We start from the raw sequence: 115,343 nt of genomic DNA, 5'->3' as shown, positions 1-115,343 counted from the left end.
ACCTCTTCCCGAACCTCGCCGGCGCCGAGCTGAACGCAGTCCGCCAGGCCATTCGCGACCGGCTCGGCCCGGAGCAGCCGGAGTCGTCGATCGGGCTCGTGCCGAACCTGGCGGCGTCGCGCATCGCCAACCGGTTCGACCTCAAGGGCACCGCCTACACCGTGGACGCGGCCTGCGCGTCCGGGCTGGTCGCCGTCGAGCACGCCGTCCGCGAACTCCAGGAGGGTCGCGCGGACGCCATGCTCGCCGGCGCCGTCCACGTCTGCCACCACCCAACGTTGTGGAGCGTGTTCACGCAGCTCAGGGCGCTGAGCCCGACCGAGCGGATCCGGCCGTTCGACGCGAACGCGGACGGCACGCTGCTGTCCGAGGGCGTCGGCATGGTCGTGCTGAAGCGGCTGGAGGACGTCGGCGACGAACGCGTCTACGCGGTGATCCGCGGCATCGGCACCGCGAGCGACGGCCGCGCGACCAGCATGATGACGCCGAACCCGGACGGTCAGCTCCTCGCCGTGCACCGGGCCTGGGCCAACGCCGGTCTCGATCCCCGCGAGAAGTCACCGGGTCTGATCGAGGCGCACGGCACCGCCACGCCCGCCGGTGACGCCGCCGAGCTGCAGACGATGATCAACGCGTTCGGCGGGCAGGGCGACGAGATCGGCATCGGCACGGTCAAGTCGATGATCGGCCACGCGATGCCCGCCGCCGGCATGGCCGGGCTGATCAAGGCCGCACTCGCGCTGCACCACAACACGCTTCCGCCGACCCTGCACGTCGACACCCCGCACAGCAGCTTGGCCGGTACGAGGTTCACACCCGTGACGACTGCTCGCGAGTGGACCGGACGGCATCGCGCGGTCGTGAACGCGTTCGGGTTCGGCGGGATCAACGCACATGCCGTCCTCGACGGCCACACGATCGCCAAGCCGCGCAAGCCGGTCATGACCTTCGCCGCGGACACCGCCGACGAACTCGCCGGCGCGCTGAAGGAACGCCGCACCTCCAGCGCCGACAGGGCGTTCCGGCTCGCCATCGGCAACCCGGACGAGCGCAAGCTCAAGCTCGCCGAACGGGTGCTGGCCCAGGGCAAGGCCTGGCCCGGCCGCCACGACATCTGGTTCTCCCCGCAACCGCTGCTGACCGGCACCGACCAGGTCGTGTTCCTGTTCCCCGGCTTCGAACGCGAGTTCAGCGGCGAGGTCGTCGACCACGCCGTCGGGCTGCTGCAGGACGGCCGCCGCGAAGCCCGCGAACTCATGGCGCTCGGCATCACGCCGGGAGCGCTCGCCGGGCACAGCATGGGCGAGTGGACCGCGATGGTCGTCGGCGGCATCTACCCGACGATCGACGAGTTCGTCTCGGCGCTCGGGCCGGGTGCGGTCGCGGTCGTCGACATCGCTTACGCCGCACTGGGTTGTTCCGCGGACACCGCCGAGCAGTACCTGGTCGACGGTGTGACGATCAGCCACGACAACTGCCCGCACCAGTCGGTGATCTGCGGCCCGGTCGACCGCCTCGAGCAGGTCCTCGGCACGCTGAAGGCGAACGGCGTGATGGCGCAGCTGATGCCGTTCCGCACCGGCTTCCACACCCCGGCGCTCGCCCCGTACCTGGGCCGGGCCAAGGAGATGCTCGACCAGCTGCCGGTGCGCGCGTCGGACGTCCCGGTGTGGTCGGCGAACTCACTCGAACCGATGAGTGCGGACGACGTCCGCGAACTGGTGCTGCGGCACCTGGTGGAGCCCGTCCGGTTCCGGCCGCTGCTGGAACGCCTGCACGGCGCGGGTTTCCGCGCGTTCGTCCAGATCGGGCAGGGCAGCCTGACCGGCTTCGCCGGCGACACGCTGCACGACAGGCCGCACATCGCCGTGAACGCCGACATCGCGCCGGAGGCGTTGTGGGCGTTCGGCCTCAAGCGCGGTACCGCCCACAAGGTCAAGCTCCGGCTCGGCACACCGAAGATCACGCTCGACGCGCTCAGCACCCAACCCGTGCTGGTGGCCGATGACAGCCCGATGTCCGCCGCCGTCAACAAGCTCCTCGCCCACACCAACGCGGTCGCCCGCGAGGTCGTCGGCGCGCTCAGGCCGAACGAGGCGGGCTTCACCCGCGAGTTCTCGCTGCGGACCATGCCGGAGCTGGTCGACCACTCGGTGTTCCCGCAGGCACCGGGCTGGCCGGACCTCGCGGACGGGTTCCCGATCGTGCCCGCGACCGGCCTGCTGGAGGTGTTCGCGGACGCCGCGCGCCGGCTCACCGGAGGCACGGTCCACGGGTTCGCTCAGGTCAAGGCCAAGCGCTGGCTCACCGCGCTGCCCGCGACGACCGTCAAGATCTCCGCCCGCGCGGAGAGCCGGGACCGCGTCTTCGTCAAGGTCGGCGACTACGCCGAGGGCGTCGTGCTGATGTCCCCGCAGACCCCGGAGCCGGTCGGCAAGGAGCTCGAAGGCGTCCGCGAGGCGCCGGTCACCGCCGCCGAGCTGTACGCGGACAACTGGATGTTCCACGGACCGGCGTTCGCGGGCGTCACGAAGATCGACTGCCTGGCGGACAACGGGATCGTGGGCGTGCTGACGCCGTTGCCCGCGCCGGGAGCGTTGCTGGACAGCGCCGGGCAGCTGATCGGCCACTGGATGCAGGTCTGCCGCACCGAGGACCAGACCGTGCTGCCGACCGGCATCGAGGGGGTGACGTTCCACGGACCCGCGCCGACAGGTGACGTCCGCTGCACCGCGTGGATCCGCGAGGTCACCGCGCAGGTGATGGTCGCCGACGCCGAGCTGACCGTGAACGGCGCGCTGTGGTGCCGGATCACCGGCTGGACCACCCGCCGGTTCACCACGGACGACCGGATCTGGCAGGTCAAGCTCAAGCCGGGCACCGAGATGCTGTCCACTCAGGACGGTGACCGGGTGCTGGTGGTGGAGAACTGGGCCGACAGCGCGACCCGTGACCTGATCATGCGCCGCTACCTGAACTCCGCCGAACGGCACCACTACGGCGACCTGGACGTGCCCGCCCAGCGGGACTGGCTGCTGCGCGTGATCGCGGTGAAGGACGCCGTGCGCTCGTGGCTGTGGGATCGCGGAGCGGGGCCGATCTACCCGGCCGAACTGAGTGTGACCGCCGACGGGCGTGTGCGCGGGGCCTTCGCCGTGCCGCGAGTCGAAGTGACATCCGAACCGGGGCGAGCCGCGGCCCGCGTGCGAACGGAGATCTGATGGACGAGGTGCTGCAGCAGGTCGCGAAGCTGATCACCGAGGTGGTCGGGCCCGACTTCCTGCTGGGCGTGGAGATCACCCGCGACACCACGTTCAGCGACGACCTGGGCCTGGAGTCGATCGAGTTCGTCGCCCTGGCGGACAAGCTCAACGCCCACTACGGCGTCGACCTCGTGGCCTTCCTGGCGGACATGGACATCGACGAGATCATGGCGATGTCCGTCGGCCGGCTCGTCGACCACATCACGGCCCGTGTCTGAGGTTCACGCCCGAGGGTTGCGCTTCCACGTGCAGCGGCTCGGGCCGGAAACGGGACCGACCGTGGTGTTCGTGCACGGCCTGGTGATGGACAACCTGTCCAGCTTCTACTACACGCTCGCCGCGCCGCTGGCCCAGGCCGGGTTCGGCACCGTGCTGTTCGACCTGCGCGGGCACGGCCTGTCCGAACGGCCGCCGTCCGGTTACACGCCGGAGGAGAGCGCGCTCGACCTGGTCGCCGTGCTCGACGAGATCGGCGTGACCGAGCCGGTCTTCCTGCTGGGCAACAGCTACGGCGGTGTCGTCGCGATGCACGCGGCCGTCCAGGCTCCCGAACGCGTCGGTGGCGTCGTGCTGGTCGAGTCGGCGGTCGGGGGAGTGGTCGGCGACGCGTGGTTCGAGGACATCACGAACACGCTGACCGTCGCCGCGCTGGGCCTGGAGTTCGACCGGACGCAGGACCAGCTGATGGCCCTGGGCCAGCGCAAGATCGCGAAGCTCGCCGTGAACGCCAACGCGTTGCTCAACGGCACGACGTTGATCGACGACCTCGGCTCCGGCGCGAAGCTGGACCTCACGCAGGTCCAGTGCCCGGTGCTCGGCGTCTACGGCGCCGAGTCCGAACTGATCGGGGCCGCCGCCGAACTGCGCGAGCGGATCCCGTCCTGCCGGCTGCACGTGGTGTCCGGGCTGGGGCACACGGTTCTCCGCGAGGCCACGGCCGAGCTGCTGGACGTGCTGTTCGACTGGCTGCCGTCATGAGCCGGTTCCTGTTCGTCGTGCCGCCGTTGACCGGCCACGTCAACCCGACCGCCTCCGTGGGGGCCGAGTTGCTGGCGCGCGGGCACGAGGTCGCGTGGGTCGGGCATCCCGGCACGCTGCAACCGCTCCTGCCGGACAACGCGCTCGTGTTCGCCGCGATCGACGACCACCTGGAAGCCGTCATCCGCGCTCAGCGGGAGCGCTGGCTCGCGTTGCGCGGGATGGCGGTGCTCAAGTTCTTCTGGGAGGAGTTCCTGATCCCGCTGGGGCACGCGATGGTGCCGGGAGTCTCGGACGCCGTCACGGTGTTCGCCCCGGACGTGGTCGTCGCCGACCAGCAGGCGCTGGCGGGACCGCTGGTGGCGCGCGGCGCCGGACTGCCGTGGGTGACGTCGGCCAGCACGTCCGCCGAGCTGGTCAACCCACTGAGGACGATGCCGAAGGTCGACGCCTGGGTGCGCGACCTGCTGCACGACTTCGCCGGTGGGGACATCAGGTTTTCCGACCGGCTGGTGCTGGTGTACAGCTCGAAGGCGCTGGTGGCGGGGGAGTTCGGCGAGGAGGTGGCGTTCGTGGGCCCCGCGCTGACCCATCGCGTGGAACGGGTGGACTTCCCCTGGGAGAGGCTGACCGGCGGGCGGCGGGTGCTGATCTCGCTGGGCACCCTGAACGGACCCGCGGGCGAGCGTTTCCTCGGCCAGGCCCTGGAAGCGGTCGCGGAACTCGACGTGCAGGCCGTGATGGTCGCTCCGCCGAGGCCCGCCCCGGCGAACGTCCTGATGCTGCCCTCGGTGCCGCAACTCGCGCTGATGCCGCACCTGGACGCCGTCGTCACGCACGGCGGACACAACACCGTCTGCGAAGCGCTCGCGCACGGGTTGCCACTGGTCGTCGCACCGATCCGCGACGACCAGCCGACCGTCGCCGCCCAGGTCGTGGAGGCCGGCGCCGGAGTGCGGCTGACCTACTCACGGGCGCGGGCAGCAGACATCCGCAGCGCACTGGCATCCGTGCTGGACGAGCCGGAGTACGTGGCCGCCGCCGAGCTGGTGCGCGAATCGTTCTCGGCGGCAGGCGGCGCAGCGGCCGCAGCCGACCTACTGGAAAAGGTGGTGGCCGGGTGATCCTCAGCGTGCTGGTCGTGGTGGTCGTCCTGCTGGACGTGCTGCGCCTGCGTTCCCGCGCGTCCAAGCTGCGAGTGCTCGCCCGGGGCGCGGGCGGGCACTCGCTCCTCACCGCCACCGGAGTCCATCCGGAGGGCTCGTGGGAGTCCGACGCCGATCTCGTCGACCTCGTCCCGCGCGACCTGCCCACGGTCGCCGCGCTGGACCTGCTCGGCGCCGTTGATCCCGGCAAGTACCGCGACGACCAGTGGGCGCGCGGGATCAGCGCGTCGCAGGCCGTCCTGGTGCGGGAGCCGTACGTCGAGGAGGTCGACCCCGACGACCCCACCGAGTTCGTGGCGTACGTGCGGCGGGTCAAGGACCACGTGCGCGCGCGGGTCGACATCGCGGTCGCGCCGGGGCTGAAGGCCGGGCCGTACGACCTCGGGTACCGCGCGGCGACGTTGCGGCGGTTCGGGAAGCGGCCGTCGCTGTGGATCGCGGGCTCGGTCATCGGCTATGCGACCGTGGTCGCCGCCCTGGTCACGAACTGGCAGTGGGGTCTCGCCGCGCTGGCCGCCTACTCGGTGCACCCGGTCCTGGTGTTCGCCGGCACGCCGCTGAAGCCGCGTGACCTGTGGGTGCCGCGCGTCCTGCGCACGCCCTACCTGTGGTTCAAGACCGCCGGGGGAAAGAAGTCGACGGCCGAGAAGCGTCAGGCCCAGCACCTCGAACAGGCCGCGCCCTGGTACGAGCAGAACCGCGACCGGAACTTCCACGAGGCGCCGCGCGCCAACTGCCCGTCCTGCGGGAGCAACGACCTGCGCCGCTGGGTCACCGCGACGGACCTGGTGCAGCGCAAGCCCGGCACGTTCACGATGGACCGGTGTGTCCGATGTGGACACGTCTGGCAGAACCCGCGCCTGACCGAGGAGGGCCTGGGCTTCTACTACCGCGACTTCTACGACGGCCTCGGCGAGACGTCGGCGGAAGCGGTGTTCTCCGGCAAGACCGAGCCCTACTACGGCCGGGCGCGCATGGTCGAGCCGTTCACCAAGCCCGAACGCTGGCTGGACGTCGGGTCCGGGCACGCGCACTTCTGCCTGGGAGCCAAGGAGGTCCTGCCGCAGACGAGGTTCGACGGGCTCGACCAGGGCGCGGCCATCGAGGACGCGGCGCGGCTCGGCCGGATCGAGAACTCCTACCGCGGCAGCTTCAAGGACTTCGCGGGCGAGCTCAAGGGCCGTTACGACGTGATCAGCATGCACCACTACCTGGAACACGTGCGCGATCCGTGGGAGGAGCTCGACATCGCCGCGGACGTGCTGCCCGACGGCGGCTACCTGCTGATCGAGCTGCCGGACCCCGAGTGGCGGCTGGGCAGGCTGTTCGGCCAGTACTGGATGCCGTGGTTCCAGCCGCAGCACCAGCACATGATGCCGATCGGCAACCTGCAGGACGCCCTCGCCGAGCGCGGACTGACCACCGTGGCCACCGAGCGGGCGAAAGCCCACCTGTGCAACGACTTCACTCTCGCGCTGCTGTTGTGGCTGGGCGACAAGGCACCGCGCACGCCCGCGCCGTGGCGGCCGGGCAGGGTGCGGCTGAGGAGGACCCGCAGCTTCCTGGTGTGGACGCTCGGCATCCCGGCGTTCTTCGTCGCGCTGGCGCTGGACCAGACGGTCAACCGGTTCCTCGCCGCGCGCACCGGCAACGGCAACGCCTACCGGCTGCTGGCCCAGAAGGCGTTGGTGCAGCAGGCATGACGGTGGACATCGCGGATCGGCCTGAGCTCGCGCCGGAGCTCAGGCTGGTGCCGCACGCGTTCCGGCGCACGTTCGGCCGGCCCGCGGAAGGCGTCTGGTACGCCCCCGGAGTACTGAACCTGCTCGGTGGCGCGATCAAGGTGCCTGCCAGGTGGGGTGCCATCGTGGCGGGGGACCGGCGCGATGACGGCCTGCTCGAACTCGTGTCGGTGAACCGGCCGACCGAGCGCGCCCTGTTGCCGTCCGACGACGTCCCGGCCTGGGCGGCGGGCGTGCGGGCGAGGGGCGGAGCCGCGTTGATGTGCAGCGTCGACCTGCCGCGGGGGAGTGGCCTGTCCGCGAGCGAGGCGCTCAGCGCGGCCGTGGAACTGGCGCTCCAGGACCTCTCGGGCGAGCGGTTCGAGGAGGCGCGGGCCGAGGCGCTCGATCTGCCGGGCCAACGGCTGCTCGTCGTCGACACCCGGATCCGGCGCCGGGAACCGCAGGTGGAACGGCCGTACCTGCGCGAAGCAGACGATCTCGGCGTGGCGTTGACGGCGTACCACCGCGCTCAGGACCCGGATCCGGAGCAGCACGCGGTGGTCGAGGCCGCACTGGCCGCCGGCGCACGCGGCGCCAGCACGTTGATCGACCCGCCGGGCAGGCCCGCTGTCGCACTGGTCGACGCGGACCTGGTCCCGGCGGTCAAGAAGGCGATCACGAAGGCGGTGGAGATCCCTCCCCGCTACCTCACGATCGTCCCCGGTCCCTTCAAGGCAGCGGCTTTACGGTGAACTCCGCCCGGCGGAGCTCCTTCGAGCTCGGACCCACCAGGAGGACGAACTCACCCGGCTCCACCACCCGGTTGCCGACGGCGTCGACGATCGTGCAGGTGGAGACCGGGAGCTCGATGTCGACCTCCACGGTCTCGCCCGGCTCCACGTCGACCTGCCTGAACGTCTTGAGCTCCTTGTCGGCCCAGCTCACCGAGGTGACGGCGTCGCTGACGTAGACCTGCACGGTCTCGCGGGAAGGCCGTGACCCGGTGTTCGTGAGCGAGATGCACGCCTTGACGGTCTCGTCGGGACGCAGGACCGCCGTCTCGACGTGCAGGTCGCCGTACTCGACCGTCGTGTACGACAGGCCCTCGCCGAACACGAACGCGGGCTCCTGCGTCAGGTCGGCGTAGCGCGTGCCGTGCTGGCCGCGGATCTGGTTGTAGTAGGTCGGCTGCTGCCCGGCGTGCGCCGCGAACGAGATCGGCAGGCGGCCGCTGGGCTCGACCAGCCCGTGCAGCACCTCGGCGATCGCGCGGCCACCCTGCATGCCGGGGTTCGCCACCCACAGCAGCGCGGCGGCGTTGCGCGCGGACGCGGGCAGGACCAGCGGCTTCGAGGCGAGCAGCACCACGACCAGCGGCGTGCCGGTCTCGGCCAGGGCGTCGAGCAGGGCGATCTGACCGCCGATCAGGTCGAGCGTGGCGGTGGACCGGCCCTCGCCGACCAGTTCGATCACGTCACCGACGACGGCGACCACGTAGTCGGCGCCCTCGGCCGCCGCGACGGCCTCGGCGATCAGGTTCGCGTCCGGCGCGCAGGCCTTCACGACCGGTGGGCGCGGCTGGCCGTCGGGGAACGTGTCGCCCTCGGGGTCCGGCTCCAGGGTCAGGATGTCGGCGCCGCGGGCGTAGGTGACCTCCTGCGACGAGAGCTCGCGCAGTCCGTCGAGGACCGTCGTGATCATCTCGCGCGGATGGCCGTTGGGCAGCCAGTCGGCCTGGCCGGACGAGCCGGCCCAGTCGCCGAGCTGGGTCTGCGCGTCGTCGGCGAGCGGGCCGACGACCGCGATCTTGCCCTTCGGCTTGCCGAACGGCAGCACGCCGTCGTTGCGCAGCAGCACCAGCGACCGGCGCGCGACCTGCAGGTTCAGCGCCACGTGGTCCTCGTGGTTGATCATCACGCGCTGGCGTTCGGCGTCGGGCCTGCGCGGGTTCTCGAAGAGCCCGAGGTCGAACTTGAGCGTCAGGATGCGGGTGACCGCGCGGTCGAGGTCCGACTCGGCCAGCAGACCGTCCTCGACGGCCTGCAGCGCGCCGTCGAAGAACTGCGGGGTCGTCATGATCATGTCATTGCCGGCCTTCACGGCGGCCGCGGCGGCGTGGGCGTAGTCGGGCTGCAGCTTCTGCTCCCAGACCATGCGGCCGACGTTGTCCCAGTCCGTGATGAGCGTGCCCTGGTAGCCCCACTCGCCGCGCAGGACCTCGTCGAGCAGCCACGAGTTGACCGTGATCGGCACGCCGTCGGTGGACTGGTAGCCGAGCATGAACGTCGCGCAGCCCTCGCGCGCGACCCGCTCGAACGGCGGCAGGAACCACGACCGCAGCTTGCGGCGCGACAGGTCGGCCTCGCTCGCGTCCCGGCCGCCCTGGGTCTCGGAGTACCCGGCGAAGTGCTTCGCGGTCGCGAGGATCGCCGTCTCGTCGGCCAGGCCGTCGCCCTGGTAGCCGCGGACCATCGCCGCCGCGAGCTCCCCGATCAGCACCGGATCCTCGCCGAACGTCTCGTCGACACGGCCCCAGCGCAGGTCCCGCGAGATGCACAGGACCGGCGAGAACGTCCAGTGCACGCCGGTCGCGGCGGCCTCGACGGCGGTGACGCGGGCGACCTGCTCGACCAGCTCCGGGTCCCAGCTCGCGGCCATGCCCAGCTGCGTGGGGAAGATCGTGGCGCCCTCGTAGAACGAGTGGCCGTGGATGCAGTCCTCGGCGATCAGCAACGGGACGCGCAGCCGCGTCCGCGTGGTGAGGTCCTGCGCGCGCAGCACTCGCTCCGGCGAGGTGTGCAGGATCGAACCGACGTGCTTGCGCAGCACGTGGTCGTCCAGGTCCTCCCTCGAGTCCAGCTGCATCATCTGGCCGACCTTCTCGGCCAGCGTCATGCGGCCCAGCAGGTCGGCCACCCGCTCTGCGGTGGGCAGCGTGGCGTCGAGGTAGGGCACGTCGTCGCGATCCATGTGGTCTCCGAGAGGGCTCGTGCGGCGGCAGCGTCTATGGGAGCGCTCTCACAGTTGATACCTGAAACCGGTTCCGGGCGAAACCGGTTTCTTGATTTCCGGTACAAACGAATCGGTTGAGTAACCCGAACGCGACAAACCGGCAACCCTGTGGGGTCACCGGTTCCAGTGTGTCGCGTGGGCGTCACGCGGCGCGGTTGCGTCGGACGCCGGAAAGTCGGGCAGGAGAGGGCTAGCGAGAGGCTTTCGTGCCGGTCGGTGAGATGGCGAACCACTTGTCGTCCACGCCGTGCCCGGTCGCGTCGCCGGCCCCTTCGTCGTCGACGTACCGGTACACCGGCTTGCCGGCGATGGTGACCTGCTCCAGCCCGTCCGGGCGCTTCGTCGTGCCCAGCAACGCCTGGTCGAGACCGGGTGCCTCGATCTTGCCGCCCGCGGCCAGCAACGGTGGCCACACCAGCGTGCACTCCGGTTCCAGGCAGGTCGACTTCGACGGGCCGTCCTGGGTGGTGAAGTAGAGGGTGTAGTGCTCGCGGTCGGCGACGACGGCACCGACCGCGGGCGACTCCACGACCTGCAGTTTCGCGATGTCTCCCGGCAGGATCTGGGTGGGCCCCGCGACCGGACCGGCAGCGGCCTCCAGTTCGGACAGCGTGGCGGTCTCCTGCTCCGGTGAAGCAGAACAGGCACCCAGGCACACGAGCAGCGCGAGAACGGCGAATCGGCTCACATCGGGGATTACGGACAGCGGTGCCCCAACGGTTCAGCGCTCCTGCGGGACGTCTGCCCTCAGGATGGCCGCCAGCATGAGCTCGCGGATCTCCTCGGCGATCTCGTCGACCGCGAGCGGCGGCCGGTGTGCCTGCCACTCGCGCAGCAGACCGGTGATCGCGCCCACGAGCGCTATCGCGGTGAGCCGGTACGACCGCTGCGGCGCCACGCCCGTGGCCGCCGCCCTCAGCGCCTCCGACTCGATGAACTCGGCCCACGTGTTCACCCAGCGCACGTGCTGCTGTTCGATCTCCGCGTTCACGCCTACGGCCTCGACGTAGTTGAGGCGCGGCGCGCGGGGGTCGGCCGTCACGCTGCTCACGAACACGTCCAGCAGCGTCGTGATCCGGATCCGCAGGTCAGCGGTCTCCAGCTCGGCCAGTGCCGTGCGGACCCGCGTGAACGCCGTGGCGTTGATCAGGTCGTGCAGGTCGCGCAGCAGGGCCTCCTTCGAGGCGAACTCCTCGTAGAAGTTGCGCGTGGAGACACCGGCCTCGGTGCACAGCTCGGAGATCTTGGTGGCCGCGAAGCCCGTGCTCGTGAACAGCGCCAGACCGGCCTGCAGCAGCTTCGCCCGGCGCTCGGCCTTGCGCTGCTCGGGTGAGATGCCGCCGTAGGCACGAGCCACCGGAGGTGCTCCAATCTGGTAACTGGGCTTGTCAGATTACGTCGGCGCAACCTCACGCGCACCCCAGGCGTCTAGACCTTTGCGCGGGGGTTCAGCTGCCCGTCGCGCTGGGGATCAGGGCGGGGCAGCCTCCGGTGAGATAGCCGGAGTTGTACTCGAAATGCCACTGCTCGTTTTCGTAACGGCGGCACCAGCCGAGGGTGCTGCCGTTTTTCTCGACCCATTTCGCCGATTCGATCGGCTGCACGTCGACCGCGAATCCGATGACGTGCATCGAGCGGTCCGGCGGATTCAGGACGTACTTCGCCGCGAGTTCTTCGGTCCCGAACTTCTTGACCGCGTCGTCGAACTCCGCCTGCTGTTGCTTACGGCTGCGCTTGCCGTCGTTCAGGCAGAGCTTGACGCCCTGCTCAGAGGCCTTCTGGCGCAACTTCAACCACGCCTGCAGCACCTCGGGGCGCAGGCCTTCCGGCTCCTCGTCGAAGTAGCGCGCGTCGATCGGGCAGTTCGGCCCGTCGGGTGGTCCGGGCACCTCCTCGATTATCGCGAGCGGTTTTCCCGGATGGCGGTCGAACACGAGCGTCAATCTGCCCAGGTAACCCAGCGCGCCGCCGGTGGAAACCACGAGTGTGACGATCAGGAGCACGCCGAACACGACGCGTCTGGAGGTCTTGGACATGATTCGAATAATACGTCGGCACGCAACCGCGTCTGTCAGCAACCCGTAACAGTCCTTCGGCAGCTCTGTCCCCGCGAACGTGGCGATCGACACATCCGTTCGGCCCAATCACGCTTTCGGTGGAGCGGGCGAATGTGATCGGTGAACAGATCCTGGCCCCTTTCGCCGCAGCGATTCGAGGTGGCAACATCTGCATCGGCCGAGAACCGGCCCGTTTTTGTGAGGTCTCAGGAGGACCGTTTTTCATGTCCGGCCGCATCTTTGCGTTCGTCGCTCTGTTCGTGTCGCTCTTCGCCTTCGCCGGCACCGCCCAGGCCGCTCCCGCGGCACAGTCCCCGTCTTCTTCCCGCGGCGGCACCGCGCTCGTGCTCTCCGTCCAGTACTCGGAGTTCGACGGCAACGCCTTCAAGGCAACGGTGCTGACCTGCGAACGAGGTGACCAGCACCCGCGCAGGGCCCTCGCCTGCGCGACGCTCGCCTCCGCCGGGACCGACCTGCAGACCATGCAGGCGGACGACCGGGCGTGCACGTTCCACTACGCGCCCGTCGAGGTCGCGATGTTCGGTTTCTGGCGCGGTGAGCCCGTGAGCGAGGTGCACACCTACCCGAACTCGTGCGTCATGTTGGCGCACACCGGTGCCCTCTTCGATTTCTAGGAATCGAACACGGCACCTCAAATAAATGTGGAGCGGGGCGCGGCAGGGGCGCTCCGCTCCACATTTCGTGGCACCCGGAATGGGTGTTGCGCCGAATGGCGGACGGCCCGCCGGGCATGCGAGGGTTGGATCATGGCCGCCGCTCCCCGCTTCCCGCTGCTCCACTGGACGACCATCACCCCCGTGCTCGGCATGGTCCTGCTCGCCCTGACCTGGGGGCGTGACCTCGGGGGCCTGCTCGTCGCGCTCGTCGCCCTGGTCCTCGCCGCGACCGTCCTCGCCGCCGTGCACCACGCCGAGGTCGTCGCCTTGCGGGTGGGGGAGCCGTTCGGATCCCTCGTCCTCGCGGTCGCGGTGACGATCATCGAGGTGGCGCTGATCGTCACGCTCATGGTGTCCGGCGGGCCCGAGGCCTCATCTTTGGCGCGCGACACGGTGTTCGCGGCGGTCATGATCACCACGAACGGCATCGTCGGCATCGCGTTGCTGCTCGGCGCGCTGAAGCACCACACGATCCTGTTCAACGCGGAGGGCAGCGGCGGCGCGCTCGCCACCGTGATGACGCTCGCCACCCTCACGCTGGTGCTGCCGACGTTCACCACGACGACGCCCGGCCCCGAGTTCTCCGGCCCGCAGCTCGCGTTCGCCGCATTCGCCTCCCTCGGCCTGTACGCGCTGTTCGTCTTCACCCAGACCGTCCGGCACCGCGACTTCTTCCTGCCGGTCGACGAGGACGGCGTGATCAAGGCGGACGAACACGCCGAGGCTCCGTCCGGCAAGGCCGCGCTGATCTCGCTCGGCTTCCTGCTCCTCGCCCTGGTCGCGGTGGTCGGCCTCGCGAAGATCGAGTCGCCCGCGATCGAGGCCGGCGTGCGCGCGGCCGGGTTCCCCCAGTCGTTCGTCGGTGTCGTCATCGCCCTGCTGGTGCTGCTGCCCGAGACGATCGCCGCCGCCCGCGCCGCGTTGCGCGACCGGATCCAGACCAGCCTCAACCTCGGCTACGGCTCGGCGATCGCGAGCATCGGCCTCACGATCCCGACCATCGCGCTGGCGACGATCTGGCTGGACGGGCCGCTGATGCTCGGCCTCGGGTCGACGCAGATGATCCTGCTGCTGCTGACGGTGCTCGTCAGCGTCCTGACCGTGGTACCGGGCCGTGCGACGCGTCTGCAGGGTGGCGTTCACCTGGTGCTTCTGGCCGCATTCCTGTTCCTGGCTGTGAACCCGTAGCCGGTATCGTTCCCGGTCTCCGGATCCGTTGTGCCCCAGCTCATCCGACTCCTACGTTCGTGCCATGTTGCGTCGCAGGGCACTTCTGCAATCGGCCGCTTGGGGAGCTGTGTCGGCACTCGTCGGCAGGTCCACAATGGACGTCCAGCTGATCAGGCCGGGCGACGCCGCCTACAGAGACGCCAAGCTCGGTCACTTCACGCAGTACGACGCCCAGCGTCCCAGCACGATCGCGCGAGTCGTGTCCCCCGCGGACGTCCAGCGCTGCATCGAGATCGCGCGCCAGGAGCGGACGAAGATCACCGCACGCTGCGGTGGCCACAGCTATCCGGGTTACTCCACCGCGGACGGTGCCCTGGTCGTCGACGTGCGCGGTCTCAACCGGATCGACGTCCGGCCGGACGGCACGGCCGAGGTCGGCGCGGGCGTGCTGCTGATGGATCTCTACCTCGCACTCGCGAACGCCGGGCGGATGATGCCGGCGGGCACGTGCGCGACGGTCGGCATCTCCGGGCTGACGCTGGGCGGCGGCATCGGCGTGACCGCCCGGCAGTTCGGCCTCACCAGCGACCGGCTGGTCAGCACGCGGATCGTGACACCGGACGGCGTGCACCGCACGGTGTCGGCCACCGAGCACGCCGACCTGTTCTGGGCGTTGCGCGGCGGTGGTGGCGGCAACTTCGGCATCGTCACGTCGTTCGTGTTCCGCACCGAACCCGCGCGCAACCTCACGACGTTCACGCTCCAGTTCCCGTCGGCGGCGCTCGCCTCGTTGCTCGGCGTGTGGCCGGACTGGCAGGGCACGGCGCCGGACGCTCTCACCTCGACCGTCGGCGTCGGCAGCGGCTCGACCCCGCACGTCGAGGTCGGCGGCTGTCTCGTCGGCACGCCGGCGAACCTCCGTCCGCTGCTCGACGACCTCGTCCGCCGCGTGGGCTCGCAGCCCACCTCGCGCCGTGAGACGGAGCAGAGCTTCCTCGCCGCGATGGAGCGGTTCGCGTGGTGCCGGGTCAGCGACGGCTCGTGCCGGCCGAGCTGGAACGGAGGCGGCGGCAGCCAGTCGCGCGGCAGCTACGTCGCGACGTCGCGGATGCTGACCAAGCCGATCACCGATCCGCAGAAGCTCGCCGACATCTTCAAGAACACCCCGAACTCCTACAACATGATCGACGCGCTGGGCGGCGCGGTCGGTCGCGGCCCGGCCACGGCGTTCCCGCACCGCAGCGCCCTCGCGAGCATCCAGGTCGAGCTGTCGTTGCAGGCAGGGGAGGCGAACGCGCGGCGCGCGATGGGCGTCGCGCGGGACGAGCTCGGCAGGATGTTCGGTGCCACCGGCTACGTCAACTACATCGACCCGCAGATGCCGGACTGGGCGAACGCCTACTACGGCTCGTCGCTGACCAGGCTTCGTGAGGTGGCGCGCAAGTACGACCCGGACCGGGTCTTCGCGTTCCCCCAAAGCTTGGCGTCGTGAGCGGAACTGGCTCGGTCGATCTCCGCTCACGACACCAGTCATGAATCCATAAAGCCGAACGGACTATTGTCCTGTTGCGGCGTTCGGCCCTACATTGCGGTAACGCCGGTTACCACAAAGGGGTCCAACGATGCAGCTCCGTGCCGTGCTCGCCGCCGTCCTCCTGATGTTCAGCCTGGTCACGCCCGCAACCGCCGCAGCGCCGGGGGAGCTGGTCAGCAGCCGGGAGGTGGCGTGGCACCCGGAGCCGCTCAGACTGCTACCGGCTCCGGTGAAGGCCTACGACATCCGCTACAGCTCGACGTCCGCGACGGGCACCGCCAACGTCGTGTCCGGCATGGTGCTCATGTCACCGCTGCCGTGGAACAACGGTCCGCGGCCGATCGTGGCGTACGCGATGGGCACGCAGGGCATGGCCGACAGGTGCGCGCCGTCGCAGCAGCTGCAGAACGGCACCGAGGTCGAGATCGCGTTCCTCGCGCAGGCGATGTTCAACGGCTGGGCGGTCGCGGTGACCGACTACGAAGGCCTTGGCACGCCAGGAGATCACACCTACGCGGTGGCTCGTTCGGAGGGCCGTGCCCTGCTGGACGTGGCACGGGCGGCGAGCGGCATCCCCGGTCTGTCCGCGGACGCCCCGGTCGGTGTCTTCGGCTACTCGCAGGGTGGCCAGGCCGCGTCGGCCGCCGCCGAGCAGTGGAAGTCCTACGCGCCCTCGCTGAACGTCGTCGGCGTCGCCGCGGGCGGCGTGCCCGCCGACCTGAACGCGGTCGCGAAGTTCAACGACGGCAACGCGGGTTCCGGACTGGTGTTCGCAGCCGCGGCGGGATATGCCCAGGCCTATCCCGAACTGCCGTTGACGTCGGTGCTCAACGCCCGCGGCAAGCAGGTCATCGACCAGATCCGCGAGTCCTGCGTGGCCGAGATCGCCCTGGTGGCACCGTTCACGCGGCTCAACGCGCTGACCACGCGGCCGGACGTCATGCTCGACCCGTTGTGGCAGAACAGGTTGAAGGAGAACACGCTCGGCTCGGTGAAGCCGGCCGCGCCCGTGTACCTCTACCACGGCACGCTCGATGAGCTCATCCCGTTCGCCGTCGGGCAGAAGCTGCGCTCGCAGTGGTGCTCGCTCGGAGCCGACGTGCAGTGGACGCCGCTGCCGTTGCTCGGGCACGTCACCGCGGTCAGCGCGTGGGGCTCGAACGCGCTGAACTGGCTCGGCGACCGCTTCGCCGGTCGGAGCACGCACCCTAACTGCTGATCACCGCGGCGGCGAGGGCCGGGAACCAGGCCAGGGGCGAGATGCAGGCGTGCGCCAGCGGAAGTGGCCTCTTCAGCAGGGACGTCATCGCCCGGAAGTAGGCGATGCCCCGCGCGTCCGGGTTGCTCTTCCGCCAGCCCTTCACCATCAGGGTGTCCCCGAGGGTGAGGTGCAGGGTGAGCACGGCGAACCCGGCCCACGCCAGCAACGCCGAACCCGTGGCCACGAACGCGATCCAGACGCCGAGCCCGACCATCGAGGTGACGAGGTGGTAGTAGGCGAGGGCCGGTACCGTCTTCGCGCTCTGAGGACGCGCACCAGCAGCACGAAGCCGATCGTGGACGACCGCCCCGACTTGCGGGGCCGGGCCACGATGGCGTCGATGCTGATCCCGGCCCTCGCCGGCCTCGGCGCGCGTGACCCGCTGGCGGCCTCGGACACGCTCGGCGCCTGTGTGCAGGGCCTGTTCCTGCAGCAGTTCGGGAGGGGCGAGGCGATCGATCCCCGGCCGCTGGTGGAGGTCATCGTCCGGGGTGCTCTGGCGTGAACCGCTTCCGGAACGTGAAGCCCTCGGGCGTCGGCCCGTTCTGCCTGATCAGGTCGAGCCTCGCGAGGCCCTCGTCCGTCGTGGGCCGATGCCCGGCGGGGACCCACCACATCACGTCCAGCACGCTGTCGGGCTCGAACCACTGCTTCGTGCGCTTGACCGCTTCGAGATGCACCCCGCTGAACGCGAACTGCCACAGGGCTTCGACCGACTCCCACACGCTGAGGTTGAACGCCTCCAGCATCGGATCGCGCCCCAGCCGCTGCATGTCGGCCGTCATCCGGTCCGAGCTCGGCCGCCAGACGAAGCCGGGAGCCTGCTGCGCCAGGTCGTTGATCGCGTCGATCCGGCTCGTGAACCCGCGCATCCTCCAGTGGTCGAAAGCCCACCGCCCGGTCGAGATGTTGGCCTGGGCCAGGTGGAAGGCTCCCATGCCCCTACTCTGACATGATCAGCGCATGAGGTGTGTGGTGCTGGACGACTACCAGGGCGCGGCGCTCGCCAACGCCGACTGGTCGGGTCTCGACGTCACGGTCGTGCGCGAGCACCTCGACGACCCCGCCGACGCCCTGGCCGAGGCGGAGTGCGTCGTCATCATGCGTGAGCGCACCCCGTTCACGGCGGAGCTGTTCGCGCGGCTGCCCCGGCTGCGACTGCTGATCACCAGCGGCATGCGCAACGCGTCGATCGACCTGGCGGCGGCGGAGGAGCACGGCGTCACGGTCTGCGGCACCGGCAGCGCGAAGACCCCGCCGGCCGAGCTGACCTGGGCGTTGATCCTGGGGCTCGCGCGCCACCTGGCCGTCGAGAACGCCGCCTTTCACTCCGGCGGCCCGTGGCAGAGCACGATCGGCGTCGACCTCGCCGGGAGCACCCTGGGACTGCTCGGTTTCGGTCACCTCGGCACCGCGGTCGGCCGTGTCGGCAAGGCGTTCGGCATGGACGTCGTCGCCTGGAGTCCCAACCTGACCGCGGACCGCGTCGAGGCGGAGGGCGTGCGGCTCGCGTCCGGGCTGCACGACCTGCTGGCGCAGAGCGACTTCGCGTCCGTCCACCTCGTACTCGGCGACCGCAGCCGCGGCCTGGTCGACGCGGCCGCGCTCGCGTGCATGAAGCCGGGCGCGTTCCTGATCAACACCTCGCGCGCCGCCATCGTCGACCAGGTCGCGCTCCTCGACGCGTTGCGCGGCAACAAGATCGCGGGCGCGGGCCTCGACGTCTTCGAGACCGAGCCGCTGCCCGTCCAGCACGAGCTGCGGACGTTGCCGAACGTGCTCGCGACCCCGCACCTCGGTTACGTCACCGCCTCGAACTACCGCACGTACTTCCAAGAGGCAGTCGAGGACATCCACGCGTTCGTCCGGGGCGCGCCCATCCGGGTGCTGACCCACTCCCAGTAGGTGTCTGGTCTGCCGAACGGGTGATTGCCGACGGCTCGCCGATCCGAGGGTTAACGGCCGCTCCGGAGTGAGCGACTACCCGGTGGCGGCACAGGTGTGTCCTGTGTCACTCCATATCGGATCAACTGACCTGGCAGCGAGGCATCGGGGGCCACGCCGTCGAGAAGGCGGGTCGGCCATGCGGTTTTCGCGCAGCAGGCGAGCGATCGCGGCGGTGACCAGCGGCGCACTGGCGCTGTTGGGCTTCGTGGTGGTCAGTCCACCGGCGGTGGCCCAGGCACCGGACGTGCAGAAGATCCTGGCGGGGATCAGTGCCTTCGGTGACTTCTCGAAACAGCTCGCGAGCGTCGGCAAGCTGGGGGAGGCGTTGCCGCTGCTGGGCGTGAGTCCCGGTGCGGCGCTCGGCTTCGGCGATCTCGTGGCCAAGACGGTGCACGACCCGTTGAAGGACAAGGAGAACTTCCCCGACCTCGCGGGCACCTACCAGCTCGGCGACAGCAGGCCGGGCACGCTCACCGTGCAGACGAGTGACACCAACGGCGTCAAGCGGGTCGACGCCACGCTGCACGTCACGACCGTCGCGGACAAGCAGCCGATCAGCGTCGCCGACCCGTCGGTCAGCTTCACGACGTCCGGGGCCGTGGACGTGACGTTCACGCTCGACGCCAAGTTCCACTTCGCCTACCAGGAGTCGACCGGCTCGTTCTGGCTCGTCAAGGACGGTGACTCGCCGAAGTTCAGCGTGGGCGCCAAGGGCTCGCTCGACCCGGACGCCGTGCCGTCCGCGGGCTTCGGCATCCTCGGTGTCGATCTCGACAAGGGCGCCAGCCACGTCACGGTCGAAGCGAACATCACCGCGTTCGCCGACGACCCCAACGGCGACGGCAGGCTCACGGAGATCTCCGAGCCCGGCGCCGCGGCGGGCCTGTTCCACATGGGGCTCGGCAACCCGGCCGGCAAGGTCGACGCCAGCCTCAAGTTCACCTCGCAGCAGCTCGCCGGGGCGAACGTCGGCGGCCTCACCGGCACGGTCGGCGTGCAGTGGCCGGACATCGCGAGCGGCACGCCGTCGATCACCGTGACCGGCCCGGACCTGGCCCAGCTCACCCGCTTCACCACACTCGGCCCGCGCGACCTGCTCGAGGGCCTGAGCCACCTGGTCGGCTCGATCGACGCGGTGCAGCGCGCGCAGTGGGGCTCGACGGCCGACCCGGTCGGCAACGTGAACCTGCCGTTCATGCGCGGCACGGTCGCCGACGCGGTCAAGGCGGGCAGCGCGCTCGCGAAGTTCGTCGACGACAACGTGTTCAAACCGGAGGAGGACCCGGCCAAGGCGGGGCTGCCCAAGTTCAGCTCGGTGCAGGAGCTCTTCACCAAGCTCAACACCGGACCCATCGCCGTGTCCGGCGTGAACTACCGCGACGACGTGAAGAAGCTCGAGTTCACGCTGACCATGAAGCAGGACGCGCCGAACGACGGCCAGCCGCTGGACGTGGTCGCGAGCCTCACCTCGGGCCAGGGTGACGGCGTCACCTACACCGGCACGACCCTCAAGCACGTCGGCAAGACCAAGCCGTGGACCGTCGACGCGTTCAAGGGGCGCATCGTGTCCGCCGGCACCTCGCAGGGTGTCGTGAAGAGCAACACCGCCGACGAGATCACGCTCGAAGAGGGCTGGCAGGGCGCCACCCCGGCCGGCAAGTCGCCGTACAAGGTCAACGCGCCGGACCCGATGACCGGCCAGGTCACGTTCGGCGACGTCTTCGCGAGCAAAGGGCTCAAGGGCGCCAACGCGTTGAACGCCACCGCGACCGTGAAGCCGTCCTACGAGGCCAAGGCGACGCTGGTGCTGGACCTGCGCGACCCGATCAAGGGTGACGCGTGCAAGCCGCTCGACCCGGACGCCGCGGCCACCGGCTGCCCGTTCGCGGACAAGAACCCCGACGGCACCACGACCCTGGTGTCCAGCCTGCCTCGCACGCCCGACCGGTTCCTGCTGCGCACCGGCGGTCAGCTGCTCAGGGCGAGCGCTCAGATCGACACGAACGTCGACGTGAACGGCAGCGTCGGGTACCTCAAGGTGCACATGTCCGGCGACCTGCACATGTCCACGAAGGACGGCTCGACCGACATGCTGTCGATCAGCCTGAAGAAGCTCGGTGACGCCGACGGCGACCTGCCGCTGTCGCAGATCTTCGCCAAGGTCGTCGACAACCCGGAGACGCCCGCGCAAGAACCGGAGAACCTGCTCACCGTCGCGGTCGGCGCCAAGGCCACGGCCACGGTGAAGCTCGACGTGCCGGGCATCCAGGACTTCTTCGGCGGGCCGGTGCAGGTCGGCGTCACCATGCCCGACATCACCGACCCGGCGAACATCCAGTTCACCGGCCTCGACGCGCTCGACAAGGCCAAGGCGTTCGACTTCGACCCGAACAACCCGCGGGCGATGTTCGGCCAGATCATCAAGGCGCTGCAGGTGCTCAACGGCTCGCTGCAGGCGGTCGACGGCGACGGCAAGGTCAAGACCGCCATGACCACGCCGCTGCCGGTCGTCGGCAAGTCGCTGTCCGAGCTGCTCGGCAGCGCCGACGCGGGTACCGGCAACTACGGCAACACGACGATCAACGGCGTGAACGTGGGCTTCCTCCGCGACGACACGAGGACCGGCGACAAGGCGTTCGGTCCCGACCTCAAGGGCCGGGCCGTGCTGGTCGGCACCCAGGTCGCCGTCGTCGCGGCGGCCGATCCGGCGAACAACCGCGTGCTGCTGGCCGGACCGTGGGGCCAGGTGCCCGCGAACGGCACCGCGTACGCGTTCCGCAGCCCGCTGGAGGACGCGGTCGACAGGCTCACCGCGGCACCGCCGGACTACCTGCAGGACCTGGTCACGCAGCTGAACGCCGCGCTGCCCACCGGCAGCGGCATCTCCTTCGCCTACCAGGTCGTCGACTCGAAGCCGTCGATCGTGCTCAAGGTCGACGTGAAGCGGAAGGTCGCGACCTCGCAGCCGGTCCGGTTCTCGTTCACCGACGACAAGGGCACCGCCCGGTCGCTGGTCGGCGCCGAGGGCGAGGCCACCGCGAACCTCGCGCTGACCGGGTCCACCAAGATCGGGTTCGTGCTGCCGCTGGAAGCCGGCGACGGTCCGGCGAACGCGGGCGGGCTCAAGGTCCTGCCCGACTCCACTGTGGACATCACCGCGCACGGCGGCATCACCGGTGTGGTGAAGTCCTCGGTCGGGCCGTTGTCCATCGCGCTCGGCAACCCGAAGGGCACGGAGAAGGCCGTCGCGAACGCGCACTACAACGCGCACCTCGGCTTCAGCGGGCAGAACCCGGTGTCCTTGAGCGACTTCGTCAAGGGCGTGCAGCTGACGCTCAACGGCGACAACCAGCCCGTCACCTGCCAGGGCGACCCGGCGCAGGGCACCGACCTCGCGCTGTGCGCGGTCATGCCGGTGTTCGTGAGCTCCGACAACGTCAACTGGACGAAGCTGTCGAGTCCCGGTGACTCGTTCGTCGTCCGGTTGCCGCGCCAGGTCGCGGATCTGGACCAGGCGTTCTCGTTCAGCCCCGACCTGCCCGGCGGCGTCAAGCGGTTCGAGATGCCCACCGACCTCGGGCAGAAGATCCTCGACGCGCTGCTGGACTTCTCCCAGTTCGGCGACGGCATCGAGAAGTACCTGGCGATGATCGAACGCGCGCTGCGCACGGCGGCGTTCGACGGCAAGCTGCCGCTGGTCGGCGACGACGTCCAGCAGGGAGCCGACAAGTTCGGCCAGCTGCGCGCCAAGATCCAGGAGGCGATGACCAAGCTGCCGGGCGGCGGCCGGGTGAACAACACCGGCGAGCTGACCACGTGGGTCAACGACCACCTCAAGCCCGCGGTCGGCAGTGCGGTCGCGGTCGGCTTCACCTGTGACGCCACGCTGCAGCCGGCGACGGAGGCGAAGGCCACCGCGCAGGGCACGGCCGGGGCGAAGAAGTACGTCTACGGCGTCGTCGCGAGCGCCCAGGGCAAGGACGCGCCACCGGCCCTCGCCGAGGTGACCAACGGCGCCGATCCGCTGACCAACGACAACTTCAACCGGATCACCTGGAAGAAGTCGCAGTACGCCACCGGCTACAAGGTCATCCGCAAGACCGACCCGAACGCGAACAACTGGGTCGTGATCAAGGGTGACCTGGGTGCGGACGCGGTGTCGTTCGACGACAAGAACACGCCCAACGGCGCGGCATACGTGCCGGCGACGACGAACCCGAAGCTGACGGACTGCCCGGCGGCGGCGTCGCTGGCGGACATCACCGGCGCGACGTTCACGTTCGACGTCTGCGACGGAGACGTGTTCGGCAACGACTGCGACAAGGAAACCCTTGCGCTGCAAAGCCCGCTGGACATCGGCATCCCCGGTCTGTCGCTGAAGGCGGCGCCAGGCGCGCCGGAGATGAAGGCGGCGCTGGCCTACCACCTGCACGTCAAGGCGGGCGTCGACAAGAGCAGCGGCTTCTACGTGGCGACCAAGGACGGGCCGAACCCCGAGCTCGGCGTCAAGCTGAGCTTCACGCTGCCCGACGCGATGAAGGCGCGCCTGGCGTTCCTCGACGTGAACCTGAAGCAGCACGCGGGTGGCGCGACCGACCTGTTCGACGGCATGTTCGTCGTCGACCTGCACAAGAAGGGGCAGGCGGCCTGCTACGAGAACTGCGGGCCCGCCAACGACGACCGGATCACGCTGGCCGACCTGGCCGACGTCGGCCAGGTCACCGACGTGTCGCTGAAGGCCAAGGTCGGCATCGACTGGGACTTCGACGTGAGCGCCGGTCCGCTGCCCGGCGTCAACGGCTGGTTCCACCTCAAGTGGGAGTGGAACGCGTTCGGTGGCAAGCCCGGTGACGGCACGCCGGAGATCGCGTTCAACAACGTCCAGCTCAACGCCGGGAAGTTCCTCGGCGAGGTGCTCAAACCGATCGTCGAGAAGATCGCGCTGTTCACCAAGCCGATCCAGCCGATCATCGACCAGCTCTACGCCCCGATCCCGGTGCTGTCGGACCTCTCGCGAGCAGTGGGTGGCGGTGACGTCAACCTGGTCACCATCGCCAAGGAGTTCTCGACCATCGCCGGTGGCCCGGAACTGGAGTTCGTGGACAAGGTCCTGCGCGCGATCCAGCTCATCGGCAAGATCACCCAGAACGGCGGGGCGATCGACATCGGCAGCTTCTCCGTGCTCGGCGACAAGGCGAAGACCACGACCAACTCGCCGGACAACGCCGCGTCCCTGATCGACCCGAACAAGATCAACCTCGCGCCCGGCGACCTGGCGTCGAAGATCGACGCGTCGGCCGGTGGGGCGAAGGTCGTGTCCGAGGGCGAGGAGGGCAACAAGGCGGGCTTCACGTTCCCGATCCTGAAGGAGCCCTCGAAGCTCTTCGGCCTGATCATGGGCCAGGACGTGGACCTGGTCCGGTTCGACTCGGGGCCGCTGCGCCTCGGCTTCTCCTACAGCCAGTCGTTCGGCCCGGTGTACGCGCCGCCGCCGGTGCTGGTGACGATCTCCGGCAGCGCCTCGGTCGAGGCGCGGTTCCGGGCGGGCTTCGACACGTTCGGCATCCGCAAGGCGATCGAGTCGGGCAAGGCGGCGTCCATTCTGGACTCGATCTACCTGGTCACGCAGGACGAGTCCGGGAAGCCGCTGCCGGTCGTGACGTTCCGCGGCGAGCTGGCCGCCGGCGCGGCGGTGAGCCTGGTGCTGATCGAGGTCGGCATCAAGGGCGGTGTCGCGCTGACGATCAACCTCACCTGGGCGGACCCGAACAACGACGGCAAGTTCCGGTTCTTCGAGTTCTCCAAGGTGGCGCTGAACAACCCGATGTGCCTGTTCAACATGGACGGACGCCTGAGCCTGTTCCTCAAGGTGTACATCACGCTCGGGTTCTCGATCTTCAGCGTCTCGTTCGACTTCACGCTGGCCGACATCACGTTGCTCGACTTCTCCGTGAAACCCGACTGCTCACCACCGCCACCCGTTCTCGCACACAAGAACGGCACGACCCTGGTGCTGCACATGGGTGACGGCGACATCGGCAAGCGCAACCACCCCGCGTGGACCGCGAACAACAACGAGGAGAAGTGGACGATCACCCAGCTCGTCAAGGACGGCGGCGGGTTCGACGGCTTCGCCGTGAGCGCGCTGGGCTTCCGCGAGGAGTTCCGCGACCCGAACCTCACCAAGGTGGTCGGCAACGCGAGCGGTGACAAGGGGAAGCGGATCATCGTCTTCCAGGGTGACGGCGACAAGAGCGGCGCCGCGAACGACGCCAAGGCCGCAGCCTTGCCGTTCGACAAGGACGTCGAGGTCACCGGTGGTGACGGCGACGACTCGGTCAAGACCGGCATCGGCAGGTCGGTCGTGAACGGCGGTCCCGGCAAGGACCAGATCACGACCGGCGACCTCGCGGCCGCGTTCGGCGGCAAGGGAACGGCGACGGTGACCGGTGGCGACGGCGACGACGTGATCACCGTCGGCGGCGCGGACGACACCGTCAGCGGTGGCGCGGGCAAGGACCGGATCGCGGCCGGCCTGGGCAAGAACCGGATCGACGGCGGTCCCGACGACGACAACATCGGCATCGCGTCCGACAGCCCGCTCGCGGAAGGCAAGTCCAACCCGCCGGCGCACCTCGTCGCGCAGGCCAACGTGATCATCGGCGGCACCGGCAGCGACCGGATCTCCGGTGGTTCCGGCGGCGACACGATCTACACCGGTACCGAGGTGCAGACCGGCGTCGACGAGCACGGCCCCGCGGACAAGGGCTTCAACGGCGACAACGCCAAGGACGCGATCAACGTCGTGGACACCGGCACGGGTTCGGACACCGTGTACGGCAGCCAGGGCGTGGACTTCGTGACCGGTCACTCGTTGAAGGAGCAGGTCGACGACATCCGCGGTGGCGGCAACAACGACGTGCTGACCGGCGGCTACGGCAAGGACAAGGTGTACGGCGGTCCGCACGACGACTACGTCATCGCGGAACCGTCGGACGTGGGCGACGTGACCGGCAGCGGTGTGTTCGGCCCGGTTCGCGGTGTCCAGCACCGCGTGCTGCCCGCCGGTGTCACGCCGTCGTCGAAGCTGCTCGTCGGTGGCTCCGACAACGACCACGTCATCGGTGGTGACGGTGGTGCGGAGATCTTCGGCGACAAGCACGCCAACCCGTGCACGCCGCCGAGCGACAACCCCGTGTCGATGCCGCCCGCCGAGCCGGACGACGCCGACGACGGCCGCGACCTGATCACCGGTGGTACCGGGGTCGAGATCGTCGCCGCCGGTGGTGAGGCGGACAACGTGGACGCCAGGTCCGCCAAGGACCGGCTGTGCGGTCAGCTCGGTGACGACGTGCTGGCCGGAGGCAACGACGACGACACCGTCTACGGCGGTGGTGGCAAGGACCTGGCCTACGGCGACGCGGGCGTGGACAACATCTATGGCAACAACGACGACGACACCTTGTACGGCGGTGCCCAGGACGACGTCATCGAGGGCAACAACGGCGTCGACCGCGCGTTCGGTGGTGCGGACAACGACCGCGTCATCGGCGGTACGCGCAAGGCGGGAGAGCCGGACGTCGGCGACTTCCTCTACGGCGACGCGGGCAACGACGTCGTGATCGGTGACAACGGCGTGGACGGGCCGTTCGACCTCGACGGCGCGAACGCCGGTGCGGGTGGTGCGGACTTCGTCTTCGGTGGTGACGGCGACGACCGGGCGTTCGGCGGTCTCGCGCACGACGAGGTGTTCGGTGGTCCCAAGGACGACTACCTGGAGGGCAACAATGCCGACGACGTCGTGCACGGTGACGCCGGCGAGGACCGGATCATCGGTGGCAGCTCCGAGGTGGCGGCGAACGCCGGGCGCCCGGACACCGGGGACAGCCTGTTCGGCGACTCCGGTCCCGACCTGATCGCGGGTGACAACGCGGTTCTGTCCCTCGTGGACGGAGCACAGGCCACGCCGGTCACGCTCGGACGAGGATTCGCCAAGGCGCACAAGGCCGAACTGCTCGATCTCGGCTACACGCCCGCCGCGGGCACGTCCGGCAAGGACAAGATCAGCGGTGGCGACGACCCGGACGTGATCTACGGGCAGGGCGACGAGGACACCATCACCTGTGACGGCTCGGACGACTACGCCGAGGGCGGCCCGGCCCGCGACAGGATCGACGGCAACGACGGGCAGGACGACCTCGTGGGCGGCAGCTCGACCGAGGACTCGCCTGGCGTGGGCCAGCCGGACGCGGGTGACGTCATCCACGGCAACAACGCGCAGGACGTGGTGCTCGGCGACAACGGCGTGCTGGTGCGCGGCGGAACACCGCACCGGGTCGTGCAGGAACGTGGCATGACCGCACGGGCGATCTCCCTGTACGACCTCGGCCTCACCCCGCGCGCCGGCTCGTCCGGCCCGGACGAGGTCGACGGCGACGACGCCAACGACGTGATCTTCGGCCAGGCCGGTCCCGACCGGCTGAAGGGCAACGGTTCCGACGACTACGTCGAGGGCTCGCAGGGCGTCGACTGGATCGAGGGCGACGAGGGCGACGACGACCTCGTCGGCGGTAACAGCACCTCGCTGTCCGGTGCCGGTGACACGACGGTCGGCCAGCTCGACGCGTCGGACGCGGTGTTCGGCGGACCGGGCAACGACGTCGCCATCGGCGACAACGGCGTCGTGCTGCGGCCGGCGCAGGGGGAGACCCCGACGCGGGCGACGATCCGGCTCGCTCCCTCCGGTGGAGACCCCGTGGCGCCACGGATCGTGCAGCGCTACGACCTGCAGGCCGGTCCGGCCGACCGGTTCGGCGACGACCGGATGTCCGGCGGCTCGGGCGTGGACGTCCAGTGGGGCCAGGACGGTGGGGACTTCCTCACCGGCGACGGCAACGCCGACTACCTCGAGGGAAACGGCGGCGGTGACGTGCTGCGCGGCGACCGCGGGCTCGGCTCCCCGTCCTCGGAGACCACCGTGGTCCCGTTGAACGACGCGGACTGGCCGGGCAGCTCGAGCGGGCCCGACCAGCTGGTGGGCACCGCCCCCGACGGGCAGGACGACATGATCGGCGGTAGCACGATCCAGGGCTTCCGCGACGGTGGCGACGCGTTCGAGGGCAACGGCGAGGACGACGTCCAGCTCGGTGACAACGGCTCCCTGCGGCGCACGCTGCAAGGCCAGCCGGGGTCGATGACCGAGCAGGTCTACGTCGAGCGCTACAAGTCCGGAGCAGTGCCCTCGAACGCAACGGTGTCGCGCGTAGCCGACATCGGCCCGTCGACCAGGTTCTGCACGACAGCGCAGGCGACCTGTGAACCCGGTGGAGCCTTCGGCAACGACACGATGTTCGGTGACGACGGCAACGACGGGATGTGGGGTCAGGACGGCAACGACACCATGCACGGCCAGAACGGCGATGACGACATGTACGGCGAGCTCGGCGACGACGTGATGTTCGGCGGCGACGGCGAGGACGCGATGCTCGGTGACCGCGGTGGTGTGGTCAACGAGTACATGAACGCCAACGACGTGGCTGCTCGTGGCTTCACGGTGAGCCTGAACTCGGTGCCGCAGGAGTCCTACACGGGCTTCCGCGCCGGCTCCTACGACCGGCGGGCCGACCTGCTGCACGACGTCAACGGCGACCAGTTCGTCGGCGGCCCGACCGCACCGGCCATGCCGCACAACGGCATCGCCGAGGGTGGCAACGACCGCATGCGCGGTGGTCAGGGCAACGACAACATCCACGCCGGGTTCGGCGACGACCTGGTCAACGCCGACAGCGGCGGCGACCGGACGTTCGGCGGCGACGGCGCGGACGTGCTGTGGGGCGGCAAGGGCTGCGATCCCGTGGTCAACGCCCAGACTCCGGACTGCCTCACCAACGGCGCGTTCGACGCGTCGTCCCGCGGCACGAACGACAGGTTCCTGGACCACACCTTCGGCGGCGTCGGCGGTACTTCGCCGGCATCGCAACAGGGTGCGCTCGGGTCGGACGTGCTCGACTTCAACCCGCGCGGCTCCTACCCCGGCAACTGCGCGCAGGGCCTGTGGCCGCAGACACTCGGCGACGGCGCGATCGACCCGTGCCTGTGGTTCGAGATGACCGAGAAGACCAACGACAACCCCGCCGTTCCCGCGACGCTGGCCGACAACCAGCACCACGACGGCACGGACTGGATCTACGGCGGCTGGGACCGCGACGTGCTCCAGGCCGACCGCGCGCAGAACGGCCCGAACCCCGGTGACCGCCTGATCGACTGGGCCGGCGCGTACAACCTGTACACGCACTGCCCGGCCTCCTACGGCGGCTACAACGACATCCGTCAGCGCAGCCCCGGCATGGAGGTGTTCCTGCAGAAGCTGGCGTGGGGCTCGGGTGCCGGTCAGACGGCCGGCGACGTGACCACCAGTGGCACCTCGGCGTTCCGCGAGCTGGCGCTGGTCTACCCGTCCGACAACAACCAGCACGGGATCGGCCCCGCCTATCCCACGACACCGGGCCACTTCGACTCGCCGGTGTCCTGCACGGACTGAGAACGAGCGGGGGCATCCGGAGCCGCGGACAGCGGCTCCGGATGCTTTCGCGTCGGACCGACAGGAGGTCGGCCATGAACGACGCCAGACTGGTCGTGGTCACCGGTGCGACCGGGCGCCAGGGCGGCTCGGTCGCACGGCACCTGCTCGCCGGCGGCTGGCGGGTGCGGGCGCTGACCCGTGATCCCTCGTCACCCGCGGCCGGGCGGCTCGCCTCGGCGGGTGCCGAGGTGGTGCGCGCGGACATGGCGTCCCCCGGCTCGCTGCGCACTGCCTTCGCGGGCGCGCACGGGGTGTTCAGCGTCCAGAACCCGATGACCAGCGGCCTCGACGAGGAGGTTCGGCAGGGCCGCGCGGTCGGTGACGCCGCGGCTGCGGAGGGCGTGCGGCACGTGGTGTACGCCTCGGCGGGGCCGGGCGTGCCGGGAACCGGTGTGCGTCAGTGGGAGAACAAGCTGGTGGTGCGGGACCACCTGGCGTCGCTCGGGCTGCCGCTGACCGTCTTGCGGCCGATGGCGTTCATGGAACTGATGACGGACAAGGACTTCTACCCGGCCGTGTCCATGTGGCACCTGATGCCGAAGCTGATCGGCGCGGACCGGCCGCTGTTGTGGTTCTCGGCCGACGACGTCGGTGCCGTGGCGGCCAGGGTGTTCGCGGAGCCGGACCGGTTCGCGGGTGCGGATCTCCCGCTCTGCGCGGACGTGCAGAGCGTCGACGAGTGCCGTGCGCTCTGGCGGGAGGTCCGTGGCCGTCCGCCGCGGGGTTTCCCGATGCCGATCTGGCTGTTCCACAGGTTCGTCGGCGACGACCTGACGAGGATGTGGCGATGGCTGCGCACGCATCCCGTCGCGTACGACCTCGACGCCACGAGGGCGATCGTGCCGTCCGCGCGCACCGTCCGCGAGTGGCTGGTGCACTGAACCTACTCGTAGTAAGTTCGGCGGCATGACGCCGGACGCTTCCGCGCACATCGACGTTGCCGCTTCGCCGCAGCGGGTGTTCGCCCTGGTCAGTGACCTGCGCGGGCTCAGCGGATGCGCCGAGGAGTACTCGGGCGGCAAGTGGCTGAACGCCGCGGGGCCACGGGTCGGTGCGCGGTTTCGCGGCATCAACAGGCGCGGCTGGCGGAAGTGGCCGACGACCTCCACGGTGACCGACTGCTCCGCGACCCGGTTCGCGTTCGAGGTGAAGTCGCTCGGCATGGCGGTGTCGCGCTGGCAGTACGACATCGAGGAGACCGCGGACGGGTGCCGGGTCACCGAGTCGACGTGGGACCGCCGGCCCGGCTGGTACGTGCCGCTCACGATGCTGGCGACCGGGGTGAAGGACCGCGCTGTGACGAACCAGCGCAACATCGAGGCGACGCTGGAGCGGTTGAAGCGCGCTGTCGAGTCTGTCTGACAACCAGACAGACTCACTCACTTTCAATACCGGCCAGGCGCGTGCTCGCGGATGACGTCTACGAGCAGATCCGCGCCCTGATCATGAGCGACGGCATGAAGCCGGGCGCGCGCGTGAACATCGACGAACTCGCGCGCCGGCTCGACGTGTCCCCGACGCCGGTCCGCGAAGCCCTGGCACGCCTCGAATCCGAAGAACTGGTCAGCAGGCTCCCGTTGCGCGGCTACAGCGTGACGGACCTGCTGAACCGCAAACAGGTGGACGACCTGTACGCCCTCCGCCTGCTGCTGGAACCCCCGTCGGCGGCCCTGGCGGCAGCCCGCATGACACCGGAGTTCGCCGAACTCGTCGAGGAGGAGCTGGCCACGTGTCCGGCGGCTCCCGCGGATGACGCCTATGACGACTACAAGAACCTCACCGCGCACGACCAGCGCCTGCACGAGCTGATTCTGCGCATTGCGGGCAATGACGCGGTTTTGCAGTCCTTTTCGAAGACCCATTGCCATCTGCACCTGTTCCAGCTGAATTTTCAACAACCGTTCGGGGTGCAGACCATCACCGAACACCGCGCGATCGTGGACGCGCTGGTCGCCAGGGACGAGGCAGGGGCGAGCGCGGCGATGACGGCACACCTGGAGATCGCCCGGACCAGGCTGCTGGACCGGATGTAGGCGGAACCACCGCGCCCGGTGGTATTACCCCCGAATCCGTTCACTCACACCGTGAATGCGGCCTGACCAGCAAGATCACCACAGCCGCGAAAACCTTAAAGGCATTTAAAACCAACAAGGTTCGGTCCGTTTTGAACCCCGTCCGTGACCTCCCCGTAGTCATCGGTACAACACCGTTCGACCCCCCGAGGAGACACAGAATGGGCGCTCGACACCGCAAGCCCGCCATGATCGGCGCGGGCGCCGTGCTGGCGATCGCGGCTGTCGCCGGTGGCATCTTCGCCTTCAGCGGCACCAACTCGAACGCGGCTGAGGACTGCGGCGGGCTGGACACCGCCCTGCAGAACAACCTGAACTTCATCGCCGGTCAGCAGGCGAACCCCGACGCGCAGTCGGACGCTCGCATCCAGAACCGCCAGCAGGTCGTGAACCTCATCAACCAGCGGCGTGCGGCGGCAGGCTGTGGCAACGACGTCCAGGCCAAGCCCGAGGCCGGGCAGGCCGCCACGTCCGGTGAGGACTGCGGCGGGCTGGACAAGGCGTTGCAGAACAACCTGAGCTTCATCGCGGGCCAGAAGGCCACCCCGGACTCGCAGTCCGAGGCGCGCATCGCGAACCGGCAGGCCGTGGTCGACCTCATCCAGCAGCGACGCAAGGCGGCGGGCTGCAAGGGTGACGGTGGCGCGGCCGACGCCGGCCAGGGCAACGCGAACCAGGGCAACAACAACGCGGGCAACCAGCCCGCGCCCACGGCCCAGCCCACCGAGCAGCCCGACGCGAACCAGGGCGACAACGGCGCCACCGGCCAGCAGGTCTGCAACGGCTCGACCGTCACGCTGTCCGGTGAGGGTGGCGCCCCTGCCGCCTCCAGCGGCACGTTCCCGATCGGCACCACGCTCAAGGTGACGAACCTGGACAACAACAAGTCCACCACCGTCAAGGTGGCGTCGGCGTCCGGCAGCTGCGCGCTGCTGAACAACGCGGCCTTCGAACAGGTCCGCGAACCGGGCAAGTTCCTCATCCGCAACGCGCGGATCGAGAAGATCGGCTGATCTGTCCACATCAGACGGCAAGGCGGGCGGCTGTTCCCTTCAAGGCGCGGGGGAACAGCCGCCCGTTGCGCGGTCACCGGGAATAGTGTGGTCAGAATCCGCCAGTGGTGAAACCTTGGGCGTCGTGACGGAGAAAGCAACAGCGCCATCTGTCCTGCGGAACGTGCCCTTCCTGCGGCTGTGGACCGGGACGACGGTGTCGGGTCTCGCGATGTGGGCCCTGCCGTTCGTGCTCGGCCTGGCCGTTCTCGAACGTTCGATCACCGCCGTCGAGCTCGGCGTCGTCCTCGCCACCAGAACCGTCGGTTTCCTGGTGGCGGTACCCGTGGCCGGTGTGCTCGCCGATCGTCATTCACGACGCAACGTCGTCTTCTGGTCGTGCCTCACCGGCGCGGTCATGACACCCGTGATCGCGCTCGGCATGGGCAGGTCGTTGGTGCTCATGGCCGCCGCGGCCGCGATCGTCGGTGCCGGTCAGGGCGGCTGCCGGCCCGCGTTCCAGGCGATGGTGGCCGAGGTGGTGCCCGAGTCGCAACGGCAGCAGGCCAATGCGGCGACGACCGTCGCCATCAGGGTGACCACGCTGGCCGCCCCGAGCCTCACCGCTCTCGCCGCGCTCCTGGTCGACGCCAGGGCACTGCTGATCATCACCGCCGCGCTCTGGCTGGTCGCCGCGTTCGTGCCGCCCAAGGGCACCAGGGCACCGGATCGCACCACCGCCCGGGCCAGCTTCGCGGCGGACTTCCTCGAAGGCCTGAACGAGGCGCGCCGGCACCCGTGGCTGCTCTCCGGACTCGGCGCGCTGACCGCGATGGTCGCCTTCGGCTACTCGGCCACGGCCGTCCTGCTGCCGGTGGTGAGCCGCGACCGCTACGACACGGAAGCGGTGCTGGTGGCCGCCACGACCGCGTACACGCTCGGCGCGCTGGCGGGAGCCGCGCTGATGGGCCGCTGGCGCCCGAAGACGCCGGGATGGGCCGCACTGGCCGGACTGGCCTGCTACGGCCTGGTCCCGCTGGCCCTGCTGCTGCCGGTGCACTGGTCCGTGCTGATCGCCGTGTACGTCTTGGGAGGTGTCGGGGTCGAGCTGTTCAACATCCCGTGGTTCACCGCGGTCCAGCGAGAGGTCGAGCCGGGCAAGCTCGCCCGCGTCTCCTCGCTCGACTTCCTGCTCTCCTTCGGCCTGGCGCCGGTAGGCCTGGCCTTCATCGCACCGGCCATCGACCACTTCGGGGCCGGCGTCGTGCTGGGCGCCTGCGCGGTGATCTGCTTCGCCGCCCCCGCGGCCGCCGCACTGGTCCCGAGCTCCAGGGGGTTCACCAGGTCCAGCTGAAGCCGCGCACCCCGGGCCGCACGTCCAGCGCCACGTCCAGCAACGTGTGGCCGGGCGCCACCGCGGACCCGTCCGCGAGCTGGACCACGGAACGGGGAGCGGTGCCCTCGAACGTCACCTCCAGCACGTACTCCCGCGTCGGCAGGCGGAACTTGCGCTCGTAGTTCGTCGCGAGTGGACACGGGTCCTGGTTCACCAGCTCGTGCTCGATCACGACGCTCTCGCCCTTGCGCAGCGGCCGTTCGAACAGCAGCTCCGCGACCAGCAGCCCCTCGGCCGGCTCGCGGACCACCTGGCCGACCGTGCAGTTCTTCAGGGCGCTGACCAGCGGCAACGGCCGGTCGTGGTCGTCGACGTGCATGATCACGACCCACCGGTCAGGCCCGGTCATCGACGCCGACAACACCTGCCGCGACCGGAAGACCCGCTCGGTGCGGTCCGCCCCGATCGTCACGAAGTCCTGCTGGCTCACGCGCAGGAGCTGGTCGTCCCACTGCGTGTCGAGGCCGTTCAACGCGCGCTCGACGGGCGTCTGCGGGGACCAGAACGCGGACATCGGTGCCGGGGCGTTGCGCAGCCAGCGACCCCGTGGGCGCGGTGGCCCCAGGAGTTCCGAGAGATGGCCGGGCGGGAGCTGCAGGATGTGTTCCAAGTGGACGACGGCCTGCAGCGACTTCTGCCGCTCGGGACGGCTGCGGCCCGTCTGCCAGTAGCTCAGCGTGGCCATCGAGACGGACACGCCGTTCTGGGAGAGGTGCTCGCGCAGGCGCTCGAGACCGAGACCGCGATTCGTGATCGCCGTCCGGAGCGCCTGCGCGAACTCGTCCACGCTGGTCACGCTAATGCATCTGCACGTCCGGCTGCAGCCCTCCTGACGGCTGGTACTGCCGGTAGGTGACCTGCCGTCCGTCCATCACCAGCTCGACCTCGACCGTGTCGGGGAACGGCGGGCCCATCGGGCGCAGCAGCACCGGCTCGTGGCCTTCCTGGTGGATCCGGACGTTGACGCTCTGCTGCGTCGCGATCAGGTGTCCCAGCAGGTCGCGGGCGTTGGTCCAGCCGCTGTTCTCGGCGGCGTCGGCGTGCATGTGCCAGTTCTGGTTCTCCACCAGCGCCCCGTACAGGTGGCCCTGGTGCATCGGCCTGCCGACGGAGTAGTCCGCCACGGCCTTGGTCACGGCGTGGTGGGTGGCCGCCAGGCCGACGACCTGCCGGCGCAGCGCCACCGGATCGACCCCGCGGGCCTGGCCGACGACCGCGTACAGGCCGTTGGCGGTGACCGGCGGCGTGGGCTGGCGGACCAGCAGGTCCTCGTTCAGGAACCGCAGCTGTCGCCGCGCGGTGCTCACGTGGTCGGACGCCACCAGCCCGTGGGCCGCGACGACCTTCTGGTCCTTCTGGATGCCCGCCTGCAGCTGCTCGAACGGCGCGGGCATCGGCGCGGACACCGCCGGGTTCATCCGGTTCTTCTGCGGCGCGCCGAGCTGCGTCTCCATCTTGCGCGGCGGGTTCCACGTGTTCGCGGTCTGCCCGTTGGCCGGCGGCAGGAACGGCTCCACGACCGCGTGCGCACCGGTGGCGAGGCGTTCGCGCTCGTCGGCGAACTTCGTGCCCGCCTTGGAGGACTTGCCGTCGAGGAACCGCTCCGACACGTTCGGCAGCGCGGTGTGCGACTGCGGCAGCTTGCCGTCCTTGATCAGCCCGTAGGCGATCCTGGACAGGTCGGTGCCGGTGTCACCCGCCACGAAGTCGGTCGTGAACGCCTGACCACGCACCGGGTGCCGGTTGTTCTGCACGTCCACCTTGGCGCGTTCGGTGGCGGCGTCCATGTCCGCGGCGTCGGCCGGGGTGTGCAGCTTGGCGAGCTCCGCTGCGTAGAACCGGTTGAGCGACTGGCCGAGCTGCCCGAACTCCGCCTGGCCCTCGCCGAACCGCACCTTCGGCTCCGCCAGCGGCACGAGGCCGTCGACGAACAGGTTCGGCTCCGGCGTGTAGGGCAGCAACGGGTGGATGCCCTGCTGGTTGCGGCGCGCGTGCATGTCCGCGTCGATCACCTGCACGAACCGCTCGTGGAAGTCCGGCTCGGCGAGCTTCGCCCGCAGGACCTCCTTCTGCGCGTCCGTGGTCTTCGAGTCGCCGTCGATGCGCGCGAGGACGTCGGCGTGCAGCTGTTCCGGCGTGACGGCGACCCGGTAGCCACCGCCGATCATCAGCGGCCGGGACGGGTCACCGGCGTCGTCACCGACCGTGCCGTCGACGAGCTGCGTGACGTGGTCGAAGACGTGCCTGCCCTCGCGGGTAGTGCGGTCGCCCGCGTCGAAGTCCATGACCGCGACGTACGGGTGCGTTCCGGTGGCCGCCAGTGCGGTCACCGCGAACACGTGCGCGTCGCTGTCCAGCGTCGCGTTGCGGGTCTCGCCGAACTTGAAGCCCTTGGGCCCGTGCGGAACGCTCACCAGCGCGACCGGTTCCGCGCGGCCGTTCACCGACGGGGTCGCGGCGGCGATCCCGGCGTCGATCTCCGCCTGCGTCGCGCCGTTCACACCGAGCACGAACGCCACGCGGCCGTCCATGTCCTGCGCGCCGGCCATGACGCCGTTGATCACGTCGTCGAGCTGGCCGAGCTCACTCGCCCGCACGATCATGCTGACCACGAACGACGGCTTCTCGTTGGCGTCGATGCTCTCCTGCGTCCGCTGCAGGTAGTTCTCCGCGGTGATCTGCGTGAGCGGGTGTCCCTGGGCGAGGTTCTCGTACGCCGCGTTGTGCACGCCGTTCTCGTTGAACGGCGTGGCCTCCGGCTCGGTCATCTGGACCTCGTTGTCCTCGATGGACAGTTCGGCGAGGTCCTCACGGGTGCGCTTGACGGCGTCCCCGGCAGGGTCGGCCTCCAGGTGTTCGTTGCCGCGCTTCGGCATGTTCGGCGGAGGCAGCTCGGAGCGTTCGTCAGCGGCGGGCTGCGGCGGGTTGTGCGTCTGCAGCGCGGCCATCCGGTCGGAGACCAGCTGGAGGTGGCGCGGCTTGAGCCTGGCGTCCGCCGCGTCGATGCCCTGGGTCATGGGGGAGTTGTCGTTGACGACGCGTCCCCTGCCGTCCTGGTGCTGGAAGATCGGCTTCACGTCGCCGGTCTCCAGGTACTCGTCCCGGAGGCCGAGGAAGTGCCCGACCTCGTGCGCCAGGCGCCGCGAGTCGGTGTCCGCCGGCCAGGTGAGCTGGTTGGCGCGCCCGCCGGGCTCGTTCGTGACGTTGACCGTGGCGTGTGCGTCGGCGGGGTCGTCGGTGAACTCGACCGTGACGTGGAACTGTTCGCCGCTGGGCAGCTTGTAGCCCTGGTTGAACAGCTCCTCGACGCCCGCGCGGGTGCGGTCCTGAACGTCGGCGGTGCCGTTGTCCAGGTGCAGCCGGACGGTGAAGTCGCGGACCGGCACGCCGTCGACGTCCAGCACGCGGTTGTCGTACGCGATCGGGCCGCGCCAGGCCTTCATGGCGATGCCGTGCGGGCCGACCTTGGTGGAGTCGAGGACACCACCGTCCTCGCCGCGCACCCAGCTGGTGGCCGGGGTCGTGGCGCGGACGTCCGCGATCGCCTGCGAGGACACCGGGTTCCGCGGGTCGAACCACGCCGCGCTGGTGTCCGTGCTGTGCAGCGGGCTCGGGTCGGCCGGCGGCGCGTGGGACACGGGCGCGTCCACCGGGGGAGCGGACGGCGCTGAGTCGTCGTCGACCATGCCGTCGCCCTGCAGGTGTTCCTTGAGCTCGGTGATCAGCTCCGGCGTCACCTCGACGCCCAGTGCCGCACCGAGTTCCGCGCTGTTGCCGGTGACGGCCTGGGTGAACTGCTCCGGGCTGACGAGGCCCTCCGGCACGAGCATCGACTTGGCCAGCACCTGGTGCACCCAGAGCGCCTGGCTGTAGGAGTCGGGGCCGTAGACCGGGATCTCACCGATCGAGTCGGACAGCGGCGGCGCGCCCATCACGTCGATGAGCGCGGTCTCCTGGGCGAAGTTGAACGCCCGGTTGTAGCCCTTCTCGTGGTTGAAGATCTCGGAGGCGATCTTGGCGGGGTCCGCCGCGAACGTCGGGCTGCCCTCGAGGGTGTTCCACAGCTGGTGCGACCAGTCGTCGAACTTCCCGGGGCCGTGCTCGCCGGCGAACGCCTCGATCTGCTCGCTCTCGATGACCGGCCGCTTGAACTCCTCGTTGAACGCCTTGGTGACGGCCTCCAGGCCGTGCTGGTCGATCAACGCCGCGACCTCGCCGGAACGGGAGTGCAGGACCACCGAGGCACGCAGCAGGTCCAGGCCCGCCTTGTGGTCCAGGTACTTCTGCGGGTTCCCCTTGAGCTCCGCCTCCACCTGCTTCATCAGCGGGCCGGCGTTCTCCATGGCGTCGTCGGTCAGCGCCACCAGCTGCTTCTCGGCCTCGGGACGCGGTGCGGGAGCCGACGGCGGCGCGGGCTCGGTGGCCGGTGCCGGGTCGTCGTCGACCATGCCGTCGCCCTGCAGGTGCTGCTTCAGCTCGGTGATCAGCTCCGGGGTCACCTCGACGCCCAGTGCCGCACCGAGTTCCGCGCTGTTGTCCGTGACGGCCTGCGTGAACGCCTCCGGGCTCACGATCGCGTCGGACGGGATGATCTTCGCGTCGCCCAGCACCTTCTGCACCCAGAGCGCCTGGCTGTAGGAGTCGGGGCCGTAGAGCGGGGTGGTCGCGATGGAGTCCGTCAGCGGCGGCGCGCCGACCAGGTCCGCGAACGCCGTGTCCTGCGCGAAGTTCGTGCCGCGGTTGTAACCCTTGTCGTGGTTGAAGACCTCGGCGGCGACCTTGTCCGGGTTCGCGGCGTAGGACGGCGTGTTGCCGATCGTGTCCCACATCCGGTGCGCCCAGCCGTCGAACGCGGTCCGGCTCTCCGGCGTGCTGAGATCACCGAACTGGGCCTGCTGCGCCGTCTCGATGATCGGGCGGCCGAACTCCTTGTTGAACGCCCGCGCGACCTGCTCGACGCCGTGCCGCTGGATCATCGCGGCGACGTCGGCGGTCCTGGTGTCGAGCACGACCGACGCCCTCAGCAGGTCGAGACCCGCCTGGGACTGCACGTACTTGCCGGGGTCGGAGTTCAGCGCCGTCTCCACCTGCCTGGCGAGCGGCGAGGCGTTCGTCATCGCGTCCGTCGTCAACGCCTTGAGGTGGCTCGCCACCACGACGTCCGGCACGCTCCTCGGAGCCTGCGTGTCGGCGTCGGCGTCGGCGGTGCCGGTCTGGGTGGAGGGCGCGTTCGGCGGTTGCGGTGCCGGACGGGTCTGCACCTCACTGCTCGACGAGGCCTCGCTCGACGAGGACGCCTCGGCGGGGGGCGCGGACCTGGACGCCGGGGGAGCCGGAGGGGCAGGCGGAGCGGACGACGTCGTGGTCGTCGACGGCGGGGTGTTGAAGTCGGCGATCAACTGATCGACCACCGCCTTCTTCTCCCACCACTCCTGCTGCCTCAGGTCGGCTGCCCTGCGCGCGTCGTTCAGCTTCGTCTCGGCGGCCCTCACGAGGGCCTCCTGCGCCGCGCGGTCGGCGGCGATCCGGTCGGCGGCCTGGTCGTGCGCGGCCTTGGCGGCGAGACGGTCGGCGTGGGCCTGCGCCACGACTTGCTCCTGCGCGACGACGTCCGCACGCCGGGCGGTCGCTTCCGCCCGGAGACCGCCGATCGCGGCGTTGGCGGCGTCCAGCTCGCGCTGGGCCTCCTGCATCGCGGTCTGCGTGGCGGTGAACGTGGTCTCCGCCGTCTCCAGCGCGGTCTCGGCGTCCGCGTGCGCCTGGCGCGCGGTGTCGACCTGGCTCTGCAGTGCCGCGTTGTCCGGCGTCGCGGCGAGCCGCTCTTCCAGCCCTCGCAGCGTCTTCGCCTTGGCCTCGACGTCCGACTTCGCGTCGTCCAGTTCGAACTGCGCGGTCATCGCGAGCGCCCCGAGGCCACCGACCTTGGGGGACAGCTCGTTGATGGCGTCGAGTGTGCGCGCGGCCTCCTGGCGGGCGGTCTCCGCCTTGGCCTCCAGGTCCGCAAGGGTCGCCTGCTCGGCGAGGTGCGCCTCGATCGCGTTGTTGTAGTCGATCTGGGCCGGGGTGAAGGCGAAGTCGTTCCTGGCCGACACCGCGGCCGAGGTGTTGATCACCTGCTGCGCCTCGTGCCGCCGGGCGTCGACCTCGATCTCGGCGGTGCGCCAGGCGTCCGCGGCGGACTTGACCCCGGTCTGGGCGGCCGCCAGTTCGGGGCTGAGGTCCTTGCCCAGCACGGTCTGCGCGTCCGAGACGGGCATGCGGACCGCGGCTGAGTTCGGCACGGACAGGTCGACGACGGCGGTCCTGCCGCCGATCGTGGCGACCACGCGGTACTCGACACCGAACTGCACCAGGCCGGTCGTGGCCTTCGGCTTGAGGTTGTTGACCTTGTTGTCGGTCTGGCCGCCGGAGTTCGCCGTGGAGTCCTCGGCGGAGTGCCGCAGCTCGACGCCGCTCACCGCGACCGTGACGTTGTCACGGGGGTCGGTGTTCTGCTTGATGCCCGCGCCACCGGTCGCGAGACCGACGGACACGTCACCGGTCTCGGTGACCTTCGAGTCCGTGCTGGTCGAGGTGACCTGCGACTTCGGGTTCTCCAGCGCCACACCGTCGCTGAGCGAGCCCAGCGCCGGGTCGACCAGCTTGGCGTAGACCTTGACGTCCGCGTCCTGCCCGAACGTCAGCGCGGCCTCGTGCAGGCCCGGCACGCTCAGCGGGCCGGACAGCATCGACGGCAGGTGCGGCTGCAGGTTCTCCGGGCTCAGCGTGGACAGCAGGCTGTTGAGCGAGCCCGTGCCCTTGCCGGTCAGGCCCTTGCCCGCGCCCGCTTCCTTGAGCGCGTCGATCGCGGCCGTGCGCAGGTCCTGAGCACCACGCAGGTTCTCCACCGACGCGCTCGCCGGGAGCGCGGGGGTGCTGCCCTGGCGCCAGTCCGCGACGGCCTGCGGGGTGCCCTGGTCGGCGCCGCGCGAGTGCTGGTCCTTGGTGTACGGCTGCGGAGCTGGCCCGCTGACCTTCTGGTTGTCCGCGTGCAGGCGGACGGTCATCTCCTGCGGGCCGCTCTTGGCCTTCGCGATCTCCTTGTCGCCCTTTTCGACGACGAGCTCGAACTCGACCGGCACGGTGTAGCGCGCCGCCGGTCCGCTGCCCGCGCGGAAGCTCGCGAACTGGTCGGTCGTCGAGGTGCTGACCGAGCTGCTCGTCGACTGGCCGATGTTCGCCGCGGCCGCCACGCCGGCGGTGCCGGAGACGTTCGGGTTCGCGCTGCCGGGCGCGGCGAGCCCCGGTGCCTTCAGCCCGAGAGCCCAGCCGGTGGCGCGGCCCTGGCCGTCGGTCACCTTGTGCGAACCGGCGATCGTCGATTCCATCTCGACGCCGTCGTTGACGACGTTCTGGAACTGCGGCGTGTTCGCCTTGGCCCGCAACGTGACCTGGTAGGAGTCCTTGCCGAACGCGCCGGGCTGGTGCACCAGCAGCGGCACACCGCCGTCCAGCGCGCTGTCGATCATCGCCTTGACGCTGGCCGGCGAGCTGAAGTCGACCAGGCGCTGCAGGTTGCTCATCGAGTCGTCGAGCACCGAATCGGGCAGCAGCGAACCGCCGAAGCGTTTCGCCGTCTTCGTGTTGACGTCCGCCGACAGCTTGGCGACCACGTTCGACAGGTCCGGCACGCTCTCCACAGTGGACAGACCGAGCGCGCTCGGCTCGTCCTTCGCCACCGTCGCGGGCGGCGCCATCTGCGGGAAGTCCGGCTTGTCCACGTTCGGCTGCACGTCGGGCAGCAGGCCCATGTCCCGCGCGACGTCCTCGGTCACCCGCACGAACACGGAGTTCGGCAGGCTCACGGTGGCACCCTCGGACTTGGGCGTGCTGCCGTGGAGGAAGTTCGCCGCCCGGCTCTCGCCGACCACGGTGACGTCGGCGTCGAGCTGCACCAGCACGGTGCGGCCGCCCGCAGGCGTCACGTGGTTGCGGTCGTGGCTGCCGCCGACCTCCTTGCCCGACGACTTCGAGTCGGACCACGGCGTGATCTTGCCGGCCACCGCGACGCCACCGGCACCGCTGGCGGGCGTGGGCTCGCCGGCGGGCGGAGCGGGGTCGTTCGGCTTGATCGGCACGTTGATGCCGCCGGTGATGTCGACCGCCCTGCCGGTGGACGACGACTGGGCCGCCTTGTAACCACCCGTGCTGGCGTTCTCGGTACCGGTGTTGTCCGAGATGGACACGATCTTCGGGTTGCTCAACCCGAACTTCACGCCGATCGCGCCGGTGCGGTCGGTGACGCGGCGGTCGTACTTGAGGCCCTGCTCCTGGATGCCGGTCTCGGTCAGCGTGCGCAGGTTCGCCTTGATGTTCTCCGGGGAGAACATCTTGTCGATCTGGGCGCGTGACGCGGTGCCCGGCACGGTGAGCGCCGAGTCGCCGCCCGCCGCGCGGTTGAGCGCGTCGATCGCCTGGTCCCGCAGCGCCGTCGTGTTCGCCACGGCCTCCACGTGCAGGAAGTCCGGCGCCTTCTCCCCGGTCCTGGTGCTGAGGAGCTTCTTGACCGACGGCGCGTCCTTCAGCGTCCGCAGCTCCGGCGTCCCGGGCTCGAAACCCTTGCCGGGGTCGGTGTCCAAAGTGGAGCTGTCGGACACCCAGAGGTTGACCTCGCCCTTGATGGGCTCGAGCTTGCCGTCACCGGTCTTCGCGACCGTGGTCTGCTCCGGCGCGTGGAAGCCGGGAGCACCGGGGACGATCCGCCGCACCCAGGCCCGCGGCCGGGTGAACGTGGTGATCTCGACCTCGAACTCCACGTCACCGCGGAACACCTGGGCGTTCGGGCTGCCGACGCTGAGCGAGGTGCTGTTGACCGTGGGACCGGCGGTGGTCTTGTCGGTCCACGAGTGGTTGTACTTGACGCCCACCTGCGGCGTCGGCGTCAGCTTGGCGACGCTGGTCTGGCCGGGGATCGAGACCTTGCCCTCGACGCCGCCGCTCCAGCCCTTGGTGGTGCTGGAGGAGCTGTCGAGCTTCGGGCCGGTCGACGACGCGTCACGGACGTTGCGCGCGTCGGCCTGACCGAGGTGCTTCGGGTCGGAGACCTTGGCCTTGACCGTGATGTTGACGTAGGTGTTGGTGGACTTGCTGCTGTTCTTCAGCTGCACCTGGACGCCGGGACCCATGAGGCTGTCCATGTTGGTCCGCAACGCGGCGGGGGACAGCTGCGAGGTGAGCCTGCGCTGGTTCGCGAGCTGCTCGGCGACGTCGGCGAAGTTCTTGCCCTTGCTGCTGCGCGGGTTCGCGGTGGTGTCGTTCCAGTTCGGCAGGAACTTCGCGAGACCGGGGATGTCCCGCAGCGCGTCCTCGACCTGCGTCTGGACCTCGGAGGCGACCTCGAACTCGCCGACCTTGGCGTTGCCCGCGGCGATCGCGTCGCCCATGTAGGGCGGCGGGAACTTCGTGCCCTTGTTCGACTCGTCGACGATCTTGGCGCGCGTGCCGTCCGGCGTCGGCAGGCCCATCTGGCCCGCCTCGGGCAGGCCGACGCGCAGGTACGTCGTGACCGGGACCTTGACGGTCTTGCCGCTCGGCGTGCGGACCTCGACCTCGGCGGTCACCTTGTACAGGCCCGTGTCGCCCTTGAGCTGGATGCCGCTCTTGTGCGCGGTGTTGATGCCCGCGTTGACGTTCTCCGCGGTGCGCGCGGAGTAGCCGGCCGTGACGCCGGCCTGGCCGCCCACCACGTTCGGCAGACCGGCGTTGAAGCCGACCCCGGCGGTGACGTCGCCACCGGACTTGGTCGTCGAGGACACGCCACTGCTGTGCGCGGAGGTCTCGTGCAGGCGGAGCTGGCCGGTGTCGAGCGTGCCGACGAGCTGCGCGGTCTGCAGCGTCGCCTTCATCTGCACCGCGGCGCCCTTGCTGGCGTGCGGGCTGATCAGGTCCGGCGACGTCACGTAGGCGCCGCCGAGCATCGCGCCGAGGTTGTTGCGGATCTCGGTGGGGCTCAGGAAGTTCTGCAGCGCCTCACGGCCGGGCGAGCCGACCTTGACGATCGACGGGTGCAGCTCGCGCGCCACCTCGGCGAACGCCCTCGCGGGGTTGTCGACCGTCACCGCCTCGGGTGCGGGGTGTTCGAGCTTGGCGCCCCACTTGGCGACCGGCGGCGTGACCTCGGCGGACGTGTTGCCCGAGTTCGTGATCTTGGCCAGGTCGTTCGGGATCTGCAGCGTCACGTCGGTGCCGGTGCTGACCGAGGCGACGGGCCTGATCCCACCGCTGGGGTCGGCCAGCGTGATGTCGTAGGTGACGTTCACGGTGGCCTGCGTCGACCCCTCGCCCGCGCGGATGATCCGCTGGTCGGTGAGCGACGACGACATGCCCTGCGCCTGCGCCGGGGTGGCGAACTGCGCCTTGCCGCCGAGCGAGCCGTACGCGCCGAACCCGTTGCTGGCCGTGGCCGCGCCGCCGATGTCGTTGGCCGTGGCGACGGTGTGCGTGGCCGAGGACGAGTTGCCCGACTGGGCGGTCGCGTCGACCTTGACGCCCGGCGCGACGACCGGGGCGACGTCCGTCTGCGCCTGCATGGTGGCGCGGATGTTCGCCTCGTACCAGGTGTTGCCGATCTTGACCTGGAAGTTGCGGCCCTTGTCCAGGAACGACTCGAAGTCGCCCTTGATCGCCTGCTGGATGCGGGCGGCGTCGGCGGGCTTCAGGTTGTCGATGGCACCCGTGACGTTCTCGGCGCCGCGGACGTCCGTCGGCGCGATCGTGCCCAGCGCCTTGTTGGTCTGGAAGAAGTCCGGCAGTGCCTGCGCGCCCGGCATGACCTGGCCGACGCCCTGCGGCGCGATCACGGTCATCGGGATGACCGGGTTCGGCGTGGAGGACGGCGGTGCCGGCCGCGTCTGCACGTCGGACTCGGGCTCGGTCCACGCCGGAGCGTCCTGAGTGGACGGCGGCGCCTGCCGGGTCGGTGAGTCGTCGACGTCCATCGCGTCCGGGTCGTGCGGCGCGAAGGTCGACTTGCCGTTCGGGTTCGGCTCTGCCTTCAGGTGCAGCTCGGGCCCGGACGAGTCGCCGGTGAACGGCTGCAGGGTCGTCGGCGCCTCGCCGGGACGGTGGATGACCACCGGCCGGTCGAGCTGGGTGGCCAGCAGATGACCTGCCAGGTCCTCCGCGGCCCGCGCCTTGACGTTGTCCTCGGCCTTCGCCTTCGCGTCGGCCTGGTCCTGCTTCGCGCGCTCCTGCGCGTCCAGTTCGGCACCGGGCGTGCCCGTGTTGTCGACCGGGACGTGGGTGTTGCCGTCCTTGGGCTTGAAGCTGTCCGGGATGCGGGTCTGGGGCGCCGGGCCGGGTTCGACGAACGCGTTGACCAGGTGGCCGTTCTCCAGGCCGTGCTGCTGCCGGTACCGCGCGATCTTCGTGGTGACGTCGGTGGACGCGGACGCGCCCTGGTCGATCGTCTGCCGGCGCAGGTCGTTCGCCGTCTGGACGTCGCCTTCCGAAGCCAGCGCCCGCTGCGCCGCGTCGAACAGACCGTTCGGGCGCGGGGCCGCCGCGTACGGCAGGACGCCGTGCTCCAGCATGCCGAACGTGCGCGTGACGTTGCTGTTGTTGTCCGACAACGCCAGGCCGACCATCGCGGCCATCTTCTGCTGCTTGGTCGTGGCGTCGATCGGCGGCAGCGCGGCTTCCTTGGCCGCCTTCTCCGCCTTCTTCAGCGCCGCCTTGGCCTTCTTGTCGAGGTCCGCGTCCGCCTTGGCCTTGCCCTTGCCCTTCTTGTCGCCGGACGTGGACGGCGCGGGAGCCGGCTTCGGAGGCTTGGGCGGCAGGCCCGAGTCGATGCCGGCGTGACCGATGCCGAGCTTCATGTCGGTCGAGATCGCCTGGTTGAGCGTGTTCTTGTTCTGCCAGCCGAGCTTGCGCGCGTCCGCGTCGGACGGCCGCCAGCCGCCCTGCGTGGACTCCGGCTTCTGGCGTCCCGTCGCCGGGTCGTCCGTGTAGGTGTGGTGCTTGACCTGCTCGGGCTCGCGTTCGGTGTGCGGCTTCTTCTGGAAGTCCTTGCGGATCGACGCGGGCGAGGTGCCTTCCTTGGCCGCCTTGGCCTCGACGCTGGTCTCACCACCGAAGAACCGGTTCGGGACGTTGGCGATGTCGACGTGCGACTGGGGCCACCAGGTGCCCTTGTCCTTCGCGAAACCGAGTGCGAGACGGGACAGGTCCGTGCCGACCGCGCCGCCGACGAAGTCGTTCGAGAAGTTCTCTCCGCGGAACGGGTTGCGGTTGTTGGCGGCGTCGGTGGCGGCACCGGACTTGACGTCCTCGATGCGGGTACCCGTGTCGGGCTGCGCCACGGACTTCGCGGCGTGGATCTCGAAGATCTCGGTGGCCGCGAACTCGTTCATCGACTTGCCGAGCCCGTTGAACTCCGAGTCCTCCCTGCTGAACTTCACCGACGGGTCGACCAGCGGGACGACGGCGTCGACGAACAGGTTCGGCTCGGGGGAGTACGGCAGCAAGGGTTGCACGTCGGACTGCCGGACCCGCGCGTCCATGTCGTCGCGCATGGACTGCTCGAACTTCGCGACGAACTCGGGGTCGGTGAGCTGGTCCTTCGCGGTCTTCAGCTCGGCCAGCCTGGTGTCGATCTCCTTCTGCCGCTTGTCGAGCGACTCCTGAGCCTTCTGGAGCTTCTCGCCCTTGAGCTTGCCGCTGCCGACCTTGTTCCGGTCGCCGTTCAGCTTCTTCTGCTCGGCGTCGAGCGCCTTCGTCTCCTTCTGGATCCGTTCCTCGACCGCCGGGATGAGGGCGTCCGGGTCGCCGACCCGGTAGCCGCCCGCGTACATCAGGGGGCGGATCGGGCCGATCTCCGGCGAGGACATCGACTCCGTGAAGTGGTTGAAGACGTCCTTCTCGTTGCCGGTCACGAGGCGTGAGCCGGTGTCGAAGTCCTGGATCGAGATGTACGGGTGCGTGTCCTTGCCGAGCATCGCGCCGACGGCGAACTTGTTGGCGGTGCTGTTCATCGTGTTGTTGCGCATGTTCCCGTACGGGAACTTGGCCTTCGGCGCGGACGGCGCGGGCGGCAGCTGCACCAGCGCGATCGGCTCCGTGCGACCGGCGATCTTGGTGTTGGCGTCCGCGATGGCCTGTTCGAGGGCGGCGTTGTCGGCGGGTTTGCCGTTCACGCCGACGACGAACACCATGTTCTGCTTCAGGTCGCCGGCGTCCTTGGTGATCGAGTCGATGACCTTGTCGATGCCGTTGACCGGGTCGTTCAGCTGGCCGTGGCCGACGATCATGTTGACGACGAACGACGGCGGCTTGTTCTGGTCGATGCTCTGCTTGAGCCTGCCGATGTGCTCCTGCCTGGTGGGCAGCGGCACGGCGTGCTCCGCGAGCTTCGCGAACGCCTGGTTGTACTGGAAGTCGACCTCACCCAGCGACAGCTCGTCGAGCCGCGCGGTCAGGGTCTCGACGTCCGCCGAGGACGGACCCGCGACGTTGTTCGGGTCGAACTCGGGACCGTCGTACTTCGTCCTCTTGCCCTGCGGCTCGGTGTCCTGCTCGGTGTCGCTGTCGAGGTCGCTGAGCTCGCTGTCGCTGTCCACCGGCCGTTCGACGCGCTTCGGCTGGGGCCGGGTGTCGCCGTCGGGCGTGGTGCTCGGGGTGCCGCTCGGCGGCGCGGTGGCAGGGCCGGGCGTGTCCAGCCTGGTGTCGGGCACCATGACCTGGCTGTTGGCGGTGCGTTCGACCAGCCACAGGTGCCGCGGCCGCAGGCCCGGTTCCTTGCCGTGGACGTCGGCGCCCATCATGCCGCCGTCGTCCTTGTGCACGCCCGAGTTCGTGTCGTGCTGCTGGAACACGCGCGACTTGTCGCTGTACTCGTCCGGGATGCCGAGGTAGTGCAGCGTCTCGTGGGCGAGGACCTCGGGGCTGGTGTTCGGGTTCCAGTGCGTCTGGTCGACGTTGGGGTTCTTCGGGTCGATCTTGATGCTGGTGTGGGCGTCGGCCTTGTTGTCGGTGAACTCCAGGTTCAGGTGGAACCGGTCACCGCTCGGGAGCCGGTAACCCTGGTTCAGCAAGGAGTTCACGCCGTTGGTGGCGTTCTCCTTGACCTGCGCGACGACCTCCGGGTGGACCTTCGCGGCAGGGTCGACGTGCACCTTGACGGTGTACTCCTGCACGAAGTTGCCGGGGCTGGTCTCGATGCGGCGCAGGTCGTAGTTGATGAGGCCCTTGTAGGACTTCAGGTTCGACGGCGTGCTGTCGGTGCGGATGTCGTGCACGACGACGTCGACGGTGCGGACGTTCGCGCCGGCGCGGCGGTCGGCCCAGGTCGCCGGGTCCACCGGGTTGCTCGGAGCGAACCAGTCGGCGGTCCTGGCGGGGTCGTGGCGCCACGACTCGTCGGTGATGACGTCCTTGCCCCGGTGGGACTCCGGGGTCGGCGGGACCATCGCGGGCGGCGCACCGCCCGCGCGGACCTTCTTCGGCGGCGCGTCGCTCCTGGTGTCGGCGGCCTTGGTGTTCGCGTTCGCGGGAGCGGGACGCGACGAGCTCGTCTCGGCCCCGCTGCGGCTGGTCTCCGCGACGGACGAGTCCTGCGGCGGCAGCGACGGCGAGTTGGTGTCCGCCGTGCTGTTGGTGGTGGTCGTGCCGTCCGTGGGCGGCGCCGGCGGGGTCTGCGCGGCGGTGTTGAACGAGTCGACCTCGTTGTCCACCTTGGCCTTGGCGTCCCACCACAGCTTCTGCTTGGCGTCCGCCTCGCGCCAGGCGGCGTCGAGCCTGGTCTCCGCGTCCTTGATCGCCTGCTCCGCCGCGGTCTGCTCGGCCACGAGCTTCTGGCGGGCGTCCTCTGCGGCGGTGCGGGCGGCGTCGGCCTCGGCGGCGACCTGCTTCTGCGCCTGCAGTTCGGTGCGAGCATCGGCCGCGGCCTGACGGTCGAGGTCGAGCTGTGCGCGCGCGTCGTCGACTTGCTGCTGGGCGTCGGTCAACGCGGTGTGTGCCGCGTCGGCCTCCTGCGTGAGCCGGTCGATCTCCGCCTGCGGTGCACCGTTGCCCCGTGCGTCGTCGAGCGCGTTGTTGGACGTCATCACGTCCTGGCTCAGCGACGCCACCTGGGCGTTGATGTCCTTGACCGTGGCACGGGTGCTCGCCGCGTCCCTGATCGCGTTGTCGAACGTCGTCTGCAGAGGGATGACCTTCGCCTCGGCGTCGAGGTGCGCGTCGATCGCCGTGTTCAGGTTCACCGACGCCTCGGCCAGCGGCTGGTCGGTCCGCGCCAGCACGGCCGCGGCCTCGTTGATCCTGTCCTGGGCGTCGTGACGGGCCTTCTCGACGTCCTTCTCGGCGGTCCGCCAGTCGTCGGCCGCCTTCTTGACATCGGCCTGGGCGTCCTTGAGCGAGTCGCTGAACTGCTGGTTCAGCATCGTCTCGACCTCGGCGGCGGGCATGCGCACGCCGGCCGAACCCGGCACCGTCAGGTCGACCACACCGGTCTTGCCACCGATCGTCGCCACCACGCGGTACTCGACGTCGAACTGCACGAGACCGGTGCGGGGCGCGTCCTTGGGCTTGACGTTGGCGCCCTGGGCCTGCGACGGGCCGCCGGACACCGCGGAGGAGTCCTCGTTCGCGTGCCGCAGCTCCACGCCGCCGGTGCCGAAGTTGACGGTGTCGGTCGGGGCGCCCTGCTTGATCGCGGCGCTGCCCTGCGCGAGACCGACGGACACGTCGGCGCTGTCGGCGACCTTGGCCTCGCTGGAGGTCTCGGTGGTCTTCGTGACGAGCGGGTTCTCGATCTTGACGTCGTCGCTGAGGGACCCGAGCTGCGGGTTGACCAGCTTCGCGTAGACCTTGACGTCGGCGTCCTGCCCGAACGTCAGCGCCGCTTCCTTGAGACCTGGCACGTCGAGCGGGCCGGACAGCATCGACGGCAGGTGCGGCTGCAGGTTCTCCGGGCTCAGCGTGGAGAACAGGCTGTTGAGCGAGCCCGTGCCCTTGCCGGTCAGGCCCTTGCCCGCGCCCGCCTCCGTCATCGCCTTCACCGCGGCGTCGCGCAGGTCCTTGGCACCGCGCAGGTTCTCCACCGACGCGGTGGACGGCAGCTGTGAGGCACGGGTGTCGGCCTGGAACGCGGTCGTCGCGGCCGGGGTGCCGTGATCGCTGCTGCGCTTGCTGGCCGCGGACATGTAGGGCTGCGGATTCCCATGACCCGTGGTCGGCTGGGAGACCTTCTGGTTGTCCGCGTGGGTGCGGACCTTCATCTCCTGCGGGCCGCTCTCGGCCTTCGCGATCTGCTTGGTGCCCTTTTCGACGACGAGCTCGAACTCGACCGGCACGGTGTACTGCGCCGCCGGTCCGCTCGCCGTGCGGGTGTGGCTGAACGACTCGCTCGTCGAGTTCGTGACCGAACTGCTCGTGGAGGCACCGACGTTCGCGCCCACGCTGACACCCGCGGTGCCCGAGACCTTCGGGTTCGCGCTGCCCGGCGAGGCCAGGCCCGGTGCGCGCGCGCCGACGCCCCAGCCGGTGCCGCGACCCTGGCCGTCGCTGTCCTTGCGGGAGCCGCCGACGTTGTGCGACATGTCCACGCCGTCGTTGACGACCTGGTCGAACTGCGGCGTGCCCGCCTTGGCCCGCAACGTGACCTGGTACGAGTCCTTGCCGAACGTGCCGGGCTGGTGCACCAGCAGCGGCACACCGCCGTCCAGCGCGCTGTCGATCATCGCCTTCACGCTCGACGGCGAGTTGAGGTCGACGATGCGCTGCAGGTTGCTCATCGAGTCCTTGAGGACCGAGTCCGGGATCAGCGGGTCGCTGCCGAACTTCTTGGTCTTCGCGGACAGCTCGGTGGTGAGGCCGTTGACCACACCGGAGAGGTCCGGCACGGACTCCACGTTGGACAGACCGAGCGCGCCCGGCTCGTCGGGCGCCACCGTCGACGGCGGCGCCATCTTCGGGAAGTCCGGCTTGGGCACGCTCGACTCGACCTTGGGCAGGGCGCCCAGCTCGCGCGCGACGTCCTCGGACACCCGCACGAACACCGACTTCGGCATGTCCACCGTGACGCCCTCGGCGTTCGGCGTGCCTCCGTGCAGGAAGTTCCCGGCGCGGCTCTCGCCGACGATGGTGAACTGGGCGTCGATCTGGACCAGCACGGTCCGCGCCTCGCCGGGCGTGGTCCGGCCGCGGTCGACGGTGCCGCCGATCTCGTTCGACTTGGTCTTGCTGTCCGACCAAGGCGTGATCTTGCCGGTGACCGCGGCACCGCCGGACCCGCTGGGCTGCGAGGGGGTGCCGGCGGGCGGCGGGGTGACGTTCGGGCGCACCGGGACGTTGATGCCCGCGGTGAGGTCGACCGACCGGCTGGTCGTGGACGACTCACCGGCCTTGTAACCGCCGCTGACCGAGTTGTCCGAACCGGTGGTGTCCGAAATGGACACCAGCTTCGCGTCGCCCAGCTTCACGGACATGCCGATGGCACCGGACCGGTCGGTGACGCGCCGGTCGTACTTCAGGCCCTGCTCCTGCACACCGGTCTCGATGAGCCGCTGCAGGTTCGCCTTGATGTTCTCCGGGGCGAACATCTTGTCGATCTGGGCACGCGACGCGGTACCCGGCACGGTCAGCGCCGAGTCGCCGTTCGCGGCCCGGTTGAGCGCGTCGATCGCCTGGTCCCGCAACGCGGTCGTGTTCGCGACCGCCTCCACGTTGAGGAACTCCGGCGACTTCGGCCGGGCCTCCTTCGGGTTCAGCAGGTCCTTGACGGTCGGGGAGTTCTCGAGCGGCGTGGGCTTGGGGTCACCGGGCTTGAAGCCGTCGCCCGGGTTGTTGTCCAGGGTCGCGCCGTCCGACACCCACAGGTTGACCTTGCCGTCGATCTTGTCGAGGCCCGCCCCGGTCTTGGCGACCGTCGTCACCTCCGGCGAGTGGAAACCGGGCGCTCCGGGCACGAGGGTGCGCACCCACGTGCGGGGCCGGGTGAAGGTCGTGATCTCGACCTCGAACTCGACGTCGTTGGAGAAGACCTGGGAGTCCGGGCTGCCCGCGTTGGACGACGTGCTGGAGACCGCCGGGCCGGCCGAGGTCTTGTCCGTCCACGAGTGGCTGTAGGACACACCGGCCTGCGGCATCGGGGTGAGCGAGGCGACGCCGGTCTTGACCGGGATGTTCGCCCTGCCCTGCACGCCACCGGTCCAGCCCTTGGTGGTGCTGGTGTTCGCGTCGAGCTTCGGGCCGGTCGTCGTCGAGTCGCTGACCGCGTGCGCGTCGGCCTGGCCGAGGTGCTTCGGGTTGCTGATCTTGGCCTTGACCGTGACGTTCACGTAGGTGTTCGTCGTCTTGCCGGAGTTCTTCAGCTGCACCGAGACGCCCGGACCGAGCAGGCTGTCCATGTTCGCCTTGAGCGCGGCGGGGGAGAGCGTCGCGGCGATCTTGCGCTGGTTCGCGAGCTGCTCGGCGACGTCCGCGAAGCTCTGGCCCTTGCTGCTGCGCGGGTTCGCGTCCGGGTTGTTCCAGTTCGGCAGGAACTTCTCGAAGCCGGGCAGCTCCCGCAGCTTGTTCTCGACCTGGCCCTGCACCTTGGTCGCCGGCGTGAACTCGCCGACCTTGGCGTTGCCGGCCGCGAGCGTGTCGGCGACGAACGGCGGCAGGAACTTCTTGTCCGCGGTGGCCGGGTCGGTCGTGCTGTTCCTGGTTCCGTCGGGCGTGGGCAGACCCACCGCACCGGCCTCGTTGAGGCCCATGCGCATGTGGGTCGTGATCTCCATCGTCACGGGCTTGCCCGCGGGCCCCTGGACCTCGACCTCGGCCGTGACCTCGTACAGTCCGGTCTCGGACTTCACGCCGATGCCGGACTTGTGGTTGCTGCTCGACCCCGCGCTCACGCCCTCGGCGGTGCGCGTGGAGTAGGTCGCGGTGGCACCGACCGTGCCGCCGACCTGGCCGGGCACGCCGATGTTGCCGCCGAACCCGGCGGTGACGTCGAACCCGGTCTTGGTGGACGCGGACACACTGCTGCCCCAGGCGGAGGTGTCCTTGAGGTCCAGCGCGGCCTGGTCGCTCGTGCCGACCAGCTTCGCGTCCTTGAGCGTCGCGGTCATCTGCACCGCGCCGCCCTTGCTGGCGTGCGGGCTGAGCAGGTCGGGCGACGTGACGAACCCGCCGAGCATCGCCGGCAGGTTGTTGCGGATCGAGGTGGGGCTGAGGAAGTTCTGCAGCGCCTCGCGGCCGGGCGAGCCGATCTTCGTGATCGACGGGTGCAGCTTCTCCGCGACGTCGGTGAACGCCTTGCCGGAGTCCTTGACCACCACCGCTTCCGGCACCGCGTTCTCGACCTTGGCGCCCCACTCGGGGTCGGCCGGCGTGACCGGGTTCGAGGACTTGCCGGAGTCGACGATCTTGGTCAGGTCCGTTGGGACCTGCAGCGTGACCCCGCCGTCGACCGTGCTGGACGGCCTGGCGTTGCCGTGCGCGTCGGTCAGCGTGATCTCGTAGGAGACGGGGACGGCGACCTTCTTGGAGCCGTCGTCCGAGCCCTTGATCGCGCGCTGCTCGGTGATCGAGTTGCTGGTGGCCTGCGAGACCGCGGGCGTCGCGAGCGCCGCCTTGCCGCCCAGCGAGCCGTACGGGCCCATCGGGACACCGGCCGTCGCCGAAGCGCCGACGTCGTTGGACGTGGAGATGCTGTTCGTGGTGCCCGTGGACGCGGCGGCCTGGAAGTTCTTGTCCACCTTGGTGTCGGCCGCGTCGGTCACGGTCGTGGTGGCGTCCGCGTGCATCTCGGCGCGGACGTTCGCCTCGAACCAGGTGCCGCCGATCTTCACCTGGAAGTTGCGGCCACCGTCGAGGAACGTCTCGAAGTCGTTCTGCAACGCGTTCTTGATGCGCGCCTGGTCGTCCGGCTTGAGGCCCTGGACCTCGTTCACGACCGCGTCGGCACCGCGCACCTCGGTCGGCGTGATCGAGCCCAGCGCCTTGTTGTCCTGGAAGAAGCTCGGCAGGTTCGTGCCCGGGACCTGGCCGACCGGCTGCGGCGCCGTGGTGGTCATCGGGATGGCCGAGTTCGGCGTCGGCTTCGGCGGCGCCGGACGGGTCTCGACCTCGGGGGCCGAACGCGTGTCCGTGCCGGTGTTCTGGTTCGTGTCGGTGGTGGTGTCGGCGTTGGTGTTCGCAGGCGGGGCCGGCTGCGGTGCCGGACGGGTCTGGCGCGTGTCGGTGTCCACCGAACGGTCGGCGACCGGCGCGGGCCTGCTCTTCGACGAGCCGGGCTGGGCCGGCGGCACGTGCGGGCTGTACTTCGTCCTGCCGTTCGGCTGGGGCTCCGCCTTGAGGTGGATCGGCTGGCCCGGCTTCGCGTTCTTGGGCGCCTTGGGGTCGGGCTTGGCCAGGGTCGCGGGCTTCGGCCGTTCGACGAACGGGTCGTGCTGCGTGGACGTGCCGTCGGGGTGGTGGAACACGACGGGACGCTTGAGCTCGGTCGCGAGCACGCGTGCGGCGAGTTCCTCGGCCTTGGCGGCGACCTTGTTGTCGGCCACCTTGGCCGCTTCGGTCGCGGCCTTCTCCGCCGCCTGCTCCTCCGCGGTGGGCTTCGAGCCCTCCGTGCCCCGGTTGTCGACCTTCACCTCGCCGCTGTTCGGCTGGTACTTCGGGTCGATGTCGACGGCCGGCGTCGGGGCGGGCTCGGCGAACGCGTTGACCAGGTGACCGTTCTGGATGCCGTGCTGCTGCCGGAACTCCGCGATCTGGGCGGTGATGTCCGGTGACGCCGTGGCGGCCTTCTCCACCGTCTTGCCGCGGAGGAGCTCCGGCGGCGGTGCGGCCTTGCCGGTCGTCTTGCTCTTGCCGGCTGCCGGCTTCGGGCTCAGGGCGTCGTGGACTGCCTGGAACATGCCGTCGGGTCGCGGGTTGCCCGCGATCGGCAGGACCTGGTGCTGCAGCGCGCCGAACGTGCGCTGCACGTTCGCGTTGTTCTCCGACATGGCGGCGTCGAGCGCCGTGGCCATCTTGTGGTGCTTGGTGTCCGGGTCGACGTCCTCGGTCGGCGTCGTGTCGTCCGCGGTCTCGTCGACGTCGCTCGCGTCGTCGTCGATGTCGGCGTCCTCGTCGACGTCCGCGTCGTTGTCGGCGTCGTTGTCGGCGTCGACGTCCTGCATCTCGACGTCGGTGCCGGCGCTGCCCGGAACCGGAGAGGTGCTCTGGGGGTCGATGCCGTGGTAGCCGATGCCACCGGGCAGCGGCGCGGAGACCGCCTTGTTGAGGGTGTTCTTCTCCTGCCAGCCGAGCTTCGTCGCGTCCTCGACGGTCGGGCTCCACTCGGTGCCGATCGTCTTGGTCTCGCCGGTCTCGGGATCGAACTGCGTGCCGTGGATCTGGGCGGCCTCGCGCTGGGCGTTGGGCTTGCCGCTGAACTCCTTGCGGATCGACGCGAGGCTCGCGTCCGCCTTGGCCGCCTTCGACGCCTTCGGGGTGTCGCCGCCGAAGAGCCGGTTCGGGACGCCCTTCATGTCGACGTGCGACTGCGGCCAGGACTTGCCCTCGGTCTTCGCGAAGCCGAGCGCGAGGCGGGACAGGTCGGTCGCGACCGCGCCGTCGACGAAGTCGTTCTTGAACGTCTCGCCGCGGTACGGGTTGCTGTTGGTCTGGGCCTGGACGTTGATCGCGCCGTCGATGACCTCTTGCGAGGCGTTGTTCTCGAAGTTCGGGTCCGACGCAGCCGCGTTCTCGTTGGCGTTGATCTCTTCGGTGAGCCTCTTGAACTCCTGCAACTCGCGCTGCGTCGGACCTCGGCCCTCGGCCTTGGCGTCGTTGACGAGCTGGAGGCGCGCGTCCTTGAGGGCTTGGTTGGGGTCCGGCTTGGCGAACGCGTTGTTGTTGATGTCGGCGAGTTCCTTGCCCGCGAAGTCGTTCATCGACTTGCCGAGGCCGTTGTACTCCGCCTCGCCCGGGCTGAACTTCACGTTCGGGTCGACCAGCGGGACGGCCGCGTCGATGAACAGGTTCGGCTCAGGGCCGTAGGGCAGCATCGGGTTGGTGTTGCCCTGCCGCACGCGAGCGTCCATGTCGTTCTTCATGGCCTGCTCGAAGCGCTGCGCGAAGTCCGGCCGCTTGACCTGGAACTCGGCCTTGGCGAGGTCCTTCTCGAGCTTGGTCTTCTTCTTGCCCTTGAGCTCGGGCAGGTCGTTCTCGCGCTGCTTCTTGATGCGCGCCTCGACGTCCTTGACCAGCGCCGCCGGGTCGCCCACGCGGTAGCCGCCGGTGTACATCAGCGGACGCATCGGGCCCGCGTCGGTGTTCATCGAGTTGGCGACGTGGTTGAAGATGTCGGTCTTGCCGTCGGCGACGCGCCGCGAGCCGGTGTCGAAGTCCTGGATGGACAGGTACGGGTGGGTGTCCTTGCCCGCCATGGCGCCGACCGCGAACTTGTTGGCGTCACTGCTCATGGTCTGGTTGCGCATGTCGCCGAACGGGAACTTGCCCGTGGCGGGCACCTCCAGCGGCACCAGCGCGATCGGCTCCGACCGGCCGGCGATCTTCGAGTTGGCCTCGTTGATGGCCGCGTTCATCGCATCGATGTCAGCGGCTTTGCCGTTGACGCCGATGACGAAGACCATGTTGTCCTTGTGCTTGCCCGCGTCCTTGGTGATCGCGTCGATGACGCTGTTGATGTCGGCGTCGGGGTTGTTCGGGTCTGGGTTGTTCAGCGAGCCGTGGCCGACGATCATGTTGACCACGAACGACGGCGGCTTGTTGTTCTCGACGCTGTCCTTGAGCTTGCCGAGGTAGGTGTCCCTGGTGGGGACGTCGATCTTGCCTTCGCCCAGGTTCCTGAACGCGTTGTTGTACCTGGTGTTCGGGTCGATCTGGTCGAGCCGCATGTTGCCCATTTGCTGGGCGAGCGCGTCGACCTGGGAGTCGGTGGTGCCGTCGACCTCCATCGCCGTGTTGCCGTCCACAGTGGACGGTCCGGCTTCGGGCCGGCCCTCGGTGTGCGGCTTCTTGGTCGTCCGTTCGTCGGTCGGGGGGACGTTCACGCCGCCCTCGTCCTCACGGGCGCGCTTCGTCGGTGCGGGCCGCGAGTCGGTGTCGGACTTCGGTTCGGCCTTGGTGTCGGACTTCGTGTCGGCGTTCGGGTCGGCCTTGGTGTCCGCGTTCGTGTCCGTGCCGGTGTTCGTGTCCGCGTTCGGGGCGGGCGGCGTCGTGGTGGGGCTGGGCGTGTCCAGCCTGGTGTCGTGCACCACGGTCTGGTTGTGGGCGGTGTTCTCGATCAGCCACAGGTGCCGCGGCCGCAGACCGGGGTCCTTGCTCTTGTCGAGGACGTCGGCGCCCATCATGCCGCCGTCGTTCTGGTGCACACCGGAGTTGGTGTCGTGCTGCTGGAAGACGCGCGACGTGTCCTTGTACTCGTCCGGGATGCCGAGGTAGTGCAGCGTCTCGTGGGCGAGGACCTCGGGGGACGCGTTCGGGTTGAAGTTGTCCTGGTCGGTGTGCGTCTTGGTGTCGCCGACCGTGACCTGGGCGTGCGCGTCGGCCTTGTTGTCGGTGAACTCGACGTTGACGTGGAACTGGTCGCCGCTGGGCATGCGGTGGCCCTGGTTCAGCAGCGAGTCGACGCCCTGGGTGACCTTGGTCTTGAGGTCCTCGACGACCTTCGGGTCCGTGTTCGCACCCGGATCGAGGTGCATCTTGACCGTGTACTCCTGCACGAAGTTGCCAGGGGAGGTCTCGATGCGGCGCAGGTCGTACTTGACGATGCCCTTGTAGGAGTCGACGTTCGACGGGGTGCTGTTGGTCTTGACGTCGGCGACCTCGGTGTCGACCTTGCCGACGTGCGCGTCGGCCCTGCGGTCGGCCCACGTGCTCGGGTCGGCCGGGTCCTTCGGCGCGAACCAGTCCGCGGTCTTCGCCGGGTCGTGCCGCCACGACTCGTCGGTGAGGACGTCCTTGCCCTGGTGGTTCGGCGCGTCCAGCTTGGGCGGAGCGCCACCGCTCTTGATCTTCGGCGGTACGTCGGTCTTCGGCGCCGGCGCGGGAGGTGCCGGGGGAGCGGGCGGCGGGGTGTTCGCGGGCGGGGCACCGCGGGTGCCCTGGGTGTCCTGGCTGGTGCCCGGAGCGTTGGTGCCCGGAGCGTTGGTGCCCGGAGCGTTGGTGCCGGTGTTCGTGTCCGCCTGGACGTCGGTGGAGTCGTCGACGTCGGGCTCGGTGAGCATGCCCCACTCGGCGAGCTCGTCCTTGATCTCCTGGATCTTGGCGTCGCTGATCGGGCCGAGGACGGTCTCCAGCGTGTGCTTGGTCTCCGGGTTCGAGACGACGTCGACGAACGTGTCCGTGTCGACGGCCTGGTCCTTCGGGACGAGCCCGGCGTTGCCGAGGACGTCGAGCATCCAGGTGCCCTGGGACATCGGGTCGGCGGCCGGCGCGGGCTTCGACTCGACCTCGGTGGACAGCTGAGGGCCGTCCGGGTTGAGCATCGCCTGGAAGGCGGCGTCCTGCGCGAAGTTGGTCGCCCGGTTGTAGCCCTTCTCGTGGTCGAAGATCTCCGACGCGAGGGCGTTGGGGTCGTTGTCGTACTTGGGCGTGTTGTCGATCGTGCCCCAGAGGTTGTGCGCCCAGCTCTCGAAGTTCTGCTTGCCGTTCTTCGGGTCGTTGAACGCTTCGATCTGGGTGCCCTCGATGATCGGGCGGTTGAACTGCTGGCGGAACGCCTCCGCGACGTTCGCCGCGCCGTGCTGCTCGATCATCGCGGAGATCTCCGCGGTCCTCGTGTCGAGCACGACCGACGAGCGCAGCAGGTCGAGGCCTGCCTCGTTGTAGACGAACTTGCCGGGGTTGTTCTCGAGCGCGGCCTCGACGTCCATGGCCTTCGGGCTCGCGTTCTCCATCGCGTCCGTGGTCAGGTCGTCGAGCTGCGACTTGATCTCGGCGACGACCTCCGGGTCGATTCCGGTGTCGGCGTCGGCGTCCGTCGCGGCGTCGGAGTCCTTGTCCCCGCTGTCCTTGTCCCCGTTGTCCTTCGAGTCGTTGTCCGAGTCGTTGTCCGCGGGCGGAGGCGGCGGCGGTGCGTCCTCACCGCGCCCGCGTCCGTTGCCCTGGTCGCCGGTGTCCCTGCTCGAACCGTCCTTGCCCGAACCGCCCTTGTCGTTGCCGTCGGTGTTGCCGGGCGACGAGGGTGCGGGACGGGTGCCGTCCCTGCTGCCGCCGTCCTTGGGGTCGTTGCCCTTGGAGCCGCTGTCCTTCGAGTCGTCCTTGCCGTTGCCCGAGTCGGGGGGACCGTCGTCGTTGCCCTTGTCGCTTCCACTGCCGTTGTCGGCGGTGTCCGGCTTCGGCTGGGGGTTGTTCTCCGCGACGGCGTCCTTCAGCACGTCCCAGGCCGGCGTGACGCCGGGCTCGACGTCGTGGTCCCTGCGGGGGCGGTCCTGCGGGAACGTGTCCGGGTTCTGGTCGAGGATCTTGTACGACCCGTGCTCGGCGAAGTCGTCGAAGGCCTCGTTGCGGAACGCGTCGCCCAGCGGGTGCCTGAATGGGATCTCGTGCGTCTCGATGCTGTCCCGGAAGTCCTGGCGGGCATCGGCGCGGCCGGTGCCGTCGATGTACTGCTCGTAGAGGCCCTGGAACCTCGACCCCGGCTGCGCGGCGGCGTTGATCGTCTTGGCGATGTCGTTGCGGTTGGTCGCCTCGTGGATCGCGAACGCCTGCACGTGGGCGTCCGACCCGTTGTTGGTCATGTGCTGCTGCAGTTGGCTCTGCGCCGACACCAGGGACAGACCGCCCTGCGTGTAGTCGATCAGCAGCACGTCCTTGCCGGGGGGCAGGTCGCCCAGGAACTCGGCGAAGTGCTGGTCGAGCATGTCCTGCTGCTGGTCGGTCATCGGCTCGGTCTTGGGCTTGCCGTCAGGACCGTTGTACGCCGGGGCGAGGATCGAGTTCGGGTCGGAGGGCAGCGGCCGGAAGTTCGACAGCGGGATGGACACCGCGTCGTGACCCTGGTTCTGCAGCGCGGCGACCACGGCGGCCGGACTGCGGCCCAGGCCGACGTAGTTGAACTGCTCCGGCGGGTACTTGTTCGTGATGTCGGTGGCGAGGTCGTTCACCGCGTTCAGCACGTTCTGCTGTGCCTGGATGTTCTGCTCGGCCGCGACGCCCTGCATCTCGCTGTGGAAGTCCGCGGCGTTGTCGATGCCGTACACCTCGGGCTTGCGGTTGCCGCCGCCCAGGCCGGCGTCGTAGAGCAGCGGGTGGATCGCCGCCTCGACACTGGTGCGCGGCGGCACGGTGACCCCGTTGTCCGCCAGCCACTGCTTGGCCATGTACGGCGTCAGGCCGACCGTGGTGTTCTCGTCGACCCTGATGCCGACGAACTCCGACGCCGGGTTCGGCCCGTGCTTGAGGTCGCCGTCCGCGTCCGGCCAGTAGCCCGAGTCGTTCTTCGGGTCCTCGGCGCGGTAGCTGTCCACCCGCTGCTCGACCGTCTGGAACTCCACGGCGTCCTCGTACACCGAGTCGGTGTCGCTGTCCGTGTCGTTGTTCGGGTTGGTGCCGGACCGCGGGCCCTGGTTGTTCGGCGAGGCCGGGTTCGGCGTCGGCACGACGACCGGCGCCACGACGAGGCCGGGAGCGGGGGTGGGGTTCGCCGTGGTGTTCGGGTTCGGTGCCGCGCCGGTGGGCGGCTGGGGCGCCGGCCGCGTCTTGACGCTCGGGTCGCCGGGGTTGGGCGCGTTGGTGGGCGGGACGTCGGCGTTGGGGCTGCTGACCGGCGGGGTGTTGACCGGCGGTGCCGGGCGCGTCTGCGCGGGCGGCGGCGTGGCCGTGTCCGGGGTGGGCTTCGGCTGGACCGGGGGAGCGTTGGTCTCGGGCTTCGGCGTGTTCGCCGCGGGAACGGCGGTGTCCGGCCTCGGCGACGGCGTGTTCGCGGGCGGCACGTTCGTCGCCGGGGCGGGCGGCGGCGTGTTCGCCGGCGGGACGGTGGTCTCGGGCCTGGGGGCGGGGTTCGGGGTCTGGTTCTGGTTCGGCGAGGTGTTCGCCGGCGGGACGTTCGCCTCCGGCCGCGGCGACGGCACCGCGGTGGGCGGCGTCGTGGCGTTCGGCGGCGGGGTGTTGACCGGCGGGGTGCTGACGGGCGGGGTGCTGACGGGCGGGGTGGCGACCGGCGGCGTGTTGACGGGTGGGGTGCTGACGGGTGGCGTGTTGACGGGTGGGGTGCTGACGGGTGGCGTGTTGACGGGTGGGGTGCTGACCGGCGGTGCCGGGCGCGTCTGCGCGGGCGGTGCGTCGGTGCGCGGCGGCTGTGCGGACGGCGTCGTCTCGGGACGGGGAGACGGGGTGTTCGCCGGTGGGACGTTGGTCGCCGGGGCCGGTGAGGGTGCGTTGGCCGCCGGCGTGTTCGTCGTCGGGGTGGCCGGTGGCGTGTTGACGTTCTGGGTGGGCGACGGCGTGGTGACCGGTGGCACGGTGGTGGGCGGCGCGGGGCGCGTCTGTGCGGGCGGTGCGTCGGTGCGCGGCGGCTGAGCCTGCGGCGTGGTGTCCGGGCGCGGCGACGGGGTGTTCGTCGGCGGGACGTTGGCCGCGGGGGCGTTGGTCGCCGGGTTGGTCGAGGGTGCGTTGGCCGGTGGCGTGTTCGTCGCCGGGGTGGGCGACGGCGTGGTGACCGGTGCCGGGCGCGTCTGTGCGGGTGGTGCGTCGGCGCGCGGCGGCTGAGCCTGCGGCGTCGTGTCCGTGCGCGGCGACGGTGCGTTCGTGTTCGGTGCTGGCGAGGACACCGGCGGTGCGACGGGGGCCGGGCGCGACTGGGCGGGCGGCGGCACGTTCGTCGCGGGAGGCGGCGTCGACGCCGGGGGCGTGCCCGGCCTGGACTGGGCGGGCGGCGCGGTGTTCGGGGTGGCCGCCGGGGGAGCGGTGGCGGCCGGAGGCGGGGACATCGGCGTCGGCTTCGGTGCCGGAGGTGGCGTCGAGGGCGTCGTGGCCGGCGGGGCCTTGGTGATGGTGCTGTCGGGCGTCGGGGGCTTGGGCGCGTCGAACACGCCCTTCGCTCCGCCACCGGCAGGGCTGAACTTGCTGCCGCCGCGTTCGCCGCCGGTCGCGCCGGGGGTCGCCCCCGGTGCCATCGGCGGGGCCATGCCGGGTGCGGCCGAGGCGGGCGGCGTCACGCCGGGAGCAACGGCTCCGCCGCGCGGGCCCGCACTCTGCGGCGGGGTCGAGGTGACGGCGCTCTGCGAGCCGGGCGTCGACGGAGCCGGGGTGCCGGGAACGCTGGGAACACCGCCCGGCTTCGGCGTGCCGGCACCGGGGTTCGCGCCACCGGGGTTGGCGCCGGCGGGGTTGGCGCCGGCGGGGTTCGCGCCACCAGGGGTCGTGCCGCCGGGAGTCGCACCAGGGGTCGTGCCGCTTGCGGGCGGGACGAGCGGGGTGGGCTTCGGCGCGGGCGGGGGAGTCGAGGACGACGAGGGCGGGGCCTTCGAGATCGTGCTGTCGGGCGTGCCGGGCTTGGGCGCGTCGAACACGCCCTTCGCGCCGCCACCGGCAGGACTGAACTTGCTGCCGCCGCGCTCGCCGCCGGCCGCCGCGGGGTTCGCGCCGCCCATCGGCGGGGCCATGCCGGGCGCCATGCCGGGAGGCGTCGCGCCGCCGCGCGGAGGCGCCGTCACCGCGTTCTGCGGGCCGGGAGCGGTCGTGGCGGGCTTGGTGCCGGCGGTGTTGCCCGGAGTGCCGGGGCCGTTGTAACCGGGTGCCGTGGGCGTGAAGGGCGCGGGGCCCTTGGCGCCGCCGCCGGGTGCCGTGCCCTTGCCGCCGGGAGGGGTCGCGCCGACGCCGCCGGGAGTCGCACCAGGGGTCGCGCCGCCCTTGCCGCCGGGGCCGTTGTACCCCGGTGCCGTGGGGGTGAAGGCGGCCGGGCTCTTGACACCGGGAGTGGCCCCGGTGCCGCCCTTGCCGCCACCGGCGTTGGCGGGAGGGGTGTAACCGGGCGCGGTCGGGGTGAAGGGCGCGGGGCCCTTGGCGCCGCCGGGAGTGGCCCCGGTGCCGCCCTTGGTGGTCGGCACGGCGCCGGCCGCGGGACCGCCAGGGGTCTTCACGCCGGAGGTCGAGGCGCCGCCCGTGCCGCCCCTGGTGGTGGGCACCGGTCCGGCCGCGGGGCCACCCGGTGTGTTCACACCGGTGCTCACGGGGCCGCCGGTACCGCCCTTGATGGTGGGCACAGGCCCGGCCGCGGGGCCGCCCGCGGTCTTGACGCCGGAGTTCACGCCGCCGCCGGTGCCGCCCTTGATGTTCGGCACCGCACTGGCCGGACCGCCACCGGGCGTCTTGACCCCGGTCGAGGCGGGGCCACCGGTGCCGCCCTTGGTGGTGGGCACGGCGGCTCCGGGACCACCGCCGGGTCCCTTGGCACCGGTCGTGCTGGTGTCGGTGCCGCCCTTGATCGAACCGGGGCCCCTCGCCGCGCCCCCGCCGGGTCCCTTGGGACCGGTGGTGCTGGTGTCGGTGCTGCCGTTGATCTTCCCCGGCCCGTTCGCGGTGGGGCTGTTCGGCGTGAAGTTGCCCGACGTCGACGTGTTGCCACCGCGCACGTTCTTCGCGTCGGTGGTCGAGTCGATCGACTTGATGTTGGTCTGGTTGGTCTGGTCGACCTGCGTCGAGGTCTGGTGCGTGGCCTTCAGGTTGCTCTGGACGTCGGTGAACGCCTTGGCGCCCCGGTCGGCCTGGGAGATCGCGTTGTCGTTCGACGCGTTGAGCGCCGGCACCGCGAACAGGCCGATGGGGCCGAGCGCGTTGCCGCTGAAGTTCAGGCCCCGCAGGCCGGACGAGATGCTCGACAGCCGGGACCCCAGGTCACCCGCCTTGCTCTGCAACCCCTGCATCGAGGAGTCGTTCATGGAGAAACCGCTGTTGCCGGTGGGGCCGCCTCCGCCCGTTCCGCTCGTGGGCGGCGCCGAGGGGGGAGGATTCGCTCCCGGGTTCGACGACGGGTTCGGGTTGACGTTCCCCTTGGCCATGAGCGGCGATTCTCCAGAACTGCGTCAGAACAAGGCGGGATCGCAGGATCCCGGCTGTTGGCTGGGACTTACTCTGTCGGCCGGACGGAACGCTCGTGCGCGACGGTCGGCTGCAGAGGCTGGGCCGCGGCACCGCCTGCCACCTCGTACGCCGTGGTCGCCTGCAGCTGCTCGCTCGCCATCAGCGGGTTGACGCTCTCGTAGGCGGGCTCGGCGTCGACGCGTGCGTACACCTCACGCGGCTGCGACGGCTCGAGAGCGTCGTACGCGTGCGACATCTGCGTGCGCGCGAGCGGCTCGTAACCCGACGAGGCCTGCAACGGCTCGGACGGCGTCTCCGGGCTGATGTACATCTCACGCGCCTGCATCGGCTGCACGGCCTCATAGGCCGGCGTTCCCGAGGTCATGCTGACGCCCGACACCATCGTGGAGTCCGAAGCCTCCACGCGGGAGAACGCCATGGGTGCCTGGACCGCCTCCGCCCGCTGAAACGCCTGCATTGGCTCGGTGGAGTGCACGGCTTCCGCCCGCTGGAACGCCTGCATCGGCTCGGTCGCGCGCACGGCCTCTGCCCGCTGGAACGGCTGCACCGCCTCCGTCGCGTGCACCGCCGCGCGCGCCTGCATCGGCTCGCCCGCGTCCATCGCCCGGAGGGCCTGCATCGGCTGTGCCTCGGTCACGGACGCCGCCCGGAGAGCGTGCATCGGCTCGGCGGCCACCGCGTCCATCCGCCTGACGGCCTGCATCGGCTCGGCCGCCACGGCTTCCGTGCGCCGGAGGGCCTGCATCGGCTCGCCCTGTTCCGTCGCCCGGAGGGGAGCGCTGGCGAGCGTCGCCTGCACGGTCCCGTCCTGCTGGACCGTGCCGACACGGGCGCTCGCCATCTGCGCGGTCGCGGTGCCGGTGGCGTCCGCGGCGGTCTTGCCGTCGGTGGCACCGGGAGGCGTGTTGCCACCGCCGCCGCCGCGGTTCTCCATCGCCTCGTCGATCTTCTTGTTGACGCCGTCCTGGGCCTTGTAGCCCTCGTAGGTGATCTCGGCGACGTCAGCGGAGTTCTCGAAGCGCTCCCAGCCCTTGCTGACCTTCTTCATGATCTCGTCGAGGTCGCCGATGCGCTTCATCTGACGGCCGAGGGCGGCGACGACGCGCGCCACGCGGGACGCGATGTTCACGCCCAGCGCGACCGCCTTGCCGACCGCGAAGCCGCAGAAGATCGGGATCGAGGCGCCGAACGTCGGGATCATGGCGGCGGCCGCGAGGATCGCGCCACCGATCAGCGAACCGATCAGCTGGGCGATCAGGTCGCGGACGATGTCCCGCAGCACCGTGACGAGCATGCCCATGATCGCGACGATCTTGGCCTTGGTCTCGACGGCCTGGGCGAGCTCGTCGAGCTCCTGGCCCATGCCGTCCATCGACGCCTTGAACCGCTCGGACGACGCGCCCGTCCAGCCGTCGAACGTCGCGAGCCCGCTCTTGTGGTCCTCGGCCAGCACCCGCAGCTCGGCCGCGCGCGCCTTGTTGGCCTCGACGTTGGCCTGGATCTCCTCCGGGTTGCCCATCAGCTGGTTCAGGGCGTCGCGCAGGAACGACACGTGCTCGATCAGCCAGCCGACGCCGGCGCCGATGATGCTGCCGAGGGGGTCGATCGCCAGCATCACCGTGGCCGAGGCGGCGCCGATGGCGTTGAACGTGATGTCCAGCGCCTTCTCGGTCTCGCTCTCGGCGTCCTTGCTGATGCCGTCGATCAAGCTGCCGTAGGCCTCGATGAACAGCGAGCCCTTGAGCTTGTTCTCCTCGGTGATGTGCATCCCGGGAGGTGACGGGAGGGGAGTTTCAGGCGCGGTCATCGCTGTTCCTTACCAGGGCTGGTTGTCGTCGTCTTCGTCGTCGTCCGCAGGGCGCCGGCCGCGGGGGGCGGCCGCAGCCGGCTGCGGGGCCGCCGCCGGTCGGCTGACCGGGGGAGCCGGAGCAGGTTCCGGCTCGTCGTCGATCTCGTCGTACGGGTCGTTGTCCTCTTCGACCTCGTCGTCCGGGATCGAGTCGGAGACCATCTGGTAGGCCTCGGTGCCCTCGCCGAGCGGCTTGAAGAGCTCGAGGACCTGTTGTGCCGCCTGCTTCTGGGCCGCCCGCGCGGTCTCCAGGATCAGCGCGGTGAGCCGGGGCCCGCCCAGCTCGACCGCGCGGTGCCCCAGCTGCAGGTTCTGCAGGCCGCCGTTGGGACCCACCGTCACGGTCACCGCGCCGTCCTTCGACGTCACGGTGGCGGAGGCCGCCGCGAAGTTCTCCGTGAGGTCCTCCGACTTCTGCTTCAGGTCGGCCAGCTTGGCCTCGTACTCTTCGACCCACTGATAAGGGTTCGCGGGGTTCACACGGTCCTCCGGCGGCGGCGGTTCAACTGCGGTTCGGCTGTGGCGCGTCAGTTCACGCGAGCACGGCGTCGATTCGGGTGGCGATGCGGTCGTTGTCGGTCGGCGAAAGGCTGAGCCAGCCGTCCGAGTTGACCATCAGGTAACGGCCCTGGTGGGTGTCGAACCAGTTGATCACGACACCCGACCGCTGGCGGTCCTGGGTGACGCCGAACTGGCCGCCCGCGACGCGGTTGGAGGCGAGCTCACCGAACTGCTTCGCGTCCTGCGCGGACAGACCGGCCTGCTGCAGCGCCTCCTCGTCGTCCACCCCGCCGTCACCGAACAGGTCGTCGTCCGCATCGGCCTCTTCGGCCTCCTGCAGCGCGACGGCGTCCTGGAGGGACTGCACCCGCACGTTCACCGCCGTGCCCGGTCCGGGCACGGCGTCGGGCAGCACCTTGACGATCTCGCGGGCGATACCGGTCTCCCGGATCTCCAGCAGCCCGACCCGGTCGCTGTCGATGATCGCCAGCGCGGCGCGCTCACCGTTGGAGACGGCGAGCGCCCGCACCGTGCGGTCGAGACCGGCGACGGCGTCCACGGACACCTTGTGGTCGGCGAGCAGCCGCAGGAAGTCCTCGAGACGGTGGTTGTCCACGAGACCCCGCGACCGCAGGTCGTCCATCGTCTCCGTGACGAGCACGCGGCGTTCCTGCTCGGTCGCACCCTCGGTCGGCACGTCGAGCGGGTAGGGCACTCTGCCGAGCCGCAGGTCGTGCCACAGCACGTCGAACTCGCGCGGCGAGAGCAGGAACTCGGGCGTGATCAAGACGACTCGGTCCCCTTCTGCTTCTTGACCTTCGCGGCACCGATCACCGACGGGGGCAGGTTCTCACCGGGGACCTCGAACAGGTCGCCGCCCATGATGTAGCTGGCGGAACGGTGTTCCTTGTCCTCCTCGCCACGGCCACCGGCGGGAGCGCCACCCATCGGCGCGCCCGCGCCCATGCCGGCACCGGCCGCCGCGGCGCCACCGGGACCCATGCCCATCGGCATGCCGCCACGGCCTGCCTGGCCCTGGACACCGGCCGCGCCACCGGACTGCGCGGCGCCACCACCGGCACCCGCGGTACCGCCCGCGCCACCGCCGAACGCGCCGCCGCCACCACCGCCGGCACCCATCTGCGGGGTGTACGGCATGGGGCCCTTCATGCCCGCGCCGCCACCGGCACCGCCACCGCCGCCACCGCCGCCACCACCGGCGCCGCCGCCCGCGCCACCGGGACCGTTGTAACCGGGCGCCGTCGGCGAGTAGGGAGCGGGACCACCCTTGATGTTCTGCGGGGTGTAGTTCGGGTTCGCGACGTCGCGGCCGACGACCGGGACCTTCGGGGTGTTCTGGCTGCCGCCCGTGTTCGTCTTGCCACCCGGGCCCATCTGCGGCGTGTAGCCGGGACCCATCTGCGGGGTGTAGCTGCTACCGCCGCCACCACCGCTGCCGCTGGTGTACGTGCTGCCGGGGTTGTAGCCCGGCGCGGTCGGCGTGTAGGCCGCGGCGGTGTTGGTGTTCGTGTTGCCGGTGTAGCCGCCCATCTGAGGGGTGTAGCTGCTGCCGGCGCCACCACCGGCGCCACCGCCCGCACCGCCACCGGGACCGGCGGGGGCGTTGTAGCCGGGCGCGGTCGGCGAGTAGGCGGCCGCGGCGGGCTGGTTCACGCCACTGCCGCCACCGGCACCGCCGGCGCCCGCACCGGTCGTGCCGGAGCCGGTCTGCTGGGCGAGCGGGGCGGCCGTCGCCGTGCCGGCGCTCGCCGTCTGGGTGGACATGAGGCCGTCCACCTGGTTGCTCAGCGCGGGAGCGCCGGACCGCGACAGCGCCATGACCGGCTCTTCGACCTTGCCGGTGTTCGGGTTGAACGGCGGCTTGAAGGCGGGCGTCGTCGTGTCGATCTGCCGGGAGTTGTTCTCCATGTTGGTCATCACGCCGATCGCCTGGTCGTGCGCCGCGCGCGACGCGGCGTTGGCGATCGCGATGTCGGCGGAGGCCAGCACGAAGGCGGGCGTGCCGGGCTGGGAGAGCGCGGCCGCGGCCTTGTTCCAGTCGAACTGGACGGGCTGGGGCATCTGCGCCCTGGCGGTCTCCATGACACGGCCCTGGTCGGCGACCTTGTTGCCGACCTCGACGGCCGTGCGCGCGGTCTCGTCGACCCAGTCCCCGAGTTTCTTCATCGCGGCGCGGGCGGCCTCGGCGGCGTCACCCGTCCACTTCGACTCGGACGAGGTGATGACCGAGTTGATGACTCGGGACGCCTCGGTCAGCTCGTTGCCGTACTTGCCCCACTCGGAGCTGATCTGGCCGGCCTGACCGGGGTCGTTGTTGTTGTGCACTGCGGCATACAGCTCTTGGTGCGATCGGGACGCCCAGTTCTGCGGGTCCGTGAGGACCGGGACGTTCTCGACTTCGCTCGGGTCGGTCTCGGGGGGCATGACCGGCTCGCCTCTCACTCCGTTGGATCAGCTGGCCACGAGATCAGCTGTTACCCATGTGCTTCTTCAGTTCGGCCTGCTGTTCCTCGTCGAGCTTGGTGAAGTTCTCGATCGCCTCGACGATGGAGTTCTTCGTCTGCTCCAGAACCGTGCGGTAGGCGGTCATGACGCTGACGAACGAGTACTGCTCACCCTCGGCACGATGGGTGAACTTGTCGCGCATCTTGTCGCCGACCGGGTTCGCACCGAGCGGCGCCGGGCGGGCGATGCTCGTGTTGGCGCGCTCGATCCAGGAGTCGACCTGGTCGATCTGGGCCTGGAACTGCTTGCGTAGTTCCTCGCCCGCGTCCGGGTCGATCTGCACCTGACCCGAGCTGACGGTGTCCCCGAGCGGGACAGCGTCTTTGTCACCGACGATGTACATGCGGGCAGTATCGGGTGTCTTTTGGCGCAATGCTCACTTTGTGGCGCGCGAGTTACCAATTGAGACCGGGCTTCACAATGCGTTGCCACGGACCGAAACGGGCCACTAACAGGTGAACGTCGTGTAACGGCGTGATCGTTTGCGCTGGTTGTGGGAGCGCTCTCGGGGTGTTGCCCGTTCGGGCTCTCGATCTCTGTTCACATCCCTGGAACGGCCCTTGATCTGGGGCTGTTGTGACCCAAATCACACAGGCGATTCACGGGAATTTAGGGCTCTCTTGAGGTACGTCACCAGCTGGTTCGGCGTTCACCGGATCGGCTGAATCTTGGGACTGGCACAAGAGCGCGGGCGCACTCCGGAGAGTACGCCCGTCTTGCCCGTTTTGGATCATTGTTGTGCGCTGGGACGCACCACGTTCACCTTCAGGCCAGCACCGCGTCGATCCGCGTCGCGATCCGGTCGTTGTCGGTGGGCGACAGGCTGAGCCAACCGTCGGAGCGCACCATCAGGTAACGGCCCTGGTGGGTGTCGAACCAGTTGATCACCACGTCGGCGCGGTGCCGTCCGTGCGTGACGCCGAACTGGCCACCCGCGACCCGGTTCTGCGCCAGCTCGTCCATCTGCCGTGCGTCCTGTGCGGACAGCCCGGCCTTCAGCAGCGCCTCGCGGTCGTCCAGCTCCTCGTCGGCCGCGCCCCACGGGTCCTCGGAGTCCTCCTCCTGCTCGGCCTCCTGCAGTGCGACCGCCTGCTGCAAGGTCTCCAGCCGCACGGACAGCGCGCTGCCGGGGCCCGCCACTCCCTCGGGCAGCACCCGGACGATCTCGCGGGCGAGTGCGGTCGCCCTGATCTCCGAGAGGCCGACGTTCTCCCCGTCGATGACGGCGAGAACGGCCTGGTCCCCGCTGGACGCGGCCAGTGCCCGCACCGTCCGGTCGAGCCCGGCGACGGCGTCCACGGACACCTCGTGGTCGCCGAGCACCCGCAGCAGGTCCTCCAGCCGCGCGTCGTCGGCGATGCCGCGCCGGCGCAGGCCGGCGATCGTCTGCTCCTGCAGGTTCTTGACGTCCTGCTCGGTCGCTCCTTCGCTGGGCACGTCGAGCGGGTACGGCATTCTGCCGAGCCGCAGCGTCTGCCACAGCACCTCGAACTCGCGGGTCGACAGCAAGTACTCGGGCGTGATCACGAGTGCTCGGAACCTTTCTGCTCTGCCTGCTTTGCGCGCAGTATCAAGCAGAATTGGGGCAACCGTTCACCATCGAGGGAATACGTACCCGGTTGAGACGAATGTTCACAATCCGTCGTGGTCCGATGAATCGGGCAGTTTCCGGGCGGTCGCCGGCCGGGCGAACGCTTGTTTTCCCAGGTTCCGAGAGCGCTTTCAGGACCTGAACAGGGCGGACGCGCGACGCCCGTTCACACGTCCACGACGGCCGGATCGACAGGTCGAGTGTGACCCAAATCACTTAGCATGGGGAAGTGTGTTTCTCTTGATGACTTCAGTGTTGACCGAAGTCACTGGTCGGGTGTTCGGCACCGCACATCCGCGGATGTGAAGATCGGCGGGTGACCATCTCCTCGTGGGCACCCCTGCGCCGCAACGCGTTCCGTGCGTTGTGGCTCGCCCAGTTCGCCTCCAACATCGGTACGTGGGCGCAGACCGTCGGCGCCCAGTGGCTCATGGGCGACCTGGGCGGCAGCGCCCTGCAGGTCGCGCTCGTCCAGACCGCCACGACGTTGCCGGTGTTCCTGCTCGTGGTGCCGTCCGGGGCGCTGGGCGACATCCTCGACCGGCGCCTGGTGCTGATCGCCGGCCAGGCGCTGATGCTGGCAGGCGCGGGCGGGCTGATGTTGCTCGCGGGCACCGGCAGGGCCACACCGGCGAGCCTGCTCGGGTTGCTCGCGCTGATGGCGATCGGACAGGCGTTGTCGATGCCGTCGTTCCAGGCGATCCAGCCGGAACTGGTGTCGCGCGAGGAGATTCCGCAGGCCGCGCTTCTCAACGGCGTCAACATGAACGTCGGTCGCGCGATCGGGCCCGCGCTCGGCGGGTTGCTGATCGCGCTGGCGGGGCCGGAGGCGACGTTCGCGTTCAACACGGTGAGCTTCCTCGGCGTGCTGATCGTGCTCGCGCGGTGGAAGCGGCCGTCGGACCACCGTCCGCTCGGCGCGGAGCACATCACGACCGCGATGCGGACGGGCGCGCGGTACGTGGCCAGTTCGCCGCTGTTCCGGCGCGTGCTCACGCGGCTGACGTTGTTCATCGTGTTCGGCAGCGGGTTGTGGGCGCTGCTGCCGGCGATCGCGCGCGGCCCGCTGCGGCTCGACGCCAGCGGGTACGGCGTGTTGCTCGGCAGCGTCGGGGCCGGGGCGATCGGTGGCGCGTTCGTGGTGCCGAAGCTGTTGCAGCGCATGAGCAAGAACCGGATGGTCCTGCTCGCGACGTTCGTCTACGCGGGGGCGACGAGCACGGCGGTGCTGACGCAGAGCTTCGCGCTGGTGATCGTGGCGATGTTGCTGACGGGGGCCTGCTGGATCGCCACCCTCTCGACGTTCAACGCCACCGCCCAGGTCCTGCTGCCCGCGTGGACACGAGCGCGGGCGCTGGCCTACTACCAGCTGATCCTCATGGGCGGGCAGGCGCTGGGCGCGGTCGTGTGGGGTGCCATCGCGGACGCGTACAGCCTCGAGGCGGCCATGATCGTGCCCGCGGTGGCGATGGTCGTGCTGGCGCTCCTGGCGACCAGGTGGCTGCCGCTGAACGACCGGCCGCTCGACGTCAGCCCGGCCACGTACTGGGAGGAGCCGCCGGAGATCACCGACAGCGAAGCCGGCCCGGTGCTGGTCACGGTGGAGTGGCCGGTGGCGCCGGAGAACGAGGACGCTTTCATCGACGCCATGCAGCGCGTCGGCCGCGCCCGCAGGCGCACCGGGGCGACGATGTGGGGGCTGTTCCGGGACACCGAGCAGCCCGAGACGTTCCTGGAGACCTTCACCGTGGCGACGTGGCAGGAGCACCTGCGCCAGCACGTCGAACGCGGCACCGTCGTGGACCAGCAGAACCAGGACACGGCGCGTGCGCTGGCCAAGGGACCCGCGCACGTGCGGCACCTGCTGTTCGCGGAACCGACGAAGCCGGAGTAGCCCGGTTGTCGTGAGTGCTTTCCATAGCAGCGCGCTATGTGCGGAAGGGATGATCGCGAGGCCGCGGCCGGTGTGACGCTCGGGGACACCTCGAACCCTGCGGAGGACACCCTGATGAGATCACTCGCCCTGGTCCTGGCCCTGCTGGCCGGGTTGCTGGCCCCTGCCGCGGCGCAGGCCGCCGCTCCCGGCACGCCGAACAGCCCGCTGCTGCCACCCGCCGTCGCCAGGACCATCCTGCACCCCGCGCCCGACTCGACCATCTACACCGCGATCGCCGACTACCCGGCCGAACTGCGCGCGTTGACCCGCGTGCTCGACACCTACACCAGTGCCGACGACGCGGCCGTGCACGCCGGAATGCTCTTGCTCTACTACGGCCACGCCCAGTCTGAATTCCTCGCCGCGGTGCGGGCCGAGCCGGAGATCCTGCGGGCGCTGCGCCGGTTCGTGGTGGGACACCTGGACCTCTTCGGCACCGACCGGCAGTACCTCGTCCAGAACGCGACGCGTGAGCTGGGCAGGTTCTTGCAGCACAACGACATCGCGCCGCTGGTCCGCCCGTTGCTCGCGGACCTGGCTTCGCGCGGGGACGTCGTCGGCCGGCTCGCCCCGATGTGGGTGGGCGTCGCGGAGATGGTCGACTGGTACGACAAGGCGAACTGCCGCCGGTACGGCACGTGCGACTTCCGCGCGAAGATCGACCGCCGCGTCCTCACCGTCCGGCACACCTGCAGCGCCACGCTGAAGATCCGCGCCCAGCAGCTCACCCGGACCCAGCTGCGCCAGACCTGCGCGTCGCTCGCCGGCCAGGACGCGGCGTTCCACCGCGTCGTGCGCGATCCGGGACCCGTTGCCGGTGACCAGAACACGTCGCTGGAGGTCGTCGTCTTCAACACCGGCAACGACTACCGGACTTACGCCGGTGTGCTGTTCGACATCTCCACCAACAACGGCGGCATGTACCTCGAGGGCGACCCGGCGCTGAACCAGGCGCGGTTCATCGCGCACGAGGCCGACTGGCTGCCCACGTTCGCGATCTGGAACCTCAACCACGAGTACACCCACTACCTCGACGGCCGGTTCGACATGCACGGCGACTTCGAGGAGAACATGACCACACCGACGGTGTGGTGGATCGAGGGCTTCGCCGAGTACCTCTCGTACAGCTACCGGGGCGAGGTCCACACCGACGCACTGGCCGAGGCGAAGAAGCAGACGTACGCGCTGAGCACGTTGTTCGACACCACCTACGACCACGACGCCAAGCGGGTCTACAACTGGGGCTACCTGGCCGTCAGGTACCTCCTGGAGAAGCACCCGGCCGACGTCGCGGAGGTGCTGGCGGACTACCGGGCAGGGGACTGGGCGGGGGCCAGGGACCACCTGACGCGGGTGATCGGCACCCGCTACGACTCCGGCTGGTACACGTGGCTGGGCTCAGTCGGCTGAGGTGAGGGCCGCGCCCCGTTCCTCCCACCAGGGCCGGAACACCGGGCTGGCCAGCGCCTGATCCGAATACGCGCCCAGCACCTCGGCGAACACGCGGCTGGCCTGACTCCAGGTCAGCCGCTCCCGCCGCCACGCGAACACCAGCCTCATCCGCATCGGCGCCCCCGCCAGCGGCCGCACCGCCACCCCCGGACCACCCTGCGACGTCGGCTCGACCAGCTGCACCGCCTTGCCCGCCGCGATCAGCTGACGGCCCGCGCCGCTCGGCATCTCGAACCGGATCCGCGGCACGAACCCCACCGCCCGGCACGCCGCGCGCAGTGCCGTCAGTGAGCCGTCCTCGGCACCCGGCGGCCCGATCCACGCCTCCCCGGCGAGGTCCGCGAGTTCCACCACGTCCTGCGAGGCGAGCCGGTGAGCAGCGGGAACGGCGATGTACACCGGAACCCACGGCACGACGATCCGCTGCGCCACCCCGCGCGGTAGTCCGAGGTCGCCCTCCTCGTCGACCGCGATCACCGCCGCGTCGAGGTGGCCGTTCGCCAGCGCCAGCGCCAGCCCCGTCGAGGAGGGGTCGACCACGAGCGTGATGTCGTCCAGCGCCTCCTCCAGCCGCGAGTAGAGCGCCGGGACGCACTCCATGTGCACGGACCCGAACCGGACGGGCCCGCCGCGTGTCGCCGTGTCCGAGCCGAACGCCTCCAGCTCCACCAGCAGCAACCTGGCCCGTTGCAGCATCTGCGTGCCGAGCGGCGTGGGAACGGTGCCGGAGCGGCCGCGGTCGAAGAGCGTGCCGCCGACCATGCGCTCGACCCGCTGGAGCAGGGTGGTGAGCGACGGCTGGGAGATGCCGAGCTGCGTGGCCGCCCTGGACAGGCTGCCCGCGTCACCGATGGCGCAGATCGCCCGGAGGTGCCGAATCTCCAGTTCCATAGGGCGAGGCTATACGCGAGCTCAGCAGCCGCGGTCGCGCTGGGCGCCCGGCGGAGAGAACTCCAGGCGCACGTCCCCCGAGCGCGGCAGCACCAGGGCGACGCCGTCGAGCCTGTTCCAGCCCTTCGGCAGCAGGAAGCTCTGGCCGCCCGACTGCAGCACCAGGACCAGGCCGTCGTAGCGGAACCGGTAGGCCGAGTCCGGCGCCGTGCACGGTGTCGTGGTGACGCCCGGTGCCCGGATCCCGAGGTCCTTGGAACTGAACACGACCGTCTCCGGCATCGTGCGGAGCTTGGTCTCGTACTCGTACCCCCTGGCCTCGCCGACCGCCGCCGAGTAGTCGTTGACCGCCCAGAACAGGCCGATGCTCGCGAGCACGAAGGTCAACGTCCACTGGATCACCGGCACGACGCCGGCGGCCTGCTTGCCGGACAGCGACGTGTGCAGGTGCTCCGCCACGGGGAACAGGACCACGCCCAGCGCCACGCACACACCCGGCAGGCCCGCCGCCCTGTGGAACAGGCCGGGCGCCGCTAGACCGGCGAGACCGGCCAGCACGAGCAGCAAGCCGAGTGACACCAGCACCGGGACGGCCCGCCGCGTCAGGACGCGCCACGTCCTCGGCGCCAGCGCGGAGCGCAGGAAGCGGTAGCCCCAGAGCACCCCCAGGCCCGCGGCCGCCAGCACGGTCAGCGGGACGAACATGCCGTCCGCGCTGCGGATCAGGTAGTCCGACGCGGTCAGGCCCAGCACCGAGTAGTGCACGCCGAACCACTCGCAGAAGAACAACGCGTGCCGGGTGCCGAAGAAGAACAGCAGCGCGGTCAGCACGGTGGTCGGCGCGAGGACGGAACCGAAGACCCGCAACGCCCTGGACGGCGCCTCGTCCTTCGGCCGCGCGGGTGCGGCGCGCACGGCTCAGCCCCCGGAGCACAGGTCGTTGGTGACCCGGAACGTGATCGTGCCGCCCTCGTGCAGGGGATCGGGCACCGAGATGCCGCCGGGGACGATGAAGCAGTCGTCGGTGAGCTCACTGGCCGGGTCGATGACCAGCGCGTGTCCCACGCACAACGTCTGGCCGGGGCACACCTCGGCGACCTGCCCCTGGATCCGGCCCCAGCTCGCGGGGAAGAACTGCGCGTCCTGCTGCTCGATCGACCCGCGCAGGCCGGCCGGGAGCACCCAGCGGTCCGGGGGTTTCGGCGGTGGTGGCGGCTTCGTCGTGGTGGTGCGAGGTGGTTTCGGAGGTGTGTTCGTCGTGGTCGTGGGAGCGACGACCTTGCTCGTGGTCGTGGGAGCGACGACGTCGGCGGTGGTCGTGGCCGCGCTGGTCGACGTGGACGTGACCTCCGGCTGCGGGGCGCGAGGCGGTGGCGGTTGACCGCAGGCCGTGAGCGCGGCGGCGGCCACGAGACAGGTGAGGGTCAGAGGGTTCATGGCGATGCCTCCTCCTGTAGGAAGAGCGCTGCGGCCGTCCGGTGGATACACCTTCCCGTCTTCCATAGCGCGAAGCTATGGCCATCTGGGATTGGCGGGACCCCAACGGGTGCGGGAAGGGTGGAGCGGAGGACTACTCCGGAAGGACCTGAATTGGCTCGGACACGCCGCGACATGGCGAAACTGGTGGACGCGGACGGTTTCCGCTCGTACATCCGCGACGGCTGGGGTGAGTGGGACAGCTCCGTCGACCTGCCCGAGGGCACGGCGGAGGCGGCCGCGGCTCATCGCGCCAGGCTCACCGCGGCGCTGCCCGGCAAGCGGATCGCGCTGGCCGCCGGGCGCGCGCACGTGCGGTCCAACGACACGTTCCACGAGTTCCGCGCCGACAGCGACTTCGTGTGGCTGACCGGCTGCCAGGTCGAGGGCGCCGTGCTGGTGCTGAGCGGCGACGACGCCACGCTGTTCGTGCCGGTCCCGAGCGAGACCCACAGCGTCGACTTCTTCGGTGACGCCGACCGCAGCCCGTTCTGGATCGGCGCCGCAGCCGGCCCGAAGGAGTGGGGCCACGCCCTCGGCATCACGGCCCGGCCGCTGGAGGACCTCGCGAACGCCCTGCGCGGCCGCCACCCCGAGACGCTCGTCGCCAAGGGCGTCGACCCGCTGCTCGACGCGCTGACCGGCTCGCACAGCGACGAGCTGCGCACCGTGCTCGCCGAGCTGCGCCGGATCAAGGACGACTGGGAGATCGACCAGCTCCGCCAGGCCGTCGACGCGTCGGTCAAGGGCTTCGCCGACGTCGCCATGGAGCTCGGCCAGGCCGTGCGCGGCGGGGGAGAGCGCTGGCTGCAGGGCACGTTCGACCGCCGCGCCCGCACCGAGGGCAAGGGCCCCGGCTACACCTCGATCGTCGCCGCCGGCCCGCACGCCCCGGTCCTGCACTGGACGCGCTGCGACGGCCGCGTGAACGACGCCGACCTGCTGCTGCTCGACGCCGGCGTCGAGATGAACTCCCTCTACACCGCCGACGTCACCCGCACGTTCCCGGTCAGCGGCGAGTTCAGCGAGCCGCAGCGCCAGGTGTACGACCTCGTGCTGAAGTCGCACGTCGCCGCGCTCGCGGAAGTGCGGCCGGGCAACGACTACAGCGCGTTCCACCACACCGCGATGCGCGTGCTCGCCGAGGGCCTGCACGACTGGGGCCTGCTGCCGGTCAGCGTCGACAAGGCGCTCGACCCGTCCGGACAGCACCACCGCCGTTACATCGTCTGCGGTACCGGGCACTTCCTCGGCCTCGACGTGCACGACTGCGCCGACGCCCGCCAGGAGACCTACCAGCAGGGCATCCTGGAGCGCGGCATGGCGCTCACGGTCGAGCCCGGCCTGTACTTCCACCCCAACGACGAGACGCTGCCGCCGGAGCTGCGCGGCATCGGCGTGCGCATCGAGGACGACCTGGTCGTCACCTCGACCGGCGCGGACGTCCTGTCCGACGCGCTGCCGATCGAGACCGACGACGTCGCCGCGTGGGTGCGGAAGCAACGTTCCTAATTGGACGGAGTGGAGCGGGCCCACGCGAACGTGAGTTCCACGGCCCGCTTCCAGTTCGCGTACTCGTCCTCGCGGTGCCGGGCGTCCATCGCCGGGTTCCACCGCGCGGCCAGGTGCCAGTTCCTCCGCAACCCTTCCAGGTCAGGCCAGTACCCCGCGGCCAGACCGGCGGCGTACGCGGCGCCCAGCGACACGGTCTCCGCCACCAGCGGCCGCATCACCGGGATGTCCAGCACGTCCGCGAGGAACTGCATCAGGAGGTGGTCGGCGGTCATCCCGCCGTCCACCTTCAACACCGGCGTCGGCACCCCGAGGTCGGCGTTCATCGCGTCGACCACCTCGCGCGTCTGCCAGCCCGTCGCCTCCAGCACCGCCCGCGCCAGGTGGCCCTTGTTGATGTACGACGTCAGCCCCACGACGAGCCCGCGCGCCTGCGAGAGCCAGTGCGGCGCGAAGAGCCCCGAGAACGCCGGCACGATGTAGCAGCCGCCGTTGTCCTTCACCGTGCGCGCGAGGGTCTCGATCTCCGGCGCGCTGTGGATCAGCCCCAGGTTGTCGCGGAACCACTGCACCAGCGACCCTGCCACGGCGATCGACCCCTCCAGCGCGTACGCCGGTTCGCCGCCGATCTGGTAGCCGATCGTCGTCAGCAGCCCGTGCTTCGACCGCACCAGCTCGGTGCCGGTGTTCATCAGCAGGAACCCGCCGGTGCCGTACGTGCCCTTGATCGACCCCTTCTCGAAGCAGGTCTGCCCGAACAGCGCCGCGTGCTGGTCACCCAGGGCGGCGGTGATCGAGATGCCCGGCACCACGCGGGTCGTGACACCGCTGATCTCGGTCGACGGCCGGATCTCCGGCAGCATCGACGACGGCACGCCGAAGAACTCCAGCAGCATCGGATCCCATTGCCGCGTCGAGAGGTTCATCAGCATCGTCCGCGACGCGTTGGTCACGTCCGTGACGTGCAGACCGCCGCTGACGCCGCCGGTGAGGTTCCAGATCAGCCAGGTGTCCATGGTGCCGAACAGGACGTCGCCGCGTTCGGCCTTCGCGCGCAGCCCGGCCACGTTGTCGAGCATCCACCGCAGCGACGGCGCCGAGAAGTACGTGGCGAGCGGCAGGCCGCAGCGGTCGCGGACCTCCTCGATGCCCTGCTTCTTCCCGAGCTCGGTGACGAGGTCCTCGGTCCGGATGTCCTCCCAGACGATCGCGCGTCCGATCGGGACACCCGTGTGCCGGTCCCACAGCACGAACGTCTCGCGCTGGTTCGTGATGCCCATCGCGACGACCTGCTCGGCCGTGATCCCCGCCTGCCGCAACGCCTGCGGCACGATCCGGTCGACGTTGCGCCAGATCTCCACGGCGTCCTGCTCGACCCAGCCCGGCCGCGGGTGGTACTGCCGGTGCTCGCGCTGGGCGACCGCGACGAGGCGGGCGTTCTGGTCGAACACGATGCAGCGCGTCGACGTCGTGCCCTGGTCGATCGCCATTACGAACCGTTGCACGGCGAGCCCTTCAGTTCTCGTCGACGAGCGAAGTGGTGACCGCCTCGGCGGCCTGCACGACCTGACGCACCAGCGTCGCACGCGGACGGCCCGCCGAGTCGCACAGGCGGTCCGCGGCACCCGAGATCCCGATCGCGCCGATCACCAGCCCGCCGGGAATCCGGATCGGCGCGGCGATGCTCGCCTCGCCCGGCATGTACTCCTCGGCCTCGCCGGCCCAGCCCTGCCCGCGCACCTCGGTCAGCACGCGCTCCAGCATCTGGGTGCGCGTGATCGTCCTGCGCGTCAACGACGTGAGCTCCCGCCGGCGTGCGGCCGCAGACAGGTCCGGGTCGTAGGCGAGCAGCACCTTGCCGAGCGCGGTGGCGTGCAACGGCAGCATGGCGCCGATGCCGAGTGTTTGCACAGAGTCATCAGGACGGAACACGTGGTGCACGACGAGCACGGCGCCGTCGTGGTGCATGCCGATCCGCACCTCCTGGCCGGACCGCGCGGCGAGCGTGTCCGCCCAGTTGATCGATCGAGAACGCAGCTCGTTCGCGTCGAGGTAGGACGTTCCCAGGTGCAGCAGCGCGGCACCGAGCCGGTATCGCCCGGTCGTGTGGTCCTGCTCGACGAACTCGACCCGTTGCAGCGTACGGAGAATCCCGTGCGCGGTACCCCGCGCGAGACCGAGCGAGTCGGCTATCTCCGTGAGACCGTGGTGGCCGGAGCCACGCGCCAAAAGCCGCAGCACGGCTGCGGCGCGTTCGATCGACTGGATGGGTCCCGGCACGCGAGAAACGTAATTGAGACGACCCGTGTCGGCAATGTCGAACAGCTAGGGCGGCCATCGGCGCAGGAAACAGGCCTGAAACGCCTTGTCTGCGCGCAGCGTGACCACTCGGTCACACCTTCGTGGGTCACAGGTGTCGACATTGTCGAAACGTGCCTGTTGAGCAGGCGTGACGTGGCTCATTACGTTCCGCCTCAATCACCACGTGGTGATCAGCCGTTCAAGGACGAATGGGAGGCCAGCGTGGGTCTCGGGACAGTGTTCCTCAGCGAGGTGCTCGGTACGGGCATCTTGCTGTTGCTGGGTGCGGGTGTGGTGGCCAACGTGCTGCTCGCCAAGTCGAAGGGCTTCGACGGCGGCTGGCTGTTGATCAACTTCGGCTGGGGCCTCGGTGTCTTCGCCGGTGTCTACATCGCTTACAAGTCGGGCGCGCACCTCAACCCCGCCGTGACGATCGGCATCCTCACCAGTGGCGCGGACGAGTTCGCACCCGGTGTACCGGTCGGCGTGGGCTCGACGCTCGTCTACTTCGCCGGTGAGATGCTCGGCGCGTTCCTCGGTGCCGTGCTCGCGTGGCTCGCGTACAAGCCGCACTTCGACGAGACGCCCGACGAGGGCCTCAAGCTCGCGGTCTTCTCCACCGGCCCGGCGATCCGCAGCTACACCTGGAACCTGGTGTGCGAGATCATCGGCACGTTCGTCCTGGTCTTCGTGGTCCTCGCGCTCGGCAAGACGCCGACCCAGCTCGGCCCGCTGGCCGTGGCCATGCTCGTCGTCGGCATCGGTGCGTCTCTCGGTGGCCCCACCGGCTACGCGATCAACCCCGCCCGCGACCTCGGCCCGCGCATCGCCCACGCGCTGCTTCCCCTGTCCTACAAGGGCACCGACGGTGAAGCGGTGGGCAAGAAGGACTCCGACTGGAGCTACTCCTGGGTGCCGGTCGTGGGCCCGATCATCGGCGGCGCGCTCGCCGGTGTCATCGCCTCGCTCGCGTTCTGATCTGACCATCCGGAAAGGACAGTTTCGATGACGCAGTACGTTCTCGCCGTCGACCAGGGCACGACCAGCACGCGGGCGATCATCTTCGACCACAGCGGCTCCATCGTCGCCGTGGGCCAGAAGGAGCACGAGCAGATCTTCCCGCGTGCCGGCTGGGTCGAGCACAACCCGGTGGAGATCTCCGAGAACACCCGGTTCGTGATCGGCCAGGCGCTGTCCACGGCCGACCTGAACACCGGTGACCTCGCCGCCGTGGGCATCACCAACCAGCGCGAGACCGCGGTGGTGTGGGACAAGAACACCGGCGAGCCGGTCTACAACGCGATCGTCTGGCAGGACACCCGCACCCAGTCGATCGTCGAGGAGCTCGGCGCCCTCGGTGGCGGTGCCGACCGTTACAAGGCGAAGGTCGGCCTGCCGCTGGCGACCTACTTCTCCGGCCCCAAGATCCGCTGGATCCTCGACAACGTCGAGGGCGCCCGCGAGCGTGCCGAGGCCGGCGACCTGCTGTTCGGCAACACCGACACGTGGACGCTGTGGAACCTCACCGGCGGACCCAACGGCGGTGTGCACGCAACCGACGTCACCAACGCGTCGCGGACCATGCTGATGGACCTCGACACGCTGCAGTGGGACGCCGAGATCGCCGCCGACATGGGCATCCCGCTGTCCATGCTGCCGGAGATCCGTTCCTCCTCCGAGGTCTACGGCACCGGCGGCCCCGGCGGCGTGCTCAAGGGCGTGCCGATCGCGGGCATCCTCGGCGACCAGCAGGCCGCGACGTTCGGCCAGGTCTGCTACGAGCCCGGCACCGCGAAGAACACCTACGGCACCGGCAACTTCATGTTGCTCAACACCGGTACCGAGAAGGTCGCCTCGAAGAACGGTCTGCTCACGACCGTCTGCTACAAGATCGGCGACGAGGCCCCCGTCTACGCCCTCGAGGGTTCGATCGCGGTCACCGGCTCGCTGGTGCAGTGGCTGCGCGACAACCTCGGCATCATCGGCTCGGCCGCGGAGATCGAGACCCTGGCCAAGACGGTGGACGACAACGGTGGCGCGTACTTCGTGCCGGCGTTCTCCGGTCTGTTCGCGCCGTACTGGCGAGCGGACGCCCGTGGTGCCGTCGTCGGCCTGACCCGGTTCGTCAACAAGGGTCACCTGGCGCGGGCCGTGCTGGAGGCGACGGCGTTCCAGACCCGCGAGGTGCTGGACGCGATGAACGCCGACTCCGGTGTGCCGCTGACCGAGCTGAAGGTCGACGGCGGCATGGTCGCGAACGAGCTGCTGATGCAGTTCCAGGCGGACGTGCTGGACGTGCCGGTCGTGCGTCCCGTGGTCGCCGAGACGACCGCTCTCGGTGCCGCGTACGCCGCCGGTCTGGCCGTCGGCTACTGGTCCGGGCTCGACGAGCTGCGCGCCAACTGGGCCGAGGACAAGCGCTGGACGCCGGAGCTCGACTCCGACGAGCGCGAGCGCGAGTACCGCAACTGGAAGAAGGCCGTCACCAAGTCGTTCGACTGGGTCGACGCCGACGTCCGCTGACTTCTTTCTTTAGGGAGCTGAAGAAGTTGTTCGCAAGGCTGGATCCGGCTCGCCGTGCCCGATCGCTCGAAGCGTTGGGCAGCACGGAGTTCGACGTCCTCGTCGTCGGAGGCGGGGTGGTCGGCGCGGGCGCTGCTCTCGACGCGGCGTCCCGCGGCCTCTCCGTCGCCCTGGTCGAGGCCGACGACTGGGCGGCGGGCACGTCGAGCCGGTCCAGCAAGCTCGTCCACGGCGGGCTGCGGTACCTGGAGCAGCTGGAGTTCAAGCTGGTCCGGGAAGCTCTGAAGGAACGCGGGTTGTTGCTGCGCCGGCTCGCACCGCACCTGGTGCGGCCGGTGCCGTTCCTCTTCCCGTTGAAGAAGCAGTGGGAACGCGCCTACGTCGGCGCGGGCGTGCTGCTGTACGACTCGATCGGCGGCGCCGGGGCCGTGCCGATGCACCGGCACCTCTCCCGCCGCAAGATGGCTTCGGTCGGACCGTCGGTGGACTCTTCCGCCTTCGCCGGCGCCATTCGCTACTACGACGCGCAGATGGACGACGCGCGGCTCGTGGCGACGCTGGTGCGCACGGCCGCTCAGCACGGTGCGACGGTCGTCTCACGCGCTCGGGTCACGTCGCTGCTGCGTTCGGAGGGCCGGGTTTCCGGTGCGTCGGTGCGCGACGAGCTCTCCGGCGTGACGCACGTCGTGCGGGCCAGGCGGGTGATCAGCGCGACCGGTGTGTGGACCGACTCGCTGAACTCGATGTCGCCCGGCACGCCGCCGTTCCACGTGCGGATGTCCAAGGGCGTGCACGTGCTGGTGGAGCGGTCGAAGATCCAGCTCGACGGCGGTCTGATCACGCAGACCGAGAAGTCGGTGCTGTTCGTGATCCCCTGGGGCGCCTACTGGATCATCGGCACCACGGACACGCCGTACTCCGGTGCGCCCGAGGACGTGTCGGCCACGGCCGGCGACGTCACCTACATCCTCGACCACGTCAACGCCGTGCTCCGGTCCCCTTTGACGGTGGACGACGTCGTCGGCACGTACGCGGGCCTGCGGCCGTTGCTCGCCGGAGCGTCGAGCGACACGTCGAAGCTCTCCCGCGAACACGCAGTCGCAGAACCCGAGCCGGGGTTCTTCGTGATCGCGGGCGGCAAGTACACGACCTACCGCGTGATGGCCGCGGACGTCGTGAACGCGGCCGTCGCCGGACTGGGCCGCGGCGTGGCACCTTCCCTGACCGCGCGGCTGCCGTTGTGCGGCGCCGTCGGTTTTCAAGAGCTGTGGGCGGACCGGGCTCGGGTCGCTGCGGAGTCCGGCCTGCCCACGTCCACTGTGGAGCGTCTGCTGCGCCGCTACGGCTCGGCGGTGTCCGACGTGCTGGCGATGATCGCGCAGGACTCGTCGCTCGCCTCACCCGTGGCGGGCTACCTGGCGGCGGAGATCGTGTACGCCGTGACGCACGAGGGCGCGCTGGGGCTGGAGGACGTGCTCGCCCGGCGGACCCGGATCTCGATGGAGCACCTGGACTTCGGTGCGTCGGTCGCGGGTGAGGTCGCTGATCTGATCGCCGGTCCGCTGGGGTGGTCCTCGGCTGAACGTGATGCAGCGGTGGAGACTTATCGGGCTGACACGGAGTTGGCGGCGAGATGAGATGGACAGCGCGGAGCTGATCGAGAGGTTGCGGCGGGAAGGCGGCTTCCGGCTGCTCCCGCTGCTGGGGAACACCGGGCAGGTCGCAGGGGTGCACCTGGCCCGGTTCCTCCCCGGCGGGCACCTCGACGTGATCCAGGCCTGGGACGAGAGGTGGGCCGTGTGGGCCCGCCTGCCCGACTCGGTGGACCCGGCCGCGCCGTTCGCCGGGCCAGGTGGGGCAGTGGTGCGGAGCGGGCCGCTGGCTCGGGTGGCCGCGCCGCTGCTTCCGCTTCAATCAGGGATCTCGTGCGGTGAGTTCACTTCGGCGCCTGCAACCACAGGATGGGTTCCAGGACGTTGAACGGCCTGATCGGGCCACGCAACCTGGCCGAGGTTCCGTCGCGGACCACGTTGTAGAGATCGTCGGGAGTGCTGTCCTGGTAGAACCCGATGGACGACGTCGCGAAGTACCGAACGCGCTCCGGCCGAAAATATCTCCTGATCGCATGCCGGATGAGTTCACCGCTGCCGTTCGCCATGCTGTCGCAGAGCAGGTCGAAGAAGCGTTCGGCGTCGTCTGGATGAACCGCGGGTAGCGGTCGTCCGGTGGGATCGACGACGAACTTCACCAGGCCGTGTCGACGCGCGGCTGCCATGATCTCGGGTTTGTCAGCCTTGGCGATGCACACCGCCAACTTGTGAGGGAGCCGCCGGTCACCTGTGCCGGGATTGTGGCGGCACATGGCTTCCAGGCGGTCCAACGTCCACAGGACTGTGTGGTCCGAAGCGGCGCACGGGCTCAGCGGATCGAAGAAGTACACCAGCCCGTCGCAGCTCGCCAGGTATGGCCACATCTCAGAGCGGGGAGAAGCGCTGACGAAGTTCTCTCCGGCCGCGTCCATGATGGTGAGGCTGAACTCCGAGCGAACGCCAGTCCTGCGAAGAAGACGGCGGCCCGGCAGTTCACCGGTCAACAACCAGTCGTACAGGTAGGTTCCTGTCGAAGTGCCCCCTGGAAAGGAGCGGCTACCCACCATCGTCGCGGTTGCACGAGTCAGGAACTCACGCGAGCTGTCGGTGGTGCCGGCCATTGCCCAAGGTGGCGAGGCCTGGGCGGCGGCGACGTTCAGCGCGGTGAGAAAGCAGGTCTTCCCCGAGGCCGCTGGGCCCCACAAACCGATGCGGCGATGCACCGGGCCCGATTCACTGGCCGCACGCTTGAAGAAGAAGCGCGGGCGTCGGGGCGTCGCGCGGGCCGCCGGCGCGTTGAAGACGTTGAGCGGTCCGACGAGGTTCTGGAACTGGAAGACCTCTCGTGCATGGCCGGAGAACTCGTTGTGCGTGGGGCCGTTCTGCGCTGGACCGGTCATGGACGTCCGTTCTGATGGGCCCCGACCCATGACCGATGATAACGCCGATGACCCGGTTCACCCCCGAATAACCACCCCTTAAGCGGCCTGCGCGAGGGTCGAAGCCATGATCAGAGCACTCGCGCTGGCCCTGCTGGCCGTCGTCGTCACGGCCCCGGCCGCGCACGCCGCCAGCCCCGTCAGCCTGACCGACGGCTTCTACGTCGACCCCGACTCCAACCCCGCCGTGTGGGTGCGCGACCACGCGGGCGACGGCCGGCAGGCCGCGATCAAGACGAACATCTCGACCAAGCCGATCGCCCGCTGGTTCGGCGCCTGGAGCGGTGACATCAAGACCGCTGTCAGCGGCTACGTGAACAAGACCGGCACCAAGCTGCCCGTGCTGGTCGCTTACAACATCCCCGGCCGCGACGCGTGCGGTGGCCACTCCGGCGGCGGCGCGGGGACGCCTGAGGCTTATCGGACCTGGATCTCCTCCTTCGCTTCGGCGATCGGTTCGCGGCCGGCCGTCGTGGTGATCGAGCCGGACTCGCTGGCGGACTTCGGGTGCATGGACAGCGGCAAGGTCGCCGAGCGGACGGCGATGATCAAGTACGCCACCGAGCAGTTCAAGGCCAAGGCTCCCAACACGTGGGCCTACCTGGACGCCGGCAACGCGCAGTGGGTGCCGGCCGCGACCATGGCCGGCCGCCTGGACTCGGCCGGTGTGCGCAACGTCCGCGGCTTCTCGATCAACGTGTCGAACTACCACACCACCGCTGCCTCGACGGCGTACGGCAACTCGGTCAGCGGTTCGCTGCCCGGTTACACCAAGCCGTACGTGATCGACACCAGCCGCAACGGCAACGGCCACAACGGTGAGTGGTGCAACCCCGGTGGGCGCAAGCTCGGCACGCCCGCGCGCACCGGTGGCGGTGCGGAGATGTTGTTGTGGGTCAAGGTTCCCGGCGACTCGGACGGGCGGTGCGGCAAGGCACCGGGTGTCGACGCCGGCAAGTTCGACCCGCAGCTCGCGTTCGACCTCGTGTACGGCTACTGAGCCAGGGCGCGCAGCGGTGTGGGCCCGCGGTACTCCGCCAGCTTGCGCCGCGTCTGGTTCTCGTCCAGGGCGATCTCGTCGAGCAGGTCGAAGAGCCTTCTGCTGCGCTCGACGGCGGCCTCGCCCTGGGCGAAGACCTTGGCCAGGTCGGATTCCGCGTAGACGAGCGGTGGCGCCTTCTCGAACTCGAACAGCGTGCACGCCGACTGGAACGCCGCCGTGGCCGCCTCTTCCGGCACGACGCGGATGATGGCGGAGTTCGCCAGCAGCCACACGTACTGCTCCTCCATGACCTGCCTGGTGCCGAGCCGCATCCGCAGTGCCAGCTCGTGCAGGTAGAAGACGCACCTGGGGCCGTTGGGGCGGCGCATGACCGCCTGCCTGTCCAGGTCCTCGGCGGGCTGCCCGGTGGCGGCCTGCAGGGCTCGCGCGTAGTTCGGCGTCTGCAGGAGGCTGTTCACGGTCAGGACGTCGTAGGCCGTGATGCCGGTGGCCATCGCCTCCGTCATCGCGAGGGTGCGGGTGTTGTTCGGCATCTGCGCGAGGTACTGGTCGAAGGCGTTGTGGTAGCGGCGGAGGAAGTCCTCGAAGTAGTCGATGTCCTTGCCGCAGACCGTGAGGTACTGCGCGAGGTCGATGTCGCTGCCCCGGATCTTGCCGTGCTCGAGGTTGGAGACCTTGCTCGGATCCCAGCCGAGCTGCAGCGCCATCGCGCGGCCCCTCAGACCGGTGAACCTCTGCCGGAGCCGGCGCAGTTCGTCGCCCAGATCCCTGCTGTACGCGGTGGAAGTCGTCACTGTCACGACTTCGAACGTATGGGTTGGAATTACTCCATGATACGGGCTCGTTCGGGTGAAAACGCGCGCTAGTCGATCAGCTTGCGCAGCTCCGCGTCGAAGTCGACGTAGTCGTTCTCGCAGCCGGGGGCGACCACGTCGTAGGTGGAGTTGAGGAACTCCTGCAGCTCGGACGACCGCACGTGGAACACGGCGTGCGACACGTCGGACCGCAGTTCGAGCACGGCGGTCGTGGAGTTGTGGGGCCGCAGCCGCACGTCACCCGCGCCGCTGGTGGTGATCAACCCGTCGGCGAGCAGGTCCCGGCTCACGAGCCACACGGTCTCCTGGCGCCCCATGCGGAACGTCATGGTCACGGCGTGGGGGTCGTCGGCGCGGTAGCCGAGCTCGACGTCGACGGGCAGAGGGCGCCCGGACGGAGCGATGAAGGCGAATGTCGAGTCGGCGCCCACTCGTGTCACGTTCCTCATGCCCCCTTAGACGTCCGGCAGCCTCCGTGGATGCCTCGATCAGGAAAATCGATCGGAACGTGATTTTCAATGGTCCTCAAGTATGACTTTTCACATGCAGCAGCGACCGCCGGGTGAGACGGGGTCGATCACCTGCCCTGACCAGGCCTTCAGTGTTGTTCGGACTGGTCGGGTTCGGTCATCTGTGGACGGGATCACGACATGAGACGGGCAGCTCGCGACCCGAATGTTGGGACGGTGTGAGGTCGGAACCTTAATTCCAGTTAAAGGTGGAAGTGCTTTCCGTAGCTAATTCGGCACGCAAAGTGATGTCCGATCAGGCCGGGTTGCCGCGCGGCCGGAGCCGTCCGCCGGGCAGCGGGGGCGCCGGCAGGCGGGCACCGGGGTAGCCCTCGACCCGGCCGAACCGGTCGGTCTCCGCCTGCCACTCCTCCCGGAACGCGGCGATCTCGTCGTGCGTGCGCCCGACGAAGTTCCACCACATGACGATCTCCTCGCCGAACGGCACACCGCCCAGCAGCACCACCCGCGCGCCGTCGGCCGACGAGAGCGTCAGCGTCGAACGGCCGGTGCCGACGTAGCCGAGGTCGCCGGGCTGGAGCGGGGTCTCGCCCAGTGTCACGTCGCCGGTGTCGAGCAGGACGCCGTGCTCGAACGACGGCGCCACGTCCAAGGTCAGGGACGCGCCGGCGGGCAGCACGATCTCGGCGCCGAGCAACGGCGTGAACGTCCGCACCGGCGACGTCGAGCCCGCCAGCGAGCCGAGGAACACCCGCACCGAGGCGCCGTCCACCACCACGGTCGGCGGGACGTGGTGCTGGAAGTCGCGTGGCGCGTCGCGGTGGGCGTCGGGCAGGGCGAGCCAGAGCTGCACGCCGTGCAGGACCGAGGACGAGGCGGTGGACTGCTCGGAGTGGCAGATGCCGCTGCCGCCGGTCATGAGGTTGAGCTCGCCGGGGCGGACGAACGCGTGCACGCCGAGGCTGTCGCGGTGCTCGATCTCGCCGGTGAACAGCCAGCTGACGGTCTGCAGGCCCGTGTGCGGGTGCGGGGCCACGTCCATGGTGACGTCGTCGGGGCCGTAGTGGTCGCAGAAGCACCAGGCGCCGATCAGGGAGCGCTGCTTCTGCGGGAGCGTCCGGCGCACCGACATCGCTCGCGGGCCGCCCAGGGGGACGTCGCGCGGGGTCAGCACCTCCACACCGCCGGGGGTGGAGGTGCACGTCACTTCTGCGGGCTCGGCCTCGACATTGCTCACGGGGCCGATCGTAAGCTGGCGCGGGGGGAACAGTGGATCTTCGTGAACACGTGTCGAGCCGGGGGTACGAGCTCGACGCCGCACAGCTGGAAGCCGTCGCGCGGCTGGCGGAACTCGGCGAGCGACGCAGGGGCGTCTACCTGCACGGGCCGGTCGGCCGCGGCAAGAGCTTCCTGGCGGACGCGCTGTTCGACGTGCTGCCGGAGCCGAAGAAGAGAGTGCACTTCCACGCGTTCTTCCAGGAGCTGCACCGGAGGATCTCCGAACGGCTGCGCGAGCGCGGCGCCGTCGCCAGGGCGGTGCGGGAGCTGGTCGGACGGGCGAAGGTGCTGGCGTTCGACGAGCTGCACGTGCACGACGTCGGCGACGCCATGTTGATGACACGGCTGTTGGAGGCGCTCCAGGACCGCAAGGTGATGATCATCGCCACCTCCAACTACCCGCCGGACGGCCTGCTGCCCGACCCGCTCCACCACGACCACTTCCTGCCCGGCATCGCGCTGGTCAAGGAGCTCATGGACGTCGTGGAGCTCAACGGCCCCCACGACTACCGGCACCTGCGCGGCGCCCCGCGGTCGCGGTTCGAGACCGGCGAGATCGTCACGGCGGCCTCGCTGCCGGCCACGCCGGTCACCCTCGACGTCAACGGCCGCGCGATCACCGCGCTCGGGACCGACGGCTCGAAGATCTGGTTCGACTTCGGTGACCTGTGCGAGAAACCGACCTCGACGCAGGACTACCTGGTGCTCGCGGAACGCTTCGACGACTGGGTGATCGTCGACGTCCCACGGCTGAACACCCGCGACCGAGAGGCGCGGCAGAGGTTCGCGAACGTCGTGGACGTGTTGGTGGACAAGGACGTCAGGCTGACACTCGTGAGTGACCACCTGCTCGGCGAGATCATCGGTGGCGAGGCGCGTGACCTCGCCCGCACCGCCAGCAGGCTGGAGCTGATCAACACCACCGGGTGATCAGCTGGGCGTCCTGCCGACCGATAGTGCCCTTGTCCCCCCGGCAAGGAGTAGTCAGGCATGACGTTGCGCGCACGCATCGGCGAGGTCGTCGAGAGCACACGGTTCCAGTGGATGATCATTTGCGTGATCGTGGTGAACGCGGCCACTCTGGGGGCCGAGACCTCACCTTCGATCGTCGCGAAGCACGGCGACCTCCTCGGCGCCATCGACCACCTCGCGCTCGCCGTCTTCGTCGCCGAGCTCGCCGCCCGGCTCTACGCGTTCGGCTGGCGGTTCTTCCGCGACCCCTGGAACGTCTTCGACTTCGTCATCGTGACGGTGGCGCTGCTGCCGGCCGCGGGTCCGCTCAGCGTGCTGCGGTCCCTGCGGATCCTGCGGGCGCTGCGACTCGTGGCGATGGTGCCCAGCATGCGCAGGGTCGTGACCGCGCTGGTGAGGTCCGTTCCCGGCCTGATCTCGCTCACCGGGCTGCTGATGCTGCTGCTGTACATCGGTGGCGTGATCGCGAGCAACCTGTTCGGCGACTCCGGCGACCCGCGGTTCGCCGGCCTGGGGCCGACGTTGCTGACGCTGTTCCAGATCACCACAGGCGACGGCTGGTCGGACGTCATGCGCGACCTGATGGAGTACCAGCCGCTCGCGTGGATCTTCTTCCTCTGCTACCTGATGGTCGGCACGTTCACCATGCTCAACCTGTTCATCGCCGTGGTGTGCAGCGCAATGGAGCCGGACGTCCAGCAGTTGCCCGCGCCCCGTTCCGCGTCGCACGACGACCTGCTGCTGCAGGAGGTCCGGGCCTTGCGGGAGGAAGTCCGGTCGATGCGCCAGAACGCCTGACCGCGATTTCGTCCAGGTGGCCTGGAATTCTGGCTCGTCCTGTCATCCGGTTGGTCGTGCAAAACCCACGAAAGTGGGGATGACGACCCGATTGCGCGGGTTATGAGGACCACCGGAACGCGATGTCGGGCCTACCTGTTCGTGTCCGAACCAAGCCTGAACGGCGGATCGCCCGTTGGTCCATCAGCTGCAAAGGTCAGTTGCTGTTCGGCAGCGAGCGTTCCAACGAACAGGAGCCACTCAGGTCATGGCGAGCCCCACTGTGAAGCCGGTTCTGCGCACCGACTACCAGCGTTCCGTCGCGGAGTACTGGAACAAGGAGAAGGACCCGGTCAACATCAAGCTCGGTGAGGTGGACGGGCTCTACCACCACCACTACGGGCTCGGCTAGTACGACCCGGCGGTGCTGGAGGCGCCCGCCGAGGTGCGCGACCAGGTGATGATCGCCGAGATGCACCGGCTGGAGACCGCGCAGGCCGAGGTGCTGCTCGACGCGTTCGGCGACGTCCCCGTCGGCGGCCACCTGATGGACGGCGGCTCCGGCCGCGGTGGCACCAGCTTCATGGCCAACGCCCGGTTCGGCGCCCGGATCGACGGCGTCAGCATCTCCGAGGAACAGGTCGCCTTCGCCAACAACCAGGCCGTCGAGCGCGGTGTCGCCGACCAGGTGCGGTTCCACTTCAAGAACATGCTCGACACCGGCTTCGAGACCGGCTCGTTCAACGGCATCTGGACCAACGAGACCACGATGTACGTGGACCTCCAGCAGCTGTACGGCGAGTTCGCGCGCCTGATCGCGCCCGGTGGCCGGTACGTCTGCATCACCGGCTGCTCGAACGACCTGACGGGCCTGCGGTCGCGCGCCGTCAGTCAGATCGACCAGCACTACATCTGCAACATCCACCCGCGCAGCGAGTACTTCAGGGCGTTGGCGGACAACGGTTTCGTGCCGATCAGCGTGGTCGACCTGACGCCGGACACCATCCCGTACTGGGAGTTGCGCGCCCAGTCGTCGGTCGCGACCGGCGTGGAGGACCCGTTCCTCACCGCCTACAAGGAGGGCAGCTTCCACTACCTGCTGATCGTGGCGGACCGCATCTGATGAAGGACCTCCTCACCGGGCCGTCCGGGCTGGGCACCTCCGCTGCCCGGCTCGGGCGGCCCGAGGCCGTCGCACGACCACCGGAACCCGGCTACGCGGAACGCCCGTGGGGCGACGGCACCGCGCCACCGCTGTACGTGCCGGTGCTCGAACGCGAGGACGCCCTGCTGGCGGCCGCCGTGGACGAACGCCTCGTCGCGTGGGCGGAGGAGTGCGGGTTCGAAGAGCCGGAACGGTTCCTGGGCGGCATGTTCGGCCGGCTCGCGGTGCTGACCCACGTCGACACCGACGACGTCGACCAGCTGCTGATCGCGGCGAGGTTGAACGCGGCGTGGTGGGCCGCCGACGACCTGTACGCGGACGACACCGAGATGGGCGCGATCCCGGCCGAACTGCCGCCGCGCCTGGCGTTGGCGATGGCCGCGATGGACCCGGTCGCGCCCGCAGCCGAGTTCACCGCGGACCTGGAGGAGAGGATCTCGTCCGACCCGGTCCTCGTCGGCCTCCGCTCGGGCATCGCGCACCTCACGGCCCGCAGCACGGCCACTGTGGTGCAACGGGTCTGCTACTCGACGTTCGCGATGTTCGTGTCGTGGGGCGCCTACGCGGCCTGGCGGCACACCGGCGACTACCCGCCCGCGTGGCAGTACCTCGCGACGAGGCAGCACGACACCTTCTACACGTCGATGACGCTGATCGACGCCGTCGGCGGCTATGAACTGCCCGCGCCGCTGTACTACGACCCGCGCGTGCGGCAGCTGCTCACGTCCGCGGGCACGGCAGCGGTGATGGTGAACGACCTGGTGTCGGTGGAGAAGGACGCCGCCGACGAGAAGCCGGTCTGCAACATGGTGCTGCAGATCGCCGCGGACCGCGAGTGCTCGATCGCCGAGGCCACCGCACGGACCGTGGAGCTGCACAACCAGCTGGTGCGCGACTTCGAGGCGGGGCACAAGGCGTTGCTCGCGGTGCCGTCGGTGGAGCTGCACCGGTTCCTGAAGGGCACCAAGGCCTGGATGGGTGGCGGCTTCGAATGGCACACCACGCATCCGCGTTACAAGTAGAGCGTCCGCCTGAGCCACGCCATCCGCGTGGCTCGGGCACGGCGCGACAACGCCGCTTCCGGTGCGAGCTGGTCGAAGCCGTGGCAGCCACCCGGCCACACGTGCAGCTCCGCGTCTCCGCCCGCCTGCCAGATGCGTGACGCGTAGCCGACGGCCTCGTCGCGGTACACGTCCACCGAGCCCACGTCGATGTAGGTCGGCGGCAGGCCGGAGAGGTCGGCCGCGCGAGCCGGAGCGGCGAACGGCGACACGTCCGGCCCACCCCGCGCGTCGCCGAGCAACGCCGTCCAGCCGGTGATGTTCGAGGCGCGCACCCACGTGGTGCCGTCGAGGAACTGGTGGCTGGACGGGGTGTCGCACCTGTCGTCGAGCATCGGGCACATCAGCAGCTGGCCGCGGACGGCCGGGCCGCCGAGGTCGCGGGCCATCAGCGTCACGGCCGCCGCCAGCCCGCCGCCCGCGGACGTGCCGGCGACGACGGGAGAGGCGAGACCGTTGCGTGCCATCCACATCAGCGTCCGGTAGCAGTCCTGCACCGGCGCCGGGTGCGGGTGCTCCGGCGCCAGCCGGTACTCGGGGGAGACCAGCGTGACGCCGAGCTCCGACACCCACTCCGCCAGCACGTGCAGATCCGACCGGCGGGTGCCCGCGACCATCCCGCCGCCGTGGACGTGCAGGACGGGCGGACCGGGGAACCCGGCGGGGCGCAGCACCAGCACGGGTACGCCGTCCGCGTCCTGCTCGCTGAACGTCACCGTGCCGGCCCTGGTGAGCTCGGCATCGGTGACGACCCGGTTGGCCGCCCGCCTCTCCGCGATCCGGTCAGGGGTCAGCGGTGGCCGGGAGAGGTCGACGAGTGCCGCGATCTCCTGGTCGATCACCCCTTCACGCCCGTGTGTGCGAGGCCTTCGATGAACTGCCGCTGTGCCACCACGAACACCACCAGGATCGGCACGGCCGTCATCGTCGCGGCGGCCAGCTGGACGTTCCACATCGGACCGCCGTAGATGTCCACGAACTGGGTCAGCGCCTGCGGCAGCGTGAACATGTCCGGTGTGGACAGGTACACGATCGGCTCCAGGTACAGGTTCCACGAGTGCAGGAACGTGAAGATCGCGACCGCCCCGAGCGCGGGCCGGGACAGCGGCAGGGCGATCCGGTAGAAGATCCCGGCGCGGCCCAGGCCGTCCACGCGGGCGGCCTCCTCCAGTTCCGGCGGGAGCGCGATGAAGAACTGGCGCATGATGAAGATCGCCAGCACGCACGGCGCCCCGAAGATCGGCACGATGATCAACGGCCAGTGCGTGTTCGTCATCCCGAGCGACTGGAACAGCTGGAACAACGGGACGATCGTGACCTCGCTCGGGATCAGCAGGCCGGTCAGCACCACCACGAACAGCACGTTCTGGCCGGGGAACCGGATGCGCGCGAACGCGTAGCCCGCGAGCGCCGCGACGGCCATCGTGCCGGCCGTGACGACCACCGCGATGTAGAGGCTGTTCCAGTACTGCTGCCCGAACGGCTGCATCCTGAACACCGTCTCGTACGTGGAGAACGTCCACTCCGACGGCAGCAGCGACTCGGAGAAGATCTCGCTGATCGGTTTCATCGACGAGGTGACCATCCACCACGTCGGGAACACGAACGGCACGCACAGCAGGCACAGCAACCCGTAGAGGGCGACCTTACGACTCATGGAGCACCCACTTCCGGCGCATCTGCCACTGCAGCAACGTCAGAGCGGCGACGATGACGAACAGCAGCACCGAGATCGTCGCGCCGTAGCCGAAGTGGTGGAACTGGAACGCCTGCTGGTACAGGTAGTAGATCAACACGGTCGTGGACGTGCCCGGCCCGCCCTGGGTGAGCACCGCGATCTGCGCGAACACCTGCAGCGAGCCGACGATCGTGATGATCGACGTGAGCAGGATCGTCGGGCTGATCAACGGGATGGTGATGCTCCGGAACCGCCTCCACGCGCCCGCGCCGTCGATCTTCGCGGCCTCGTACAGCGGCGCCGGGACACCTTGCAGCGCCGCGAGGAACAGCACCATGTTCAGCCCGACGTTCTTGACCACCTGCACGACGACCACCGACACCATCGCGGTCGTCTCGCCCCGCAGCCAGTTCGGCCCGTCGACGCCGAAGACGCCGAGCAGCCCGTTCACGCTGCCCTCCGGTTGCAGCATGAGCTGCCAGACCAGCGTCCACGCCACCAGTGACACCAGCACGGGGGAGAAGAACAACGTGCGGAACAGCGTGGTGCCGCCCAGCTTCTGGTTGAGCAGCACGGCGAGCAGCAGTGCCAGCGACAGGTTCAGCACCACCAGCCCGGCGGCGAACCAGGCCGTGGCGACGAGCGAGTCACGCAGCTTCTCGTCGGCGAGAAGCCGCGCGTAGTTCTCACCGCCGATGAACTCGAACGTCCCACCGAGCACGTTCCACTCGTTGAGGCTGTACCAGCCGACCATGCCCAGCGGGATGAGCACGAACGCGAGGCTGCCGAGCAGAGCAGGCGCGACGAACAGGTAGCCGACCAGGTTGTCGCGCCTGCGATACGTCCAGAACGTCACGGGCGCTCCAGCAGCGGCTTGATCTTCGCGCACACGCCGTCGAGCACCTGGCCGACGTTCGCGTCCGGCTTCCACAACGGGTCGAGCGCCGCGCGGATTGTCTGGTTCAGCTCCTCCTGGCCCTGGTGGCTGGGCTTCACCACGCCCTTGCTGATGCCGTCGATCACGACCGACTGCAGCTGCTCCGGCTTGATCAGCGGGTTGCTCTTGGCCAGGGTCTCGGCGTTGAGCAGCGACTGGCGGACCGGCGGGAAGAACTGGGCGAGCTTCGCGGAGTTGGCCGAGTTGGTGAAGAAGCCCAGGAAGTCCGCGGCGGCGTCGGCGTTCTTCGACCGCTTCAGCACGCCGACGCCGGCCTGGCCGATCACCGCGTAGTCACCCTTGGGGCCCTGCGGCAGCGGCAGCAGCGTCCAGCCGAACTTGGCGTCCTTCAGCGCGCCCGCCCGCGAGATCTGGCTGACGGCCATGGCCGCGTTGCCCGCGAAGAAGTCCACGGTCGTGCCGGGGCCGGGGATCGCCTTGTCCGTGAAGATCGCCTTGTGGACGAACGTCATGGCGTCCTTCATCTCCTGGCTGGAGAAGCCGCACGTCCTGCCGTCCTCGCTCCACGCGTTCGCGCCCCAGCCGCGCCAGATCGCCGAGAGCACCGCCCAGTTCTGGTACTTGAAGTCCGGCAGCACGAGGTTCTTGCCCGCGGAAGCCGCGACGGCCTGCTCCCAGGTCTTCGGCAGCTCCTCGACCAGGTCGGTGTTGACGAACAGCCCGAACGGCGAGGTGGAGAACGGGTACGCGTAGAGCTCGCCGTCCTTCTCCCAGAGCTTGATGGCGGACGGCACGAGCTCGTCTGCCTTCTCCACCTTCGCCTTGATCGGCGCGAGCGCGCCGGAGGAGACGAAGTCCGGTGCGGACTCCTCCAGGATCCACGCCAGGTCCGGCGCGTTGCCGCCGGCGATCTGGGTGGTGAGCGTGGTGGTGTAGCCGTCGGCCGGGATCGAGTCGAACTTGATCTCGGTGACGTCCGGGTGCGACGCCTTGTACTCGGACGCGATCTCGTTGAGCAGCTTGAGATGCGCCTCGTTGGCGGTCCACACGGTCATGCGCAGCGACTTGGGGCCGGACTGCGGGGACGAACCGCTGCAGGCGGTGAGGGCCAGCAGCGCGGCGACGATCAGAGCGGTGAGGCGGGACATCGTTGTCTCCCTGGACTAGTAACCGGACACGTCCGGCCAGCGGAGCTCGACCCCGTCGCGTTCCAGCCGGTGCTGGAAGTCCGCGAGCAGGCCGGGGGTGTTGCGCACCGCGCGAGGGGTGACTCGGTGCGCGAGGCAGAAGTCCGCGAGCGCGCCCGCGACCTCGCCGACGTTCCACTCGACCGGGTGCAGCCGGTGGGAACCGTTGGTGATGTGGGTGGTGCCGATGTTCTTGCCCGCCGGGAGCAGGTTCTCGACGCGCTGGGGGATGAGCGCGCCGAGCGGGATCTCGAACGGGCAGCTGGCGACGTCGAGGTAGTTGTCGCCGCCGGTGGAGGGGTGCAGGTCGATGCGGTACATGCCGACACCCACGGCGTCGGCGTGCTGCACGGCGCCCTTGTCGCCGCGCACGGCGAGCGAGAGGTCCTGCTCGACGATCGTGTACTCGGTCCGCATCCGCCGCGACTCGCGGATGTAGGGCGCCTGGGCCAGGCCGTCCGCGCTGCCGGTGACGTCGCCGCGCAGCCGCAGGCCGGGGAAGCCGGTGCCGCCGTCCGCGCGGGGTGCCTCGGTCTGCAGCCAGTACAAAACCGACTTCGACAGCTCCCGTGCCGCCGCGACGTGCTTGTCCGCGTCCGGCACGTCGATCACCGGCGACTCGAAGTAGTCGATCATCGGCCAGTTGACCAGGCAGATGTCGCTGTCGTAGGCGCCTTCGGTGAAGTTGCGGCGCGCGGCGATGCGGCGGAACGTCCACAGGTTGCTGTCGCCCGCGCTGAGCCGCTGGTCGGAGAGCACCGACAGCGGGTCGTCGTCCGGGTTCGGGGTGAACGTGCGCTCGGCGGTGGTCAGCGTGCGCGGGTCGGGGGAGCGGAACGACAGCATCCGGTCGCCCCAGTAGGAGGGCTGGTACTCGCGCCAGAAGTCGTACCGCTCGGGCTTGTCGATGGTGTGGTCGCCGTCGACGTGGTCGATCGCGAAGCACACCGACATCGCCTGCATGTTCGCCGGCTGGGCGGTCTCGGGCGCGCTGGGCTCGCCGGTGTCCAGGGTGGACTCGAAGCCGGTCACGTACTCGGTGCCGGACAACGGGAGCAGCTCACCGGTCTCGGTCGCGTCGAGGACGTACGGTGCGGCCAGCTCGACCTCGGAGCCGTTGTGCTCGACGGTGACCGACACGATCCGGTCGCCGTCGGTGCGTGCGGCGATCGGCCGGGCGGGCTGCAGGACCGTGAGCCTGCCGCTGCCCCGGTAGGGCGCCAGCATCTCGTCGATCACGGCGACGGCGACGCGGGGCTCGTGGCAGAGGCGGCTCACGTTGCCCGCACCGGGGTTGAGCTCGCGCCACGCCCGTGCCCGCGGGGTCAGCGGGTAGTGGCGGCGGTAGTAGTCGCGGATGCCGTCTCGCAGCGCGCGGTACGACGCGGTGACGCCGAAGCGCTCGACCCAGCTGTGCTCGTCCGGCGGCACGGCCTGGCTGGTGAGCTGCCCGCCGAGCCACTCGAACTCCTCGGTGAGCACGACCCGGCGGCCGGCGCGCAGCAGGGCGAGGGCCGCGGCGACTCCGCCCAGTCCGCCACCTACGACGACGACGTCAGTGTTGTGCGGCAACAGATTCCTCCAGATCAACGCTGAGCGGTGGAGTGGCCCAGCGTGGTGCCTTCGACGAACTCGCAGGCCAGCAGCTCCTGCGGGGTGGTGCCGTGTTCGAGGACCTCGGTCAGCGCCTGCACCGCCCGCCGCCCCATCTCGCGGCGCGGAATGCGGAAACCGGTGAGCCGGACGTCGTCCGGCGCGGGCCGGGTGGCGGCGCCGAGCGTCAGCACGGACAGGTCACCGGGGACCGACAGGCCGCGCTCGCGGGCGGCGAGGACGAGCGCGGCACCGTCGGAGACCTCCTCGGAGAGCACGCACGTGACACCCGCGCCGAGCAACTGGCCGAGCCCGGCGAACTGGACGTGCGTGCCCTTGACGCCATGTGCCGCAACGGCCTGCTTGAACCCGCGCAGCCTGTCGGCCGACGACTCCGCGCCCGTGCCGGCGCCCACGTAGGCGAACTCGCGGTGCCCGAGAGCCACCGCGCGGTCCACCAGGTCCCGCACGGCGGCGGAGTAGTCGGCGCCGATGTGCGGCACCGGACCGCCCGCGTCGTCACGGCGTCCGACCGAGACGAACGGGATGGCCTCCGTCACGAGCTGGGCCAGGTCGTCGCGGTCGATCGAACGACCGAGCAGCACGCAGCCGTCCGCGAGCCGGATCCTGCTGTCGTCGCTGAAGATCCGCCGCTTCCCGCTCGTCGCCTTGGCGCTGGTGAACAGCAGCAGATCGCAGCCGGCCTCCTCCGCCTGCTCCTCGATGCCCTCGAGGAACGGCTGGTAGAAGTCCGCGCGGGTGCTCGGGAAGACGGCCTCGTAGGTGAAGACGCCGAGGATGCGGTTGCGCTGGTCGTGCAGCCGGCGCGCGATCGGGTTCGCGACGTAGCCGGTCCGTCTGATCACCTCCAGCACCCTGGCCCGCGTCTCCTCCGCGATCCGGACGCCGCTGTCGGTCCGGTTGTTGAGCACCAGCGACACCGTGGCCTGGCTGACGCCTGCCATGCGGGCGATGTCCTGCTGGGTGAGCCTCTTCGCCATGAGCACCTGCCAATTCGAATTGGCAGGGAGTCTGCGACAGCATCCGTGCCGCCGTCAACCCTGTAATAATTCGAATTAGCATCTTGACGGGCCGGGTGCGGGCGAGCGAGGGTGCCGCACCAAGGGGGTAGGCTCGTGAACGCATTCAGCCGTCGTAGTCTGATCACCGGTGCGGCCGCCGCCGGACTTCTCGCCGCTCTGCCGGCATCGGCGCACGCCTTGCCCGCGCCCCCGCCCGTCACCCCGGACCGCCGCGCTTTCGCCCCGGGCGAGCAGCGGTTCGCGCAGTACCTGATGCTCGTCTCGCCGATGGTCGCGGACATGAACACGAGCGGCTTCTTCGGCGGCGGCTGGTGGCGCAGCCCCAACGCCTCGTACAACGCCCGCGTCCAGGAACACGTCTACACGCTGGCCTGGTTCGCGACCCAGGCCCGCTCGTGGAACCCGTACCGCGGCAACGCGGAGGTCCTCGCCGCACTCGACGCGGGACTCGGCCACTACCTCGGGCTGCAGCACGCCGACGGTTCGTGGCCGGAGTACTCGCCCGACCAGCACTCGCTGGCGGCGACCGGGTTCGCCATGGGCTACCTGAGCAAGACGAACGCGCTGCTGAGACGCGCCGGAGCGCTGCGGTCACGGCAGGCTCAGGTCAGCGCCGCGCTGCGACGGGCCATGACGTGGTTCCTCGACCCGTCCAACGGCACCGTCTGGCAGTCACCGCTCACCTGGGCGAACCAGACGACCTCAGGCCTCGCGGGCGCGGCGCTGGCACTGAGGCACGACCCGGACGCCGCGTTGCGGCAGCGACTGACCGAGGCGTTCCAGCGGCTGGCGACCGTCGGCCAGAGCCCCGCCGGGTACTTCTACGAGGAGTCCGGCGCGGACACCAACTACAACTTCGAGGTCATGCTGCCGGAACTGGCCGACGCGTGGCGGCAGACCGGCGACCCGGCCCTCGTCGCCATGACCCGGAAGTACACCGACTGGCTCGGCTACAACCTGCTGCGCGAACCGGACGGTTCCGGCTGGTTCGCCAACATCGCCCCGAACTCCCGGACGTCCTCGAAGTTCTACGCCGACGTGCGGCCCGATCCCGAACGGACCGCGCTCAACGCCCAGTTCGTGCCGGAGGTGCCCGACCTGGCCGCGTTCGTGTCGAGCCGCGAGGACCTGGCCGCCGCGCGCACGGCCTGGGCGGCCTCCGCGGCGCCGGTGCCCGCGCTCGTCAAGCCGGACACCTCACCGCGCATCCTCGCGCACGCGATCTACGGCGAGCGCTACCCGAGCCGTGCCGAAAGGACGGTGGCCATCGCGCGGCTGCCCTACCGGCGCGCGCACTTCACCGAGCGGCGCAGCGATCAAGGACAGGACTTCCTGTTCGTGCGTCGTCCACGCTGGTATGTCGGCGGATACTTCGGCACGCGCCGCGCGACCTCGTTGGCACGCACCGGTTTGACGTTCCTGTGGCACCCCGTCGCGGGCACGCTGGTGCAGTCGATCAACAACAACGACCACGCGTGCTGGGCCACCGTGCTCCCCGGTCAGGTGCCGGACTCCGACGGCCCGCAGCAGGCGGAGTTCCTCGGCGGTGAGCCGTACCGGTTCCGCTACCGCACGCAGTCCGGTTCGGTCGTGACGGAGGTGGCGGTGGGTGACCGGATCGTGCGGTCGGTGCGGGCCGGCGGCGCGGCCACCGAGCAGATTCCGTTGGTGGTGAAGGATTCCGACACGGTGGCGCTCGATGCGCGTGGCCTCATGCTCACCCGCGGTCGCACGGTGATCCGGTTCGACTGGGGGCGGGAACTCCAGCCGCGGCTGCGGCCGGCGTCCACGATCACCTATCCCGGCCGCCGGATGCAGATCCTCACCGTGCCCCACGACGGCACCTTCACCCTGACCGTCACGGCGCGTTAGTCCACTGTGGACGGACGAGTTCACTCTTATGCAGCAACGGGTCCGCGCATGTCCGCGCAGCTCACGGGGTATTCGATGATCCCAAACCCCAGGTCCACCGTCCGGGTGGTCGTCCGGACGCGTGCGCCCTCAGCGCGGTCGTGAGGAGTGGTTGTCATGGCACATCTGCGTCGTCTCGTCGACGTTCGCACCGGTGACGAGTTCGATCAGCCTGTCCCCTTCGGCCTGGTGTACCCGGTGTGCACCGCGGACGGTTCCGCACCGCCCAGCCAGCGAGGCCGGACCTGGGAACACCTCGTGGCCAGTGATCGGGAACTGCGGCAGGTCTCATGAAGTCCGTGTGAAAAACGTTCGCGCCGGGTAATGCCAGGTGCGGGTGGCCCGGCCGGGCGCCCGTGCGAAGGGAGTTCGACATGGACTTCGAACAAGGGCTCACCGACGCCTGGCGCGCGGTGGCCACGTTCGTGCCCAAGCTCGCGGCGTTCCTGCTGATCCTGCTGATCGGCTGGTTCATCGCCAAGGCGGTGGGCAAGCTCGTCGACAAGGTGCTCGAACGCGTCGGCTTCGACCGTCTCGTGGAGCGCGGCGGCATCCGCAGGATGCTTGCGAACAGCAAGTACGACGCCTCTGACCTGCTCGCGAAGCTGGTCTACTACGCACTGGTGCTGATCACGCTGCAGTTCGCGTTCGGCGTCTGGGGCCCGAACCCCGTCTCCGAGCTCCTGACCGGCATCGTGTCGTGGCTGCCGAAGGCCGCGGTCGCGATCATCATCGTCGTCGTGGCGGGCGCGGTCGCCAACGCCGCCAAGGACTTCATCGGCGGCGCGCTGGGCGGCCTGTCCTACGGCCGCGTCCTCGCCAACATCGCGTCGATCTTCATCTGGGCGCTCGGCATCATCGCCGCGCTGAACCAGATCGGTGTCGCCACCACGGTCACCACTCCGGTCCTGATCGCGGTGCTCGCCACGGCCGGCGGCATTCTCGTCGTCGGTGTCGGCGGTGGCCTGGTCAAGCCGATGCAGCAGCGGTGGGAAGGCTGGCTGGGGCGCGCGGAGCAGGAGCTGCCGCAGGCCCAGGCTCAGGCGGAGGCGTACCAGCGCGGGCGTGAGGACGCCGTGCGCACCGGTACCCCGGCTCAGTCCGAGCCCGTCACCGCGCCGGTGCCCACCGCCGCCCAGGTGCCCACCGCCGCGCGACCGGTACCGGGGGAGGACCCGGTGCTCGGCGAGCGGAGGCCGGACGAGCGCTGAACGAGGATCACCGACGAGGCGCACCCGACCGGGTGCGCCTCGTTTCTCATGTGAGCTTCGGAAGCGCGTGCACGTCGTCGGTCAACGGCTTCGCGTCGTGCAGGTGCGCGAGCTGACAGACGGCCATCAGGCGGACGCCGAGCCACGACGTGGGGGTCCAGTCCGGGTCGAGCGCGTTGTCCAGCAGGCCTCGCCCGTACGCCGCGAGGAGCACGACCGCGCCCACCGTGCCGGCGCCCTCGACGCCGAGCAGGAGGATGTCGCGCACCGCCGCGCCGTGCTGGTCGACCTCGGCGGCGAGGGCAGGGGTGATGGCGAGTGTCGCCCACCCGGCCACGCCGATCCGGTCGGAGAGTTCGGAGATCCACTGTCGCGCGTTCTTCTCGCGCCAGGTCACACGCATTCCGACACCGTAGCGGCGTCCGGTGAAGTGCCGGTTTGAGGGCGCTCGACCCGGGTACACGGGCGCGTGCGCGTCAAGCAAGTCGGCGCGGAGCATCCGGCTGTGAAGGCAGGCGATGACCATGACCACCGAACTCGACGAACCGTCGTCGCGGCACCAGCGCGCGATCGTTGTGGAGAAGCTGGACAACGCGGTCTGCACCGCGCTCGCGGGTGTCGACCCGGACGAGGCCCGCCGAGGCCTCGATGAGGCGCTGGCGGCGTGCTCGGCGGCGCATGCCACGGTGTCGTCGCAGGTCGTGGGGTGTGTCGAAGCCGCGGGTGAGCACCTGCGCTACGGCGAGCGGATGGAAGCCCGGATGCTGCTGACCGTCGCTCACCGGCTGCTCAGCCGTGTCTCGCGGTCGATGGCCGTACCGGCTCCCTCGACTCCTGGTGACGTCGTTCTCGGCCGGTGATTGGAGCACCGCCCCCCTGGGTATCTCGAACGCACGTTCGAGTGAAAGGGGATCGCGGTGAACCGCACGCCTGAGAAGGACCCGCAGGACTGGACGACCGGTGACGAGCCGATGACCGGTCCGCAGGAGTCGTACCTGCACACCCTCGCCCAGGAAGCGGGCGAGGAGGTGCCGGCCGAGCTCACCAAGGTGGAGGCGTCGCAGCTCATCGACCGCCTCCAGGAGAAGACCGGCCGGGGAAGCTGATCGTGTTGAACGCGGCGGCCGTGGGTAACCGGATGACGTGGACATCAAGCACGAAGTGACCCAGACGGAAGTCAGCCAGACGGACTCGTCCCTGCTGGCCAGTTTCCCGAACTACCTCGACGCCCAGCGCCTCGTGGACCGGATGTCCGACGACGGCTTCCCGGTCGAGAGCGTGCGGATCATCGGCGACGGTGTCCGGACGGTCGAACAGGTGACCGGACGCATGACGCGGGCCCGCGCCGCGGCGACGGGCGCGGCCAGCGGTGCGTGGTTCGGTGTGTTCATCGGCGTGCTCTTCGGGCTGTTCACCGCCGGGCAGACCTGGGCCTGGTTCGTGTTCATCAGCCTCGCGGTCGGTGCGTTCTGGGGCGCGGTCTTCGGGTTCGTGGCGCACTGGAGCACGCGCGGACGCCGTGACTTCGCGAGCACCATGACCCTGCAGGCACGCCGGTACGAGGTGCACGTCGACCGGGAACGTGCTGCCGAAGCTGCCAAGTACGTGCTCTGAAGTCATGCAGACCTTCCTGCCCTTCCCGGACTTCGCCGCCACGGCCCGTGTGCTGGACCACCGCCGGCTCGGCAAGCAACGGGTCGAGACGCTCCAGATCCAGCGCGCGCTGGTGGTGCCCGGCCACGGCTGGCGCCACCACCCGGCGGTGAGGATGTGGGCGGGCCACGAGGAAGCGCTCGTCCGGTACGGCGTGGAGATCTGCGCGGAGTGGCGCTCGCAGGGGTTCCGGGACACCTGCGAGGCGACGATGCGGTCCGACCTGGCCCAGGCCAGGGGCATCGTCGTCGTGCGCACCCAGGACGAGCTGGCCGCCGCGGACGAACTGCCCGTCTGGCTGGGCGATCCCGAGGTGCACCTCAGCCACCGGTCGGCCCTGGTGCGCAAGGACCCCGCCCACTACCGCCGGTTCTTCCCGGGCGTGCCGGACGATCTGCCCTACGTCTGGCCGCCGACGCTGACCCGCACGGTGAACCCGTCGGCGTCGCGGCCCATGGACACGTAGTCGCACGTGCGGTGCAGGATCCACAGCCCGAGCCCGGCCGACCGGGTCTCGGTCGTCGGCACCAGGCCCGCCATCGGATCCGACGGGCCGGGCCCCTGGTCGCTCACCGCGAGCACCACGCGTGACCCGTCCGCCCACAGGCGGAAGCGGACCGGCCCGATGCCGTGCGTCAGGCCGTTCGTGACGATCTCGCTGGCCGCGTAGACGGCGTCGTGCGCGGCGTCCTCGTCCAGGTCCATCCCGTCGATCGCAGTGCCCACGGCCTCGCGGACCACACCGGCCGCCGGGTCGACGAGTTCGAGCAGCGGGATGCCCTCCTCGAGCACGTCCGGGAGTTGAGGCGACGCGGCGAGACCCTCGCGGTAGCCGGGGTTGGCCTCGTGCGTGCCCGGCGCGGTGGCGATGTTCGGGTGCGTGCGCACCACGTCGGCCAGCACCTCGGCGGGCGTCGTCCTGGTGTCGTACGGGCACAGGCCCCACACCGGGAACTCGGCGTACGCCTGGTTCGCCGCGGCCTCGTAGCGCGCCCACCAGTCCCAGCTCGCACCCGTGCCGGGGTGCGGGACGTCGCCGACCACGCGCATCTGGCGCGCGCCGTCCGCCGTGTGTTCGCGGAAGAGGTCGCGGTAGCTCGCGATGGCGTCGGACGGGCGGGAGTACTGGTCGGCGCCCGGCCGGAAGATCAGACCGGTGCCACCGAGTGCGCCGCGCAGCAGCGCGGTGTTCTGCTCGGAGCACGCCACGACACACGGCTCCCCGCCGCGCAGACCGTCCTCGATGAACGGCACGGCGTGCGCGAGGAAGTCGTCGTCGGTGCCGTAAAAGGCGGTCTCGTGGAAGAAACCGGTCACGAGGACCGATGCTACGCCTCTTTTTCGGTGGTCCATCTGGGGGAACCTGGCTTTCGACCGCTGGCCGGGAGACCGCCGATCCGCGTACACACGTGGACTGCGCTACCGTCGGCAGGGGTTGAGCAGCCAGCCCGTTGGACGGTCATGCGCACCGTCATAACTGGAGGTTGCCACGTGCTCACCGACGGTCAAGTCCCCTTCCGCACCGCCTGCAAGAGCGTGGGCGCCGCAGTCCTCGTGCACGTGACCGGCGAAATCGACCTCACCACCGTCCCGGACCTCGCCGAACGCCTCGGTGAGGCGGTCAGATCGGTCACCCCGCCCGCTCCCGTCGTCGCCGACCTGAGCGGCGTGCGGTTCCTCGGTGCCCAGGGCATCGGCCTGCTGCTCGACCACCAGGACCTGTGCCTGCGCCGGGGCAGCGCGCTCGTGGTCGTCGCGAACACCGCCGCCGTGCTGCGGCCGTTGCAGGCACTGGAACTGATGAGCGTGCTGGGCGTGCGTTCGTCCGTGCTGGACGCGCTGACGCCGGCCTAGCCGTGCGTCACGGGTGCAGACCCGGACCCGGTTCGGCGCTCGGAGCGATGGGGGTCGGGCTGAGGGCGGTGTCGTCCTCGCCTTCCTCCAGCAGCGTCGCCGCGGGGCCGACGATGCGCACATCCGGAGTGCCGACGACCTCCAAGTCCTTGTCGTGGTAGTCGAAACGGGCGAGGACGCTGCGCATGGCCTCGATGCGGGCTCGCTTCTTGTCGTTGCTCTTGACCACCGTCCACGGCGCGATCTCGGTGTCCGTGGAGCGCAGCATGGCGACCTTGGCCTCGGTGTAGTCGTCCCAGTGGTCCAGTGACCTGATGTCGTTGGGACTGAGCTTCCACTGGCGCACCGGGTCGATCTGCCGGATCACGAACCGGGTCCGCTGTTCGTTGCGCGACACGGAGAACCACAGCTTCACGAGCAGCACGCCGTCCTCGACGAGCATCCGCTCGAACACCGGCGCCTGCCGCATGAACAGGTCGTACTCGGCCCGGGTGCAGTACCCCATCACGTGCTCGACGACGGCGCGGTTGTACCAGGACCGGTCGAACAGCACGCTCTCGCCCGCGGTGGGAAGCCTGCGCACGTAGCGCTGGAAGTACCACTCGCCCTGCTCGCGCTCGCTCGGCTTGTCGAGCGCGACCGTGCGTGCGCCCCGCGGGTCGAGGTGTTCGGTGAACCGTTTGATCGTGCCGCCCTTGCCGGCGGCGTCGCGGCCCTCGAAGAGGATGACGAGGCGTTGCCCGGTCTCGGCCACCCAGTGCTGGAGCTTGAGCAACTCGATCTGCAGCAGCCGCTTGAGGCGGTCGTACTCGGCGCGGGGCATTCGTTCGGTGAACGGGTAGTTCTCCTGCCAGGTGAGCACCTCGTTGCCGTTCGCGTCCAGGAGGATCGGCTCGTCGGCGTCGGGGAACTCGGCGGTGTAGCCCTCGGCGAGTAATTCTGCGGAATCGACAGTCACGAATTCGTACATACCCGACGTATCTGCGGCAAAAACCGCCGTGGGGCGCTACCTGTCCTGGTCCGCCGGCATCGGGTTCGCCCGCGTCCAGTCGTCGACGTGGAACGGGGATCCGCCGCTCGCCCGAGACGCGTGCGCGACCACCGCGGGAGGCAGCCGTCCGTCGGTCAGGCCGAGCCGGTCGCGGTAGTCGGAGGCGAACGCCGCGGCCACCTCGGCGGAGGTCAGCGCCGGTGCGTAGTCGGCCAGGCCGGCGATCGAGCTCTGCCGCAGTTCGTAACCGAGTGCGCGCGACACGTCCGTGATCACCGCGCGCACCCGGTCCGAGACGGCGACCTGGACGACCGTGCTGAACAGGGAACCGGTGGCGGTGACGCGTTGCGCGGAGCCCACGACCTTCGTGACGCCCCCGACGTTGATGCTGTACTCGCCGGGGCAGTACTCGCCCTGCACCTCGCCGATGCGGGCGTCGACGTCGCCGAGTCCGCGCAGCACCCGGACGTGGCTCTCGGCGTTCGCGGCGAAGGTCGCGCTGCCCGCGTGGCGGATGTCCGTGGTGCTGTCGAGGTGGTCGATCACGACGGCACCACCGTCGTAGGCGACCATCCGCCCGCCCGGCGACCTGACCACCGGTTCGAAGCCCGCCTCGCGGGCCAGTGCGGTGGCCTCGGCGATGCCGGGCGAGCGGAGGTCCCTGCCGCTGAAGGCGACGGTGGGACCGGCCGGCACGTAGATGTGGACGAGCTGGTGCCACTGCGCGCCGGGGGTGCGCAGCAGCAGCGCCGGGACCACCAGGTCGGTGATCGCGGGCCCGGTGCTCCCGGTGACCAGCAGGCGGGCGTTCGTCTCGGTGGACACCCCGTGATTCTCGACGACGGCGGATCAGCCCGCGGCGCGGTACGCCTCACCGGCTTCGTTCGGGGTGCCGCCGGGGGTGTAGAGGCCGGTGCCGGGCTTCTCCGCGGGCAGTGCGAACCAGGCGTAGCGCTCGATGTGCGGAAGGCCCTCCATCATCGCGCTGGAGCCCTTCGCGAAGGCGGCGAGCTGTGCCTGGGTCGGGAAGCGGGCCGTGCCGCCGGAGAAGTCGATCAGCGAGTACTCGGTCAGCCAGATCGGTTTGCCGTACCGCGCGTGCACCGCGGCGAGGTAGTTCCGCAGGTGCCCGACGGCGGCATCGCTGAAGTCCGAGCCGTACCAGTGCACCGTGATGAAGTCGACGCGCAGACCCCGCTGGGCCGCACCGGTCATGAACCGGTCGAGCCAGCCACCCGCCTTGTCGCCGCTGTGCGCGACGGCCGGGCTGCCGAGGCGCAGACCGGTGGCGGCCAGCTTCGGCCACAGGTCGAGCGCCTGTTCCGGGGTCATGTTCGCCTGGTCGGGGAAGTCCGGCTCGTTGAAGCCGAGCAGCACCTTGCCGTTCGCCTTCGCCTTGGCCAGGGTCGCGTCGTCGGTGAACTTCGCGCCCCAGATCATCGGCACGAACTCGACGTTCGGCGGCGTGGGGATGCCGTCGGGGTGCGCGGCCCAGTTGTAGTACCAGCCCGCGCGGACGTCGGTGAGCGCTTTGCCGACACCGTCGAACTTCCAGGTGCTCACGCCCTTCTTCACCGACGCCGTCACCGGGACCGCGGGTGGCGGCACGGGCTTGGCGGACGTCGTGGTCGTCGACGCCGGAGCCGACGACGGGACGGACGAGGTGGTGGCAGGCGGGGACGTCGTGCTCTCGGCGGTGGCCACCGGGATCGCGCGGGCGACCGGCTCCTCACCCGAGGGCAGCACGGCGACCACGATGCCCGCCGCCAGCACCGCGGCCGCGGCGGGCTTCACCAGCGCGCCCTTCAGCAGCAGGCTGACCTTGCCGCCGGTGACGGGAGCGGAGGTGACCTGGGTGATCGCCACGTGCGACCCGGTGAGCGCGGCCGGGTCGAACCCGAACGCGGCGGGCAGCGGCACCAGGGGCAGCCGGGCGAGCAGCCCTTCGACGGACGCGAGGTCGCGCCCGCAGCGTTCGCACCGGGCGCAGTCCCGGCTGTGCCGGGCGATCCGCTTGCGCCACAACGGACTGGGCACGCCGTCCCACTCCGCGACGATGTGGGCGAGTTCCGGGCAGCGCGGCGTGCGCTCCAGCGTCCGGACGACGATGCGCGCGGCGTCGAGCTGGGCCTTGACCCGTTGCACGCGCACGGCGGTGTGCTGCGGCGTCAGTTCCAGCGCGGTGGCGACCTCCGCGCGGGTCAGCCGTCCGGCCGCCTCCAGCCACCACAGCGACAGCAGTTCGCGTTCGTCCTCGCTGAGCCACCGGGTGGCCGTGACGACCTCGCGGCGCTGTCCGGAGAGCTGCAGCCGCATGATCGTGAGGTCGACGAAGTCCGCGCCGGGGTCGGCCACGTCCTCCGGCACCGGGCCGGTGATCGGCAGGCGCTGGTGATCGCGGTGGCGCAGCCGGATCTGGTTCATCGCGATCACGACGAGCCACGACCGGAACCCGGCGGGATCGCGCAGCCCCGGCAGGCCGTGCACCGCGCGCAACATGGTCTCCTGGACCACGTCGTCGGTGTCCGGGTGACCGCCGAGCGCGTGCCCGACGATGTTGTAGACGAGGGGCAGGTACCCGCTCACCAGGTCGTCGAGCGCACGCTGGTCGCCGTCCCGCGCGGCCGTCACCGTCGCGACGCCGGGTTCCTCGGTCATCGCCATGCCCACCTCACTTGCCAGTCCGGGGTCGTCTGACCAGGAGATGTCCCAGGCGGCCGGCGATAACGGAAAATTTCTGCCGACGTGCACCCTACGACGGGTGGCGCTGTGTGCAGATGCGATCACAGCGAGGCGTTCTGTGAAGGATCACATAGAAAGCCGATTGAACCTTTTCCGTCCTTGACGGCCGTGCTACCTGCGACAACACTGCCCCGGACAACGACGAACCAGCCAGGAGCGCCCTTGCGCAACGCCTCCGAGCCCCCGACGTACACGACGAGTCCGGGGATCGTTCGCCGCTTCTGGTGGCGCAGCGGTCAACGGACGAGACTCGCGATCGCCTGTGCCGGTGTCCTCGGGGCGCTCGCCGTCACCGGCGCGGCCGGCTTCAGCGGCGACGCGCGTCCGGCGGAACGCGGCGGGCCCGGAGTGGCCGTGCACCGGGGCGACTCCTTCGAGGTGACCGTCCGCGCGGTGTCCGGGGTGGACCTGTTCGAGGGCGTGGAGCCCGACACCGGACGGGTCTTCGGCGCCCGTGTCGCAGGGGTGAACGCGGCGCCGTGCTGGCTGTCGCAGTCGCTGGCGGCCGCGGAGAACCTGTTGCGCGGCAAGAAGGTGCGGCTCACCGCCAAGAGCGACGGCGACACCGGCACCGATCGGCTCCTGGTCGACGTGGAGCTGCCGGACGGATCGGACTACGCGCAGACGGTCGTCGGTGAGGGCACGGCGTCCGCGGACCTGGCGGCCCGCGGGGATCTCGCACCGGTCGAGTCGGCCGCGCGCCAGCAACGCCGCGGTCTGTGGGCGGGCGGGTGCACCGGCTACCGCGACGACGTGCTCGCGACGCCGTCCAGCACGCCGCAGACCTCGACCACCACCACACCGGTCCCGACGACAACGACGACGCCACCGCCGCCGGTGATCACCACGACGACCGACGAGCCTTCGCCGGAGCCTCCGCCCACGACCACCGAGGAGCCCGGCGACGAGGAGTGGCTCGGCAGGTTCGTGGGCAGGCGCTGTTTCCTCGAAGGGGCCACCAAGACGTCGCCCAAGGGGACCGAGATCGTCTGCACCCGCGGTCCCAAGGGACAGTTGAGGTGGCAGCGTGCGGACTGAGGACCACGTCGACCTGTTCGCCGAACAGGCCGCCGCCGACCCGGCGCCCACGAGGGTGGACGGCGGACGGCCGCGCGGGCTGACCGCCGAGGGCTGGGTGCGCACGACGGGCTGGCTGCAGGTCGGCGACCACCCCGTGAGCTCGGTGCTGCTGGCCGCTCTGGCGGGACTGCTGTGGGCGCTGGTCGGAGCGGCCGCGCTGGTGACCGAGTTCCCGGTCGCCGCCGGTGTCCTGACGTTGACGACCCCGGTGCTGTCCGGCACGGCGTGGTGGCTCTTCACGACGAGGCTGCGGCCTGCTTCGACGGCCCGCAACGTCGACACGTGTCGCGCGGACGAGCTGGAGCCGGGTGACGTCATCCGGTTGCACGGCTCGATAGGTCCGATCGGCCAGGTGGTCGAAGTGGCACTGGGCGACGACGACGCGCGGGTCGTCCTGCACGGCGGAGGGCAGCGGACGTGGGCTCGCGGCGACGTGGTCCACCTGGCGGAGCTGCTGCGCTGAGCAGCGGCGAACTGCCGGTTCCTTCCCACGATCAGCGCTGCCACCAGCACGTTGCGGGCAACTAACGTAACGCGATGTGCTGGGAACAGGTGGCGAGGTGAGGATTCTCGGGCCCGTCGAGGTGTGCGGCCCGCACGGCCTCGCGGTGCTGACCGGAGCCCGGCAGCGCAGCATCGTCGCGGTGCTGGCCCTGCGCGCGGGCACACCGGTTCCCGTCGACCGTCTCGTGGACGTGCTGTGGGGTGAGGACCCGCCGCGCACGGCCGTGCGGTCGTTGCACAGCCATGTCGCGCGGGTGCGGCAGGCGCTCGCCGACTGCGGCCTGCCGGGCGCGCTGATGACCAAGCCCGGTGGCTACCAGCTCGACGCGTCCGTCGACGCGGTGACGTTCGAACGGACCAGGGACCTGAGCCTGTGGCGGGGCGAGCCGCTGGCGGGCACGGAGCTGTTCGGCTGGGGCCGGGCGGAGATCGACCGGTTGCGGGACCAGCGGATCGCCGCGCTGGAGACGTACTGGGGTGAGCGGCTCGACCGGCAGAACGCGGTCGAGGAGCTGGAACGGCTGGTGGTCGGCCATCCGACGCGGGAGCGGCTCGTCGGGCTGCTGATGCGGGCGTTGCACCTCGGCGGGCGGCACACCGACGCACTGGAGGTGTTCCGAAGACTCAGACATCGGCTCGCCGACGAGCTCGGCGCCGACCCCGGCCCGGACATCACCGCCCTGCACACCGCCATCCTCCGCCGCGATCCGTCGCTGCACAGCGCGAGACCCGCCCAGCTGCCGGCCAGGGCGGGCCACTTCACCGGTCGCGCCGCCGAGTTCGCCTCTCTCGCAAGTCTTCCGCCGATCGTCGTCGTCTCCGGTGTCGCCGGGGTCGGCAAGACCACGTTCGCCGTCGAGTGGGCGCGCCGGGTCGCCGACCGCTTCCCGGACGGGCAGGTGTTCCTCGACCTGCAACGGCTCACGCCGACCCAGGCGCTGACCGAGATGCTGCACAGCCTCGGCGTTCCGGCGGACCGGGTGCCGGCCGACCCGTCCGCCACGTACCGGACGTTGTTGCACGGCAAGCGAGTGCTCATCCTGCTCGACGACGTCCGCCACGCGCGGGACGTGCTGCCCCTCGTTCCCGGCGACCAGGGGAACCTGTTGCTGATCACGAGCCGCGACACGCTCTCGGCCCTCGGCACGCGCCACGCCGTGCACACCATCAGCCTCGGCCTGCTGAGCGAACCCGAGGCGCACGACCTGTTCGCCGACATCCTCGGCGCGTCCAGGGTGCAGGCCGAGCCCGGCGCGACCGCGGAACTGGTGGTCCACTGTGGACGGCTGCCGCTCGCGCTGCGCATCGCGGCCGCGCGGCTCGCGATCCGGCCGGGCAGGCGGATCGCCGACCTCGTGCGCGAGCTGACCCGCAACGACCCGCTGGACGTGCTGTCGGTCGACGGCGACGACCGCACGGTCCGCACCGTGTTCGCCAGCGCGCACCGCACCCTGAGCCCGCAGGCCGCGCGGTTGTTCCGGGTGCTGGGCGAACATCCCGGCGCGAGCTTCCCCGCCGACCTCGCCGACGCGATGGGCCCCGGCCTCGACGAACTCGTCGCCTCGCACCTCGTCAGCGAGGTGGGCAACGGCCGGTACGCGCTGCACGACCTGATCCGGCTGTTCGCCCGCCAGAGCGGCGACCTCGGCGACGGGGTGGAGCGCCTGCTCGACCGGTACCTCACGATCGCCCACGCGGCGGGGGAGGTCCTCAACCCGCGCCACGACCTGGTGACGCGGCCGCGCTGCGACGACCTGCCGTTCCCCGCGGACCGCGTCGAGGTGCTCGCCTGCCTCGACGCCGAACGCGACAACATGTCGCACATGATCCGGCTGGCCGCGCGGTCGGGACTGCACCGCGAGACGTGGCAGCTGGCGTACCTGCTGACGGGCTACTTCGAGGCGCGCGGCAACTGGGCGGCGCGGGTCGAGCAGTGCGAGCACGCCGTGGCGGCCGCCCGCGCACTCGGCGACCAGCGGGCCGAGGCGGAGATGTTGCGGGGGCAGGGCATCGCGTTGCAGATGACCTCCCGCATCGCCGAAGCCATGGTGGTGCAACGGCAGGCGCTCGCCCTGGTGCGCGAGGCGGGTGATCTGCGCGGAGAAGCACGGCTGCACAACAACATCGCCAACGCGCACTCCGAACTGCGCGAGTTCGACCTCGCACTGGACTCCTACCGCGCGGCGATGGACGTGCACGGGGCCGCGGGCGACGAGGTGGGTGTGGCGCTGGCCCGGCGCAACCTCGGCTACACCTACGTCCGGATGGGCCGGCCGGAACTGGCCGTCGAGCCGTTGTTCGCGGCACTGGAGACGTTCCGCGCCAAGGAGAACCTCCGGCTGGAGGCGGCGACGCTGATGTCGCTCGGCAACGCCTTCCACCGGCTCGCCGATCTGGCACCGGCGCTGCGCTACTTCGGCGACGCGCTGCGGATCAGCCGCGAGATCACCGACGACCGCTTCGAGGCGGACGCGCTGACCGGCCTCGGCGTCACCCGGCTCGCGCTCGGAGATCCCGTGGGGGCAAGGGAATGCCTGACCGCCGCGCTCGTGGTGTGCCGGGCGCTGGGGGACGGGCACCGCGAGGCGTCGACCCTGCGCGACCTGGCCGACGCCGAACTCGCGCTCGGTGACCTCGCCGCCGCCCGTGACCACCTCACCGCCGCCCTGGAGGCCAGGACTCAGGCACCGGACGGGTTCGAGCAGGCCCGGGCCCACCACACGTTCGCCGACCTGGAGGGCCGGAGCGGGCGGTGGACCGAGGCTGCCCGGCACCTGGCTCAGGCCGTCACGCTGTTCACCTCTTGCCGCCGATCGTGAACACGGCGACGCGCTTGCCGATCTGGCCCGGCTTCACCGAGGTGATCTCCAGGGTGAACGTCTTCTGCTCGCCCGTCACGCGCAACACCTTGTAAGGCACACCGGCCTGGCCTTCGCCCGCCTTGACGGTGACCGTTCCGCGTGGCACGGCCTGGTAGTCCTCACCCTGCTTCGCGGTGCCGTCGACGAACCTGTAGGCCACCTCGACGTTCTGCTGTGCCGGGCCGTTGCGCAGTTTCAGCGCCGCCGTGTACGAGTCCGCCGACTCGTGCACGGGCCCGTCGATCGCGTCCACGACGACCGGGCAGTCCGGCGGTTCGCAGTCCGCTGCTCCGTGCGCGGGCACGATCCCGAGCAGAAGCAGCAACAACACCATGATGGTTCTCATTGACAACCCTTTCGGTGGGTCCGTCTCCGAGTAACGGAGACAGACCCACCGGGGTTGATACTCAGTCCTTTTCGTTGATGAGGTATTGCGCCCCACCGAGATCCGTGCCCTGCGCGTCGGTCTGGCGCACGTGCAGCTCGGCCGGTCCCGTCTCCTCGGCGGTCTCGAACGTCAGGGCGGTCTGCACGCGTTCGTCGGCCTTGAGTGTCAGGTTGTCGAAGCGGGCCTTGGGGTCGACGACCTGGAACTGCGTCTCGCCCACCTGCTTCACGCCGGTCGCCCTGCCGCCGGCGGCCTTCCACCGCGCCGTGAGCTCCTGGCCGAGGTCGAACGTGATCGTGCCGGCGAACGGCCGGGGCTGCTCGAGAACCAGGTTCTGCCGGGCGTCGGTCCGTTCGGGGTTGCCGATCGTGTACGGCACGCGCACGGGCTCGAACGGGCGTACCCGCACGGAGTCGACGTTGCGCCACGCGATGTTGTTGTTCCGCTGCGCGTTCTGCTGGGTGTTGGCGCCCTCGGCGAACGTCATCGGGTCGGCGTTCGACACCCACCGGGCGAGCAGGCAGAAGTGGGCGGGGCCGGGCACGTTCCAGCCCGGCCAGGTGATCATGACCGTGGTTCCGCTGACCGGCACGGTGGAGCCCGCGGTGCCGATGTAGGTCCAGCCGCCCGGCCAGGCCGTGCCGCCGCCGAGGTTGCTGCGGTACAGGTGCAGGCTGCCGTCCACGGTGCCGATGCCGCCCGGCTTGCGTCTCAACGTGACGAAGACGTAGTTGTTCACGCCCACGACGGGGTTCTGGGACACCGCGCACGGTACC

76 protein-coding genes and 1 pseudogene (2 of these 77 running past the window's edge) are annotated in these 115,343 nt (G+C 70.0%); 41 read left to right on the top strand and 36 right to left on the bottom strand.

Annotation, left to right across the window (positions count from 1 at the left end; all coding sequences use genetic code 11):
* The 6 genes in view from SK571_RS17105 to SK571_RS17080 are tightly spaced (each overlapping or abutting the next) and all read left to right on the top strand, a layout consistent with a single transcriptional unit that may run on beyond the window.
* Positions 1-3,221, top strand: partial view of a beta-ketoacyl synthase N-terminal-like domain-containing protein gene (locus tag SK571_RS17105; protein WP_319985075.1) — the 3' portion only. The gene continues 445 nt to the left of window position 1, outside the view; the window shows 3,221 of its 3,666 coding nt (coding positions 446-3,666); the start codon falls outside the window, past its left edge; the stop codon is at positions 3,219-3,221.
* Positions 3,221-3,481, top strand: coding sequence for an acyl carrier protein (locus tag SK571_RS17100; protein WP_036014077.1), 261 nt, complete (start codon positions 3,221-3,223; stop codon positions 3,479-3,481). Before SK571_RS17105 ends, SK571_RS17100 begins: the two co-directional genes overlap by 1 nt.
* Positions 3,474-4,241, top strand: coding sequence for an alpha/beta fold hydrolase (locus SK571_RS17095; RefSeq protein ID WP_319985074.1), 768 nt, complete (start codon positions 3,474-3,476; stop codon positions 4,239-4,241). The genes SK571_RS17100 and SK571_RS17095 overlap by 8 nt, the downstream gene beginning before the upstream one ends.
* Positions 4,238-5,365: a glycosyltransferase gene (locus SK571_RS17090; RefSeq protein ID WP_319985073.1), complete on the top strand. Its 1,128-nt coding sequence runs from the start codon at positions 4,238-4,240 to the stop codon at positions 5,363-5,365. Before SK571_RS17095 ends, SK571_RS17090 begins: the two co-directional genes overlap by 4 nt.
* Positions 5,362-7,110 (top strand): methyltransferase domain-containing protein, encoded by a 1,749-nt coding sequence (locus SK571_RS17085; protein WP_319985072.1) that lies wholly within the window; start codon positions 5,362-5,364, stop codon positions 7,108-7,110. Before SK571_RS17090 ends, SK571_RS17085 begins: the two co-directional genes overlap by 4 nt.
* Positions 7,107-7,883, top strand: coding sequence for a hypothetical protein (locus tag SK571_RS17080; protein ID WP_319985071.1), 777 nt, complete (start codon positions 7,107-7,109; stop codon positions 7,881-7,883). Before SK571_RS17085 ends, SK571_RS17080 begins: the two co-directional genes overlap by 4 nt.
* On the opposite strand, the gene SK571_RS17075 is transcribed toward SK571_RS17080, so the two are convergent.
* The 4 genes from SK571_RS17075 to SK571_RS17060 all read right to left on the bottom strand — a co-directional run bounded on the left by SK571_RS17075 (position 7,861) and on the right by SK571_RS17060 (position 12,179).
* Entirely contained in the window at positions 7,861-10,101 is a 2,241-nt protein-coding gene (locus SK571_RS17075; RefSeq protein WP_319985070.1) for an exo-beta-d-1,3/1,6-glucosidase, read from the bottom strand. The two genes, SK571_RS17080 and SK571_RS17075, sit on opposite strands and share 23 nt — an antisense overlap.
* Positions 10,102-10,333: 232 nt before the next feature.
* Entirely contained in the window at positions 10,334-10,831 is a 498-nt protein-coding gene (locus tag SK571_RS17070; protein WP_319985069.1) for a COG4315 family predicted lipoprotein, read from the bottom strand.
* Between the two features lie 33 nt (positions 10,832-10,864).
* A complete protein-coding gene (locus SK571_RS17065; protein ID WP_319985068.1) occupies positions 10,865-11,500 on the bottom strand; it encodes a TetR/AcrR family transcriptional regulator in 636 nt (211 codons plus the stop codon).
* Positions 11,501-11,591: 91 nt separating this feature from the next.
* Complete coding sequence (locus SK571_RS17060) at positions 11,592-12,179, bottom strand: D-alanyl-D-alanine carboxypeptidase family protein (RefSeq protein ID WP_319985067.1); 588 nt, start codon at positions 12,177-12,179, stop codon at positions 11,592-11,594.
* A gap of 245 nt (positions 12,180-12,424) precedes the next feature.
* Between SK571_RS17060 and SK571_RS17055 the strand changes: the two genes are divergently transcribed.
* From SK571_RS17055 to SK571_RS17040, 4 genes are all read left to right on the top strand, one after another.
* A complete protein-coding gene (locus tag SK571_RS17055) occupies positions 12,425-12,835 on the top strand; it encodes an SSI family serine proteinase inhibitor (RefSeq protein ID WP_319985066.1) in 411 nt (136 codons plus the stop codon).
* Between the two features lie 132 nt (positions 12,836-12,967).
* Entirely contained in the window at positions 12,968-14,065 is a 1,098-nt protein-coding gene (locus SK571_RS17050) for a calcium:proton antiporter (protein WP_319985065.1), read from the top strand.
* Between the two features lie 109 nt (positions 14,066-14,174).
* A complete protein-coding gene (locus tag SK571_RS17045; RefSeq protein WP_319985064.1) occupies positions 14,175-15,539 on the top strand; it encodes an FAD-binding oxidoreductase in 1,365 nt (454 codons plus the stop codon).
* Between the two features lie 130 nt (positions 15,540-15,669).
* A complete protein-coding gene (locus tag SK571_RS17040; RefSeq protein ID WP_319985063.1) occupies positions 15,670-16,800 on the top strand; it encodes a lipase family protein in 1,131 nt (376 codons plus the stop codon).
* On the opposite strand, the gene SK571_RS17035 is transcribed toward SK571_RS17040, so the two are convergent.
* Positions 16,790-17,056 carry a hypothetical protein gene (locus SK571_RS17035; protein ID WP_319985062.1) on the bottom strand — a complete coding sequence of 89 codons (267 nt, stop codon included), beginning with the start codon at positions 17,054-17,056 and terminating at the stop codon, positions 16,790-16,792. The two genes, SK571_RS17040 and SK571_RS17035, sit on opposite strands and share 11 nt — an antisense overlap.
* A 12-nt stretch (positions 17,057-17,068) precedes the next feature.
* Here SK571_RS17035 and SK571_RS17030 point away from each other — a divergent pair, with 12 nt between their 5' ends.
* The gene (locus SK571_RS17030) at positions 17,069-17,347 is read left to right on the top strand and encodes a hypothetical protein (protein ID WP_319985061.1); all 279 of its coding nucleotides are present in this window, start codon (positions 17,069-17,071) and stop codon (positions 17,345-17,347) included.
* On the opposite strand, the gene SK571_RS17025 is transcribed toward SK571_RS17030, so the two are convergent.
* Positions 17,322-17,780 carry a DUF3291 domain-containing protein gene (locus tag SK571_RS17025; protein ID WP_319985060.1) on the bottom strand — a complete coding sequence of 153 codons (459 nt, stop codon included), beginning with the start codon at positions 17,778-17,780 and terminating at the stop codon, positions 17,322-17,324. The genes SK571_RS17030 and SK571_RS17025 overlap by 26 nt on opposite strands.
* Before the next feature lie 25 nt (positions 17,781-17,805).
* Here SK571_RS17025 and SK571_RS17020 point away from each other — a divergent pair, with 25 nt between their 5' ends.
* The 7 genes from SK571_RS17020 to SK571_RS16990 all read left to right on the top strand — a co-directional run bounded on the left by SK571_RS17020 (position 17,806) and on the right by SK571_RS16990 (position 33,789).
* A complete protein-coding gene (locus tag SK571_RS17020; protein WP_319985059.1) occupies positions 17,806-18,747 on the top strand; it encodes a D-2-hydroxyacid dehydrogenase family protein in 942 nt (313 codons plus the stop codon).
* A gap of 178 nt (positions 18,748-18,925) precedes the next feature.
* A complete protein-coding gene (locus SK571_RS17015; protein WP_319985058.1) occupies positions 18,926-29,329 on the top strand; it encodes a calcium-binding protein in 10,404 nt (3,467 codons plus the stop codon).
* Between the two features lie 74 nt (positions 29,330-29,403).
* The gene (locus SK571_RS17010; RefSeq protein ID WP_319985057.1) at positions 29,404-30,252 is read left to right on the top strand and encodes an NmrA/HSCARG family protein; all 849 of its coding nucleotides are present in this window, start codon (positions 29,404-29,406) and stop codon (positions 30,250-30,252) included.
* 25 nt (positions 30,253-30,277) lie between these two features.
* Positions 30,278-30,733: an SRPBCC family protein gene (locus tag SK571_RS17005; protein ID WP_319985056.1), complete on the top strand. Its 456-nt coding sequence runs from the start codon at positions 30,278-30,280 to the stop codon at positions 30,731-30,733.
* A gap of 41 nt (positions 30,734-30,774) precedes the next feature.
* Positions 30,775-31,404, top strand: coding sequence for a GntR family transcriptional regulator (locus tag SK571_RS17000; protein WP_319985055.1), 630 nt, complete (start codon positions 30,775-30,777; stop codon positions 31,402-31,404).
* Positions 31,405-31,604: 200 nt separating this feature from the next.
* Positions 31,605-32,456, top strand: coding sequence for a hypothetical protein (locus SK571_RS16995; RefSeq protein WP_319985054.1), 852 nt, complete (start codon positions 31,605-31,607; stop codon positions 32,454-32,456).
* Between the two features lie 115 nt (positions 32,457-32,571).
* The gene (locus SK571_RS16990; RefSeq protein WP_406601992.1) at positions 32,572-33,789 is read left to right on the top strand and encodes an MFS transporter; all 1,218 of its coding nucleotides are present in this window, start codon (positions 32,572-32,574) and stop codon (positions 33,787-33,789) included.
* Here the strand turns inward: SK571_RS16990 and SK571_RS16985 are convergent.
* From SK571_RS16985 to SK571_RS16950, 8 genes are all read right to left on the bottom strand, one after another.
* Positions 33,773-34,618, bottom strand: coding sequence for an XRE family transcriptional regulator (locus SK571_RS16985; RefSeq protein WP_319985052.1), 846 nt, complete (start codon positions 34,616-34,618; stop codon positions 33,773-33,775). The two genes, SK571_RS16990 and SK571_RS16985, sit on opposite strands and share 17 nt — an antisense overlap.
* A 10-nt stretch (positions 34,619-34,628) precedes the next feature.
* A complete protein-coding gene (locus SK571_RS16980; RefSeq protein ID WP_319985051.1) occupies positions 34,629-63,803 on the bottom strand; it encodes a hypothetical protein in 29,175 nt (9,724 codons plus the stop codon).
* A gap of 68 nt (positions 63,804-63,871) precedes the next feature.
* Positions 63,872-65,653 (bottom strand): hypothetical protein, encoded by a 1,782-nt coding sequence (locus tag SK571_RS16975; RefSeq protein WP_319985050.1) that lies wholly within the window; start codon positions 65,651-65,653, stop codon positions 63,872-63,874.
* 9 nt (positions 65,654-65,662) lie between these two features.
* On the bottom strand, positions 65,663-66,175 hold the full coding sequence (locus SK571_RS16970; RefSeq protein WP_319985049.1) for a YbaB/EbfC family nucleoid-associated protein: 513 nt from the start codon (positions 66,173-66,175) through the stop codon (positions 65,663-65,665).
* A gap of 52 nt (positions 66,176-66,227) precedes the next feature.
* The gene (locus tag SK571_RS16965; RefSeq protein WP_319985048.1) at positions 66,228-66,983 is read right to left on the bottom strand and encodes an ESX secretion-associated protein EspG; all 756 of its coding nucleotides are present in this window, start codon (positions 66,981-66,983) and stop codon (positions 66,228-66,230) included.
* Positions 66,980-68,641: a PPE domain-containing protein gene (locus SK571_RS16960; protein ID WP_319985047.1), complete on the bottom strand. Its 1,662-nt coding sequence runs from the start codon at positions 68,639-68,641 to the stop codon at positions 66,980-66,982. Before SK571_RS16960 ends, SK571_RS16965 begins: the two co-directional genes overlap by 4 nt.
* 43 nt (positions 68,642-68,684) lie before the next feature.
* Entirely contained in the window at positions 68,685-69,065 is a 381-nt protein-coding gene (locus SK571_RS16955) for a hypothetical protein (protein WP_319985046.1), read from the bottom strand.
* A 422-nt stretch (positions 69,066-69,487) separates the two neighbouring features.
* Complete coding sequence (locus SK571_RS16950; RefSeq protein ID WP_319985045.1) at positions 69,488-70,249, bottom strand: ESX secretion-associated protein EspG; 762 nt, start codon at positions 70,247-70,249, stop codon at positions 69,488-69,490.
* Positions 70,250-70,629: 380 nt separating this feature from the next.
* On the opposite strand from SK571_RS16950, the gene SK571_RS16945 reads away from it, so the two are divergent.
* Both SK571_RS16945 and SK571_RS16940 read left to right on the top strand, forming a co-directional pair.
* Complete coding sequence (locus tag SK571_RS16945; protein WP_319985044.1) at positions 70,630-72,207, top strand: MFS transporter; 1,578 nt, start codon at positions 70,630-70,632, stop codon at positions 72,205-72,207.
* Between the two features lie 114 nt (positions 72,208-72,321).
* Positions 72,322-73,659, top strand: coding sequence for a collagenase (locus tag SK571_RS16940; protein WP_319985043.1), 1,338 nt, complete (start codon positions 72,322-72,324; stop codon positions 73,657-73,659).
* Here SK571_RS16940 and SK571_RS16935 read toward each other — a convergent pair.
* The 3 genes from SK571_RS16935 to SK571_RS16925 are packed head-to-tail and all read right to left on the bottom strand — an operon-like array spanning position 73,648 to position 76,029.
* Positions 73,648-74,592 (bottom strand): LysR family transcriptional regulator, encoded by a 945-nt coding sequence (locus tag SK571_RS16935; RefSeq protein ID WP_319985042.1) that lies wholly within the window; start codon positions 74,590-74,592, stop codon positions 73,648-73,650. The genes SK571_RS16940 and SK571_RS16935 overlap by 12 nt on opposite strands.
* Before the next feature lie 21 nt (positions 74,593-74,613).
* Positions 74,614-75,507, bottom strand: a complete 894-nt coding sequence (locus SK571_RS16930) for a hypothetical protein (protein WP_319985041.1) — start codon at positions 75,505-75,507, stop codon at positions 74,614-74,616.
* 3 nt (positions 75,508-75,510) lie between these two features.
* Positions 75,511-76,029 (bottom strand): hypothetical protein, encoded by a 519-nt coding sequence (locus SK571_RS16925; protein ID WP_319985040.1) that lies wholly within the window; start codon positions 76,027-76,029, stop codon positions 75,511-75,513.
* Between the two features lie 174 nt (positions 76,030-76,203).
* On the opposite strand from SK571_RS16925, the gene SK571_RS16920 reads away from it, so the two are divergent.
* A complete protein-coding gene (locus SK571_RS16920; RefSeq protein WP_319985115.1) occupies positions 76,204-77,580 on the top strand; it encodes an aminopeptidase P family protein in 1,377 nt (458 codons plus the stop codon).
* Here SK571_RS16920 and glpK (SK571_RS16915) read toward each other — a convergent pair.
* Together glpK (SK571_RS16915) and SK571_RS16910 are read right to left on the bottom strand one after the other, a co-directional pair.
* On the bottom strand, positions 77,577-79,070 hold the full coding sequence (gene glpK / locus SK571_RS16915) for a glycerol kinase GlpK (protein WP_319985114.1): 1,494 nt from the start codon (positions 79,068-79,070) through the stop codon (positions 77,577-77,579). The two genes, SK571_RS16920 and glpK (SK571_RS16915), sit on opposite strands and share 4 nt — an antisense overlap.
* Positions 79,071-79,095: 25 nt before the next feature.
* A complete protein-coding gene (locus SK571_RS16910) occupies positions 79,096-79,860 on the bottom strand; it encodes an IclR family transcriptional regulator (RefSeq protein ID WP_319985039.1) in 765 nt (254 codons plus the stop codon).
* Positions 79,861-80,103: 243 nt separating this feature from the next.
* On the opposite strand from SK571_RS16910, the gene SK571_RS16905 reads away from it, so the two are divergent.
* The 4 genes from SK571_RS16905 to SK571_RS16890 are packed head-to-tail and all read left to right on the top strand — an operon-like array spanning position 80,104 to position 84,384.
* The gene (locus SK571_RS16905; RefSeq protein WP_090064073.1) at positions 80,104-80,859 is read left to right on the top strand and encodes an MIP/aquaporin family protein; all 756 of its coding nucleotides are present in this window, start codon (positions 80,104-80,106) and stop codon (positions 80,857-80,859) included.
* A 27-nt stretch (positions 80,860-80,886) separates the two neighbouring features.
* On the top strand, positions 80,887-82,404 hold the full coding sequence (glpK, locus tag SK571_RS16900) for a glycerol kinase GlpK (RefSeq protein WP_319985038.1): 1,518 nt from the start codon (positions 80,887-80,889) through the stop codon (positions 82,402-82,404).
* A gap of 26 nt (positions 82,405-82,430) precedes the next feature.
* Entirely contained in the window at positions 82,431-84,041 is a 1,611-nt protein-coding gene (locus SK571_RS16895) for a glycerol-3-phosphate dehydrogenase/oxidase (protein ID WP_406601991.1), read from the top strand.
* A gap of 1 nt (position 84,042) precedes the next feature.
* The gene (locus SK571_RS16890; protein WP_319985037.1) at positions 84,043-84,384 is read left to right on the top strand and encodes a hypothetical protein; all 342 of its coding nucleotides are present in this window, start codon (positions 84,043-84,045) and stop codon (positions 84,382-84,384) included.
* Here the strand turns inward: SK571_RS16890 and SK571_RS16885 are convergent.
* On the bottom strand, positions 84,341-85,393 hold the full coding sequence (locus SK571_RS16885) for a hypothetical protein (protein WP_319985036.1): 1,053 nt from the start codon (positions 85,391-85,393) through the stop codon (positions 84,341-84,343). The two genes, SK571_RS16890 and SK571_RS16885, sit on opposite strands and share 44 nt — an antisense overlap.
* A gap of 106 nt (positions 85,394-85,499) precedes the next feature.
* Here SK571_RS16885 and SK571_RS16880 point away from each other — a divergent pair, with 106 nt between their 5' ends.
* Positions 85,500-86,432 (top strand): glycoside hydrolase family 6 protein, encoded by a 933-nt coding sequence (locus SK571_RS16880; protein WP_319985035.1) that lies wholly within the window; start codon positions 85,500-85,502, stop codon positions 86,430-86,432.
* On the opposite strand, the gene SK571_RS16875 is transcribed toward SK571_RS16880, so the two are convergent.
* From SK571_RS16875 to SK571_RS16865, 3 genes are all read right to left on the bottom strand, one after another.
* Complete coding sequence (locus tag SK571_RS16875; RefSeq protein WP_319985034.1) at positions 86,426-87,235, bottom strand: helix-turn-helix domain-containing protein; 810 nt, start codon at positions 87,233-87,235, stop codon at positions 86,426-86,428. The two genes, SK571_RS16880 and SK571_RS16875, sit on opposite strands and share 7 nt — an antisense overlap.
* Positions 87,236-87,297: 62 nt before the next feature.
* Entirely contained in the window at positions 87,298-87,699 is a 402-nt protein-coding gene (locus SK571_RS16870; RefSeq protein ID WP_319985033.1) for an SsgA family sporulation/cell division regulator, read from the bottom strand.
* Positions 87,700-88,015: 316 nt separating this feature from the next.
* The gene (locus SK571_RS16865) at positions 88,016-88,957 is read right to left on the bottom strand and encodes a pirin family protein (protein WP_319985032.1); all 942 of its coding nucleotides are present in this window, start codon (positions 88,955-88,957) and stop codon (positions 88,016-88,018) included.
* A 50-nt stretch (positions 88,958-89,007) separates the two neighbouring features.
* On the opposite strand from SK571_RS16865, the gene zapE reads away from it, so the two are divergent.
* The 4 genes and pseudogenes from zapE to SK571_RS16845 all read left to right on the top strand — a co-directional run bounded on the left by zapE (position 89,008) and on the right by SK571_RS16845 (position 92,934).
* Entirely contained in the window at positions 89,008-89,928 is a 921-nt protein-coding gene (gene zapE, locus SK571_RS16860; RefSeq protein ID WP_319985031.1) for a cell division protein ZapE, read from the top strand.
* A 60-nt stretch (positions 89,929-89,988) separates the two neighbouring features.
* On the top strand, positions 89,989-90,768 hold the full coding sequence (locus tag SK571_RS16855) for an ion transporter (protein ID WP_319985030.1): 780 nt from the start codon (positions 89,989-89,991) through the stop codon (positions 90,766-90,768).
* Positions 90,769-91,015: 247 nt separating this feature from the next.
* Positions 91,016-91,870 (top strand): annotated as a pseudogene (locus tag SK571_RS16850) (geranyl diphosphate 2-C-methyltransferase).
* Entirely contained in the window at positions 91,870-92,934 is a 1,065-nt protein-coding gene (locus SK571_RS16845; RefSeq protein ID WP_319985029.1) for a family 2 encapsulin nanocompartment cargo protein terpene cyclase, read from the top strand. Before SK571_RS16850 ends, SK571_RS16845 begins: the two are co-directional and overlap by 1 nt.
* Here the strand turns inward: SK571_RS16845 and SK571_RS16840 are convergent.
* Genes SK571_RS16840 through SK571_RS16815 form a run of 6 tightly spaced genes read right to left on the bottom strand, consistent with a single transcriptional unit; the run spans position 92,925 to position 99,330 of the window.
* Positions 92,925-93,815 carry an alpha/beta hydrolase gene (locus tag SK571_RS16840; protein ID WP_319985028.1) on the bottom strand — a complete coding sequence of 297 codons (891 nt, stop codon included), beginning with the start codon at positions 93,813-93,815 and terminating at the stop codon, positions 92,925-92,927. The genes SK571_RS16845 and SK571_RS16840 overlap by 10 nt on opposite strands.
* Entirely contained in the window at positions 93,812-94,630 is an 819-nt protein-coding gene (locus SK571_RS16835) for a carbohydrate ABC transporter permease (RefSeq protein ID WP_319985027.1), read from the bottom strand. Before SK571_RS16835 ends, SK571_RS16840 begins: the two co-directional genes overlap by 4 nt.
* Complete coding sequence (locus tag SK571_RS16830) at positions 94,620-95,507, bottom strand: carbohydrate ABC transporter permease (RefSeq protein ID WP_319985026.1); 888 nt, start codon at positions 95,505-95,507, stop codon at positions 94,620-94,622. Before SK571_RS16830 ends, SK571_RS16835 begins: the two co-directional genes overlap by 11 nt.
* Positions 95,504-96,697 carry an ABC transporter substrate-binding protein gene (locus tag SK571_RS16825; RefSeq protein ID WP_319985025.1) on the bottom strand — a complete coding sequence of 398 codons (1,194 nt, stop codon included), beginning with the start codon at positions 96,695-96,697 and terminating at the stop codon, positions 95,504-95,506. The genes SK571_RS16830 and SK571_RS16825 overlap by 4 nt, the downstream gene beginning before the upstream one ends.
* A 15-nt stretch (positions 96,698-96,712) precedes the next feature.
* Positions 96,713-98,308 (bottom strand): FAD-dependent oxidoreductase, encoded by a 1,596-nt coding sequence (locus SK571_RS16820; RefSeq protein WP_319985024.1) that lies wholly within the window; start codon positions 98,306-98,308, stop codon positions 96,713-96,715.
* Between the two features lie 14 nt (positions 98,309-98,322).
* On the bottom strand, positions 98,323-99,330 hold the full coding sequence (locus tag SK571_RS16815) for a LacI family DNA-binding transcriptional regulator (RefSeq protein ID WP_319985023.1): 1,008 nt from the start codon (positions 99,328-99,330) through the stop codon (positions 98,323-98,325).
* Positions 99,331-99,465: 135 nt separating this feature from the next.
* Here SK571_RS16815 and SK571_RS16810 point away from each other — a divergent pair, with 135 nt between their 5' ends.
* From SK571_RS16810 to SK571_RS16800, 3 genes are all read left to right on the top strand, one after another.
* Positions 99,466-101,244 (top strand): hypothetical protein, encoded by a 1,779-nt coding sequence (locus tag SK571_RS16810; RefSeq protein WP_319985022.1) that lies wholly within the window; start codon positions 99,466-99,468, stop codon positions 101,242-101,244.
* 156 nt (positions 101,245-101,400) lie between these two features.
* Positions 101,401-101,577 carry a hypothetical protein gene (locus SK571_RS16805; protein WP_166051932.1) on the top strand — a complete coding sequence of 59 codons (177 nt, stop codon included), beginning with the start codon at positions 101,401-101,403 and terminating at the stop codon, positions 101,575-101,577.
* 80 nt (positions 101,578-101,657) lie between these two features.
* Positions 101,658-102,494 (top strand): mechanosensitive ion channel family protein, encoded by an 837-nt coding sequence (locus SK571_RS16800; protein WP_319985021.1) that lies wholly within the window; start codon positions 101,658-101,660, stop codon positions 102,492-102,494.
* Between the two features lie 46 nt (positions 102,495-102,540).
* On the opposite strand, the gene SK571_RS16795 is transcribed toward SK571_RS16800, so the two are convergent.
* On the bottom strand, positions 102,541-102,897 hold the full coding sequence (locus tag SK571_RS16795; protein WP_319985020.1) for a DUF6401 family natural product biosynthesis protein: 357 nt from the start codon (positions 102,895-102,897) through the stop codon (positions 102,541-102,543).
* A 121-nt stretch (positions 102,898-103,018) separates the two neighbouring features.
* Between SK571_RS16795 and SK571_RS16790 the strand changes: the two genes are divergently transcribed.
* The 4 genes from SK571_RS16790 to SK571_RS16775 are packed head-to-tail and all read left to right on the top strand — an operon-like array spanning position 103,019 to position 104,613.
* On the top strand, positions 103,019-103,354 hold the full coding sequence (locus SK571_RS16790; RefSeq protein ID WP_319985019.1) for a hypothetical protein: 336 nt from the start codon (positions 103,019-103,021) through the stop codon (positions 103,352-103,354).
* 57 nt (positions 103,355-103,411) lie between these two features.
* Positions 103,412-103,600: a DUF3072 domain-containing protein gene (locus tag SK571_RS16785; RefSeq protein ID WP_090064545.1), complete on the top strand. Its 189-nt coding sequence runs from the start codon at positions 103,412-103,414 to the stop codon at positions 103,598-103,600.
* A gap of 55 nt (positions 103,601-103,655) precedes the next feature.
* Positions 103,656-104,108 (top strand): general stress protein, encoded by a 453-nt coding sequence (locus SK571_RS16780; protein WP_319985018.1) that lies wholly within the window; start codon positions 103,656-103,658, stop codon positions 104,106-104,108.
* 4 nt (positions 104,109-104,112) lie between these two features.
* Positions 104,113-104,613 (top strand): MSMEG_6728 family protein, encoded by a 501-nt coding sequence (locus tag SK571_RS16775; RefSeq protein ID WP_319985017.1) that lies wholly within the window; start codon positions 104,113-104,115, stop codon positions 104,611-104,613.
* Here SK571_RS16775 and SK571_RS16770 read toward each other — a convergent pair.
* Complete coding sequence (locus tag SK571_RS16770) at positions 104,547-105,464, bottom strand: sensor histidine kinase (RefSeq protein WP_319985016.1); 918 nt, start codon at positions 105,462-105,464, stop codon at positions 104,547-104,549. The two genes, SK571_RS16775 and SK571_RS16770, sit on opposite strands and share 67 nt — an antisense overlap.
* A 174-nt stretch (positions 105,465-105,638) precedes the next feature.
* Here SK571_RS16770 and SK571_RS16765 point away from each other — a divergent pair, with 174 nt between their 5' ends.
* Positions 105,639-106,001, top strand: coding sequence for an STAS domain-containing protein (locus tag SK571_RS16765; RefSeq protein ID WP_319985015.1), 363 nt, complete (start codon positions 105,639-105,641; stop codon positions 105,999-106,001).
* Between the two features lie 7 nt (positions 106,002-106,008).
* Here SK571_RS16765 and ppk2 read toward each other — a convergent pair whose 3' ends face one another.
* The 3 genes from ppk2 to SK571_RS16750 are packed head-to-tail and all read right to left on the bottom strand — an operon-like array spanning position 106,009 to position 109,650.
* A complete protein-coding gene (ppk2, locus tag SK571_RS16760) occupies positions 106,009-106,959 on the bottom strand; it encodes a polyphosphate kinase 2 (protein ID WP_319985014.1) in 951 nt (316 codons plus the stop codon).
* A gap of 48 nt (positions 106,960-107,007) precedes the next feature.
* On the bottom strand, positions 107,008-107,817 hold the full coding sequence (locus tag SK571_RS16755; protein WP_319985013.1) for a lipoyl protein ligase domain-containing protein: 810 nt from the start codon (positions 107,815-107,817) through the stop codon (positions 107,008-107,010).
* A gap of 24 nt (positions 107,818-107,841) precedes the next feature.
* Positions 107,842-109,650: a sigma-70 family RNA polymerase sigma factor gene (locus SK571_RS16750; protein WP_319985012.1), complete on the bottom strand. Its 1,809-nt coding sequence runs from the start codon at positions 109,648-109,650 to the stop codon at positions 107,842-107,844.
* Between the two features lie 246 nt (positions 109,651-109,896).
* Here SK571_RS16750 and SK571_RS16745 point away from each other — a divergent pair, with 246 nt between their 5' ends.
* The 3 genes from SK571_RS16745 to SK571_RS16735 all read left to right on the top strand — a co-directional run bounded on the left by SK571_RS16745 (position 109,897) and on the right by SK571_RS16735 (position 114,137).
* On the top strand, positions 109,897-110,772 hold the full coding sequence (locus tag SK571_RS16745) for a thermonuclease family protein (RefSeq protein ID WP_319985011.1): 876 nt from the start codon (positions 109,897-109,899) through the stop codon (positions 110,770-110,772).
* Positions 110,762-111,277: a hypothetical protein gene (locus SK571_RS16740; RefSeq protein ID WP_319985010.1), complete on the top strand. Its 516-nt coding sequence runs from the start codon at positions 110,762-110,764 to the stop codon at positions 111,275-111,277. The genes SK571_RS16745 and SK571_RS16740 overlap by 11 nt, the downstream gene beginning before the upstream one ends.
* Before the next feature lie 97 nt (positions 111,278-111,374).
* Positions 111,375-114,137 (top strand): AfsR/SARP family transcriptional regulator, encoded by a 2,763-nt coding sequence (locus SK571_RS16735; protein ID WP_319985009.1) that lies wholly within the window; start codon positions 111,375-111,377, stop codon positions 114,135-114,137.
* On the opposite strand, the gene SK571_RS16730 is transcribed toward SK571_RS16735, so the two are convergent.
* Both SK571_RS16730 and SK571_RS16725 read right to left on the bottom strand, forming a co-directional pair.
* On the bottom strand, positions 114,115-114,525 hold the full coding sequence (locus SK571_RS16730; protein WP_319985008.1) for a Calx-beta domain-containing protein: 411 nt from the start codon (positions 114,523-114,525) through the stop codon (positions 114,115-114,117). The genes SK571_RS16735 and SK571_RS16730 overlap by 23 nt on opposite strands.
* A gap of 61 nt (positions 114,526-114,586) precedes the next feature.
* On the bottom strand, positions 114,587-115,343 hold the 3' portion of the coding sequence (locus tag SK571_RS16725) for a hypothetical protein (RefSeq protein WP_319985007.1). The gene runs 185 nt beyond the window's last position; only the last 757 of its 942 coding nucleotides appear in the window; its start codon lies beyond the right edge, outside the window; it ends in the stop codon at positions 114,587-114,589.

This window comes from Lentzea kristufekii (assembly GCF_033949925.1).
GTDB lineage: Bacteria > Actinomycetota > Actinomycetes > Mycobacteriales > Pseudonocardiaceae > Lentzea > Lentzea kristufekii.
Note: the sequence above shows the minus strand (reverse complement) of the source record. Positions and strands in the feature narration are given on the sequence as shown.

Coding starts and splice junctions, on each gene's coding strand:
- SK571_RS17100 (WP_036014077.1), top strand. CDS start 3,221: ATGGACGAGGTGCTGCAGCAGGTCGCGAAGCTGATCACCGAGGTGGTC.
- SK571_RS17090 (WP_319985073.1), top strand. CDS start 4,238: ATGAGCCGGTTCCTGTTCGTCGTGCCGCCGTTGACCGGCCACGTCAAC.
- SK571_RS17080 (WP_319985071.1), top strand. CDS start 7,107: ATGACGGTGGACATCGCGGATCGGCCTGAGCTCGCGCCGGAGCTCAGG.
- SK571_RS17075 (WP_319985070.1), bottom strand. CDS start 10,101: ATGGATCGCGACGACGTGCCCTACCTCGACGCCACGCTGCCCACCGCA.
- SK571_RS17060 (WP_319985067.1), bottom strand. CDS start 12,179: ATGTCCAAGACCTCCAGACGCGTCGTGTTCGGCGTGCTCCTGATCGTC.
- SK571_RS17055 (WP_319985066.1), top strand. CDS start 12,425: ATGTCCGGCCGCATCTTTGCGTTCGTCGCTCTGTTCGTGTCGCTCTTC.
- SK571_RS17050 (WP_319985065.1), top strand. CDS start 12,968: ATGGCCGCCGCTCCCCGCTTCCCGCTGCTCCACTGGACGACCATCACC.
- SK571_RS17040 (WP_319985063.1), top strand. CDS start 15,670: ATGCAGCTCCGTGCCGTGCTCGCCGCCGTCCTCCTGATGTTCAGCCTG.
- SK571_RS17035 (WP_319985062.1), bottom strand. CDS start 17,056: ATGGTCGGGCTCGGCGTCTGGATCGCGTTCGTGGCCACGGGTTCGGCG.
- SK571_RS17025 (WP_319985060.1), bottom strand. CDS start 17,780: ATGGGAGCCTTCCACCTGGCCCAGGCCAACATCTCGACCGGGCGGTGG.
- SK571_RS17020 (WP_319985059.1), top strand. CDS start 17,806: ATGAGGTGTGTGGTGCTGGACGACTACCAGGGCGCGGCGCTCGCCAAC.
- SK571_RS17015 (WP_319985058.1), top strand. CDS start 18,926: ATGCGGTTTTCGCGCAGCAGGCGAGCGATCGCGGCGGTGACCAGCGGC.
- SK571_RS17010 (WP_319985057.1), top strand. CDS start 29,404: ATGAACGACGCCAGACTGGTCGTGGTCACCGGTGCGACCGGGCGCCAG.
- SK571_RS17005 (WP_319985056.1), top strand. CDS start 30,278: ATGACGCCGGACGCTTCCGCGCACATCGACGTTGCCGCTTCGCCGCAG.
- SK571_RS16995 (WP_319985054.1), top strand. CDS start 31,605: ATGGGCGCTCGACACCGCAAGCCCGCCATGATCGGCGCGGGCGCCGTG.
- SK571_RS16980 (WP_319985051.1), bottom strand. CDS start 63,803: ATGGCCAAGGGGAACGTCAACCCGAACCCGTCGTCGAACCCGGGAGCG.
- SK571_RS16975 (WP_319985050.1), bottom strand. CDS start 65,653: ATGACCGCGCCTGAAACTCCCCTCCCGTCACCTCCCGGGATGCACATC.
- SK571_RS16960 (WP_319985047.1), bottom strand. CDS start 68,641: ATGCCCCCCGAGACCGACCCGAGCGAAGTCGAGAACGTCCCGGTCCTC.
- SK571_RS16955 (WP_319985046.1), bottom strand. CDS start 69,065: ATGTACATCGTCGGTGACAAAGACGCTGTCCCGCTCGGGGACACCGTC.
- SK571_RS16940 (WP_319985043.1), top strand. CDS start 72,322: ATGAGATCACTCGCCCTGGTCCTGGCCCTGCTGGCCGGGTTGCTGGCC.
- SK571_RS16935 (WP_319985042.1), bottom strand. CDS start 74,592: ATGGAACTGGAGATTCGGCACCTCCGGGCGATCTGCGCCATCGGTGAC.
- SK571_RS16925 (WP_319985040.1), bottom strand. CDS start 76,029: ATGAACCCTCTGACCCTCACCTGTCTCGTGGCCGCCGCCGCGCTCACG.
- SK571_RS16920 (WP_319985115.1), top strand. CDS start 76,204: ATGGCGAAACTGGTGGACGCGGACGGTTTCCGCTCGTACATCCGCGAC.
- glpK (WP_319985114.1), bottom strand. CDS start 79,070: ATGGCGATCGACCAGGGCACGACGTCGACGCGCTGCATCGTGTTCGAC.
- glpK (WP_319985038.1), top strand. CDS start 80,887: ATGACGCAGTACGTTCTCGCCGTCGACCAGGGCACGACCAGCACGCGG.
- SK571_RS16890 (WP_319985037.1), top strand. CDS start 84,043: ATGGACAGCGCGGAGCTGATCGAGAGGTTGCGGCGGGAAGGCGGCTTC.
- SK571_RS16885 (WP_319985036.1), bottom strand. CDS start 85,393: ATGACCGGTCCAGCGCAGAACGGCCCCACGCACAACGAGTTCTCCGGC.
- SK571_RS16880 (WP_319985035.1), top strand. CDS start 85,500: ATGATCAGAGCACTCGCGCTGGCCCTGCTGGCCGTCGTCGTCACGGCC.
- SK571_RS16870 (WP_319985033.1), bottom strand. CDS start 87,699: ATGAGGAACGTGACACGAGTGGGCGCCGACTCGACATTCGCCTTCATC.
- SK571_RS16855 (WP_319985030.1), top strand. CDS start 89,989: ATGACGTTGCGCGCACGCATCGGCGAGGTCGTCGAGAGCACACGGTTC.
- SK571_RS16845 (WP_319985029.1), top strand. CDS start 91,870: ATGAAGGACCTCCTCACCGGGCCGTCCGGGCTGGGCACCTCCGCTGCC.
- SK571_RS16835 (WP_319985027.1), bottom strand. CDS start 94,630: ATGAGTCGTAAGGTCGCCCTCTACGGGTTGCTGTGCCTGCTGTGCGTG.
- SK571_RS16825 (WP_319985025.1), bottom strand. CDS start 96,697: ATGTCCCGCCTCACCGCTCTGATCGTCGCCGCGCTGCTGGCCCTCACC.
- SK571_RS16815 (WP_319985023.1), bottom strand. CDS start 99,330: ATGGCGAAGAGGCTCACCCAGCAGGACATCGCCCGCATGGCAGGCGTC.
- SK571_RS16805 (WP_166051932.1), top strand. CDS start 101,401: ATGGCACATCTGCGTCGTCTCGTCGACGTTCGCACCGGTGACGAGTTC.
- SK571_RS16800 (WP_319985021.1), top strand. CDS start 101,658: ATGGACTTCGAACAAGGGCTCACCGACGCCTGGCGCGCGGTGGCCACG.
- SK571_RS16795 (WP_319985020.1), bottom strand. CDS start 102,897: ATGCGTGTGACCTGGCGCGAGAAGAACGCGCGACAGTGGATCTCCGAA.
- SK571_RS16790 (WP_319985019.1), top strand. CDS start 103,019: ATGACCACCGAACTCGACGAACCGTCGTCGCGGCACCAGCGCGCGATC.
- SK571_RS16775 (WP_319985017.1), top strand. CDS start 104,113: ATGCAGACCTTCCTGCCCTTCCCGGACTTCGCCGCCACGGCCCGTGTG.
- SK571_RS16750 (WP_319985012.1), bottom strand. CDS start 109,650: ATGACCGAGGAACCCGGCGTCGCGACGGTGACGGCCGCGCGGGACGGC.
- SK571_RS16730 (WP_319985008.1), bottom strand. CDS start 114,525: ATGAGAACCATCATGGTGTTGTTGCTGCTTCTGCTCGGGATCGTGCCC.